The organism is Bacillus sp. FSL R5-0654 (assembly GCF_038008745.1).
Classification (GTDB): domain Bacteria; phylum Bacillota; class Bacilli; order Bacillales; family Bacillaceae; genus Bacillus; species Bacillus safensis.
The window spans coordinates 2,071,549-2,185,731 of the sequence record NZ_JBBOZV010000001.1 but is presented as its reverse complement, the minus strand read 5'-3'; the positions used below and the strand labels follow the sequence as shown (position 1 = coordinate 2,185,731).

Here is a 114,183-nt window from a genome sequence, read left to right as displayed (position 1 = left end):
AAATTGGCTATCAAGATTTACCGCCCTTAAAAGAAACGGTTCAAGACATAATAGAAACAGATGAGATTTTCATAGGCTTTGAAAAAGAGGGGCATTTGTTAGGAATCGCTTCATATGAACTGCATGATGATCGGATCATCCTCAGCCGGTTAGCTGTGCACCCACAACATGTCAATCAAGGAATCGGGACAGCGCTTCTGCAATCCATTATCCAGTATCAAAAAACAATAGAGCTCACAACAGCAGAGGCAAATACACCAGCAATCAAGCTTTATGAAAAACTAGGGTTTAAACAGAAGGCCCGTTTGCAGGTGGAAAACAATCTGATGTTAACAAAGATGGAACGTTTGATGCTTCGAAAGGTGGAAGTGATTGAATACCAATCGAGCTGGCCAAAACAATTTCAAGATGAGCATGACGAGCTGAAAAAGATAGTTGGCGACAACTGGGTATATGGCCACCATATTGGCAGTACGTCAGTCATAGGAATGGCGGCTAAGCCAATTATTGATATCTTGCTAGAGGTGAAGCATATCAGCACCTTAGATGAGTGTAACCACCTGTTTCGCCAGCTTGGATATGAACCTCTCGGAGAAAATGGACTCAAGGGAAGACGTTTTTTTAGAAAAGGCGGCTTGAACCGAACACATCACGTTCACGCCTATGAAGCCGGACATGATGATGTAAAAAGGCATTTGGTGTTCCGAGATTATTTAAAAGCTGCACCTGATCGTGCCAAAGCCTATGCAGATAAAAAGCGTCAATTGGCAAAAGCCTATCCTGAAGATATGGCAAGTTATATCAAAGGAAAAGATGAGCTCATTAAAGAAATTGAACAAGAAGCGTACAATTGGTCAGACCAGTTAAAGACAAATGATCAGACATAAGAGCTAACAGGGCGTGAACATGTTTAATTGATGACTGATATGTTACAATGTAACAATCAAAGAAAAAAGGATGTTCGGCATGTATATTCATATAACAGAACCAGCAGCAGTGTTCCTTACAAAACAACAAGCAGGGCATGAAACAAAAGAGCTGCTCCTTCGATATGATTCAGATGGGTGCGGCTGTGCGGTAAGCGGTGTCCCAATGATTTGGCTCACAGGTGAAAGAACAGGCGAATGGGAAGAACTCAAGCATAATCAGCTCTTTAAGCTGTACATACACACAGCACAAAAGGTCTTTTTTGACGAGGAAATGACGATTGATTTTAACGAAAAAGCCAACACACTCATGTTGAAAAGTCCTCAACAAATACTCAGCCCGAGAATGGGTATACTTGTAAAGTAAGGTGGAAATGTAGTGGATCAAAAGCTAAAAGTGATACAAAATACGGCACAAAATAAAACATGGGTGTCGTTTTTAAATAACAATCATCCCTATAGCCTTTTGCACTGGTCAATAGGTGGAATGGATTCGGTGAAAAAGGACGTTTGGCTTCTTCAAGATGAAGTCACATTTGAAACAGAAGAATTTCCAACGCTCGAATTAGCTGTCAATTGGATCAAAGAGAATATGGACCAAGTAACAGATGTATTATAAAAGCCCTTTTTCGAAAGGGTTTTTTTCGTGCGTTCATCATCTCATCAAACCGCATGGCTGTCTAATCCGGAAAATGATCTTTTGGGAACGGAAAAAGCCGTTTTTCAACAAACAATTCGACAAAATGAGCAAGCTGGAAATAAAAAAATAATGGCTGTAAATGCCGAAAAATAGGCATTTGCAGCGTTAATTGCGGGATACCGAAAACTTTGCGAAAAATGACATTTCATATTTCTTCCATTCGAGGAAATGTGATAGAATACAACATGTATCGTATATGAGAAGGGAGGTGCTAAAGTGAATTGAAGCTCAAGCTGTCATCGCCTCAGGTTGGAATCAAAATAAACGAATGGTATAGGCAGATTTGCGGATTTCATGTGATGAAAGCAGAGAAGCTGAAGGCGGAGATCGAGCAGGAAATCCTGGAGATGGAGCAGGATCAAAACTTGTTATTGTTTTACCAGCTGATGGATTTTCGTCACAAGGTGATGCTTGAATATTTTGAACCGGCAAAGAAAGCCTCGAATGATGAAGAGATTAAGAATTTGCTAGAAACGATTGAACATTCACAAACGAAATTAACGGATATGCTTGAATACTATGTTCATTTTTTCACAGGAATGTTTGAATTTGAACAGAGAAACTATTTAAGTGCCATTGCTTATTACCGCTCAGCAGAAAAAAAGCTCAATCTCATATCAGATGATATAGAAAGAGCAGAATTTTACTTTAAATTAGCAGAAATTTACTACCACATGAAACAAACCCACTTTTCGATGCACTATGCCTTGCAAGCGTTAGATACGTATTCTGCCTACAGAACGTACACGCTGAGAATCATCCACTGTGAATTTGTCATTGGTGCAAACTATGATGATTTGAAATGCTATGAACATGCATTGCCCTACTTTAAAAATGCTCTAAAGCGAGCACGCTCAATTGGAAACCCTCGAGTCATAGGTTCGGCCCTTTTCAACTTAGGTAACTGTTATTATCAAATGAACGATCTTGCGGAAGCAAGCCGTTATCTAAAAGACTCTATTGAAGTGTTTGAAAAGGAGAATTTAACCCATCTTAATCGCTCTCTAGACCCACTATTTATGCTGACACAAATCCTGTTTAAACAAAAACAAATAAAAGAGTCGTTAACCCTCTATCAACAAGGTATTATGAAGGCCTGTGAATTAGAAGATGAAATTTACATCTGCAAATTTCAGTTCTTAAAAGCATTATACGTTGATGCAGACATAACAATCATAGACGATACATTAGACCTGCTCGAGGACAAGCGCTTATACCCAGATATTGAGGAATTGGCACTTGATGCGGCTCATTATTACAATGAGCTTGGACTGTTTGAAGTATCTACCCGGTTTTACGAAAGGAAAATTCAAGCCATATCAAAAATCCAAAATGGGGGTCATTTATATGAAAACGAGTTTGATAGTTCTTTTATTGGCAGCAACTGCAGGATTATCGGTCATGAGTCAGCAGCAATCGGAAGAGAGCCATATGGAGCTTGCGGGCAGACACCATACAACAGTGGTGACTATCGCATAAGTTAGCTCAAAAAGAGGGGACGAACTGCTGTTCATTCTCCTCTTTTATTTTCATTCAATTCAAATCTTTGAAGAAATGCTTGAATTTCTTGCTTATAAGCTTCCTTATTTTCGCTAAAAGACATTGCATGCGCACCGTGTGGCGCAATAAATAACTGTTTGTCACCCTTTTTTCGTGCATATAACTGCTGACTTTGCTCACAGGGGATATAGTCGTCATGGAGGCTATGAATAAAAAGTACAGGTTCTTTCACCTGATCAATCACATCAAGAGGGGAAACTTGCCGGATGCGGTATCCGTCCCGCCATTTTAACACTTGATCACTTAGTGGAAGAATCCACTCTCCTGAAAGGCGAAAATCTGTTTTTAATCGATAAAGAAGCTGGTCCTCAAAAGAAGCAAAAGGGCAGTCTGCTATGTAAAAATTGGCGTTTGCTTCTGGCTTTGCAGCATATAACAAGGTCGTGACTGCACCCATTGATTCTCCGTGTATCCCAATGATGGCACTTTCTCCGAGTTTTTGTCTGAGCCACTTTACGATCTTTGCTAGATCTTCTTTTTCATAATATCCATAACTTGTGGTTTTTCCGCCGCTCATCCCATGTCTTCTATGATCATAAAGCATTACATTCCATCCGAGCTTTTGGAATAATTTCATATACTTAACGGAGTTAATCAAGCTGACTGTAACACCGTGGCAAAGGACGATTGTGCGTGTTGTATGTGGATACGGCACAAAATAGCCATGGAGATCATAACCAAATGCTGAAGGAATACACACTTTCTCTTTTTTAAGCTGTTGAAATTCCTCATGATGATAATGGCCTCCATCTGATTCTCGTTTGATGAGCTCTTCATCCGTTAATTTTCGAATATACATCATTTTATTGGTGAAAAAAATGCCGATTGCAGCGAGTGGACATAATATGAAGGCAAATATAGCGATCCATTTCTTCATCTAGCCGATTCTTCCTTTCCGGAGTTTTTTCTATGACGATCATACCACATCTTGGGAGATTGGCGTGCCTCTTGCTCAGAAAATAAAACGGGTGATACACTAAGTCAAAAGGAGAGAGGCACAATGAAAAAGACCAAACAAGATCAAGCGAAATTAAAGGACGGCATAAACGATGATGTCAAACAGCAGCTTCTTCAAATGAAGCAGAACCTTGCCGTCGAGACAGAAAAAAGAGAAGAACAAAAACGACAAGACCTCCTTCGGCAGCAGAAAGAAAAAGAAAAAAACAAAAGCTTTTCAGAGCTGCTAGATGAAAGCCATTTAGACTGGAGAAAGTATAAAAGCTAAAAAAGAGGGCGATGATGCTCTCTTTTTTCATACCATCATTTTAAGATAGATCCACAGCAGAAACATAGAAGTGCTAAAAGAGAAAAGCACTTCTTCCCCCTTCACATCACTTCATTTCAGAATTGTGACAGTATGATATCTATAGTCAAACGAAACGAAATCCCATAACTTATGTTTAAGATAGAAGTAAAAAGGTGAGTATTGAATTATTTAAATTCCTTTTTATTGAAAATACGGTTATTAAGACCCTTTTGATAGAGGATCATTCTCCTTATAATGAAGGTGCATTACAAAATTTGGGAATGGAGATGATTCACATGAAATTGAGAAAAACAATGGCTGGAGTCGCTTTATCTTTAGGATTGCTTTTACCTGTTTCTGGACAAGCTCTTGCTACAAATGATTTAACGAATGCTGATTTGAGTACAAAGGCTACTTCAATTGTAGATTGTTCTGTAACCCCTTTTAAAGGCGCAAGTAATCGACTATGTATGTATTCAGATAATGGTTCTTTTGCAAATAGTTTCAGTCGCTTTGGTACTACATTTTATCTTAAAGGCAAATCTGGAAATTATGCATATTATGAAAGTGCAAGATAAGGACAACGGGGCTTTTAGCCCCTCCTCATTTTTAATAGAGAAACACTAGCATCATACATACGCTAAAATAAAAAGATTGTAGAAAAACATGAGTTCTTCTACAATCTGAGAGATCACATCATGTGATCTTTTTTGTTATTTGAACCGGTGCGCCTCATACACAGATGGTTTTGTATAGTAAGTTAATGCTTTGACTTCTTGATCACTTAAAGAACGTGCATTTGCTGCTGCTATATTTTCTTTTAACTGATCCACTGAGCTTGCACCAAATACAACGGAACTGACCGCAGAATGTTTCAGTATATACTGAATGGACAGTTCAGTGAGTGATAGGTCATAAGCGACTTTCTTTAAAGAAGGAATGATCTGCTGAAGCTCTTCAAATGAATATTGAAGATAGCCGTTTTTTTGAATCGCTGCACTTGCCTGAGAAAGTGGCTTTTCAGTTAATAATCCTTTCGCTAAAGGGCCTCTTGCGACGACACTAATGCTTTGTTCTTCAAGTAGAGAGAACCATTCTTCTGGGCGGCGGTCGAGTAAACTATATTGCATCATCACGCTTACGATATTGGACTTTTTGGCATATTCTTTAATGACATTTGGACGGATAGATGAAATGCCATAATAACGAATAACGCCTTCCTCTACTAATTCTTCAAAAGCCTCAATCGTTTCATCAATGGGGTCATCAATCGTGCCTCCGTGTAATTGATATAAATCAATATAATCTGTTTGAAGCCGCTTGAGGCTTTGTTTTACTGCTTCCTTTATGTACGCTTTTGAAGGATCCCAGTCCCAGCCTGGTTTGCCTTTTTCAAAGCGGTTGCCGCCTTTTGTCGCCAAAATCAAATCCTGCCGTCTGTTTTTAATGGCTTCCCCGACAATTTCCTCATTTGTCCCAAAATCATATAAATCGGCTGTATCCAAATAGTTAATTCCGAGATCAATGGCCTCATCTAATAAAGAGAGCGCTTTTTCTTTATCAGTCCCAAGAGACATGCATCCTAGTGCCGCCTCGCTCACTAAAAGATCTGAGGTGCCAATTCGTCTTTTTTTCAATTCCATCACACTCCTATCCTTTCACATTAAGTGAAAAAAATCAGGAATTCAAGCTAGGTGATTTCAAATGGCGCATTGAAGCAAGCGTTTCGCTTTTCGCTTCTCTTAAATCATCTATGTTAAAATAAATGAAGTAAAAAGTGAAAGAAGAACGAGGAGCTGACAAAATTGAAGGACTTTGAAGAAAAAACATTATCGTCTAAAGAATTATACAACGGAAAAATCATTGATTTGGTTCTTGAAGATGTAGAATTGCCTAACGGAAAACAAGGCAAACGCGAAATCATTAAACATCCTGGTGCAGTAGCTGTCATTGCACGTACAGACGAAAATAAAATCATCTTGGTCAAACAATACCGTAAAGCACTAGAGAGAGCCATCGTTGAAATTCCGGCTGGAAAACTAGAAAAAGGGGAAGAGCCGGCACATACAGCATTAAGAGAATTAGAAGAAGAAACAGGATATACAACTCAGCAGCTTCAAAAGCTGACGGCCTTTTATACATCACCTGGTTTTGCAGATGAAATTGTTCACATTTATCTAGCAGATCAGCTAGTTCCGCTTGAAGAAAAAAGAGAGCTGGATGAAGATGAATTTGTCGAAGTAATGGAAGTTTCATTAGAAGAAGCCTTGCACCTCATTGAACAGCAGCATATTTACGATGCAAAAACAGCCTATGCCATTCAATACTTACAACTGCAAGAGGTACTTGAGTCAACAAAATGAAGGAATTTTTTGCAGACATCCATATTCATATTGGCAGAACAAGAACAGGCAGAGCTGTCAAAATTACAGGTGCAAGGTCATTGACAATTGACCAAATTCTCATTGAAGCAGCAGAAAGTAAAGGGATGGGGATGATTGGTGTGATAGATGCACAATCTCCAGAAGTCTTAGAAGAGTTAATAGAGGGTGTAGAGGAAGGCCGGTACACGGAACTAAATGACGGCGGTCTATCATTTGGAGAGACAGTGCTGCTTTTGGGCAGTGAATTAGAAATCAATGATGACTATTCAAAGGGACCGATTCATGTGCTGGCATTTATGCCCACACTACACAAAATGTCTGAGTTTTCCGCATGGCTTTCGCTTCATATGAAAAATGTGCATTTGAGTTCACAGCGCCTCTATGTTGATGGGAAAACACTTCAGCGCAAGGTTAAGGAGCTGGGAGGTTTGTTTATTCCTGCTCATATTTTCACGCCGCATAAAAGTCTATACGGCAAAGGGGTCAACACTTCTTTAACGGAAGTATTTGATCCTGACCTTATTGATGCTGTTGAGCTTGGTCTTAGCTGTGATACGTCAATGGCGTCCCAGTTGAGTGAGCTGAACCCGTATCCCTTTTTAACGAATTCAGATGCTCATTCTTTAGGGAAAATCGCGCGAGAATATACAAAAATCAAAATGGATCATGCCTCTTTTGCCGAATTCAAGCTAGCCCTTGAAGAAAAAGATGGCCGAGCTGTCACAGGAAATTATGGACTTGCTCCGCGGCTTGGGAAGTACTATCATACGACCTGCGAGAAATGCGGGGTTAGACCTCACGCACCAGATCAAAACGAGTGCCATGTATGCGGACATACACGGATGACAAAAGGAGTAAGTGAACGTTTAAAAGAGCTTGCTGACCAAGAGAGTGAAAAAAGAACGAGACCTCCTTATGTTCATCAGCTTCCGCTTCAGTTTATTCCGGGAGTTGGACCTAAAACACTGGAGAAGCTAAAAGCCGTGTTTCACACAGAGATGAATATTTTACATCAAGCAACAGAACAAGAACTAAAAGCCGTTCTGCCAGAAAAGACAGCGGGCTACATCATCAAAGCAAGGAAGGGCGAAGTCGGACTCATCGCTGGTGGAGGCGGAGTGTACGGTAAGGTGGATATCAATCATGAGTCACATTAAATGGACATGTCAAACGTTTGAACAATTGTCAAAAGAGGATCTTTACTTGATTCTCATGGAAAGAGTCAACGTGTTTGTTGTAGAACAAACATGCCCTTACCCTGAAATTGATCACAGGGACCAAGAAGCGCTTCATCTCATCGCAAAAGAGAACGGCGTCATTGTGGCGTATTGCCGAATTTTCCAAAACGGGATCATGTACAAAGAGGCGTCCATCGGCCGCATTCTTGTGACGCAGGCCGGCCGGAAAAAAGGCTATGGAAAGCTGCTGCTCATCAAGGCTTTAGAAAAGCTTAGTGAACTAGGTGAAACAAGTGTCAAAATACAGGCGCAAGCCTACCTGAAGTCATTTTATGAATCATTTGGTTTCAAGGCCGTCTCAGATGTTTATGATGAAGATGGGATTCCGCATCTTGATATGGTGAAAACAGAAAGATAGACGTTTTTACGTCTATCTTTTTTATGAAACATCGTGTATCATAACGTCAACGAAAGGGGTTTTGCCAAATGGGAAAAAGCAGAGCAAAGAAAAAACGAGAGCATATCCAAAGGCAGCACAGCCGAAATCCAGAACTGTCGAGAGGAAACATGCCGCATTTTAGCACACACGAAAGGAAGACAAAAACAAAACAAGAAGCCTTGCAGCATATGATGAAAAAACATAAAGGACGAAATGCTTATGATCACTATCAAGAGGATCATAAGCATTTTTATTTTGCTTTTTTGTGACAACTAGATCAAATAAATGGAAAAATTTTAAAAAATAGGACAAACGGTCGTTTCTTTTTGTCTAAAAATGTAGTTAAATGACAAAAAGAAACGAAAGGGAGAGTGAGTATCGTGAACGTCAAGTCATTTGGAGCAGGGCTTTGTATGGCAAGTGTGCTTGTGGCATCGGTCATGTTTGGCACGTCAGATATTTCTGCAAAGGAGCAAGCAAAAAAAGAGTACATGATCGGCTTTTCTTCTTCCGTTCAAGACAAAACACAAAAACAGCTTGTAGAAGAAGCTGGCGGGCATGTGAAAGAATCCATAGAGCAAATAGATATGATGAAAGTGTCATTGAATGAGACTTCGAAAAAGAAACTGAATGAAGCAAAAGAAGTGACCTTCATCGAGGAAGACCAAAAAGCAAAAACTAGCGGTCAAACTGTTCCATACGGCATCAAAAGCATCAAAGCACAAAAGGTACATAAACAAGGATACGCTGGACAGAATGTCAAAGTAGCCGTTCTTGACAGCGGCATCGACGGTAAACATGAGGATTTACATGTCACCGGCGGGGTGAGCTTTGTACCGGCAGAGTCTGATCCGCTTGTTGATCCGCATGAACATGGAACGCATGTGGCAGGCACAATTGCTGCATTAGATAATAAGGTAGGTGTCGTTGGTGTTGCGCCAAAAGCTTCTATCTATGCTGTCAAGGTGGCAGATGAAAATGGTGACGGCTACTATAGCTGGATCATAAAAGGGATTGAATGGGCCATTGAGAATGACATGGATGTCATCAATATTAGTATGGGGGGAGCAAGTGAATCTGAGGCGCTGAAAGAAGCGGTAGATCGAGCGTATGATAAAGGGATTCTCATTGTGGCTTCTGCAGGGAATGAAGGAAGCTACGGCTCTCTCAATACGATTGACTATCCGGCTAAATACAGCTCAGTGATGGCGGTTGCCTCTGTTGACCAAAAAAAGCAAAGAGCCTTTGATTCATCTGTTGGCGAGGAAATCGAAGTCTCAGCACCAGGCGTTTCAACGCTGAGCACCATTCCTCATAACGAATACGGCTACATGAGCGGAACGTCAATGGCATCACCGCATGTAGCGGGCGCTGCGGCTGTTATTCTATCAAAACATCCGAATCTGACAAACGATGAAGTGCGCGAGAGATTGTCAAAAACGGCGACAAAGCTTGGAGAACCTTTTTATTATGGTGCCGGGCTTGTGAACGTACAAAAAGCCGCACGATAAATGAAAAAGAGAAAGCAGTGAGCAGGCTGCTTTCTCTTTTTTCTTTCGATAAAACTGTCATGTTTCGTAATCTCTCTCATAGAATCTAGTAACCTTACGATTTGGGAGGAAGACACATGCGGAAAAAGTCTTGGAAGGAGCATCTTCTTCAGCACGTAAAAGATCATCTCTCGATTTATTTATTTGTCTCTGTACTCTTTTTAATGGGTGTGATCTTCGGTGCCATCATTGTCAATAGCATGACATTCAGCCAGAAAGAGGATTTATTCTATTATTTAAATCAATTTTTTGGTCAGCTGACAAATGAGAAAGCAGCAGAATCAAAAGAAATGTTTTTACAAAGCTTCCTGCATCATATGAAATATTTAGGCCTTATGTGGATTCTGGGAATCTCCATCGTTGGTCTGCCGCTTATCTTTCTTATGATCTTTTTAAAAGGAATTGTTGTGGGGTTTACTGTTGGTTTTCTCGTGAATCAAATGGGGCTGAGTGGATTTTTTCTCTCGTTCGTATCGGTGCTTCCGCAAAACATTTTGCTCATTCCAGCCTATTTAGTGATTGGCACTTGTGCGATTGCGTTTTCCATCCGTCTCATTGGACAGCTCTTCATGAAAAAAAATATCAGTCAAGCACCCGTCCAGTGGTTTGGCCGGTATGCATCGGTTCTGCTGATGATTTTAGCGCTTGCTGCACTTTCGTCTTTTTTTGAATCGTACATATCATTCATGCTGATGAAAAAGCTGGCAGGTGTTCTTTTATAATTGTTATTAATTAATAATCAATTTATTTATCAATTTAAAATGATTATAGTTGGCTCTCAGCACATCATTTGATATAATGATCAAGTAATGTGGCGTAGGAGGGAAAGTCAATGGAAAATAGGATTGATCGAATTAAGAAACAGCTTCATTCTTCCAGCTACAAGCTCACGCCACAGCGTGAAGCCACAGTAAGAGTACTGCTTGAGAATGAAGAAGACCATTTAAGTGCAGAAGATGTATACCTCCTCGTAAAAGAGAAGTCTCCTGAAATTGGTCTTGCTACTGTTTATCGGACGTTAGAATTGCTCACTGAACTGAAAGTTGTTGATAAAATTAACTTTGGAGACGGCGTTTCGCGATATGATCTTCGCAAAGAAGGAGCCGCTCACTTCCATCATCATCTTGTCTGCATGGAATGCGGAACAGTCGATGAGATAGAAGAAGATTTATTAGAAGATGTCGAAGAGATTATTGAACGTGACTGGAAATTTAAAATTAAGGATCATAGATTGACATTTCACGGCATTTGCCACCGGTGTCATGATGATGAATCCGGCAAATAATCCGAATTGGAACCTTTTCATTTAAGATGAAGAGGTTTTTTGCATTTTCGCTGTATATTCCTTGTCCCACCTGGCATATGCTGAAGTAATGAGAAGGTGAGAAAGGACTTGAAGATCATGCGAAAATGGCTCAAAACAACAGGTGAAGTGATCAAAGTATTTATCTTGTTCACTGGTTTTACCGTCCTGTTCTATTATGCTATGATATGGATAAATTCAGAATATGAAAGCTACCATCGTTATGATAAACCAGAGGGTGCAGCAATTAAAGTGATGGAAATGGATCAGCCGAATCAAGACAATTGGCAAGATCGATTGATTTATTTTTATCAAAACGGGGAGTAGAAATCATTGAACGATCAATTATCCGACTTTATTCATTTTATGACAGTAGAGAGAGGACTCTCTGAAAATACCATTGTTTCTTATAAAAGAGATTTACAAAACTACTTGTCTTTTTTAATGACACATGAACAGCTGACGGATATTAGCGATGTCACGCGTCTGCATATCATTCATTATTTAAAGCAGCTAAAAGAGGAAGGGAAATCGAGTAAAACGTCTGTACGGCATCTATCATCGATTCGTTCCTTTCATCAATTTCTGCTTCGGGAAAAAGTGACAACGGATGACCCGTCATGGAACATTGAAACGCAAAAAACAGAGCGGACTTTACCGAAAGTTCTATCATTAGGAGAGGTCGAAAAGCTGCTTGATACACCAAATCAGCACACTCCCTTTGACTACCGAGACAAAGCGATGCTTGAGCTCTTATATGCAACAGGCATTCGCGTCAGTGAAATGCTGGATCTGACCCTTGCCGATGTACACCTCACAATGGGCTTTGTCCGCTGTTTTGGAAAAGGAAGAAAAGAGCGTATTGTGCCAATCGGTGAAGCTGCTACAAGCGCGATTGAAGAATATCTCGAAAAGGGAAGAAGCAAGCTGTTAAAAAAACAGCCGTCCGATGCCCTATTTCTCAATCATCACGGGAAAAAAATGTCGCGCCAGGGCTTCTGGAAGAACTTAAAAAAACGAGCCATCGAAGCAGGGATTCAAAAGGAACTAACGCCTCATACGCTCAGGCATTCATTTGCTACACACCTGCTTGAAAACGGTGCGGACTTAAGAGCTGTACAGGAGATGCTCGGACATGCCGATATCTCGACAACACAAATTTATACACATGTGACGAAAACAAGACTGAAAGATGTGTATCACAAATTCCATCCAAGGGCATAAGTAAAGCATGACACAGTGAACGGGTGTCATGCTTTTTCATGTTTACACCGTTTATGGTTGTCAACTGGCTTGTAAACGGTTTATACTTGAGATGTCTGACCTCTCACTGTTTGTAAGGTCAAAAGACAAGAATATTGAAGGAGGCGCTTTTTAATGCCTGATTATCAGTATAAACGTATTTTCCTCGTCGTCATGGATTCAGTAGGAATTGGGGAAGCACCAGATGCTGCTGATTTTAATGATGTAGGTGCAGATACACTTGGACATATTGCTGAAAAAATGAACGGGCTTCATATGCCGAATATGGCGAAGCTTGGGCTGAGTCATATTAAAGAAATCAAAGGAATTCCAGCGGATGAAAAACCGCTTGCGTACTATGGAAAAATGCAAGAAGCATCAAACGGTAAAGACACAATGACAGGACACTGGGAAATCATGGGTCTTTACATAGACACACCGTTCAAAGTCTTTCCAGAAGGATTCCCAGATGAACTATTAAATGAACTAAAAGAAAAAACAGGCCGAGGTATTATTGGAAATAAACCTGCGTCTGGTACGGAAATTTTAGATGAGCTTGGCGAAGAGCACATGAAAACAGGTGATTTAATCGTTTATACATCTGCGGATTCTGTGCTGCAAATTGCTGCGCACGAAGAAGTTGTGCCATTAGATGAGCTTTACCGTATTTGTGAAATTGCCCGTGAACTTACATTAGATGAAAAATATATGGTTGGACGGATTATCGCTCGTCCGTTTGTCGGAGAGCCTGGCGCATTTGTTAGAACGCCAAACCGTCATGACTATGCGTTAAAACCATTTGACCGTACAGTCATGAATGAACTGAAAGATGATGGACTCGATGTCATTGCGATCGGAAAAATCTCTGATATTTATGACGGCGAGGGGATCACATCATCTCTTAGAACAAAATCAAACATGGATGGAATGGACAAGCTGGTCGATACACTTAAAACAGACTTTACAGGACTCAGCTTTTTAAACCTTGTTGATTTTGACGCTCTTTACGGACATAGAAGAGATCCAGAGGGTTATGGAAAAGCATTAGAGGAATTTGACGCGCGTCTTCCTGAAGTATTTGACCTGTTGAAAGAGGATGATCTTCTTGTGATCACAGCAGATCATGGTAATGACCCAGTTCATCACGGAACAGATCATACAAGAGAATATGTTCCGCTCATTGCTTACAGCAAAAAGCATCAGGAAGCAAATGAACTGCCAACAGCAAAAACGTTTGCTGATCTTGGGGCAACCGTTGCAGATAATTTCAAGATAGCGATGCCAAAATATGGAACAAGCTTTTTATCTAAACTTAAATAGGGGGAAATCTCGTGGGAGCACAGTTTTCAGAAGCGGCGGCATACATTAAACAAGCATCGACATATGTACCAACAGTTGGATTGATTTTAGGATCAGGGCTTGGCATTTTAGCAGATGAGATTGAAAATCCAATCAAAATAAAATATGAAGATATTCCTGGATTCCCTGTTTCAACAGTAGAGGGACATGCAGGGCAGCTCGTGATCGGAACGCTGAAAGGCACTGTCGTTTGCGCGATGCAAGGACGTTTTCATTTCTATGAAGGATATGATATGAAGCAAGTGACGTTTCCTGTCCGTGTGATGAAAGAAATTGGCATTGACACATGCATTGTCACAAATGCAGCCGGCGGTGTGAATACGTCATTCCGTCCAGGAGATCTCATGCTGATCACAGATCATATCAATATGATGGGAACCAATCCATTAATTGGCCCAAATGATAGTCAAGGCGTTCGTTTCCCTGATATGTCTGCACCGTACGATAAAGAATTGCTGGCACTTGCAGAAGAAACAGCCCAGCGTTTAGGCATATCTGTACAGCAAGGGGTTTATGCAGGGATGACAGGCCCTTCATATGAAACACCTGCTGAAGTTCGTTTCTTAAGAACACTTGGAGCAGATGCTGTTGGCATGTCGACAGTTCCAGAAGTTATTGTTGCGCGTCATGCAGGAATGAAAGTGCTTGGCATTTCATGCATTTCCAATGCGGCATCTGGTATTTTGGATCAGCCGCTGTCTCATGATGAAGTGATCGAAGTAACGGAAAAAGTGAAAGCAAGTTTTCTTGATTTAGTAAAAGACATTGTCAAACAACTTTCATAGCATGTGTCCAGAAGCCTTCTGCTACCCAAGCAGAAGGCTTTTTTATTTGTAATCATACGATCTCTGAATAAAACAGCCTGTATGAGGAAAAAATAGAAAGGATTACGATAATGGAGGTCTGCCACTTGAAACGTCATATATGTGCATTGTTTATTTTAATGATCCTTATCTCAATGGTTTCACCATCAGCGATAGCAAAAGAAAAAATTGAAAAACCAGGAGAAAAACAAACATCAGAATTGGCACACGAAGCCAAATCAGCGATCTTAATAGAACGTGACACGGGAAAGGTGCTTTACAACAAAAACAGCGATGAAAAGCTTGCACCCGCAAGTATGACCAAAATCATGACGATGCTTCTCATCATGGAAGCCATTGATCAGGGTAAACTAAAAATGACAGACAAGGTCAGAACGAGCGACTATGCAGCGTCCATGGGAGGGTCGCAAATCTTCCTTGAACCAGGAGAAGAAATGACCGTGAAAGAAATGCTGAAAGGCATTGCGATTGCTTCAGGTAATGATGCTTCAGTTGCCATGGCAGAGCATATTGCAGGATCTGAAGAACAGTTCGTTGAGCAGATGAACAAAAGGGCGAAAGAGCTTGGCCTCACCTCAACAGTCTTTCAAAACCCAACAGGACTTCCTGAAAAAGACCATTACAGCACAGCTCACGATATGGCAATAATGGCAAAAGAGCTGTTGAAATACGAACAAATCACCAAATTCACAGGTGTCTACGAAGACTATCTCCGGCAAAACACAGATAAAAAATTCTGGCTTGTCAACACAAACCGTCTAATTAAATTTTATCCAGGGGTCGATGGGGTGAAAACAGGTTTTACAGGTGAAGCGAAATACTGTTTAACTGCATCTGCTAAAAAAGGTAACATGCGCGTCATTGCGGTTGTCTTTGGCGCAAGCACGCCGAAAGACAGAAACGCTCAGGTAGTCAAAATGTTAGATTACGCATTTAGTCAATATACGACTCATCCGCTTTACAAAAGAGGGCAAGATGTGGCGGAGGTCAAAGTGAGCAAAGGGAAAAAGAAAAACATTCAGCTCGTTACTTCTGAACCGATCTCCCTTTTAACGAAAAAAGGCGAAAATGTGGATCAGATCAAAAAAGAAATCAAATTGTCTCATGATGTCAAGGCTCCATTTTCAAAAGGAACGGAACTTGGTACGATCGTCTTGAAAAAAGATGGAAAAGTGCTGCATGAAAGCCCTGTAGAAGCAAAAGAAGGAATGGAAAAGGCAAGCGTTTGGACTTTCTTCAAACGGGCGATGGCTGATTTCGTAAAATGGAAATAAAAGGCGAAAGGCTGCTGTAATTGGCAGTCTTTTTGCTATGAGGAAAAGAAAAGAACATCTAAATGTGACGAATGGTCACTAGTTTTGTCATGGTGAAGGATTTACTTTATATAAAAGAGAAACACTCTTTATCCGAAATTAGAGCAAGGAGGAATAAAAAATGAGCCTTGGTATTGATTTTCAAGTAAAAGAGAGCGTACTTTGCATTCGGTTAACAGGAGAGCTCGATCATCACTCCGCAGAAACATTGAGACAAAAGGTGACGAATTATTTGGAAACAGAGGACATTCGCCACATTGTGCTGAATCTAGCTGATTTATCGTTTATGGACAGCTCTGGACTCGGAGTGATTTTAGGAAGATATAAGGAAATTAAGCAGCTTGGCGGGGAAATGGTCGTCTGTGCCATCTCGCCAGCGGTGAACCGGTTATTTGATATGTCTGGCTTGTTTAAAATCATTCGGATGGAGCCTTCAGAACAAACGGCTTTGCAAACATTGGGGGTGGCATCATGAGAAATGAAATGAACCTGACTTTTTCGGCATTAAGCCAAAATGAATCGTTTGCGAGGGTGACAGTCGCGGCATTTATCGCTCAGCTTGATCCGACTTTAGATGAATTAACAGAAATCAAGACCGTCGTATCTGAGGCAGTGACAAACTCCATCATCCATGGCTATGATGGGAATCCAGATGGCAAGGTGCATATCCATGTCACATTAGATGATCATGTCGTTTACCTCACCATCCGTGATGAAGGTATGGGTATTACCGATCTTGAGGAAGCAAGACAGCCGCTTTTCACCACAAAACCAGACTTAGAGCGCTCTGGCATGGGCTTTACCATCATGGAGAATTTTATGGATGATGTCATGGTGGACTCATCTCCAGAAATGGGCACGACCATCCGTTTAACAAAGCATCTATCAAAAAGCAAAGCGCTTTGTAATTAAAGGAGCTGCTCATATGGATGTGGAGGTAAAAAAGCAAGCTAAAAAAGCCCAGCTGTCAAATGATGAAGTCAAAGAGCTCATCAAAAAAAGCCAAGACGGTGATCAGCAAGCAAGAGACCTCCTCGTAGAAAAAAACATGCGTCTTGTTTGGTCCGTTGTTCAGCGCTTTTTAAATAGGGGATATGAACCAGATGATCTATTTCAGATTGGCTGTATTGGACTGCTGAAATCTGTTGATAAATTTGATTTGTCATATGATGTAAAGTTTTCAACGTACGCCGTCCCTATGATCATTGGAGAAATTCAGCGATTCATTCGGGATGATGGAACGGTCAAAGTCAGCCGTTCATTAAAGGAACTCGGAAATAAAATTCGGCGGGCAAGGGATGAATTGTCTAAGTCTCATGGAAGAATGCCGACCGTTCAGGAAATTGCCGAATACCTTGATATCACACCAGAGGATGTTGTTCTCGCCCAAGAAGCAGTGCGCTCGCCATCATCCATTCATGAAACGGTGTATGAAAATGATGGGGATCCGATTACATTGCTTGATCAAATTGCCGATCATTCTGAGGAAAGATGGTTTGACAAAATCGCACTGAAAGAAGCGATCAAGGAATTAGAAGAACGGGAAAAACTTATTGTGTATTTAAGGTATTATAAAGACCAGACACAATCTGAGGTTGCAGAGAGACTTGGCATTTCACAAGTACAAGTCTCACGGCTTGAAAAGAAAATTTTAAAACAAATCCAAATGCAAATGGATCAAAAAGACAGCTAGCCAATTCGGCTGGCTTTTTTTGTGTGGTAATTACCGGTAAATCAAGTTCTATCAGTATGAGAACCATTTTTCACCACATACTATTTTTAACCCATCGTATAGGAAGTGACTTGGATGGACGGACAAATCTTTATTCGGCTGCGCCATCGAATCAAGACCGGTATTGATCAGCTCATTTATTTAGAGGATATCGCCCAAATCACTGGTGATGAGTTTGCTGTGCAAAAGCTTAGTAAAATGCCGGTGTATCATGTCAGCAAAAAGGATCGTCACATCGCCGTTCTTGATATCATGCATGTCGTCAAAACGATCAAAAAAACGTGGCCAGATATCGACATTCAAACCGTTGGCGGCTCTGAGGCCATTGTTGAAATTGATACAGGCAAACGCCAGCTTTCTCCCGTTTTATTTGTGTTTGTATGGCTCCTATTATTTGTTGGAGCGGCGCTTGCCATTATGAATTTCCACGAGGATGTCAGTATGCGTCTCGTTCATATCCGCCTATATGAAATGATCACAGGGAAAACGGTTGAGCATCCGTATTTATTACAAATTCCATATAGCTTTGGACTCGGTTTTGGCATGATTTTGTTTTTCAATCATGTATTTAAAAAGCGTTTAAATGAAGAACCAAGTCCGCTCGAAGTGGAAATGTTTAAATATCAGCTCGATCTCGATCATTATGTCGCACTCAATGAAAATAAAGAAACATTGAAGGATATCCATGATCGGTAAGTGGCTTTTTGTCGTACTCGTTGGACTTGGCGGCGGTTTAACGGTCGGAGCAGGATTTGTGGCTTTTCTTACAGTGCTTGGCATCATTCCCCGCTTAATGCAATTAACCAAAACGCAGCGCTTCATACAAGGGTACGAGGCGGCTGTTATTAGCGGGGCGGTTGTTGGCGGCTGGGCCACCTTAAGTCAAATACATCTTCATTTAACCAAATGGCTGGCGATGCCGGTCGGTCTTTTATCAGGCATCTTCGTCGGCATGCTTGCAGCTGCACTCACTGAAGTATTAAATGTACTTCCTATATTAACGAAAAGAATTGGAATGGACGGGAAAATTGTTTTGCTGCTCATGGCCATCGTCTTAGGAAAGGTATTTGGTTCACTATTTCATTGGCTTATTTATATTTAATCAATTGGAGGGAACAACACGTGTCGAGTTTAAAAGAGAACTATCCATCTAAGGTGAAAACGTATCAGCCCAAACCTCCTTATGTCCTCAACTGCATTAAGGCGTTTTTAGTTGGCGGTTTAATCTGTCTGATAGGGGAGGGGCTGCAACATTTCTATATCCACTTTTTTGATTTTAACGAAAAGACAGCAGGGAACCCGACAGTGGCGACCCTCATTTTAATTTCTTCTCTATTAACGGGTATCGGTATTTACGATAGAATCGGCCAGTTTGCTGGAGCCGGATCAGCTGTCCCGGTGACAGGCTTTGCTAACAGTATGACAAGTGCTGCCCTTGAGCATAAAAGTGAAGGGCTTGTTTTAGGTGTTGCCACAAATATGTTTAAACTCGCTGGGAACGTCATTGTATTTGGTGTCGTTTCGGCATATGTCGTAGGGATCATTCGATACGTCTTGGAAAAGATGTTTTCGTAGGAGGAATGAAAGGTGAAACTAACAGGTAAACAATCTTGGGTATTTGAGCACAAGCTTTATGTCAATGCAGAAGGAACTGCTGCAGGACCGAAAGAAAAAGAAGGCCCGATTGGTCATTTAATTGATAAAACGTACGATGAAATGCACTGTGATCAAAAGAACTGGGAAATGGCTGAAAGGAAGCTCATGGATGATGCGATATCAACCGCTTTATCAAAAGCAAATTTACAAAAAAGCGATATTGATCTTTTGCTGGCTGGAGATTTACTCAACCAGAACGTCACAGCAAACTATGTGGCAAGAGAGCTGAAGATCCCGTTTCTCTGCTTGTTTGGGGCATGCTCGACTTCAATGGAATCGGTCGCCATTGCGTCAGCACTCATTGATGGCGGCTTTGCAAATAGAGCCATCGCAGCAACAAGCAGTCACAATGCGACTGCAGAACGCCAATTTCGTAATCCGACAGAATACGGGGGACAAAAGCCAGATACAGCAACAAGTACAGTAACTGGTGGCGGAGCCGTTATTATCAGCCAAGAACCCTCTCAAATTCAAATTACGAGCGCAACGGTAGGCAGGGTCATGGATCTTGGCATTACAGATCCATTTGATATGGGATCGGCCATGGCACCAGCAGCGGCAGACACCATCAAGCAGCATTTAGAAGACTTAGGCAGAACAGTAGATGATTACGATTTGATTTTAACTGGAGATTTATCAGGCATTGGTTCACCAATCTTAAAGGATCTCTTGAAAGAAGAAGGCATTCAGCTTGGGCGAAAACACGATGATTGCGGTTTAATCATCTATACACCCGACCAAAACGTATTCGCTGGAGGCAGCGGCTGTGCTTGTTCAGCGGTTGTGACATTTAGTCATATTTTTCAAGAAATGAAAGCAGGGAATCTGCAAAGAGTACTCGTTGTGGCAACCGGGGCGTTACTCAGCCCAATGATGGTTCAGCAAAAAGAGACCATTCCAACCATTGCGCACGGTGTCGTATTTGAGCGTGCAGGAGGAGAGAGCTAATGGATTATCTTATCGCTTTTGTGGCAGGCGGACTTATTTGCGTCATTGGCCAGCTTTTGCTAGATGTACTCAAACTCACGCCTGCACATGTCATGACTACTTTTGTTGTGGCAGGTACCATTTTAGACGGATTCGGTATTTATGATAAATTTATTGAATTTGCAGGCGCGGGCGCAACCGTACCAATTGTCAGCTTTGGTCATAGCTTGCTTCATGGGGCCATGCATCAGGCAGATGTGCACGGATTCATCGGCATCGGTATCGGTATCTTTGAATTAACCTCTGCTGGAATATCAGCTGCGATTTTATTTTCATTTATTATCGCACTTATCTTTAAACCGAAAGGATAACCGAATATGGGGCAAAGACGGAAAGTCATTTTAGTGACAGACGGAGATATATATGCTGCCAAAACCATTGAGCTTGCCGCTAAAAACGTTGGCGGACGATGTATTTCCAGCTCAAAAGGAAATCCAAGCAAACGGACAGGACCTGAACTTGTTCAGATGATTTTAAAAACGCCGTATGATCCAGTCTTTGTGATGTTCGATGATTCTGGACTGACAGGTGAAGGAACAGGCGAGACAGCGATGAAACATGTGGCGCGCCACCCTGAAATCGAAGTCATTGGAGCGATTGCAGTTGCATCCAAAACGCACCAAGCCGAATGGACAAAGGTCCATGTCTCCATTGACAGGGAAGGTGAACTGACAGAATACGGTGTCGACAAACACGGTCTTCCCGAAATGGAGCCCCATAAAATGAGCGGTGATACAGTGTATTGTCTTGACTCCCTCAATCTTCCATTAGTTGTCGGTATTGGAGATATTGGCAAGATGGGACGGAAAGATGATCTGAGCAAGGGATCTCCAATCACGATGAAAGCAGTGGAATTAATATTAGAAAGGAGTGGTTTCCATGAAGAAAGACAAGGTAAACGTGTACCGAGACCCGAAGAAAAATGAAGATTACTTCAAGGAAAATGTCGGAATGGGTCTCAGCTTTGACCTTGGTGTTCGGAAAATTTATATACACGATCAGGAAATCCAGCTTTACTATGTAAACGGATTGTGTGATACACAGTATATTATCTACTTATTAAAAGAGCTAATCGAAATCAATGACAACGAACCTGAATCCGATGATCTTGCACATGTAGTCGAGAACCGCCTCGTCAATCAGCAGGTCTCCAAGGTAGAAACGTTGGATGAAGCAGTGGATCAAGTACTGTCTGGGCTTGTAGCAGTCGTTGTAGAAGGTGAAAACTACGCCTTTATCATTGATGTTAGAAGCTATCCTGGCAGAATGCCTGAGGAGCCGGATACAGAAAAGGTGGTCAGGGGAGCAAGGGACGGATTTGTTGAGAACATTATTGTGAATACAGCACTTATTCGAAGAAGAGTGCGGGATGAAAAGCTGAGATACAAAATGCTCAAAGTAGGCGAACGTTCAAAAGCGGATGTTTGTGTTTGCTATATTGAAGATATTGCAGACCCTGACTTAGTAGATATTATAGAAAAAGAAGTATCAGGAATCAAAGTCGATGGGCTGACGATGTCTGATAAAACGATTGAAGAATTTATAATTAAGCAAGGATATAATCCCTTTCCGCTAGTGCGTTACACCGAGCGTCCGGATGTCGCTGCTAACCACATATTAGAAGGGCATGTCATCATCATTACGGATACATCCCCTAGTGTCATCATTACACCAACCACTATTTTTCACCACGTTCAGCATGCAGAAGAATACCGCCAGGCGCCTGCCGTTGGTACGTTCCTAAGATGGGTACGCTTTTTAGGCATTTTATGTTCTACCTTTCTTTTGCCGATTTGGTTTCTTTTTATTCTCGAACCAAATCTCCTGCCTGACAATTTAAGCTATATTGGGTTTAACAAACCTTCTCATATCCCTGTCATTCTCCAAGTATTTCTTGCTGATTTCGGGGTGGAGTTTTTAAGGATGGCAGCCATTCATACGCCAACCGCATTGTCGACCGCCATGGGGTTGATAGCAGCTGTTTTAATTGGACAAATCGCTATTGATGTCGGTTTATTTACACCAGAGGTCATCTTATACGTCTCGCTGGCAGCGATCGGTACCTTTACAACGCCAAGCTATGAGCTGAGTGTCGCCAATAAAATTGTAAGACTCATCATCCTAGCACTAGTGGCGATCTTTAAGCTGAATGGACTCATCATTGGTTTTACGTTGTTAATCATTTATTTAACATCCATTCGTTCATTACAGACGCCTTATATGTGGCCGTTCATTCCTTTCAATGGAAAGGCTTTGTGGCAAGTGCTGATTCGGACGTCTGTTCCTGGCTCAAAAGTAAGGCCGAGCATCGTTCACCCTCAAAACAGATCAAAAATTCCGCCAAATTCTTAACGCTCATTGAAAGTGGCTGAAGATTGTGATATTGTATTTTTAACTTTGAGACACGGCAAAAGGCAGCTCACGCAGCTGCCTTTTTTCAGCCGAAGTGGAGAAAGAGGGAATGACATTGTATTTACACGGCACTTGCAGACAAAATGAACTCGGTCATTTAGAAATTGGTGGTGTTGATGCTGTTTCTTTAGCTGAAACGTATGGGACACCACTTTATGTATATGATGTGGCTTTAATACGGGAGCGCGCAAAAAGCTTTCAAAAAGCATTTATAGAAGAAGAATTAACGGCACAGGTAGCATATGCGAGTAAAGCATTTTCCTCCATCGCCATGTTTCAGCTTGCCAAAGAAGAAGGATTATCTCTTGATGTCGTATCAGGCGGTGAGCTTCACACAGCCATTTGCGCTGGATTCCCAGTAGAAAAAATTCATTTCCATGGCAATAATAAAAGCAGAGAAGAATTAAAAATGGCTTTAGAGCATGGGATCGGCTGTATTGTTGTGGATAATTTCTATGAAATGAAGCTCATTGAACAGCTTGGTCAAGAGCTGTCAAAAAAAGTGAAAGTATTGCTCCGCATCACGCCTGGTGTCGAAGCGCATACGCATGATTACATTACGACAGGTCAAGAGGATTCAAAATTTGGCTTTGATCTTCACAATGGACAAGCAGATGAAGCGGTGAAACAAGTGCTTGGGTCAGAAGTGATCGAGCTTTTAGGTGTTCATTGTCATATCGGTTCACAAATTTTTGATACGGCTGGTTTTGTCCTTGCAGCCGATAAAATCTTTTTGAAGCTGGATGAATGGAGAGAATCATTTGGTTTTATTTCTACAGTATTAAACTTAGGCGGCGGCTTTGGGATTCGTTATACAGAAGAGGATGAACCACTTCCTGCGACAGAATATGTCGAAAAAATTATCCAAGCTGTGAAAGAGAACGTGGCCCGCTACCAGTTCGATATGCCAGAGATTTGGATAGAACCAGGCCGTTCTCTTGTTGGAGATGCAGGGACGACTCTTTATACGATCGGATCATCAAAACATGTACCTGGCATCCGTGATTATGTAGCGATAGATGGCGGAATGAGTGATAACATTCGTCCAGCTTTATATCAAGCGAAATATGAAGCCGCAAGTGCCAACAAAATGAGCCAAACGCATGATCAAACGGTTTCAATTGCCGGGAAATGCTGTGAAAGCGGAGATATGCTCATTTGGGATATCGATCTGCCAGAATTATCACAAGGGGATTTATTAGCTGTCTTTTGTACCGGAGCTTACGGCTATAGTATGTCAAACAACTATAACCGTATCCCGCGCCCAGCTGTTGTGTTTGTAGAAGACGGGGAAGCGCAGCTTGTGGTTGAGCGTGAAACATATGAGGACATTGTGAAACTTGATTTACCGTATCAATCAAAAGTGAAATCATCTACTTAAAAAAAGCCGCCTGGAGTTCAGGCAGCTTTTTTTCATGAATTATTTTCCTCCAGTGAATACAGAAACGATCGCATTCCAAATGGAGACAAAGAAATCCCAAATCTTTTGAAGAAGGTTTTTCCCTTCATCCGATTCTATGAATTTAGTAATCTTGTCTTTTGCTTTATCAATTTGAGATCCTACTTGATTCCAATCGATATTGATGTTTTTCATTTTATCAAATAGCGAGACAAGCTGATCTTTTTGATCCTGCGTCAGATTTAAGTTCAAATCAGAAGCAGCCTGATCCACTTTTTCTTCTACTTCTTTTGTGGTTTTAGGGACACCGTTTTTTGCAATGTCATCTTTGATTTTTGCAATAAGGGCAGAAGCGTTATCTTTCCCGATAGAGTCACCCAATTTAGAAGTTGTCACAAGCTCTTCGTTTGCCACCTGCTTCACATCTTCTGGAATGGCTTTGTCGCTTGACACCTCATACGCTTTTAGTAAGCCCGTCAGTGCGGCTGTACCAGATACTTCAAATGGAGCAGTCACGACAACCTTGGCATCTTTGACACCTGCTGTCATTAAAGCATTTAAATACATCTCATCTGTAATGGTCTTGATGTTGTGTGTATCCACAGTGAGACCTGTACCTGATTTTTCAATGGTGATCGATGAAGATGATAATGCTCTCGTCCCGATAGAAGAACGAGGGATGTATTTTCCTAAATATTCGTGCTCTTCTTTATTGGTTACTTCAATTTTTGTCGCATTTTCAGGTGGATTCAACTCGTCAAGCACCTTCTGGCGATCAGCCGGTGTTAAGTCTTGCCCGAGTGTGACGATGACATCGCCGACAGCTGCATCCGCTAAGCTGACTTTTGGCGCACCAATTAGGAAAAGGAGCGCTGCCATCATACCAAGCATCATTTTTTTAAACATGTTGACCTCCTTCAAGTCGAAAGCGTTCCCCTTTCAAGAGAAACTTTAGCTTTTGAGTACACGTAAAGTAGTGCACTCCATCATATAGACGTAACAAATTGGCTTGACGTTTCAATTTTCTTTTTAAGATGTGTTCCTGTTCCGATAAATGAAGACATGTCATTTAGTCAAATATCATTTTATTAGGAAAAAAGAATCAAGCAACCCTATTTTATCAATCATCAGCTAAGAGGTAAATGACAATCGAAGAGCAGGGGATGTTTAACATCACCGAAAATGTGCTATAATGAGCGTTGTTTAACCTGAAAGGAGAATGTGAAAAATGGCGAAAAAAGGATACATACAATTAACGAATGGAAAGAAAATTGAGTTTGAACTTTACCCAGAGGCTGCTCCAGGTACAGTAGCAAACTTTGAAAAATTAGCGAATGAAGGCTTCTACGATGGATTAAAATTCCACCGCGTGATCCCAGGCTTCGTCAGCCAAGGCGGCGACCCAAACGGTAATGGAACGGGTGGTCCTGGTTACACAATTAAATGTGAAACAGAAGGAAATCCACATCAGCACGAAAGAGGTTCATTATCAATGGCACATGCTGGTAAAGACACAGGCGGCAGCCAATTCTTTATCGTACATGACCCGCAGCCGCACTTAAACGGTGTTCACACTGTTTTTGGCAAGGTAACATCTGGTATCGAGGCTGTACTTGATATGGAGCAAGGGCAAGGCATGGAAAAAGTTGAAGTTGTAGATGCTTAATCTAAAACACCGCTTAATCGCGGTGTTTCAGCGTGTAGACAAACCCTTGCATTCGGTGTCAGGTCTGCGCTCCGGTACTCACGAATGTTAAATTCGCTCCGTTCCAGTGCTCGCCCTTCCTAGACTTCAAAGGTTTTCAAACACGCTGAAAAGAAGACAAAGGGCTAAAATCAAGTTCATTTTAGCCCTTGTCAACAATAAAAAACACCGCTTAATGGGACTGACCCCCGTTTTTGAGACAGGGATCAAAACACCTTTATACAGCCAATTGCCGATAGTTGATCGGTGATTGGTTGTTTAGTTTTGTTTGAATACGAATGTTGTTATAATAATAAATGTATTCTTTGACAGTGCGTTCTACGATGGTGGTCGTAGTTCGATCAATGCTGTTAAGATAGAACGTTTCAGACTTTAGCGAGGAATGAAACGATTCGATGGAGGCATTATCAGCGGGCGTCCCTTTACGGGACATGCTCATGGTAATGCCTTTTATATGAACAGCTTTCTGATACTCGTAAGATGTATACACAGAACCTTGGTCGCTATGTAACACACAGTTTTCAGGCAGTGCTGGGAGCTGATCAAGTGTGTTTAAAATAAAGTCTGTGTCCTGCTTATCACCAATCGTAAACGCAATCACTTCTCCATTATATAAATCCAATATACTGGAAAGGTACAATTGTTTCTGTCCATAAGGCAAATACGTGATGTCCGTTACTAGTTTTTCAAGAGGACGATCAGACTGAAAGTTCCGATCCAGTATATTACCGGCCACGGCATAGGGCTGCCCATTCTTCTTACGCTTTTTCATTTTAACCCGGCACTGCCACTGGTTTTTCTGCATGATACGTTGAACAGTTTTATGGTTAATACGCATTCTCACTTTTAGTAAGGCTGTGATTTTTCGGTATCCATATCGATACTTGTGCTCTCGGCACAACGTGCCGATTTGCTTCTCTAGTTGTTTTTTAGAATGATTCTGAGTCAGATCTTTTTTCCATCTATAGTACGAAGCGCGAGAGATGCTTAAATGGACACAAATGTCCTGTACTGTCATCATTTTGCACAATTCTTCTACTAGTTTGATTGACGTTTCCTTATCAACTTCCTTTCCAATTCGTTGTACTTTTTTAAAACTTCATTCTGTTGACTCAGATAGCGATTTTCTGCCTGCAGTCTCTCTAATTCGGAAGAGTACTCGGGACCCTTTCTATGGGTATATTGTTTTCCAACAGGCTGTTCAAACCGGTGTGTATCCCCAGCCTTATGCCACCTCACCCATGTCTGAACCTGCGTTTTATTTGTGATATTCAATTCCCGCAAGATCTCTTTCATTGATACGCCTGCCAATCTCATTTCTACAGCCTTCTGTTTGACTTCAACCGGATAACTCACTCTTGTCCCCATAGAAAAAACACCTCCATGTTTTATTTCGGATCACAACGATCCGTTTTCAAACTTGAAGGTGTTTTTTATTTGTCTCATCTTATGGGGTCAGTCCCTAATCGCGGTGTTTTTTTATTTTGTTTGTGAGACGACTGTGATTTGTTTCGTTAGGCGGTAGGTGATGAACCAATACAAAATGGCGAAAGCGCTGATAGAGGCACCAAAGAGACATACTCCGCTCCAGCCGTAGGTCGCGTATATACTGGTTGAAACAATTGAACCGGTCGCACTGCCGATGGAGTAAAAAATCATGTAAGCCGCAGTAAGCCGGCTTCTCGCCTCAGCCCGTACTGTAAAAATCATACTCTGATTGGTCACATGAACTGCCTGCACAGATAGGTCAAGAATGATAATGCCAATGACTAATGCAATAAGTGAATGTTCAGTCAAACTGATGAAAAACCATGAAATGAATAATAGGACAAGGGATATACCAGTAGTGAACTGTCCAAAACCTCGATCAGCAAGGCTGCCAGCCCGAGCAGCCCCTAACGCTCCGGCTGCTCCAGCAAGACCAAATGCGCCAATTGCAGTATGTGAAAGAGAGTATGGCGCAGTACTGAGAGGCAGTACGAGTGAAGTCCATAACGTACCAAAGACGATAAAAATCAGAAGAGCCAAAATCCCCCGGATGCGCAGGATTCGTTCTTGTATGAACAATATAAACATTGAACGAAGCAGATGAACATAGGATAATGACTCTCTTTTGCTGACATCACGCGGGAGCACTCGGAACAATACGCCAGTTAGGATAAGCATGATGACGGCAGAAACAAGATAAACAGACCTCCAGCCAGCAAAATCGGTTAATACACCAGCAAAGGTTCGAGCGAGAAGAATGCCGGTTACGATTCCACTTTGCACCAAGCCGACTATACGGCCGCGTTCTTCTGGAGCAGCCCAACTTGCTGCAAACGCAACGAGTACCTGAGTGACTACAGCGAGCAGTCCGACCACTGCTAATCCTAGAAATAGGACGGTGACGATAGGAGCGATGCCGACTAGAATGAGGGCAAGCACAGATAAAAGCATCTGACCGATAATGAGCCGTCGTCGATTCAACAGATCACCAAGCGGTACTATCAGTAGCAGCCCCGCCGCATAACAAAGCTGAGTAATCGTAATGACAATACCAATGGATGAATACGTGATACCGAACTCGTCTGCCAGTGAATCTAGTAACGGTTGTGCGAAGTATATGTTTGCAACAGCCATCCCGCACGCTGCTGCAAAAAGTAGTGCCATATAGTGACTCATCTTTGATTCAGGTTTTAATCGAAAATTCATATCAGGATGATCTCTTGGAGTCATTTTATCTTTAACCATTCATTGCATCCTCTCCTTTTTGTACTAAAAAGTATAATATATCGATAGGTATAAAATAATTCCTGTTAATGATAACCAACGAAATATTTTAAAGTCAAGAGTTTCATCCAGTTATTCTAAGTTGATCTTGATTAAAGAAAGACAGTTTGACAATTTTACATGAATAAAATAAAATTATAATGTACTGATTGGTAATAAAAAATGATATCCTTACAAATAAATGAATAATTGTTTTGGTGAAATGATTTTATTGTTGAAAAGAGGAATTGATGATGGTTCGACAGCGTGAGTTTGATGAGGAAAAAGCGTTGGATGATGCAATGGTGCTTTTTTGGGAAAAGGGGTATAGAGCTACAACGTTAAGCGATTTGACTGCAAAAATGGGAATACAGCGGCCAAGCTTATACTCAGCCTTTGGAGATAAAGAGGAGTTATTTGAGGCTGCATTACGTAAATATACAAAGCAGCATGCAGCCCGCATTCGAACAAAACTTCAAAACAATCAATCTGTAAAGGAAGCATTTCATTCACTATTTACAGATGTAGTGGAAGAGGAATATAGAGATGGCCCGAGTAAAGGCTGTTTTTGCATTAATACGATAGTGGAGCTTGCTCCACACGAAGAGAAATTTGAAATTCTGACAAGAGAGCATCAGATGTATCTTTCGGTCATATTTGAAGAAAAGATTGTGCAAGGTATTCGCTCGGGTGAGCTTGAAAGCAGCTTGAATGCTAAAGCCTTAGCACAGACACTGGTCGTTTCTTTCATCGGGCTTACCGTCTTCATGAAGTCACGTCCAGAGCGTTCATTTGTAGATCATTCTGTAGCGACGATCCTATCCAATTTAAAATAAAATGGACAACACGCTATGACAGCTTCCATGAAAAAATCATCAGCATAGTGAAAGCGTATTTGATCCATTACATCAAAATACGCTTTTTCTTATAGGGCAGTCATGCACAGAATGTATTTTTATGATATGATAGGAGAACAAACATTCGTATTTGCGGGGTGCCAGCATATCAGATGCAAATGAAGAAATTGGAAAGAAAGAAGGGGATACTTTGAAACCACTCACAAAAGAAGAGAAAAATCAAATGACGATGGCCATTCAGCGTTATTTTGCTGAAGAACGAGAAGAAGAGATTGGTGAATTAGCAGCCATTAATATACTAGAATTTATCACAAAAAACCTTGGAAGCTACTACTATAATCAAGGGGTTCGCGACAGCCGCAGCATCGCTGTTCAGCGGTCACAATTGTTAGAGGAAGACTTATTTGCACTCGAAAAAAGAATATAATGAAAAGCTTGCAGTATGGTGTGTTACGAACTAATAAACAGAAAAAAGACCCCCTTAATAAAGAACGCATATTCGTATCATATGTAATGATTAAGAGGTGGAACCAAAGGGCCATCTGAATCGTTATATAAGTAACCATTAATGAAAATCAGCTTTTTTGGTTTTATTTCAATAAAAGAAGGAATAAAACATACAAATAGGCGAAGTGCAGATGATGGAGGTTCTAAATATGGGGAAAATTAAATTAAAAATTGCGATCTTATTTGTTTTACTGCTTTGTTTAGGCGCAGGTTATTTATACATGAATGGCATGAAAATTGAAGATGTGCCAACAGCCATTGGCGAAAGCTTAACAAATAATGATAAAGATTACACCATCTATGAATATACCATTACGAAAATTGATGGAGATGAATATTACGGTCAAGCGAAGAATGGCACAAAAATCATTTTTAATGGTAAGAAATTTGAAGATGATGTGGCTGATCTGAAAAAAGGCGATCGTATTAAAGCCTACTTTAGTAATGAAAAAAGAATAGATGGACTGATAAAAGTAGTAAAAGTCGTAAATTAACATGTCTCCTTTCCTATAAGGAGGCTTTTTTTGTGTGAAGAAATCTTGATTGTTGCATTTGACAACAAGGATCGCTATAATAGCCCCTAAGGACAGCTAAATATCGATTGTATCCTTCGGGGCAGGGTGAAAATCCCGACCGACGGTAATAAAGCAAATGCTTTACAGCCCGTGACCCGTTAATTTATTAACGGTTGATTCAGTGAAAAGCTGAAGCCGACAGTGAAAGTCTGGATGGGAGAAGGATAAAGAAAGCTATGAACGAAAAATATTTGTTGATCATAGTCTTATTTCTGATGCAAAAAAACCACAGCCCCGGAATTTTTTCCGGGGCTTTCTGTATGATTTTGTCGTTAATAGACTGCATGCAGTGTTTATTAGGTGATCCCTCATCTACCTTGTATGGACCATAAAAAGCGACGAAGGTGCTCAATCGATCACATGTCCCTAACATCGCTTTTTTTAAAAGTGAGAAATACAAATGAAACGAAAGGGAGGATCACATGTTTACGGGGATAATTGAAGAAGTTGGCACCGTTCAGTCATTAAGTAAAAAGTCAGCAGATGCCATGGAAATTGTCATTACATGCAGCCGTGTGCTGGAAGATGTTCACCTCGGAGACAGTATTGCCATTAATGGAGTATGTCTCACAGTCACTAGCTTCACAAAAGAACAGTTCGCGGCAGATGTGATGCCAGAGACGGTCAAAGCGACATCGCTGGATCAGCTGACAAAAGGCAGTCCAGTGAATTTAGAGCGAGCCATGTCCTCAAATGGACGATTTGGCGGCCATTTTGTCTCAGGTCATGTTGATGGAACGGCTGTCATTACCCGGATAGAAAAGAAGAGTAATGCCATTTACTATGATTTAAAGATGAACAAGACCCTCACAGATATGCTCACCCAAAAGGGTTCGATCGCAATAGATGGTGTCAGCTTGACCATTTTCGATTTGCGAGATTCACATGTCACAGTCTCTATTATTCCTCACACGCTTGAAGGAACTATTTTCCCGACTAAATCTATGGGGGATATCGTGAATATAGAGTGTGACATGATCGGTAAATACATTTATCGCTTTTTAACAAAAGAGCAGAGCGAAAAACAGCCATCTCGATTGACCCCATCATTTCTAAAAGAGCACGGATTCTAGGAGGCGATTGTATGTATCATTCCGTTGATGAGGCAGTAAATGCCCTTAAACAAGGAGAAATCATTATCGTAGTGGATGATGAAGACAGAGAAAATGAAGGAGACTTTGTGGCACTTGCTGAGCATGCCACACCTGAGGTGATTAACTTCATGGCTTTACATGGAAGAGGCCTCATTTGTACGCCAGTCCATGCGTCGATCGCCAAACACCTGAATCTGCATCCAATGGTTGAACATAATACGGATGCACACCATACAGCGTTTACAGTAAGCATCGACCATGTGACAACGACGACTGGTATTAGTGCTTTTGAGCGCTCCACGACTATGCTGGCCATGTTAAATAAAGACGCAAAACCAAAAGAGTTTGCCCGACCAGGACATGTTTTTCCGCTTATTGCAAAAGAGGGCGGCGTACTAGAAAGACCAGGTCATACAGAGGCGGCGGTTGATCTTGCTAAACTGGCAGGCTCAGAACCAGCGGGTGTCATATGTGAAATTATGAATGCAGATGGATCAATGGCGCGCGTCCCTGAACTAAAGGAGATCCAAAAACAGCATGATTTAAAGATGCTGACAATCGAAGCATTACAGACATATTTAAACAACAATCGAACAGCCGCTATTGAAACAAAATAAAAATCACAAAAAAGGATGATCAACATATGAATACAATACAAGGTCATGTAGTAGCAGAAGGACTAAAATTTGCAATCGTTGTAGCGAGATTCAATGATTTTATTACAAGTAAACTGTTAGATGGAGCAGAAGATACATTACTCAGACACGGAGCAAATGGTGATGATATCGATGTTGTGTGGGTACCAGGCGCTTTTGAAATCCCGTACATGGCAAAAAAATTAGCAGAAACCAAAAAATATGATGCAGTCATCACACTTGGAACCGTGATCAGAGGGGCAACGACTCACTATGATTACGTTTGTAATGAAGCTGCTAAAGGAATTGCTCAGAGTGCTATGTCAACAGGGGTACCGATTATCTTTGGTGTACTCACAACAGAATCTATTGAACAAGCCATTGAAAGAGCTGGTACAAAAGCAGGAAATAAAGGCAGCGAATCGGCTGCAGCTGCTATTGAAATGGCGAATCTCAATCGAACGTTCTCTTAATTTAGTGAAAAAGAGTTTAAAAACGGTATAAAAATGTTTATAATGTGTGATGAGCAAATGAATCATAAGACATTTGCTGGAAATTAGGATAATTTGAATATTGAGGGGTATATATGTTAATTCGTTACAAGAGGTCTTTTGAAAAAATTGCCATGGGGCTTCTGTCCTTTATGCCGGGTGAGAAAGACGTCAAACAGCTTCAGCAGACGATGAAGTCATATGAAATGGATGAAGATCGGCAGCTGTTCCTATGGAAAGATGGCGAGGATATTGTAGGTGCTATTGGTGTGTTGAAAACAGACGACCAAGTACAAATTGAGCATATTAGTGTGAATCCATCCCATCGTGATCAAGGAATCGGCAAGGAAATGGTTTTAGCCGTGGAAGAAATATTTAAAACCAAAACACTCATTCCAAATGAATTAACGCAAGGCTTCTTTCATAAGTGTCACAGCGAATCAAATTAAATATCACACATGTAAAAGCAGAGGCTACAGTCCTCTGCTTTTTTTACGTTCAATCTGCTTTTTTCGTTCCAGCAAAACTTCTGTCCGGTCACGGAGTCTATGTTTTTCGATTAAAAATGTATGGGATAAGTTGCTTTCCTGTCCAAAGAGCAGTCCTTCTTTTTGGGCCATTTCTTGGCATAAAGAAAGAAGTGCTTCATCTTTGATCGGCAGCATCACACTCTCATAGGGCATGTCTTCATCCATCTTCTTTTTCAGCGTTCGCAAAAGCAACAGAAATGCCTCATCATCCAGACCGAGATTCGATAATACTGAACGGTTTGCTTCTAACAAATGAAGACTGTTAGAAATGAGCCTTTTTGCTCCTTTTCCATTTCCCCGTCTTTGATGATACAAGGCAACAGCGAGCTGAATGAGCCCGACCCAATATTCTTTGCGCTGCTCAGGGGGATCTTCCTTCCAATATTCCTCTAGAATTTCATGACACTCAAAATAATCTCTTGTTGTATGAAATTCGTGTAAAAAAGCCACGTACGCTTCAGGATACACAGCGGTCATCTCCTTTTCCACTTTCAGTCTAACATATTGAAAAGAAAAGAAGAAAGAGCGTCCCTTTTGTGAAAAGGACGCTCTGTTTCTTTAATAAACCCAAGCCGCGCCAACGATGATCAGCAAGATGAAAAGCACGACAATAAGCGCGAATCCTCCGCCGAAGTTATAGCCATCTCCCATAATGATACGGCCTCCTTTTTCATCAGTTCTGATTACAATGGTATTCTATGTATAAATGCCCTTATTGGTTTGGGCGGATCCACTGTTTTTCTTGATTTGCCCAAGGCATCATGGCCGAAATTATATTGGACGAGAGCTTTATCCTGTCTTATACTAAAGGTTAGCCGGTGAAACGGTACTTAGAAGACAGTAGAAATGGTGAGAAAAAGATGCTGGAATATCAGGTGAAAATAGATTCGTTCGAGGGTCCTTTGGACTTGCTTTTACATTTAATTAACCGGTTGGAAATTGATATTTATGATATTCCCGTCGCTAAAATTACGGAGCAGTATTTATTATATGTCCACACGATGAGGGAGCTTGAGCTCGATGTTGCGAGTGAATATTTGGTCATGGCTGCAACCCTCCTGAGTATTAAAAGCAGAATGCTTCTTCCGAAACAAGAGGAAGAGCTGTTTGATGAAGACCTGCTCGAAGAGGAAGAGGATCCTCGAGAAGAGCTGATTGGCAAATTGATTGAATACCGCAAGTATAAAAATGCAGCGCAAGAACTAAAGGAACGCGAAGAAGAAAGGCAAAATGCCTTTACAAAACCACCGAGTGATTTAAGCGAATTTGCAAAAGAATCAGAAGCGAAGGACACAAATTTACACGTAACGGTGTATGATATGTTAGGTGCGTTCCAAAAGGTATTAAACAGAAAGAAAATAACGAAACCAGCACCATCAAAGATTACAAGACAAGAAATCCCGATTGAAGACAAAATGAATGAGATTATGAACCATTTAAGAAAAACAAAAAAGCGGACCAATTTCATGACTCTATTTCAACATGATCAAAAGGAACACCTTGTCGTGACGTTTCTTGCTGTTCTCGAATTGATGAAAAGCCATCAAATCATGCTAGAGCAGGAAGGGAACTTTGAAGACATTTATATCATAGGGAGTGAAACGATTCATGACGCTTGATATCGTGAATTGGAAAGCCATCTTAGAAGCGCTGCTGTATGCAGCAGGTGACGAAGGCTTAACAAGAAAACAGCTCATGTCTGTTCTTGAAGTAGATGAGTCGGTATTACTCGACATTATGTCTTCCGTAAAGGAAGAATATCAAAAACAAGAACGAGGGATTGAGCTCATTGAATATGCAGATTCATATATGCTGCTGACGAAAAAAGAATACAGCATGTATTTAAAAAAATTAGTTGAGACACCATCCAAAGGTTTATCGCAGGCAGCGCTGGAGGTGCTTGCCATTGTTTCTTATAAACAGCCGATTACACGCAGTGAGGTAGAGGAGATTAGAGGCGTCAAATCAGAGCGTGTGCTTCATAGCTTAGTAGCCAAAGCATTGCTCTGTGAAGTAGGACGTGCCGATGGCCCGGGACGAGCAATTCTTTATGGGACAACCCCGACCTTTTTAGAGCAATTTGGCTTAAAAGCGTTAGATGAATTACCACCGCTTCCAGAGAATGTGGAAGCAGATGGTGTGCAAGAAGAAGCTGATCTATTTTTTGAAAACTTCAATCAAACATTTGAAGATATAAAATAGTTCAAACGAAGGAAAAATGTATGATAAAATATAAAAAAGATTTTAGGTCTAAAATCTTTTGATGACAGATAAAATGGTGACAAAGCCATGAGGGGAAGGTAAACAAGAAACAAATGGCACATATGAATGTAAAGGCTCAAGTTGATCAAGCAGGCGTCTTTTTATCAAAGGTTGCAATTGAAATGAATGGTTTTCTGAACGAAGCCACCTTATCAAGCTTGAAACAATTAAACCCCGAAGCGGAAGCCTATTATTGTGACATATTGAGTACATTACGGAAGCTTGCAGTGTACAGCGAGGATGCAGCAGCAGTTTGCAGGAAAATGGGGCAGCAGCAGACATTTCCGCAGCAAGCCGCACAGCAGATGCTTCACCGTATTTATCATCAATGTATTGAAGAATTTTTCACGCCGAAAAAGGATACATGGTATGAAGACAGCCGTTCGGCCTATACAGGAAAAAGCAGCATTGTTTTTCACCATGAAGTATCCGCTGATATGAAACAATTATTTTCTTCATTAGAAAAAGACTTTTTAGCGATGAGAGAAGAGCTGGAATATACGACTTCTCATCAGCAAGTGAAAATGGTATAAGTAAGTCGAAGAAGCGTCTCTACATGTAGAGGCGCTTTTTTTTATGGACGAGGCATCATAACTTTTTCAGCTGAGCATACACTTGTACAAAACGGACAAGGACGTGAATGAACATGCCCTATTTAAAAATTGGAACAGCAGTCCTTCTTCTATTTACACTCTTACTGCCTTTTTCCTCACATGCCAAAGCAGACATTTCGTTATCAGTGAGTGCAAGAAGTGCCATTTTAATAGATGGACAGTCAGGCAGAGTCCTATTTGGAAAGGACGAGCACGAAAAAAGAAGAATCGCCAGTATTACAAAAATCATGACGGCTGTATTAGCTATTGAATCAGGAAAAATGAAAGATACCGTCAAAGTATCAAAACGTGCGATTCAAGCGGAGGGCTCATCCATTTATTTAAAGGAAGGGCAGAAGGTGAGCTTAGAAGATTTGATATACGGGCTCATGCTGCGTTCTGGAAATGATGCAGCTGTTGCCATTGCAGAGCATGTTGGCGGCAGCTTAGAAGGCTTTATTTTTATGATGAATCAAAAGGCGGCTGAACTAGGAATGGAGAATACGAACTTTCAAAATCCGCACGGACTCGATGATCATAAAAATCATTATTCATCAGCCTATGACATGGCGATCCTAACAAAATACGCGATGAAACATAAACAATATCAAAAAATTGCTGGTACGACTTTCTATAAAGCAAAAACAATGGAAGGCTATTGGAAAAATAAAAACAAGCTGCTTACCGGTTTATACGAATATTCAACTGGAGGGAAAACAGGATATACAAAACTTGCAAAACGTACACTCGTCTCCACCGCTGCAAAAGGGGATGCTGAGCTGATAGCTGTGACCATTAATGCGCCGGACGACTGGAAGGATCATATCTCTATGTTTGAATATGCATTTGATCACTACAAAACGTATGTGCTTGCTGAAAAAGGAAGACTTGCTTCGTTAAAAGGGAGCTTTTACGAAAAAAAAGCGTTTATCAAGCGTGATGTGGACTATTTTTTAAATGAAGATGAGAAAAAACTTGTCAAAATTGAAACAGAAATGCTCACCCCTAAAAAGAAATGGAAAAAAAACGCCGAAGCCATCCCGGATGTTGTAGGGAAAATGACAATTTTATTAGATGGACAGGTGATCGAGCAATTACCGATTTTTTATGAAAATAAACGAAACCGCATACCTCAGAAAAGCTTTCAAGAAATGTTTAAGTCTGTCTTTCAGACATCTATAGGCGGATCTTCATGGTCAATCTAATTTGGGTGTTTCTCACTGTCATCGGTCTTGTCTATGCGATGTTTAATGGAACGATGCAGGAAGTGAATGAGGCTGTATTTAAGGGCTCAAAAGAAGCGGTTACTATTTCAATTGGTCTGATTAGTGTCCTCGTTTTTTGGCTCGGGCTCATGAAGATTGCCGAAGAGGCAGGGCTGTTAAATTTCTTTAGTAAATTGTGCCGGCCCTTTATTTCAAAGCTATTCCCGGATATTCCGCCTAATCATCCTGCAATGGGGTATATTTTGTCCAATCTCATGGCGAATTTCTTTGGTCTTGGGAATGCCGCTACACCGCTTGGGATTAAGGCGATGGAGCAGATGAAAGCATTAAACGGCGGAAAAAATGAGGCAAGCCGTTCTATGATTACATTTCTAGCGGTCAACACGTCCTCTATCACACTTGTGCCAACAACCGTCATTGCTATAAGAATGACCTATGGGGCAGATCAGCCAACAGACATTGTAGGACCAACCATTTTAGCAACACTCATTTCAGGAATCGGAGCAATTCTCATCGATCGTTATTTCCACTATCGCAGAAGCAGGCGGGGGTGATCTTGTGGCATTTATTAACTGGCTGTCTCTTGCTTTGATTCCACTGATCATCGCAGGGATTTTGATTGCTGGAACCATTAAAAAGGTACCAACCTATGAAACATTTGTGGAGGGAGGGAAAGAGGGCATTCAAATTGCCTTTTCCATCATTCCCTATTTAGTCGGCATGCTTGTAGCTATTACGATATTCCGTGCGTCAGGTGCGCTTGATTTTGTTATGGGACTTTTAAAACCAGTCTTTACAGCGATTGGTTTCCCTCCCGAAGTCGTTCCACTTGCGTTTATTCGTCCGATATCAGGAACGGCTGCACTTGGGATGACATCAGACTTGATAGCGACGTATGGTCCAGATTCTTTTATTGGCCAGCTCGCGGCAGTCATGCAAGGGTCAACAGACACCACCCTTTACATTTTGACGGTTTATTTTGGAGCAGTCGGTATTAAAAAAATGGGAGATGCGCTAAAAGTAGGTTTGTTAGCAGATCTCATTGGTGTCATTGCATCTGTGATTATCGTCAGTTTGTTATTTAGCGGCGCCTAATCAGGCGCTTTTTTGTATTTCATGGATGGAAAATCGCTTTTTAGCTGAAATTAGACAGACGAAACGCTTATTTTTCCACGAATGCTTGTTTGTTTTAGGTCAAGCAAGTAAGATAGTACATGAGGTGAAAGACAAATGGAACGTTTACAGAAAGTAATTGCACATGCCGGCGTCGCTTCAAGACGAAAGGCTGAAGAATTAATTAAAGAAGGACGAGTTACCGTTAATGGTCAAACAGTGACAGAGCTCGGAGTGAAGGTGGGCTCTTCAGATAAAATTGAAGTCAATGGCTTAAAGCTTGAAAGAGAAGAACCGGTTTACTTTATGCTTTATAAACCGCGCGGCGTCATTTCGGCTGCCGAGGATGATAAAGGACGTAAGGTCGTCACAGACTTCTTTGATGATGTCCCGCAGCGCCTTTATCCAATCGGCCGGTTAGATTATGATACGAGCGGTTTGATTTTGATTACAAATGATGGGGAATTTGCCCATAAGCTCATGCACCCGAAATACGAAATTGATAAAACGTATGCAGCGAAGCTAAAAGGCATTCCATCAAAGGAACTGCTTAGAAAGCTAGAAAAAGGGATCATGTTAGATCATAAAAAAACAGCACCTGCTCGTGCGAAAATGCTTTCTATTGATAAACGAAAGCAAACTTGTATTGTCCAATTAACCATTCATGAAGGCAGAAACAGACAAGTGCGCCGCATGTTTGAAGCGATTGGCCATGATGTGTTAAAGCTAAAAAGGGAGCAATATTCGTTCCTTCATATTGAAGGTATGAGACCAGGAGACCGCAGAGAATTGTCTCCACATGAAGTAAAGCGCCTGAGAGCAATTGCCGATCATGGGAAAAGCGCTTTTTAATTTTCACATAAACTTCAAAAAATGAAGAAGCATCAAAAGAAGGAGAATGCTATAATTTACCTGAATGTCTATGGGGAAGGGGTACTTCAGATGAAAAAAAGACGGTTTTTCATACGGACGGGCATTCTCCTCGTGATGCTTGCTGCACTTTGTTATACAATGTATAACTCAGTATTTGCCAAACAGGATCGAGTCAAAGAAGGATCTATTGCGCCAAACTTTGTCCTTCAATCTGTGGATGGGGATCGGATTGAGTTAAAGGACTTAAAAGGCAAAGGTGTCTTTCTTAATTTTTGGGGTACATGGTGTGGTCCGTGTAAACAAGAATTTCCTTATATGGCGAATCAATATGAAGTGTTCAAGGATCGCGGTGTGGAAATTGTCGCAGTCAATGTTGCGGAGTCCAAGATTGCCGTGAAAAATTTTATGGAATCCTATGGCGTGAATTTTCCTGTTGCCATGGACAAAGATCGTCAAGTAACAGAGGCGTATGATATTGGGCAGCTGCCAACTACGCTTTTACTTAATCCTGAAGGCAAGGTAATCAAAGTCATAAAGGGAACAATGACAGAACGTCAAATCTATGAGTATATGAATTTGATTAAACCAAAGGGGTCATAGAATGAAAGAGGTAAAGTGCGAGTGTGGACATATTAATCCAATCGGTACTGTTCTATGTGAATCATGCGGGAATCCCATTGCGGCTAAAGAGAAGAACTCTTCAAAGCTGCTTGATATGAGATATGACGGCAGTGCAAGACGCTCGCAAACATATAACAAAACGATTGTTGATAAAGTATGGAACTTTTTTTCTTCCGTTAAAGTAGGTGTGTGGCTGATTGTCATTACACTGCTTGCTTCTTCGCTTGGGACGATTTTTCCGCAGGAGCGATTTATTCCGCCAGGAGCATCTGCTTCCACGTATTATGAAGAGCAATATGGATCATTTGGCAAGCTGTATTATACACTTGGATTCCATGACCTTTATAATTCTTGGTGGTTTTTAGCTCTTATCGCATCAATCGGAATCTCTCTTGTCATTTGTAGTCTCGACCGCGTTATGCCTCTTTATCGAGCACTCAAAAACCAAGGGGTTATCAAAAAAGAAGGCTTTATGAGAAGACAGCGTCTGTTCAGTGAGACAGACAAAACATTAGATCAGCATACATATGAAGGCATCATCAGAGCAATGAAACAAAAGCGTTACCGCGTGCGAGAAGAAAATGGGTATATTTTAGCCGAAAAAGGACGTTTTTCACGCTGGGGACCTTACGTCAATCACATTGGATTAATCATCTTTCTCATTGGATCGATGCTCCGGTTCGTCCCGGGCATGTACGTAGACGAAACGCTGTGGGTCAGAGAAGGTGAAACTGCACCGATTCCAGGTACGGATGGTCAATATTTCTTGAAAAATAATGCGTTTTCAATTGATCGTTATGAAACTGGAAATGAAAAAGAAGTGTTTGAGAATGCCATTGAAAAAGCTGGCGACGGTCAAGTGGTGAAAAGCTATAAAACGGATGCCATTTTATACAAACGTGAAGGAGAAGTTGTATTTGGTGAAAAGCCCAAGCTGAAGCAGGTAACAGAACACGATATCAAAGTGAATGAACCGCTCAAGTTTGACAATTTCTCATTATATCAAGTAGATTTTAAGCAAAATGAACTCGATCAAATGGTCTTTCAGCTGATTCGTAAAGATACAGAAAAATCTTTCGGTACAGTGAAGATTAATCTGCTGGAGCCTAAGTCAGAATATGATCTTGGTAGCGGTTACAAAGTCAAGGTGATGAGCTATCTGCCTGATTTTTATTTTGACGATGATGGAACGCCGAGTACGAAAACAAGGAATCCGAATAATCCTGCTTTCGTGTTTGAAATGATTTCTCCTGAAAAACCTAAAGGTGAAAAAAGCTTTGTCGCCATTCAAGAGACAGTAGAGGGTTCTGATAATAATTTATATAAAATGAAGTTTGATCGGGTTGAAACGAAAAACGTCACAGGGTTAACAGTTAGAAAGGATTTAACACTTGGCGTGCTCATAGTAGGCGGAATCATCTTCATGATTGGTGTCGTGCAGGGGATGTATTGGCAGCATAGAAGAATCTGGCTGTCGGCAAAGGATGGAAAAGTATTGGTGGCAGGACATACAAACAAAAACTGGTTCGGCTTAAAGTCCGATATTGGAGTGTTACTGAACGGCAGTGGCATCAAACAGCCAGTTGATCAAAAAGAACTGCCTGATACAACAAGTATCAGCAAAAGCAAGGGGGAAGGATTAGATGGCGGCAGTCAGTGAAAATCTGTTATTTGCAGCTTTTCTATTTTATTTAGCGGCAGTTCCTTTTTTTGGTGGTGCCATTAAGGGAAAAAAAGAAGAAGGACCGCGCAGGAATAAGGCGGCACTCATTGGCATTACGCTTACCATCATCGGTTTTTTGAGCCAGTTGGGCTATTTTATTTCAAGATGGATCGCATCTGGCCATGCACCAGTCAGTAATTTGTTTGAGTTCACAACGGCTTTTGGCATGATGCTGGTGCTTGCATTCATCATTTTATATTTTGTGTATCAAGTATCTGTACTTGGTTTATTCACACTTCCAATCGCTTTATTGATTATTGCCTATGCAAGTATGTTCCCATCAGATATTTCACCGCTGATTCCTTCACTTCAAAGTAATTGGCTTTATATTCACGTGACAACAGCAGCACTTGGCCAAGCCATTTTAGCCATCAGCTTTGTGGCAGGTGTCATCTTTCTATTAAAGCATGTGGATCAAACAAAGCCAGGGAAGAAGACGTTTGGTTTAGAGCTTGTCATGTTTATGATTGTGGTCACACTTGCATTTATCGCTGTTACATCTATCTTTAGAATGACAGGATATGAAGCGACATTTAATTGGATCGATAAAAATAAAGAAAAAAGTGAGATGGTCTATGAGCTGCCAGCTCTTGTCGGACCTCATAAAGGGGAGCTTGTGACGGAAGATCGTTTGGAACCGTTTGTTGAGCTGCCGCCTGTTTTTTCAGGTAGAAAGGTCAATACGGTGTTATGGTCATTTGGCGTAGGGCTGATCATATACGGACTCATTCGATTGATCATTCGCAAACGGCTGAGCGCACTGCTTCAACCGCTAGTGAAACAGGTGAACCTAGATTTAGTTGATGAAATTGGGTATAGGGCGGTTTCGATTGGTTTCCCTGTATTTGCGTTAGGCGGGCTGATCTTTGCCATGATCTGGGCGCAAATTGCATGGACTAGGTTTTGGGGCTGGGACCCGAAGGAAGTATGGGCATTGATTACGTTTCTCTTTTATGCTGCCTATCTTCATCTTCGCTTGTCGCGAGGCTGGCATGGTGAAAAGTCCGCATGGCTTGCTGTGATCGGCTTCGCCATTATTATGTTTAATCTCATCTTTGTCAACCTTGTCATTGCGGGGCTTCATTCTTACGCATAATCACAAGGAAAAGCCAACTTTTATGATTCAATTCGGCTTTTTGTTAAAATGAATGTAACAACGGAGAAAGCAGGAGGACTGTCTAATGGAACACAAAACTCAAACGAAAATATTAGTCGTAGATGATGAGGCAAGAATTCGCCGCCTTTTAAAAATGTATTTAGAACGTGAAAATTATGAAATCGATGAAGCGGAAAATGGAGATGAGGCGATTCAAAAAGGGCTTCAAACCGATTACGACCTCATTTTGCTCGATTTAATGATGCCTGGTACAGATGGAATCGAAGTGTGTAATCAAATTCGAGACAAAAAAGCGACTCCAATCATTATGCTGACGGCAAAAGGAGAAGAAGCCAACCGCGTTCAAGGGTTTGAGGCAGGAACGGATGACTACATTGTCAAACCTTTCAGCCCGCGTGAAGTGGTTTTACGTGTAAAGGCATTGCTCAGAAGATCGTCTCAAACGTCTTATTTGAATACTGGGACAACAACAAAGGATGTTCTTGTGTTTTCTCATCTTTCTATTGACCATGATGCACATAGAGTGACGGCTGATGGCAAAGAAGTCAGCCTCACGCCGAAGGAATATGAGCTTTTATATTTCCTTGCAAAAACACCAGATAAGGTCTATGACAGAGAAAAGCTGCTAAAAGAAGTATGGCAATATGAATTCTTTGGAGACTTACGAACAGTTGATACGCATGTCAAACGACTTCGTGAAAAACTGAATAAAGTGTCACCAGAAGCAGCGAAAAAAATCGTAACTGTATGGGGTGTCGGGTACAAATTTGAGGTCGGCGCTGAATGAAACTGTGGAAAAGTGTTGTAGGAAAGCTATGGTTAACCATTCTTTTCCTCGTCTTGATCGTTTTATCTATTTTAACTGTGCTTCTTTTAGAGTTCATTGAGAATTATCATGTAGAAGAAGCAAAATCTGATTTAACACAAATGGCAAACAAAGTAGCGGTCATTTTAGAAAGCCATGAGGATCAATCGCTTGCAAGGTCGATTACATCAGAGCTCGCTGACAAATTGACGAGTATTGCGATCATCCAAGAGGACGGGCTAGAGTGGTATTCGTCTGAAAAAGACGGGAAGCTTCCTGCGATTACAAAGAAACAAATTGAAGCAGACAGCGATTTAAATCAAGCACTGAAAGATCGTAAAAAAATCAGTAAACGGGCAGAACCTGATGCAGGCAATCAAAAAGATGAACGGATTGTAGTCGGTGTTCCATATGAGGCGAACGGAAAAAAAGGCATGGTCTTTCTTTCTCAGTCACTCCTCGCTGTAGAACAAACAACGAAACATACGACACGCTACATCTTTTTAGCCGCCGGAATTGCGATTGTACTGACCACTATATTCGCTTTCTTCTTGTCAACACGTGTCACCTATCCTCTCAGAAAGATGAGAGAGGGTGCACAAGATTTGGCGAAAGGGAAATTTGATACAAAGATTCCTATTTTAACGCAAGATGAAATTGGAGAACTGGCGATCGCCTTTAATCAAATGGGGAAGCAGCTTAAATTCCATATCACAGCCTTAAATCAAGAAAAAGAACATTTATCTAATATTTTAAGCAGTATGGCTGATGGCGTCATCACCATCAATATTGATGGAACGATCTTGATGACAAATCCTCCAGCAGAACGATTTTTACAGGCATGGTATTACGAGCAAAATATGAAGATCAAAGATGGAGATGAACTGCCGCCAGAAGCGCGCGAGCTATTTCATACAGCTGTCAGTACAGAAAAAGAGCAAATGATCGAAGTTACGCTGCAAGGGCGTACCTGGGTTCTTCTTATGTCTCCGCTGTATAATCAGCAGGATGTCAGGGGAGCAGTTGCAGTCCTTCGTGATATGACGGAGGAACGAAGACTTGATAAGCTGAGAAAAGATTTCATTGCCAATGTCAGTCATGAACTTCGTACACCAATTGCCATGCTGCAAGGGTACAGTGAGGCAATTGTAGATGATATTGCAGGATCAGAAGAGGAAAAGAAAGAGATTGCGCAAATTATCTATGATGAATCACTTCGAATGGGACGTCTTGTGAATGATCTTCTAGATCTAGCGAGAATGGAAGCAGGTCATATTACACTGAATCTTGAATCAACAGATACGGAAGAGCTGACAGAGAAGATTTACCGTAAGTTTCTCGGGATTGCGAAAGAAAAACAAATCGACCTTACGTATGATATTCAAGTGGCTGAACCGTACTTTGTATTCGATCCAGATAAGATTGAGCAAGTGTTTACGAATCTCATTGATAATGCCATTCGTCATACACCAGAGGGCGGCGAGGTTCACTTCTCGGTTCAATCGGTGGAGAACGGACTGAAAATGGATGTAAAAGATTCGGGGAGCGGAATTCCCGAAGAGGATCTGCCCTTTATTTTCGAACGCTTCTATAAAGCCGATAAAGCAAGGACAAGAGGACGTTCTGGTACTGGACTTGGCCTTGCGATTGTGAAGAACATCGTCGAGGCACATCAAGGCTCTATACATGCTCATAGCAAAGCGGGTGCAGGTACACACTTCACATTCTATATTCCGAGAAAAAAGCAGGAACTCGTCTAATCTTGACGAAGAATCTTGTTACATGAGAAACACTTCTTTTCGTAAAGAAAATGAAGTGTTTTTCTATTTTCAAATTTTTAAGGAGAAGTTAAACAAAAAGCCCTTTCCAAACTGTCGAACTTGTAATATATTTGTCATAAAGTTGTAATGTAACGTTTTATAAGAGTCACTCGACAAAAATAAGTGAACGGAGGGGTTTCCTATGCATGAAACCTTTCAAAAAATATATGATTCGTACCATCAAGATTTGTACCAGTTTTTATTTTACATGGTTAAAGATAAAAATCAGGCAGAGGATCTCGTACAGGAGGTTTACATTCGGGTACTTCACTCATATAAAACTTTTGAAGGAAGAAGCAGCGAGAAAACATGGCTGTTTTCAATTGCAAGGCATGTGGCGATTGACTGGTTTCGCAAGCAGCAAACCATTAGACAACGGGTACTCGGCACGTTTGATTGGGATAAGCAGGATGTAAAAGACCCAGACTTGCTCCCAGACGAACTGGCTGTACAGGATGAAAATACTAAAGAAATTTATGCCGCGCTTGATCACTGCACGATTGATCAAAGAGCTGTCATCATTTTAAGGTTTATCCAGGGCTACTCAATCATGGAGACGGCAAAGGCGCTAAAGTTCTCGGAAAGCAAAGTCAAAACAACGCAGCACCGAGGCCTGAAAGTGCTCCGAAAACATATGGAGCTTTTGAAGGAGGAGCTAGTGAATGAAAACGAACAGGTCCGATTGGAGCGAAGAACGAATCAAGGTGTTACTAAGTCAGCTTCCAAAGGTGGAGGACAACCGTTCATCTAAGCAGATATACCAGCAGGTGCTGATGGCAAGCGGGAAGAAAAAGAAAAGTGTCAAATGGATCGGTCCAGCGGTGGCAACCGTTGTGGTTTTATTTATGGCGTTTTTAATTTCTCCTCATTTATTTCAGCCGGCTGCTCAAGAACAGCATCAACAGATGAAAATGGAATCAAGTGCTGACAAAGGACAGGCAAATGCCACATTAGAGCCCGTCAAACAGGCAAATGGTACCACACACGTTGTTTCTCATGAAGACAAGCAAAAGTATATGACGGTTGCATACATAGATGAATCGACATCTCAAGTGGTTCCCATAAGTATTGAAAAAGAGAATGAACATGGCCATTTGCAGGAAATGATGAACACATATGAACAGGTGCAGCTGCCTGAAATGACAAAGCCTCTTCAATCTTATCTTGAGATGGTGGACCTTCGTGAAAATGGGAATACACTTGTTTTTCAGTTAAAAAATGATTTGTCCCTTGATACGATAAAGGAAGCCAATCGATTTAAAGATATGGTAAAAGAAACGCTCAAATGGAGCAGGTATAAACAAGTGGAGGTCAGGTCAGTTAAAGGTTCTCATCTTCAATTAGGGACTAGCAGCTTTGGCACGATATCAATTGATAAACAAACGAAGAAAGCTTATTACGTGTTAGAAAATAAGAGCGGGACTTTTTTGGTGCCCTCAAAAACACATTATTCTACTTATGAAGATGCGGTAGAGGCCATGAAACGCACGAGTGATTCTGGACTTGAACCATTAATTAAAGAAGAACCCATTAAAGAAGTGACATCAAAAGGTAAGCATGTAACCATCACGTTTGGAGCATCAGCGCAATTATCGGACTCAATTGATCATACTCTACTCATTGAAGGTCTGCTGCTCACAGCGAAAGATTTTGGTTTTACAGATGTCACCATTCAATATGGAGGAACAGATCAAGTAGGACCATATGAATTAAATGAACCAATAGAGGTACCGGCTCTGCCGAATCCAGTTGTCATCAAAGAACGTTAAAGGACGCAAGCATTTCATTGCGTTCTTTTTTGATGTATAGAAAATGGTCTTCTTGCTGTATACTAAGCTGTCATGAAAAGAACCTCAAAGAAGGGGAGTCACTGATGAAAAGGTATTGCTTCATAAGTGCCAGCTGTTTTTTGCTCTTGATCTTAGCGCCATTTGCCCATGCGCAGAAGACAACCGAATGGGTGGAACCAGTGAAAGGAGAAGTCACTGACTTGTTTGGGACAAGGGGCGGCTCGCATAAGGGATTAGATATAGCTGCGCCAGAAGGAGAATCCATTTTTGCTGCAAGTGAAGGTGTGGTCACGCGTTCGTATGTATCGGCTACATATGGAGAAGTTGTATTTATTCAGCATCCGAATGGATACGAAACTGTCTATGCTCATTTACACGAGCGTTTTGTGAAAAAGGGTGACCATGTACAAGCGGGACAGCCGATTGGCATAATTGGCAACACAGGGGCCTCCAGAGGCACTCATTTGCATTTTGAAGTACATCGTGGCAATTGGTCAGTCAGCAAAGAGGATGCAATAGATCCGCTCAAAATGATTGCTGTGGAACGCTTCCGAGAGCCGGCTCTTCATGTAAATGGACATGAAAAAAATACATATGTCATTAAACAAGGGGATACCCTTTGGTCGATAGCAAAGGCGCATGAAATGACTGTGGAACAGTTGAAAATGATCAATGAGCTGACCACTCACCTCATTCGAACAGGAGACCGTTTAATGGTTTCAACTAAATAAACCTCATGCAAAGCATGAGGTTTATCACTGTTTTTTATAGGTCAATCAGGCGGACAGAAAGAATATCCTGCACTTCAGTTAATTTTTTCACAATTTCGTCCTCTAGATGCTTGTCGAAAGAAAGCATCATAATGGCTTCGCCGCCTTTTTCTTTACGTCCCACCTGCATTGTTGCGATGTTGACATCATGGTCGCCTAAAATCTGTCCAACCTTTCCAATCACACCAGGTGCATCTGTATGCTGGATATAGACAAGGTGTCCATCTGGGTAAAAATCAATATTAAAGCCATTAATAGAAACTACGCGTTCCCCTAAATGCGGAATGTAAGTCGCTTTAAGAGTAAAGGTTGAAAGATCACCTTTGACTTCAATAGAAATACTGTTTTCGTAACCAGATTCGCTGGAAGAAATTTTTTCACTAAAGCTAATGCCTCGTTCTTTTGCGACCATTCCAGCATTTACTTCATTCACAGTCGAATCAACACGCTCTTTTAAAAAGCCTGACAGGAGACTCTTTGTGATAAATGATGTTTCGAGTTTTGAAATAGAGCCTTCGTAAGAAATGCCTACTTCTTTTACAGGTTCTCTCATGGATTGAGAGACAAGACGTCCAAGTTTTCCTGCAAATTGATGATAAGGCTGAATCTTTTTGAACTCGTCTTTTGTCATCGCTGGTAGATTAATAGATGACATGACAGGAAGGCCTTTTGCAAATTGAAGGACTTCTTCAGATACTTGCGCCGCTACATTTAATTGTGCTTCTTTTGTAGAGGCACCAAGATGCGGAGTTGCAATGACGTGTGGATGATCCACAAGCGGATTATCAGTTGGAGGTTCTACCTCGAATACATCGAGTGCAGCTCCTGCGACATGGCCGCTTTCAAGTGCCTCAAGAAGGTCAGCTTCGTCAATAATGCCGCCGCGCGCACAGTTTACAAGGCGAACACCTTTTTTCGTTTTTGCAATCGTTTCTTTATTGAGAAGTCCTCTTGTCTCTTTTGTTAATGGCGTATGTACCGTAATAATATCTGATACTTCGAGTACTTCATCAAGTGATTTCGCATTGACGCCAATTTTTTCTGCACGTTCTTTTGTGAGAAATGGGTCAAACACGTTGACTGTCATGCCAAATGCTCTTGCACGCTGGGCGATTTCACTTCCGATTCTGCCTAAACCGACAATCCCAAGAGATTTTCCATAAAGCTCAGCACCAACATATGCACCTCTGTTCCATTCTTTTGATTTGACAGAAATATTGGCTTGTGGAATATGACGCATAAGTGATGAAATCATAGCGAACGTATGCTCAGCTGTCGAGATCGTATTACCGTTTGGTGCATTGATCACGATGACGCCATGCTTGGTCGCTTCATCAATGTCAATATTGTCTACTCCCACACCGGCCCGGCCGACAATTTTTAAGGAAGTCATTTTTTCATAAAGCTCTTTCGTTACTTTTGTGGCACTTCTGACAAGTAAGGCATCAAACGTGTGTAATTCATCTTCTGCTTCTGCTACATTTTTTTGGACAATTTCAACAAAATCTGATTCTAAAAGTGGTAGAAGACCATCATTGCTCATCTTATCTGAGACTAATACTCGAAACATCGTTAGATTTCCTCCTAAAATAAACGTCATAAATATCTGATAATTTACCATATTCCTTTTCACTGTGTCAATCAAATTAAAGCAGTAAAGTGAAAAAGGAAACACGAACATTTCTTTGTGTCTTTATAAAGAATGAACACCTTTAAACAAAAGATAACCAATTTTTACGCATTTGTCATTAGAATTTTTGTGTTTTTTACGATTTCTTAAAACTGATGAATTTGCTCAGGATTTTTATCTGTACAAATGCTCATATATCATATATAATGATGTCGAATTGAATAATGATCAATCTTCGGGGCAGGGTGCAATTCCCTACCGGCGGTGATGAGCATAGTCTCTAAGCCCGCGAGCCTTTTTGGCAGGATTCGGTGTGATTCCGAAGCCGACAGTATAGTCTGGATGGGAGAAGATGGAGGTTCATAAACGTTGAAAACATTGATGTTCACACGTTTATTTGTCTAGCCCAATTTCCCCGCTCCTGTTTTCAAGGGCGGTTTTTTTGTGGCTAAAATGGAACAATCCTCTTTTCGAAAGATTTGATCGAAAAGGAGAGAGAATATTGAATCAAAGTAAAGTAAAGCGTTTAGTTGTTACCAGTATGCTCAGCAGTATTTCGTTTGTGTTAATTTTATTGGATTTTCCTTTCCCGGGTCTTCCAGCGTATTTGAAAATTGATTTTAGTGATATCCCGGCAATTATTGCAATTTTAATTTATGGACCGGGTGCAGGGATTGCAGTTGAGGCATTAAAAAATGTACTGCATTACCTCATTCAAGGCAGTATGTCCGGCGTTCCAGTTGGGCAAGTCGCGAACTTCATTGCAGGCACACTATTTATCTTGCCAGTCGCCTTTATGTTCAAAAAAATCAAATCAGCAAAAGGGATGGCATGGTCTATGATTGCGGGTACATTGCTTATGACTGTGATGATGAGTATTTTAAATTACTTCTTATTCCTGCCAGCTTACACATGGTTCTTAAACGCGCCAGAACTATCTGATCATGCGCTCAAGACGACCATTACAGCAGGGATCTTACCATTTAACTTTATTAAAGGAATCATCATTACCATCGTGTTTAGCCTCATTTTTGTGAAAATGCGTCCATGGTTTGAAAATAAACGCCGACTTCAAAATAGTTAATATAAAAAAAGCCCCTGCATAAGGGGCTTTTAGATTGTTGACAAAGAGCTAAAATGATCTTTATTTTAGCTCTTTGTCTTCTTTTCAGCGTGATAGAAAACCTTTGCAGTCTAGGAAGGACGAGTACCGGAGCGGAGCGAATTGAATATTCGTGAGCACTGGAGCGCAGACCTGACACCGAATGCGAGGGTTTGTTTACATGCTGAAAGCCCCTGCATAAGGGGCTTTTATACTATTCATGCTTAAGCGGGTCACCATCGAAAGATTCGTCCGCAACTTTGATAGAATCTGTTGGACATCCTTCAAATGCATCAAGCATATCTTCTTCAAGTACTTCTGGAACTTCTACAGTCCCTTGGTTGTCATCAAGCGTAACAAATGCAATGCCTTCATCATCATAATCATAAATGTCTGGAGCAGCTGCACCGCATGCGCCGCAAGCAATACATGTGTCTTTGTCTACAATTGTATATTTTGCCATGTTAAAAAAATACCTCCCAGATTGTTCGATGGAACAAATGGTCTAACCTTTTTAGTTTCACCGATAAAAAACAATTTCCTCAAACCTTATTGTAATGATTTTAATTTCACATTTCAACTGTAAAGTGATTGAGAATGCTTATCACATAAGGGTTTGTTCATAACTTTCCCCCACAAATTGAGTTTAAACATTTCTTCTTCTATGAAATCTGTTAAAATAAAGGGAGAAAATATTCGAATTTTGTCAGGAAGACAGGTGCTTTGGCGAATGACTCTTCATTACTTGGATGTCATGTTAATGGACAGCGTATATAAATTGAACGGCGAACGCTCCATAAGTGCTGTCTACCATCTTTTTAAAGGAAAAAAATCATCACAAACCATACAGGATGCCAGTTTATTTCAGCTTTCAAAGTATTTCGGCTGTTACCCGGGGTTTACGAGGGATCAGCTGAATCGCTCTACTATAAAGCTTGACGAAAAGCACTACATCAAAAAAACAGGGGAGACATTCATTGTTACAGATGCAGGACAGCAAATGCTAAACCAGCATTTCTCAGAAAAACCGATGCCCGCTTATTTTCATGGTGCCAAATATCATGATAAAGCAAAGGTGTTATGGATGAGGCTCTCGTTACTTGTACAAGTGCTGTCTCACCATCTGGCTGGATTGCATCAATATGTCCCAATACAAAGAGATGTATCTGTACAAAGCTGGACGAAATCCTTCTTAAAACAGCATCACGAGAAGAATAAGCTATCGGAAGAGCTGCATCATGAACTCGAAAAGCTCCTTAGCCGTATAAGTGATCAAGAGGCGTTGATATTTGTTTATTCATTGACCTCAAATGAAAGAATTGGGCGTACGTATCAGCAAATGGCAGAGTGGCTAAAAGAAGATGTGTGGTATGTGTACCTGCTTTTTTGGAATGTCCTCCATTATTTTATTCATGCTGCCCAAAAAGGTGAGGCGCAGCTCATGCAAAAGCTCGTAGGTGACCTTGAATTCAAACGCGTGCTGACAACCTCTACGCACAAAACGCTCGAGCTTGTGCAAAAAGGCTTTGATATTGATCAAATTGCTCACATTCGCTCTTTAAAAAAGGCAACGATCGAAGACCATATTGTCGAGCTGTCCATACATGAACCGAGCTTCTCAATAGAGCCGTATGTGAGCGAAGAAGAGCAGCAGGCCATTCATGCAGTAGCCAGAGAGCTTCAAACAAATAAAATGAAGCTGATTAAAGAAAAACTCGAACATCCATTTACTTATTTTCAAATACGATTGGCTCTGACAAGGATGGTGAAAGCACATGGATAAGCTTCATCAGACGCTCATGCGATATTTTGGTTACGACTCATTTAAAACGGGTCAAGAGGACATTATTCAAAGTGTACTGAATCAAAAGGATACGGTTGCCATGCTGCCTACTGGCGGCGGGAAATCCATCTGCTATCAAATTCCCGGCTATATGACAGATGGATTAGTTCTCATTATTTCGCCGCTGTTATCGCTTATGGAGGATCAAGTCGAACGAATGAAAATGCGCGGAGAAAAACGAGTGGCGGCACTGAACAGCACATTGTCTTTTCAGGAGAGACGACATATCATTCGGCATTTGCCCTCATATAAATTTTTATTCGTCGCCCCTGAGGCATTAATGTCAGAGGTACTGCTAGAACAGCTCAAATCGATGCATATTGGTCTGTTCGTCGTCGATGAAGCCCATTGTATATCCGAATGGGGGCATGATTTCCGACCGGAATATTCCAAGCTGGGAGAATGGAGAGAAGCGTTAGGTCATCCTGTCGCCTTAGCACTGACGGCAACTGCAACAAAACAAACGCTAAAAGATACCGTACAAACGTTAAGATTGAAGCATCCAGACTTTCATATTCATTCTGTCAACCGGCCAAACATCGCATTAGTCAAAGAAGCGGACGAAACGAAAGAAGCAAAAGAAAAACGGGCTATTGAGCTTGTTGAATATCTTCAGGGCCCCGGTCTGATTTATTGCCCAACCCGGCAAATGACAGAAGATATGGCGCTCATTATGAAACAAAAAACCCATCAGCGTGTAGAGTATTACCATGGCGGGATGGATCCAGGAGACCGTATGCTTATTCAGCAGCAATTTATCAGCGGACAGCTTGATCTTATTTGTTGTACAAGTGCTTTTGGAATGGGAATTGATAAAGCAGATATACGATTTGTTATTCATATGAGCCCGCCGCAGTCAATTGAAGCATTTATGCAGGAAATTGGAAGAGCAGGACGGGACGGGAAAAAGAGTGTCAGCATTCTTTTATATACAGAAGAGGATGCGGACATTCAACAGCATTTAATACAAGCAGAGGGCTTTGATGAGCCAGAAATTGATTTCTTCTTAGCCAGGCTGATACAAATGCAGACAAATGATGAAAAGAAATTACGTGAACAATTAATGGAATCAGGGCTTCAGGAGACACGTGCAAGAATGCTGATCCATTATTACAGGATGTATCAGTCTGACGAGCCGCGTGTGCTGCTGATGAAACTGAAAGAGAAATTGCAGGACAGACAAACAGAAAAACTGAGAAAAGTGTGGCAATTTAAGGAGCGGATCACAGATCATGGCTGCTTTAGACAATCTCTGTTATCATACTTTTACGAACAGCTTGATCAAACAGAGAGCGCATCCTCTGGCAGCTGCTGCTCTTCTTGCGGACTTGACCTGTCTGATTATGAAAAAAAAGATCAACCATTGGAGCTGAATGAAATGAAACACTGGAAGACCGTGCTGGATCGTATGTTTCATCTGACAAAAGAGGCGCAGCATTGATTGAACAACATCGCCGGATCATCGAAAAATTAACCGATCGACAAGTAGTAGAACAGCTGTATTTCACGCAGCTGCTGATGCTGGTCATTTCCTTTTTACTAGGTATATTTATGTTTGATCATTGGACAGATTTCACATCTCTTTGGGAGATCCAAGATGCGCGGATACTGACTTATGGAATTGGCGGCGCTGCGGTTGTGATCATTGTGGATGCGATTGTCATGAAGGTGTTTCCTGCTCATATGTATGATGATGGCGGATTAAATGAAAAAATGTTCAAAAACCGCAGCATCCCGCATATTGTTTGGTTAACACTGCTCATCGCCTTTTCAGAGGAAATTCTATTCCGAGGGATCGTCCAGCAGCAATTTGGACTGGAGATTGCCAGTATTGTGTTTGCGCTCCTTCACTTTCGCTACTTATCAAAAATACTCTTGTTTATCCTTGTGGTTTCTATTAGTATTTTTTTAGGACTTTTATACGAGTGGACGGGGAATTTATTTGTTCCTGTCATGACCCATTTTGTCATTGACTTAGTCTTTGCTTGTCAAATTCGTTTGAAATATAGGGGGAGGGATGAACATGGAAGAAATGTCGAGAATGAAGAGAAAGAAGGAGCAGCTGACAAACATCCATGATGATGTAGAGGAAATTTTTGAAGAAGAAGTTCAGCCTTCAGATGACTCTCACTTTCCTACACGAGAAGATTTTCATGAATATAAAAAGCAGCGCACGAAAAAGGTGCGCAATCCATTGTTTACAACACTGGCTATTATCTTTCCTATTATCGTTGTCACAGTGTTCTTCCTTTTGATCTACTACACATCAAAGGAAATCAACCATAATAATAATCAAGATGTATATAATATTGATTCTACATCAAGTGCTGACACAGACCCAGTCCCGTCAGCACTTGCCGAAACGAAAAATGATTCAAGCGCTAATAAAGCGGATGCGTCTGATGATGTGAAGCAAAAGAAAGAGGAAGAAAAACAGCGATTGAAAGAAAAAGCTGAACAGAAGAAAAAAGAAAAAGCTGCTAAAGAGAAAGAAGAGCGTGAACAAGCAGCGAAAGAAAAAGAACGCGAGAGAGCTGAAGCTGCCAAAAAGCGTGAACAGCAGCAGCTAGCCTTGCAAAAGCAACAGGAAGAGAAAAAAAGAAAAGAAGCCGAAGAGAAAAAGAAGCAGGAAGAAAAGCCAGTCCGTGTCGTGCAGCACACTGTTGGTCCAGAGGAAAACCTGTATCGAATTTCAATGAAATATTACAAAAACCGTTCGGGTGAAGAGAAAATTAGAGCCTATAATCATTTAAAAGGTAACAGCGTGTACAGTGGTCAAGTGCTGAATATTCCACTAGAAAACTAATCACCTGACATGAAAAAAGAAGCATGCACATACATATGTAGAAAAAAGGGACAGGGTGTATGTGATGACATTGCACACAATCAGCCGATATATGGATCAGCCGACACAGAAGATGATGGAAACATTGATCAAAAGAAAGCATAAATATGAGGGTTTTGCCAAGCAGTGCAAAAGATGGCAATGGACAGCCCTTCTATCGCTGGCCATTCTTTTGTTTTATTTTGTGATCACGGCAAATACGGGAGGCGGCTCGCTTCAGCCGGAAGCCATGATTGCCACACTGCTTGGTCATGAAGTATTTCTGTTTTGGATCATGGCTGAGGTCTTTGCTTTTTACGCATCTTATTATTATAAGAAAAAAGAAGAAAAGGCTGAGGATGAATATCATCGGCTTCGATGTGAAATTATACAAAAGAGCACAGACTTATGGCCGCAATCAAATCAGTGGAAAGAGCGCGAGGCGGTTTTTCACTATATGCAGAAGCAATTTGACATTAATCTCTATTATGAAAGTAAATAAATGAGAAAAAAAGACGTTTAACAGTTGAAACGTCTTTTTTCATTCAAGCGTCTTATGAAAGAAAGATATGTAAGGGAGCCATTTGTGATGAAATATGCCATCGGATTTACTGCCGCCATTGCGGCTGTTACAACAGGTGTGTGTGTAACGGCAAAAATGGTGAAAACGGCAAAACAAAACAACATCAAAAAGCATTACTTTACAATAGAAGCACTTCAATCAGACCGGCCTGCTGTCATTTTCTTTATTTCTGATACACACAGACGTCTCATCAGTGACGCTTTATTAGCAGAAATCAGACAGGAAGAGCCAGATGTGATTATGATTGGCGGAGATTTAGCAGAAAAAGGTGTGCCCTACGCAAGGATTGAAGAAAATGTGAAACGTTTATCAAGAATTGCGCCGGTTTATTTTGTTTGGGGAAATAATGATCATGAGCTGCATCAGCAAAGGTTTAAAGAGATTCTTCATGCATACGATGTCACGACTTTGCAAAATGAAACGGCTGTATGGAATTTCGATGGCCAGCGAATCAAAATCGGAGGAATTGATGATATTCGGCTTGAAAAAGCAGATTATGAAGCGATACGGCCAGAGTTTGTGAAAGATGATGTCAATATTCTCTTATCACACAATCCAGATGTACATCATTTGATGAGTGAAGAAGAGGGAATCGACCTTGTCCTGAGCGGTCATACTCATGGGGGACAGATCCGAATTGGGAAATTTGGTCCATATGAAAAAGGAAGAACAGGCCAGGTCAAAGGTGCGTTCTTTCTCATTAGTAATGGATACGGGACAACAAAAATTCCCATGCGTCTCGGAGCAGAACCAGAAACCCATCTGATCTATTTAATGCCTCTAAAAACGCGTTAATTTGCGGCACCCTCAATATTTTCCATAAAAGTCACCGTAAGCATAGCTTCATGCTTGTCTTCCGTCTTGACACAGTGTAAACTGAATACAAAATTAAGAACCTATGACTCATCATCTCATATACTACAGTATGATGTGTGTTTAGAAGAGGCAGGAGGGAACGTTATGCGACTGGAGCGTCTGAATTATAATAAAATCAAAATTTTTCTCACACTAGATGACCTGACAGACCGAGGTCTTACGAAAGAAGACCTTTGGAAAGATTCGTTCAAAGTCCATCAGCTGTTTAAAGACATGATGAACGAAGCGAATCAGGAGCTCGGTTTTGAAGCGAATGGACCGATTGCTGTTGAAGTATTTTCTCTTCAGGCGCAGGGGATGGTCGTCATTGTCACAAAGAGTCAGCAGGAAGATGCTGATGATGAGTTTGATGAAGATTACATTGAGATGCAAGTCAAGCTCGACGAGAGTAAGCATGTGCTCTATCAATTTGCCTCGTTTGAAGATGTGATTCAACTGTCCCATAGTTTAAGTCGTATTGGACTTTTAGGGGGTACAGTTTACCATTATGAAGGTCAATATTATCTCAGCCTGGATGATGTTGGAGAATTATCTGCTGATACAGTCATTTCGATTTTAGCAGAGTTTGGTTCACCTACGACACTCACCATTCACCGGCTAAAAGAATATGGAAAAGTGATCATGCAAGACGATGCTGTGAAAACGATTCAAATGTATTTTTAATCACTTTTTTCTATTATATTTAATACTGTTGTGATGAAACAACAGTATTTTTTTATATCCTTTTTTATATTTATAAACGCTGATATTTTATTTTGATAAAAAACGCTTTTTACCTTTGCTTTACCAGTACGAAGGTGTATACTATTGCTTGAAAGGGAGCAGTAGATCATGAAAGATTTCTAGGGGGTTTATTTTAATGGCAGCCGATCAAAACGCCGCTCATAACGCAGAAGATAAGCTAGATGTTTTAAAGTCAACTCAAACCGTCATACATAAAGCGCTAGACAAATTAGGGTATCCGCAGGAAGTGTATGAATTGCTGAAGGAGCCAATTCGTCTATTAACGGTCAAAATTCCAGTACGTATGGACGATGGATCGGTGAAAATTTTCACTGGTTACCGTGCACAGCACAATGATGCTGTCGGTCCAACAAAAGGCGGAATCCGTTTTCACCCGAACGTTACGGAAAAAGAAGTAAAAGCGCTTTCAATTTGGATGAGTTTAAAATGTGGAATTGTGGATCTTCCTTATGGCGGAGGAAAAGGCGGTATTATCTGTGATCCAAGAGAAATGTCATTCAGAGAGCTTGAAAAACTAAGCCGCGGCTATGTTCGCGCCATCAGTCAAATTGTTGGACCAACAAAAGATGTTCCAGCACCAGACGTGTTTACGAACTCTCAAATTATGGCATGGATGATGGATGAATATTCTAGAATTGATGAATTTAACTCGCCAGGATTTATTACAGGAAAACCAATTGTTCTTGGAGGATCACACGGACGTGATACTGCAACAGCAAAAGGTGTGACGATCTGCATCAAAGAAGCGGCGAAGAAAAAAGGAATTGACATTAACGGAGCTCGTGTTGTCGTACAGGGATTCGGAAATGCAGGAAGCTACTTAGCTAAATTCATGTATGATGCTGGAGCAAAAATCGTAGGGATTTCAGATGCATACGGCGGATTATACGATGAAGATGGTCTAGACATTGACTACTTGCTTGACCGACGTGACAGCTTTGGAACCGTCACTAAACTATTTAACGATACAATTACAAACCAAGAGCTGCTTGAGCTGGATTGTGATATCTTAGTACCTGCAGCCATTGAAAACCAAATCACAGAAGATAATGCGGCAAACATTAAAGCCAAAATTGTCGTAGAAGCAGCAAATGGCCCAACGACACTGGAAGGAACTAAAATTCTTTCAGATCGTGGTGTACTGCTTGTTCCAGACGTACTTGCGAGTGCGGGTGGTGTAACTGTTTCTTACTTTGAATGGGTTCAGAATAACCAAGGGTTCTACTGGACTGAAGAAGAAGTTGAAACTCGTTTAGAAGATATGATGGTGAAATCATTTAATAATATTTATGAAATGGCGCAAAACCGCCGAATCGATATGCGTCTTGCTGCATATATGGTCGGTGTACGTAAAATGGCTGAAGCTTCTCGATTCAGAGGCTGGATTTAAGCGGCTGATTTGCATCGCGCCTTAAAATCTCCTATCCTTAAATAGGAGATTTTTTTATGGAATGGAACAAAGAATCAAACAGCCCAGCAATTGTTATTGCAGTGAAATGACAGGAGTGGAACAAATGAAACAAGAAAAAGCGATCATAATAGGAGGCGGCCCATGCGGGTTATCAGCTGCCATCGCGTTTAAGCAAATTGGGATTGATGCACTTGTGATTGAAAAGGGGAATGTCGTGAATAGTATTTATCATTACCCAACACATCAAACCTTTTTTAGTACAAGTGAAAAGCTTGAAATCGGTGATGTCGCTTTTATTACTGAGAACCGTAAGCCCGTTCGTATTCAGGCACTTTCTTATTACCGAGAGGTCGTCAGACGAAAAAAACTGCGTGTACATGCTTTTGAAAAAGTAAACGCCGTGACGAAACAAGATGGCCGTTTTACGGTGAATACATCAAAAGACAACTATTCATGTGATTACGTCGTCATTGCGACTGGCTACTATGATCATCCAAACTATATGAACGTCAAAGGAGAAGACCTTCCCCACGTATATCACTATTTTAAAGAAGGACATCCATATTTTGATAAAGATGTGACGGTGATCGGCGGAAAGAACTCCAGTGTGGATGCTGCGCTAGAACTTGTGAAATGCGGAAGCAGAGTCACTGTGCTGTATAGAGGAACTGAATATTCATCCAGCATCAAGCCTTGGATTTTACCAGAGTTTGAAGCGCTTGTCCGTAATGGAACAATTCGAATGGAGTTTGGTGCGCAGGTGAAAGAAATCACAGAAGAAGATGTGATCTTTACAAACCAGCAAAATCAAACGGATCGAGTGAAAAGTGACTATGTATTTGCTATGACTGGCTATCATCCAGATCATTCTTTCTTAGAAAAAATGGGTGTCACGATTGATCCAGAATCAGGCCGTCCAGCATTTGATGAACAGACGATGGAAACGAATGTTGAAGGTATTTTCATTGCGGGAGTCATTGCTGCTGGAAATAATGCCAATGAAATTTTCATTGAAAATGGAAGATTTCATGGCGGACTCATTGCAGAAGAAATCAACAAAAGAATCAACGGATAAAAAAAGAACTGAATCCTTCAAAGGGGTTCGGTTCTTTTTTATATAAATTGGGATTATATAGAAAGGTATTTTTAGAAAAATAGGCCCGAGTCATATAAAAAAAGGGTAAATCATGGTACGATAATGAAGGATAATGTAGGGAAAGAGGTCTGGTTATGATCGCAATCATCTCAGCAGGTTTAGCTCCCGGCATCGCACTTTTAAGTTATTTTTATTTGAAAGATCAGTACGACAATGAGCCGGTTCACATGGTCATCAGATCTTTTATGCTAGGTGTCATACTTGTGTTTCCAACCATGTTTATTCAATATGTCCTTCAAGAGGAAAATATCGCAACAAACCCTATCTTGATTTCATTTGTGACGTCGGGCTTTTTAGAGGAATCATTAAAATGGTTTATTTTAATGGTCAGCGTTTATGCACATGCCCAGTTTGACGAACACTATGACGGAATTGTGTATGGAACGAGTGTCTCACTTGGTTTTGCAACACTTGAAAATATCCTTTACTTAGTCGGTCATGGGGTCGAATATGCGTTTACCCGTGCTTTATTACCTGTATCAAGTCACGCATTATTTGGTGTTGTGATGGGTTTTTATATCGGAAAAGCCCGCTTCTCTGATAAAAAAGAGCAGCGCAAATGGCTGATCCTTTCTTTAACGCTCCCTGTGCTGTTTCACGGCCTGTATGATTTCATTCTATTAGGGATGAAAAACTGGGGATATATCATGGTGCCGTTCATGATTTTTTTATGGTGGTTTGGTTTAAGGAAAGCAAAAAAAGCCCGTGCGGTAAAAATGGTGCAAATTTAATTTTGAAAAACGTCCTATTTGTTGATAGGGCGTTTTTTTGTCTTTTCCATCCAATTCTCTCCTGTGTTGAATGTATAAAAATAGGGATCGGAAGAAACATATATTCAAACATCAAAAGTACAGGAGGATCAAATATGGATAAAGCTCGTTTCATGAAACAAATTGTTCTTATCTTCTCAATCGTTCTTCTTGCGTCTTCACTTTTGACAGCCAGTAAAAGTGAAGCCTTCACCGCCCAAGTCATCCAGCGCGGGGCAACAGGAGAAGATGTAGTCGAGCTACAAGCGCGGCTCCAATACAATGGTTTTTACAATGGCAAAATCGATGGCGTCTATGGCTGGGGGACGTACTGGGCCGTTCGCAACTTTCAAAGCCAATTTGGCATGAAGAAGGTCGATGGACTTGTAGGTGAGAAAACAAAAAGCTTATTAGTTCAAAAGACGAAATACTACAAAGAGTTTGTTCAAAAGCAGCTGCAGGAAGGGAACCAGTTTACCCATTATGGCGGGAAGCCTCTTGATCAGCAAACAAAGGCTCCTGCGCAAAGAAGTTCGCAAAAAAAGACAGCCCAAGGTACAAACGAAAATCAAAAAAGTCAAAGTGGATCATCTGGGAAGTCTGGCAATCAGTCAGGCAGCCAGCAGGGAAATCAAACACCAAAACAAACAGCAGCCAACATGCCTGGTGGTTTTTCTAGTAATGACATTCAGCTCTTGTCGCAAGCTGTGTACAGTGAAGCAAGAGGTGAGCCGTATGAAGGACAGGTGGCTATCGCGGCCGTTATCTTAAACCGTTTGAACAATCCGACCTTTCCAAATACGATCGCAGGAGTCATTTTTGAACCGCTTGCGTTTACTGCTGTAGCAGATGGGCAATTTTATATGACGCCAGATGAAACGGCGAAAAAAGCTGTATTTGATGCAATCAATGGCTGGGATCCATCTGAGAGCGCCATCTATTACTTTAATCCTGATACAGCAACAAGTCCATGGATTTGGGGAAGACCACAAATTAAACGAATCGGGAAACATATATTCTGCGAATAAAAAGAGGTGTAAATAAATGATCAGAGGAATATTGATTGCTATTTTAGGAATTGCTGTCATCTCAACAGGTTATTGGGGCTATAAAGAACATCAAGAAAAAGACGCCGTACTGCTTCATGCTGAGAACAACTACCAAAGAGCATTCCATGATTTAACGTATCAGGTGGATCAGCTGCATGACAAACTGGGCGCAACACTTGCGATGAACAGCCAAACGTCCATCTCACCAGCACTTGCAGATGTATGGAGAATGTCATCAGAAGCGCATAACAATGTCAGCCAGCTCCCACTTACATTGATGCCTTTTAATAAAACGGAAGAATTCCTGGCGAATGTCGGAGATTTTAGCTACAAATCATCAGTCAAATCTTTATCAGATGAACCATTAAATAAAGATACGCACAAAACCATTACAGCTCTATATAATCAAGCGTCAGATATCCAAAACGAACTTAGACAAGTGCAGCACCTCGTACTTAATAAAAACTTAAAATGGATGGATGTTGAAATGGCGCTCGCTGACGGCGATCGAAAGAACGACAACACCATCATTGACGGGCTGAAAACAGTCGAGAGAAATGCAGATGCATTTGCAGATGTCGATCTTGGGCCTACAAATGTGTCCACAGAAAAAGAAACACAAGGCTACAATCATTTAAAAGGCGATAAGATTTCAAAAAAAGAAGCGATCCGCATTGCACAGCAATTCACACCAGACCATAATCAACATTTTAAAGTGAGAAAAAGCGGCAGCAAAACCAATCGCGACGTGTACAGCTTATCGATGTCTGATCCAGACAGCCATGCAAACTTTTATCTAGACTTAACTGAAAAAGGAGGACACCCAGTCTACCTACTTCAGAATCGTGACGTGAAAAAACAGAAAATCAGTTTGAATGAGGCATCAGAAAAAGCACTCAGCTTCCTAAAGAAGCAAGGGTTTGACACAGAATCGTTCCATTTAGATGAAAGTGCACAATTTGATAATATCGGTGTATTTACCTATGTTCCTCTTCAGAAAAATGTTCTGCTTTATCCAGATAGTATACGCATGAAAGTCGCATTGGACGATGGTGAGGTTGTTGGGTTTTCAGCGAAGGATTACTTAACGAATCATAAAACACGAGACATTAAAGCACCTAAAATCTCGCAAAAAGAAGCGAAGAAAACATTAAATCAGCATGTAAAGATCGAAGATACTCATTTAGCGATTGTGCAAAATGATATGTCAGAGGAAGTTCTGTGCTATGAGTTCCTCGGAACGATAAAAAACGACACGTATCGCATGTTCATTAATGCAGATACTGGAAAAGAAGAACGAGTAGATAAACTAAAAAACGCAGAACCTATATATAAAGACCTATAAAAAAGGAAACGAGGAAAAGGCTAATAAGTCTTTTCCTTTTGTTTTAGACATGGTTTAATATAGGAGAGGATACGATTTCGATGAAAAGAGTGATGAGGAATGTTACAAATAGGGGATGCAATCACAATTGAATATGTCAATGAGAACAAAGAAGTGAAAACAGCAAAATCGAAGGTTTTGGAAAATAATAACGATGATATTTGCATTAATTATCCAGCTGATAAAGAAACGGGCCGCACCATCTACTTAAACCACCAAACAGAAATCACCGTCTTCTTTTTTGACGAAAATCAAATTCCATACAAATGTACAAGCGAAGTCATCGGAAAAAGAAAAGAAGATATTCCGATGATTGTTATTTCCATTCCGCCAAAAGAAGAAATGATTCGCCTTCAGCGAAGAGAATATCTGAGAGTGGATACGATGGTCAAAGCTACTATCATGCAAACGGACGAAGAGGCCTTTGAGACGTTTATTGTAAATATGAGTGCTGGCGGCGTAGCAATCTCTGTTCCTGAGGGCGTGTCATTGAAAGAATATGGAGAAGTGGTCACAGAGTTTGAACTTCCCCTAAAAGAGCCCGTGAAAATAAAAGCGGTTGCAGAGATGAATCGAATATATGAAGATGAACAGTCTGGCAAAAAAAGAGCGATCATGGAGTTTTCAGAGATCACAAATGACCACCAGCAGCACATCATGAAATACTGCTTCCAGCAGCAGCTTTTAACACGTGTGAAAAAAGCATAAGAATAAAGGGTGTAAAAAGCTTCCATACTAGAGAGGAAAGAATCTAGCGTGGAGGCTTTTTGTATGAAGACAATGGAAAGATGGTTATTGAAAGTGGTGCTCATTCAGCTTGTTTTATTGCTTACCGTTCAGATCACACTTCATTTGACGAAAGGAGAACTTTATTTGTCAAAAGTCGTGCAGTATGAGGGTGTGAACAACATGAGCATTGAAGAATGGATTGAAACGTTTAAGCAGAAGGATTGATAGAAAATTCCCCCGTTTGAGCGGTGATCGTGTTACAATTCATAAGGGAGATTCAATCAAGGAGAGGTATTATGAAAAAGAAATTATCTATTGCAATTGACGGTCCTGCAGCAGCAGGCAAAAGCACTGTGGCAAAAATTGTCGCAGCCAAAAAATCATATATTTATATTGATACAGGTGCTATGTACCGCGCGATTACACTTGCGGCACTCAATCAAGGTGTAGACCTTGAAGACGAACAGGCACTTGATTCATTACTGAAAAAAACGGTCATTGAACTAGTAACAACAGACGAGGGTCAAAAAGTCCATCTAAACAATACGGATGTCACAGAGGATATTCGCACAGACCGCGTAAGCAACCAAGTATCGGTTGTTGCAAAGCACAGAGCTGTTCGGGAAGAAATGGTCCGCAGGCAGCAAGAGCTTGGCAAACGAGGCGGCGTCGTTATGGACGGAAGAGACATAGGCACTCACGTACTTCCAGATGCTGAAGTGAAAATTTTCTTGCTTGCATCAGTAGAAGAAAGAGCAAAACGCCGCTTTGAAGAGAATCAGAAAAAAGGCTACGATGTCAATTACGATCAGCTGATCGAAGAGATTGCAAGACGCGATAAGCTTGATTCTGAGCGCGAAGTTTCACCTTTGAAGAAAGCAGATGACGCCATTGAAATTGACACCACTTCCCTTTCTATTCAAGAGGTGGCCGGGAAAATTTTAGATGCAGCAGACCGCGTGGAGAAACAGTAAGAAATTTTAGAAAACTTTTATAAGTTAGAGGTTTATCTCTTGACAAACAAGGTCTTTTATTAGAAGTTTATACTAATACTATTTTTATTGATCATTCAAGCAATTATATTGATTTGAATGTTTCTATAATACATATTCGGCTGGCAATCATCATGCTTAAGACACATATTCGCCCAGTCGTTTTAACTAAGCTGTGTAGGTTTGGACCAAGGAGGTTATCGAAATGACAGAGGAAATGAATCAAATCGATGTTCAGGTACCAGAGGTTGGAGATGTAGTGAAAGGGATTGTTTCTAAAGTTGAGGACAAGCATGTCAATGTAGATATCGTCAATGTGAAACAACCTGGTATCATCCCAATCAGTGAATTATCAAGTCTTCACGTTGAAAAAGCATCAGATGTCGTGAAAGATGGCGACGAGTTAGAGCTTAAAGTAACAAAGGTCGAAGACGATGCTTTGATTTTATCTAAACGTGCTGTTGATGCAGACCGCGCTTGGGAAGACCTAGAGAAAAAGTTTGAAACAAAAGAAGTATTTGAAGCTGAAGTAAAAGACGTTGTAAAAGGTGGTCTTGTCGTTGACATTGGTGTACGCGGATTTATTCCTGCATCTCTTGTAGAAGCACACTATGTAGAAGACTTCACAGATTACAAAGGGAAAACACTCTCACTTGTCGTGGTAGAACTTGACCGCGAAAAAAATCGCGTGATTCTCTCGCACCGTGCAGTCGTTGAGCAAGAGCAATTAGACAAAAAGCAAGACTTCCTGCAAAAGCTTGAAGTAGGCAGTGTGATTGATGGTAAAGTGCAGAGGCTTACTGATTTTGGTGCATTTGTTGACATTGGCGGCATTGATGGATTAGTTCACATTTCTCAACTATCCCATGCGCATGTTGAAAAGCCATCTGACGTAGTAGAAGAAGGACAAGAAGTCAAGGTCAAAGTACTTGCTGTTGATCGTGATAACGAACGTATCTCACTATCTATTAAAGAAACATTACCAGGACCTTGGAGCCAAATTGGTGAAAAGGTAAAACAAGGTGATGTGCTTGAAGGAACCGTTCAACGTCTTGTGAGCTTTGGTGCATTTGTTGAAATTCTGCCAGGTGTAGAAGGGCTTGTGCATATTTCCCAAATCTCTCATAAACATATCGGCACGCCGCAAGAAGTCCTTGAAGAAGGGCAGACTGTGAAAGTGAAAGTGCTTGATGTGAATGAAGACGAAGAGCGCATTTCACTAAGCATCCGTGATTTAGAAGAAAATCCTGAAAAACAAATCGAAGAGGATTATCGTCAATATCAGGCGAAAGAAGAAAACACAAGCGGATTCCAGCTTGGTGACCTGATCGGCGATAAACTCAATAAACTAAAATAATTTGGTGATCAAAATTGACGCGAGCAGAAAGAAAGAAGCAGCATATCGAGCATGCGCTGTCCACTGGCCAGCATGCAGCAACAGGTTTAGATGATGTTTCCTTCGTTCACGCCAGTTTACCAGATCTTGCGACATCACAAATTGATACACATACGACAATTGGCGGACTGACTTTCGGTTCGCCAATTTTTATCAATGCAATGACTGGCGGAGGCGGAGAATCCACCTATGAGATCAACCGCTCTTTATCGATCGCAGCGAAGGAGACCAATATCCCAGTAGCAGTTGGATCACAAATGGCTGCACTGAAAGATAAAGAAGAAAGACGAACATATGAAGTCGTTCGTAAAGTCAATCCGAATGGAATTGTATTTGCGAATTTAGGCAGTGAAGCGACAATGAAGCAAGCTCAAGAAGCAGTCAACATGCTCGAGGCAAATATGCTCCAAATTCATCTGAATGTCATCCAAGAGATTGTCATGCCTGAAGGCGATCGCGATTTCAGAGGGGCGCTTGAGCGGATTGCAGCTATCGTTGAATCTGTTGGTGTGCCTGTTGTTGTAAAAGAAGTCGGATTTGGCATGAGCAAGGAGACGGCAAGAAAGTTATTCCATGCTGGGGTTGCAGCCGTTGATGTAGGCGGATTTGGTGGAACGAACTTTTCTAAGATTGAAAATCTCCGCCGCCAAAAAGCACTTCGTTATTTTGATCAATGGGGAATTCCAACTGCAGCGAGTCTTGCTGAAGTACATACAGCCTTTCCGAATCAAACGATTTTAGCCTCCGGAGGTATTCAAGATGCTCTTGATGTAACCAAATCAATGGCTCTTGGCGCATCTGCTGCTGGTCTAGCTGGATTTTTCTTAAAATCATTGACCAGTGGAGGAGAAAGCGGCCTCATCGCAGATATCATGGAACTTCAAGAAGATATCAAGATGATGATGACAGTGCTTGGCGTGAAGACGATTGAAGAACTGAGACAGGCTCAAGTTGTGATCTCGGGGGAAACAAGTCATTGGCTCAAAGAAAGAGGCGTTGACACAACGTACTATAGTAAGAGAGGCATGTGATATCACATGCCTCAGCGCGTAGACAAACCCTCGCATTCGGTGCCGGTGCTCACGAATGTACAATTCGCTCCGCTCCGGTACTCGTCCTTCCTAGGGCTGCAAAGGTTTTCTATCACGCTGAAAAGAAGACAAAGGGCTAAAATAAACATCATTTTAGCCCTTTGTCAACAAATCTAAGGCATGTGATGATCACATGCCTTTTTTTATTGATTTCTTTTTCGAGCGCTTTCTGGACCTTCTAATGCTGTTGCACCCTTATGATGAATGGATTGATCGCGGTCAGATTCCACTCTTCTTGACGCCTTTAAACGCTTTTCCTGTCTATCTTTTCCCATCATGTATCCCTCCTCAGGTTATTAGGGTGTCACCTCTTGTTTATTTCATACAAAGCCGGTAACGATCCGCATGTTTAAAAATTGGGGATTTTCCCATAATGTAATTGAGGTGATGAGGCGTTGGAGGCTTTGTACTATTATTGGTCTATATGGTTCGTTTGGATTATGGTGACATTTATCATGGAAAAAAGTTTGTGGCGCACCGTGCTGGGCATCTGTGTACTTGTCCATATTATATTCAGTCATGTCATGATATCCGTTTTAGATATAAGCATCAATGCGGGTTTCTTGATGACTTTTTTATATGCATGTGCTGCTTTCGTCATATTCAGGCCTAGTTACCGAATGATGAAAATCATGCAATTGGGCTCGATGGTGAGCGCGTATGCCTTTTTTATGATATTTGCATTATATGACCCTGTTTGGTTCACGATAATAAAGGTGGATTGGGTCGTATTTGCCCTGCTGATCTTAATGTGTATGACATATGGACAGCCGTTAACGGAAAGAATCACCTTATGGATGATGTCAGTATGTCTTGGCGAAGCCCTTTATGCGCTGACGATTCACCGCCTCACATCATCAATTGTCATAGGGGATCTCTCTTTTCTTTCCTTCGTTGTACAAGGAGCCGTCTTCCTATTAGGTGTCGATCAGTTTGAAAAGCTCTTGAACGCCCGTTCATCAAGAAAATCAGTAAAAGGGGCTGCAAAATCAACATGACAGACTATACGTTTCCTGTGATTATTGGTGTCATCTTTGGGATGGCGGCCAGACTTTACATGTTAAGAACGGATTACCGGCAATACCCTACGTATATTCATGGACAAGTGATTCACATTGCACTTGGTTTTATTGCGTCAGGATTAGGTGCGATCATTATGCCTGCACTAATTCAGGAGGAATTTACAGCGATTACCTTTCTCACTTTGGCAGCCACGCAATTTCGAGATGTCCGAAATATGGAAAGAAATACGTTAACCCAAATGGATTCGTATGAGCTTGTCTCACGAGGCAGTACATATATAGAAGGCATTGCCATTGCCTTTGAAAGTCGAAATTATATTGCGATTCTCACTGCACTTATTACAACGACAGCCTGTATTTTCTTCTCGCTTGTTGTTGGAACAGTGGTCGGTATTCTTTGTTTTTTCATGGCAAAGCTATTAATGTCAGGCAGTCAATTAAAGGATATCGTCAGCATTCAAAAAGGGGAACTTCGCTTTGATGGGGCAGGGCTTTATGTGAATGATATATACATTATGAATATCGGGCTGCCTGAAAAGCAAAAGCTCATTTTAGAGCATGGGATGGGTTTTATTTTGACACCGAAAAATTTCAACTCTGCTACAACGATTGCTAACCTTGGACAGCGGCAAGCCATTTTATTTGATTTATCGAACGTGCTTGGTGTGTACCGCGATTCTGGTGAACCATCGCTCTGTCCACTCGCAAAACGTGATCTGAATACCGGTACACTTGGTGTGTTCATTTTACCGCAATGGCAGCGTGAAGATTTGGCTGTCCGTGTATTAGAAGAGGTGCCTATTTTAGAAAATGCCATAAGAATGCCGACAGATTTCATTAAAAAGAAAGTGAGGTAATAGGGCATGGCGAACACCATTGAACAATTTATATTGGCTGTGGCAACAACTAATAAAGAGCGGGTCATTGGCGGAACAGCGGTTTTTTTCTGTGAAAATAAAGAAGAGCTCGACATGTATGCCATGAATTTAGAGGCCATTTTAGATGGAATTGCACACGGCATTGGAGAAGATCTTTACTTGATTGTCAAACATTTTTAAGTTATTCATTGTGGTCTGATTAAAAATTGATATAATATATAAGTTGAACCCTTCATGTTTGAAGGGTTTATTTCATAAAACTGAATGAAAATTATAAATCCCGGTTGAAACATGATGATGAACATATTGAATCGCGGCTGGATTGAAAGGAAGGGTACTATGGGTAAACCTGTCGTAGCCATTGTTGGAAGGCCCAACGTTGGAAAATCTACAATTTTTAATCGAATCGCAGGCGAAAGAATATCGATTGTAGAAGACACACCTGGTGTAACAAGAGATCGAATCTATAGCTCTGCTGAATGGTTAAATTATGACTTTAATTTAATAGATACTGGTGGAATTGATATTGGAGATGAGCCATTCTTGGCGCAAATTCGCCATCAGGCAGAAATCGCAATGGACGAAGCGGATGTCATTATCTTTATGGTGAATGGCCGAGATGGTGTGACATCTGCGGATGAAGAAGTCGCAAAAATTTTATATCGCACGAAAAAGCCAGTTGTACTTGCTGTCAATAAACTGGACAACCCTGAAATGAGAAGCGACGTGTATGACTTTTATGCACTCGGATTTGGCGAGCCGTATCCGATTTCTGGAACACACGGATTAGGTCTTGGTGATCTGCTTGATGCAGTGGCAGAACATTTTAAGAATTTACCGGATACGCAATATGATGAAGAAGTTGTCCAGTTCTGCTTAATTGGCCGTCCGAATGTAGGGAAATCTTCTTTAGTGAATGCGATGCTCGGAGAAGACCGCGTTATTGTCAGCAACATCGCTGGTACAACAAGAGATGCTGTCGATACGATGTTTACGTACAATCAGCGTGACTTTGTCATTGTTGATACAGCAGGTATGAGGAAAAAAGGGAAAGTATATGAAACAACAGAGAAATACAGTGTACTTCGTGCATTAAAAGCCATTGACCGCTCTGACGTTGTCGCTGTTGTACTTGACGGCGAGGAAGGCATTATTGAGCAGGATAAACGAATTGCTGGATATGCACACGAAGCTGGTAAAGCTGTTGTCATCATTGTGAACAAATGGGATGCTGTTGAAAAAGATGAGCGTACGATGAAGGAATTTGAGCAAAACATCCGCGAGCATTTTCAATTCCTTGATTATGCACCTGTCTTGTTTATGTCTGCTCTTACGAAAAAGAGAATTCATACATTAATGCCGTCCATTATCACAGCAAGCGAAAACCATGCAATGCGCGTTCAAACCAATATTTTAAATGATATCATCATGGATGCGGTGGCGATGAATCCAACGCCGACCCATAACGGACAGCGCCTAAAGATTTACTATGCAACACAGGTGGCCATTAAGCCTCCTTCCTTCGTTGTGTTTGTCAACGATCCAGAGCTTATGCACTTTTCTTATGAGCGTTTCCTAGAAAACCGCATTCGAGATGCATTTGGTTTTGAAGGAACACCGATTAAAATATTTGCGAGAGCGAGAAAATAAAAAGGGTGAGCAGGATGAAGAAAATTTCAGTACTTGGAGCAGGCAGCTGGGGAACAGCTCTTGCGCTTGTATTAGCTGATAATCATCATGATGTACACATGTGGGGACATAGACAAGAGCTCATTGATCAAATCAATGAGAAACATGAAAATCATGATTACTTGCCAAATGTCGAACTGCCAGCGTCTATTCAGGCGACAACCGATATGAAGCAGGCTTTAGAGGGGACAGAGGCGGTTATTGTCGCTGTGCCAACAAAGGCCATTCGTGAGGTATTGAAGCAGGCAAATGAGCTGATCTCATCGAAGGTGCCATTTGTCCATGTCAGTAAGGGAATTGAACCAGATACACTTCTTAGAATTTCTCAAATGATTGAACAAGAAGTCCCATCTGAGAAAAGAGAGGCTGTCGTTGTCCTATCAGGACCGAGTCATGCAGAAGAAGTAGGTCTGCGTCATCCGACAACTGTCACTGTCTCGTCAGAAAACATTGAAGCAGCTCAATTTGTTCAAGATTTGTTCATGAACAATCATTTTAGAGTGTACACCAACCCTGATGTGATTGGGGTGGAAATTGGCGGCGCATTGAAAAATATCATTGCTCTTGCGGCTGGTATCACAGACGGACTTGGATATGGTGACAATGCAAAAGCGGCGCTTATCACAAGAGGACTTGCTGAAATCGCACGTCTTGGCACAAAAATGGGAGGGAATCCCCTTACATTTGCTGGATTAACAGGCGTTGGCGATTTGATCGTGACATGTACAAGTGTTCATTCGCGTAACTGGCGCTGCGGGAATTTACTCGGTAAAGGATATAAGCTCGAAGAAGTGCTTGAAAAAATGGGCATGGTTGTCGAAGGCGTCCGCACAACAAAAGGCGCTTATCAGCTCTCCAAAGAATACAAGGTCAGCATGCCGATCACAGAGGCTCTTTACGGCGTCCTGTTTGAAGGGAAAAAGGTGGACGATGCTGTAGAATCATTGATGGCACGTGTGAAAACACATGAGATGGAAGACCTTGTGAACATGTTTGAAAACCAAACAAAATAAAAGGAAAGACTGAACTTAGGCATGTAGAGGATGCAAGAAGGGGAAGACTTGCATAACATAGCAATGAAGTTTGAATAGAGCTTTGCCTCTACAGAATGAGGAAAATAGTCGATCCAATGACTGAAGCAGAGTCCCCCTCTTTGCTTCAGTTTTTTTATGCGCTTTTTTCTGAATGATTGGAAAAATGATTGATATTTACCTTATTTTTGGTTTAAAATGAAATATAAACGCTTACAATTCGTTCGTTTTGAAGGGGGACAGGCACGATGAGTTTTGCTTTAATCAAGATGTGGTTTGCGCTTGGTTCAATGGGGCTCATGTTTTTAGCCGTAGTAACCATTTATCTCAGCAGGTTTAAGCTGAAAAGCAAATTTCTTAAAATAACGGCCTCGACCGTTGCATACAGCTTGATGCTGATATCAGGTATCATTGTGTTTTTAGTTGTCTTTAGCGGACCGGTCAATGAATAAAGAAAAAGGAAGAATGTGATGATCAAAGCAAAAGTCAGTGTCACACTGTTAGCACTTATTTTATTAACAGGATGTCTGTATCCAGAAAATCGCAAAGCTGAGAACCGGGTGCCATACGAAGAGCAGCTGCAAAGTGTACAGACAGCGATTGAGGAATTTCAAAAAGCAACAAATGGTCTTTTGCCTATAGAAACGAAAGAAGCAGACACGCCGGTTTATCAGAAATATGTCATCGACTTTAAGCGCTTGTCACCAAGATATTTACACGATGTACCGTCTACATCTTATGAAGGCGGGGGCGAATATATTTATGTCCTCACAGACGTCGAAAAGAAACCCACAGTGAAACTGCTTGATGTCAAAATGACGCAGACCATCAATGAATTACGGCTTAGAATCAAGATGTATCAAGATGAACATACATATCCGCCATACGGCAAAGTCGTATCAGCCAATTTATATACGTTAAATGAAAAAAAACTAGGATTAAAATCGCCGCCTGCGGTGATAAGTCCTGTGACAGGGAATTCCCTCCCATTACTGATTTCATCAAACGGTGACATCTATGTGGACTACCGCAGTGATTTTGCTCACATTTTGAAGAATACGAAGCAAAAGCTGAAACCAGGTGAAAACATTCAAGATGTATATTGGCAGGAAACCCCGTTTGTACCCGCGTTTTCTGTCCCATATACCATCAACAAAAAAGGTGAGCCTGCCTTTTTAGAAAAAAAGACGTCATAAACAAGAATGAACCTTTTTCCTCTGCATATAAATGAGGAGAAAGGTTTTTTTATGGCTAAACTTACTCTCAAAACAAAAAGGTGTCATATTCAAATAGGACAACGTCATACACATATATTGTCCAGACACCTTTCAAGCACAGTTTGATTGAAGAATAGAGTATTTAATTTGAAAACGAGGATAGCAAGTCCGGGAGGGGATCACTTGGAAAAAGTCGATATTTTCAAGGATATCGCTGAACGAACAGGAGGCGATATATATTTAGGAGTCGTTGGCGCTGTTCGTACAGGGAAATCTACGTTTATTAAAAAGTTTATGGAGCTCGTGGTGCTCCCGAATATCAATAATGAGGCAGATCGTGCAAGAGCACAGGATGAATTGCCGCAAAGCGCAGCAGGAAAAACCATTATGACCACAGAGCCAAAATTTGTACCGAATCAAGCAGCATCAATTCACGTGAGTGACGGCCTTGATGTCAACATCAGACTTGTCGATTGTGTGGGATACACTGTCCCTGGTGCGCGCGGGTATGAAGATGAAAATGGCCCAAGAATGATCAATACGCCGTGGTATGAAGAGCCAATCCCGTTTCATGAAGCAGCGGAAATTGGTACACGCAAGGTCATTCAAGAGCATTCAACAATAGGTGTAGTCATTACAACAGATGGTTCCATTGGAGAAATTCCAAGACATGATTATATTGAATCTGAAGAACGTGTAATTGATGAACTCAAAGAGGTTGGAAAGCCGTTTATTATGGTCATTAACTCTGTGAGGCCATATCATCCTGAAACAGAAGCGCTCCGGCAGGAACTTAGCCAAAAGTATGATATTCCAGTACTCGCCATGAGCGTAGAAAGTATGAGAGAGCAAGACGTACTCAGCGTTCTTCGTGAAGCATTATATGAATTCCCAGTTCTAGAGGTGAATGTGAACCTGCCAAGCTGGGTGATGGTGCTAAAAGAAGATCACTGGCTGAGAGAGAGCTATCAGGATTCAGTAAAGGAAACTGTAAAGGATATTAAAAGATTAAGAGATGTCGACCGTGTCGTTGGTCAATTCAGTGAATTTGATTTTATCGAAAGAGCGGGTTTAGCAGGAATTGAAATGGGTCAGGGGATTGCGGAGATTGACCTGTATGCGCCAGATGATCTATATGATCATATTTTAAAAGAAGTGGTTGGTGTAGAAATTAGAGGAAAAGACCATCTTCTAGAGCTCATGCAAGACTTTGCTCATGCTAAGACAGAATATGATCAAGTATCAGACGCATTAAAAATGGTGAAGCAGACTGGTTACGGGATTGCAGCGCCAGCGTTATCAGATATGAGTTTAGATGAGCCAGAAATCATTAGGCAGGGATCAAGATTCGGCGTGAGATTAAAAGCGGTCGCTCCATCTATTCATATGATCAAAGTAGATGTAGAGAGCGAATTTGCACCGATTATCGGAACAGAAAAACAAAGTGAAGAGCTCGTCCGCTACTTAATGCAAGACTTTGAAGATGATCCGCTTTCGATCTGGAATTCAGATATATTTGGCCGTTCCCTCAGCTCCCTTGTCAGAGAAGGCATTCAAGCAAAGCTGTCTCTCATGCCGGAAAACGCAAGATATAAGCTGAAGGAAACGCTTGAAAGAATCATTAACGAAGGATCAGGCGGTTTGATCGCGATTATTTTATAGCAAGTGAGACCTCTCATTGATGGGGTCTTTTTTTTGCGTGTAGAATGAGTCATAAAAAGACAATTGTATAAAGATTAGTCAGATTCAGGCTGAAATTAGGAATATTCGTTCGCAAAAGTGCCCTTAATCCTTGACGAATAAGGATTCTTCCCTTTAAAATGCTTGATATGGTATTTCATATGTGTTAATCTACTTACAGAAAATCTTCACTTTGTTGGACAAACATTCCTTCAAAGAGATGTTTTCTAATGAAAAGCCATGTATAACGCTTTCTAGACGCTCTTTTTTTCTGAAAAAGGGTATAGAAAGAAGATGAATTGTGAAGAAATGATAACAATCTACTGAATGCATATTTTTGGGAGGAGGTGAAAGGCATGAACAAGACAGAACTTATTAACGCGGTTGCTGAAGCAAGCGAGTTATCTAAAAAAGACGCGACAAAAGCAGTTGATTCTGTTTTTGATACAATTTTAGATGCACTTAAAAATGGTGACAAAATCCAACTTATTGGTTTTGGTAACTTTGAAGTACGTGAGCGTTCAGCTCGTAAAGGACGTAACCCACAAACTGGTGCAGAGATCGAAATCCCTGCAAGCAAAGTACCTGCTTTCAAACCAGGTAAAGCACTTAAAGACGCGGTGGCAGGTAAATAATCGTTATGTGTAATGATCCTGTTGAAGGAGTTATACATATACAGTTTCACACTGGTCTAGAAAAGCCCCTTTCATAAGGGGCTTTTCCTTTTGAATCAAAAGGTTCGTTTAGAACGCTCTCCTTTGCTTTTAGGATCTGAAGTGTGCTAGAATCTGAATGAAATGTAATCGCCTTTGGAGGATATAATACATGAGTGAAATAAATAAAGAATTAATTGAACACGCGGTACGCGATATATTAAAAGCAATCGGAGAAGATCCGGATCGTGAAGGACTTCTTGATACCCCAAAACGAGTCGCAAAAATGTATGAAGAAGTGTTCTCGGGATTAAATGAAGATCCAAAAGAACATTTTAAAACCATTTTTGGCGAAGACCACGAAGAACTCGTCCTTGTAAAAGATATTGCTTTCCATTCAATGTGTGAACACCACCTTGTGCCTTTCTACGGGAAAGCCCATGTTGCTTATATTCCGCGCGGAGGAAAAGTAACGGGACTTAGTAAGCTGGCAAGAGCTGTAGAAGCCGTGGCTAAACGCCCGCAGCTTCAGGAACGCATTACATCAACCATTGCAGATAGTATGGTGGAAACACTTAATCCGCATGGCGTGATGATTGTCGTTGAAGCAGAGCATATGTGTATGACGATGCGCGGAGTGAAAAAGCCAGGCGCTAAAACAGTCACATCAGCCGTCCGCGGCACATTTGCAAATGATGCAGCCGCAAGAGCAGAAGTGCTTTCCTTTATTAAAAACGACTAATTCAATAGATGGAAGGTGAACAAAATGAGTGAAAATAAAGCATCTGATTTTGTGGTGATTAAAGCCATTGATAATGGTGTAAACGTCATCGGCCTAACAAGAGGCTCTGATACAAGATTTCACCATTCCGAGAAACTCGATAAAGGTGAAGTGATCATTGCACAATTTACTGAGCATACGTCAGCGATCAAAGTAAGAGGCGATGCTGTCATTCAAACAAGCTTCGGCGAAATTCAAAGCGAAGCAAAGAAATAAAGAACTTGTAGCACTTGATAGCATAAAAGTGAGAGCTGATATGGTATAATAAATCTCTATACAATGTGCAGGTCTACATATGAAACTGTAATTTTTTGGGACAAGGGTGATATCTTTGCAAGACATCTACGGAATTTTATCTAATCTAAATATAAAATTAAATAAAAAGCTTTCTCATCCTTATTTGGCGAAGCATTTACGCGCACCACTCATCGATGAAGATAAGCTCCTTCTTTTTCATGCAATGTTTGAAGAAGCTCAAATTGATGCAGAGAAAAAAGAAAATTATATTTTAACGGCGATGCTTGTGCAAATTGCCCTTGATACCCATGACGAAGTCACAACTGCTGCAGCCATCAAGCAAGACGAATTCAAAAATCGTCAGCTGACCATCCTGGCAGGAGACTATTTCAGCGGTCTCTATTATTCTCTTCTCTCTGACATGAAAGACATTTATATGATCCGCACGCTCGCTACGGCGATCAAAGAGATCAATGAACATAAAATTAGACTGTATGACCGGTCCATTCAAGATGCAGCGCACTTTTACAAAAGTGTAGCTACAGTTGAATCTGCGCTTTTCCAAAGGATTTCTGAGCATTTTCAATTAACGCATTGGAATGAGATTGCAAGTCGTTTTCTTGTTTATAAACGCTTCATGAAACAAGCAGAAAATGACAAACATTTAAAACTTTTTTTGAACGATCGTTATAGGGACGCCTATTCGTGCTTTGACAATTTTGAGAATGAAGGCTATGAAAAGGCCAAACGAACGATCAAGGAGCATCTTGTTTCATCTCCGGTCGTTCAAAAAGAGCTATTAAATCGCTTGGATCATATGAAAAATGAGCCTGCGTACCATCAGAAAGTGGAAGAAGGGTAAGTCATGCAGCAATCAAAAGAACAGCGAGTACACGGTGTATTTGAAAAAATTTATAAAAACTATGATCAAATGAACTCTGTCATCAGCTTTAAACAGCATAAAAAATGGCGCGATAAAACAATGAAACTTATGAATGTGCAAAAAGGGTCTAAAGCATTAGATGTATGCTGCGGGACAGCCGATTGGACAATTGCGCTTGCAGATGCTGTTGGAGAAAAAGGCGAGGTCAAAGGCCTTGATTTCAGTAAAAACATGCTGAGTGTTGGAGAAACGAAGGTGAAGACTGGGGGCTACAAACAAATTGAATTGCTTCATGGCAATGCGATGGAGCTCCCTTTTGAGGACAACTCATTTGATTATGTCACCATCGGTTTTGGACTTAGAAACGTTCCTGATTATTTAACAGTGCTCAAGGAAATGACAAGAGTAGTGAAGCCTGGCGGAATGGTTGTCTGTCTCGAGACTTCACAGCCTGAGATGATCGGCTTTAAACAGGGCTACTACATCTATTTCAAATACATTATGCCGCTCTTTGGTAAATTGTTTGCCAAAAGCTATCAGGAGTATTCATGGCTTCAAGAATCAGCCAAAACGTTCCCTGGCATGAAAGAGCTGGCGGCTCTGTTCGAAGAGGCCGGGTTGTCTGATGTCTCGTATCATCCATTTACAGGCGGTGTAGCAGCAACACATATCGGAAAGAAGCTTTGAATAAACGATATTTGGGTGAAGATAATGAAATTAAAAGCAATGATCTCTTTTTTAAATCATGATATCGATATAATTGAAAAAGAGCTTGAACAAACAGTTCGCTCTGATTATGCATTATTAAGTGAAGCAGGTCTTCATTTGCTGCAAGCGGGCGGAAAACGAATCCGCCCCGTTTTTGTTCTCCTTTCAGGCATGTTTGGTGACTATGACATTAATAAAATTAAATATGTTGCCGTTGCCCTCGAGCTGATTCATATGGCATCACTTGTTCACGATGATGTCATTGATGATGCAGAGCTGAGAAGAGGCAAACCAACGATAAAGGCAAAATGGGATAACAGAATTGCCATGTACACAGGGGATTATATGTTTGCGAGATCACTTGAATACATGACAAAAATCAATCACCCAATGGCACATGAAATTTTGTCAAAAATGGTCGTCGAGCTTTGTCTTGGTGAGATAGAGCAAGTGAAAGATAAATATAATATGGATCAAAACCTCCGTACATATTTAAGAAGAATCAAACGAAAAACAGCCTTGCTCATTGCAGGCAGCTGTCAATTAGGCGCCATTGCAGCAGGTACAGATGAAAAAACACATAAAGCCCTCTATTGGTTTGGATACTATGTCGGCATGTCCTATCAAATCATTGATGATGTCCTTGATTTCACATCAACTGAAGAAGAGCTGGGCAAGCCTGTCGGAGGAGACCTTTTACAAGGGAATGTCACACTCCCAGTCTTATATGCACTGAAAAATCCGACACTAGAAGGTCAATTGAAGCTGATCAATAGTGAAACGACGGAGAAGCAGCTGGAGCCTGTCATTGAAAGCCTCAAACAAACAGATGCGATCGACCGCTCGATTCGAGTGAGTGAAATGTATTTGAAAAAAGCTTTTGAACAGCTCGACAAACTTCCTCGAGGACGTGCGAGAACGTCACTCGCCTCCATTGCAAAATATATTGGGAAACGAAAATTCTAATCAACGTGATGTTGATTGGTTTTTTTGTGAAATTTTATGTCAAAAATTGATTATTATAAAAAAAAATGATACGATCACTTTGTAACAATGTAAGCCTATACATACATAACGACGGGGTGGAAAACGTATATGGACAAAACATTTCTTATGGTCAAACCTGATGGTGTGGAAAGACAATTAATCGGTGACATTGTGTCAAGATTCGAAAAAAAGGGGCTTCAGCTTGTTGGTGCAAAACTAATGAGTATTCCAAAGGAAGTAGCAGAAACCCATTACGGAGAGCATAAAGAAAAACCGTTTTTCGGGGAATTGGTTGACTTTATTACGTCAGGACCTGTATTTGCAATGGTATGGCAAGGTGAACAGGTAGTAGACGTGACAAGACAGATTATCGGCAAAACAAATCCAAAGGAAGCGCTTCCAGGCACAATAAGAGGAGACTATGGATTGACTGTTGGGAAAAACATTATCCATGGGTCAGACTCACCAGAAAGTGCTGAAAGAGAAATTAACTTATTCTTCAAACAAGAAGAACTCACAAGCTGGGATCAAACCATCTCAAGCTGGATTTATTAAGTTTCAAGCCAAGGTGTTCATCTAATGAGCACTTTGGCTTTTTTTATATTGAACTTTCTACACGAAATTTCTCATGAGAAGATACAAATTTTCGATAAAAACAGCTATACTAGGACAAAGATAGATGAGACAGGAGAGGACATTGATGGATCCATATCAAGTATTTGTTGGAAAATGGAAAAAACTAACCGGGGTTGATTTAAATTTATATAAAGAAGCACAAATGAAACGAAGATTAACATCACTTTATGATAAAAAAGGATATAAAGATTTTGAAGCATTCGCGGCCGCGCTTGAAAAGGACAGAGCATTATTAGATGAGACGATGGACCGCATGACGATAAATGTGTCAGAATTTTACCGAAACTATCAGCGCTGGGAAGTACTTGATCAAAAAATCCTGCCGCTGCTTTCGAAAAATGGCGGCACCCTAAAGATTTGGAGTGCAGCATGTTCGACAGGAGAGGAGCCATATACACTCTCCATGCTGCTGTCAAGTCATCCTCTTGTGAAAGACTTCCAAATTATTGCAACTGATATTGATGATAAAGTTCTGCAGTCAGCTCAAAAAGGCAGATATCATGAACGCTCTCTGCAAGAGGTGCCAGATCATATCAAGCAAAAATATTTCACAAAAGAAGATTCTTCATTTTACACTGTGAAGGATGAGGTTCGAAAGCATATTCAATTTAAGAAGCACAACCTTTTAGCAGATCCATATGAAAAACAGCTTGACCTCATCGTCTGCCGAAATGTACTGATTTACTTTACTGAAGAGGCAAAAGAAGAAATTTACTTAAAAATGAGCAGCAGTTTAAAACAAAATGGCGTATTATTTGTTGGTTCTACAGAGCAAATTTTTCACCCAGAAAAGTTTGGACTGACATCTGCTGATACTTTCTTTTATCAAAAGAAGGGTATGTAGCTGACTTTTTAGTAGCAAGTGTGTTATTATATTTTTACTTAAAAGCGTTAATGCGATGAAGGGAGATTGAGTCATGAGGTACTTAACAGCAGGTGAATCACATGGTCCACAACTGACCACAATTATTGAAGGAGTTCCAGCGGGACTTTACATAGAGCAGGATGACATCAATTATGAATTGGCTAGAAGACAAAAAGGTCATGGCCGCGGAAGAAGAATGCAGATTGAAAAAGACCAGGCGAAAGTGTTAAGTGGTGTTCGCCACGGGAGAACATTAGGTTCCCCAATCGCACTTGTTGTTGAAAACAACGACTGGAAGCATTGGACAAAGGTGATGGGGGCAGAGCCGATCACAGAAGAAGAAGAAAGTGAAATGAAGCGTCAAATCTCCCGTCCAAGACCAGGACATGCGGATTTAAATGGGGCGATCAAATATGGACACCGTGATATGAGAAACGTATTAGAGCGCTCATCAGCCCGCGAGACAACTGTTCGCGTAGCAGCAGGCGCAGTTGCCAAACAAATCTTGGCGCATCTAGGGATTAAAGTAGCTGGCCACGTTCTTGAAATTGGCGGAGTGAAAGCAGCTCATACAGCATATGAGTCTATTGAAGATTTGCAGAAGGTAACAGAAGAATCACCTGTTCGCTGCTATGACAGTGAAGCAGGTCAGAAAATGATGGATGCAATTGATGAAGCGAAGAAAAACGGCGATTCAATTGGCGGAATTGTTGAAGTCATCGTTGAAGGGATGCCGGTTGGGGTTGGCAGCTATGTTCATTACGACCGTAAATTGGACAGCAAGCTTGCTGGTGCTGTACTTAGTATCAACGCTTTTAAAGGGGTTGAATTCGGTATTGGCTTCGAGGCAGCCTCTAAAAATGGCAGTGAGGTCCATGATGAAATCATCTGGGATGAAGAAAAGGGCTATACGAGAAAAACAAATCGCCTAGGTGGTCTTGAAGGCGGAATGTCAACGGGTATGCCAATTGTCGTAAGAGGGGTTATGAAACCAATCCCAACGCTTTATAAGCCGCTTCAAAGCGTTGACATTGAAACAAAAGAACCTTTCTCTGCAAGTATTGAACGATCTGACAGCTGTGCTGTTCCTGCTGCAAGTGTTGTTGCAGAAGCAGTCGTTGCATGGGAAATTGCCAATGCAGTTGTGGAGCAGTTTGGCCTTGACCAAATCGACCGCATTAAAGAAAATGTTGAGAAAATGCGCCAGCTTCAGAGGGAATTTTAATGAAAACACTGGAAGTTAAGACGTCTTCAGCCACTTATCCTGTATTTATCGGTGATGGGATTAAACGCAATATCGTCGACTTGATAACTTCCACTGGGCATTCCTATACGAAGCTCTTAATCGTCACAGATGCAGCTGTTGATGCCATTTATGGTGATGAGATGGTTCGCTTACTTCAGCAGAAGTGGCCTGTGAACAAAGTGGTTGTGCCGAGCGGAGAGCAGTCAAAATCCTTTGCCGAATTTGAGCATATTCATACGAAAGCCATTCAATTTCAGCTTGATCGTTCCTCCTGCATCATTGCGCTGGGAGGCGGCGTAATTGGAGATTTGGCTGGCTTTGCTGCTGCCACTTATATGAGAGGCATTGATTTTATCCAAGTGCCGACCACACTGCTGGCACATGATAGTGCAGTTGGCGGGAAAACAGGGATCAACCATCCGCTCGGTAAAAATTTAATCGGTGCGTTTCATCAGCCGAAAGCTGTGATCTATGATACTAGTATGCTTGAGACACTATCTCAAATTGAACGAAGATCAGGTTTTGCAGAAGTCATCAAACATGCACTGATTTCAAGTGAAGAATTTTTATCAGAACTCATGGCCATTCGTTCTTTGACGGATTTATCAAAAAGCGAGCTGGCACATATGCTGTATCAAGGCATTCAAGTCAAAGCGTCTATCGTTCAAGAAGATGAAAAAGAACAAGGTGTGCGTGCATTTTTGAATTTAGGCCATACACTCGGGCATGCCATTGAAGCAGAGTATGGATATGGCGCCATCACACACGGAGATGCCATTGCAATCGGCATGCAGTTTGCACTGTATGTGAGCGAAAAGCAGCTGGGACTCAGCCTTAATCGTTTGGAACTAAAAGAGTGGATGAAAGAGCTCGGGTTCCCGGTCAAAGTCACACAAGATATTTCCACAAAAACTTTTGTTGACCGGATGATTGGAGATAAAAAGGCAAGGGGCGGCAGTGTTCAATTTGTTTTATTAAAACAGGTTGGAGACGTCACCTTGCAGTCTTTCACAAAAGATGAGCTGCACTACTGGCTCGAAGAATGGAAACGGGAGGAGGGATGTCTATGATGTTTCGCGGGATACGTGGGGCTACAACTGTAATAGAAGATACAGAAACAGAAGTGTTAAACAAAACGAAACAGCTGTTAGAAGCGATCATTTCAAGAAACCAAGTAGATCCAGAACGTGTCGTGCAGATCTTGATTTCAGCTACACAAGATATTCACTCCGTTTTTCCGGCAAAAGCACTTCGTCAGTTTGAAGGATGGACATATGTACCAGTTACTTGCATGCAGGAACTGGACATTGATGGCGGTTTAAAGCAATGTATTCGTGTCTTAATGACTGTCCAGACGGATACAAAGCAGGAAGACATACAGCATGTATACTTGGAAGAAGCTGTGACGCTTCGCCCTGATTTACAGTTGACAAAAAACAAGGAATTATAATACGATATGAACAGCCGAAGTTTACACACAGGTGTAAACGGCATTGCAAGCTTAGAGAAGATGAGAATGAGACTAGGGTAGTTGAGATGAGTAGAGTTGAGCAGAGATACGATACTTCTATTTAATCATACTGCCTAAAAGAGCAACCCTCTTTTAGGCTTATTTCGTATACTCATACAAACCCTCTATATGTCCCCTCATTCTCCTTAATCCCATTTAAGGAGTGTGCTTATGAATTCCCAATCAAACCTGACCCGATTTTTAAAGGACAGTGAGTCCTACAAAACGATCCCAATTGTTGAAACCATTACAGTCGATACGCTCTCACCGATTCAAATTGTTGAAAAACTCAAACAAGATATTGTGTATTTGCTAGAAAGCAAAGATGAGTCTTCCAGCTGGTCGAGATATTCCTTCATTGGACTGCACCCGTTTTTAACCTTACATGATGACCAAAACAAATACGTTGCACGTGACGCTGCGGGGCAGGAAGTCATGCAAAAGCAAGAGCTGAAAGAACTGCTGGATTGGATGAAGGAGCAATATCAAATCAAAACGCCAGATATTGATATCCCATTTACAGGCGGGGCTGTTGGGTACTTAAGCTACGATCTGATCCCAAACATTGAACCTTCTGTCAGGCCTCACCGCAGCGCATCGCTGGCAGAAAATTGCACATTATTTGTCTGCCAAACGATGATTGCCTTTGATCATGAAACAAATCATGTTCATTTTATCCAATACACTCAGCTGGCCGGACATGAAACAGAAGACGAAAAAATTCGAGCTTACAAAGAAAATCAAAAACAGCTTGAACAGATGATTCACAAGCTCCATTCAAAGGTTGATATGAAAGAACTGATTTTATCAGGGAATATGAATGAGCCGCCATCCTTTGAACATGTGACGTCAACCTATGAAAAAGCGCAATTTTTAAAAGACGTAGAAAAAATCAAAGAATACATTCGAGCAGGTGACATTTTTCAAGGCGTACTCTCGCAGCGATTTGATATCCCTGTATCAGTGAGTTCATTTGAGTTATACCGCGTGCTTCGGATTGTGAATCCATCTCCTTATATGTATTTTATGAAATTAAAAGATCGTGATTTAGTCGGCAGCTCGCCAGAACGATTAATCCATGCCAAAAATGGTCATTTAGAAATTCATCCTATTGCTGGCACAAGAAAACGAGGAACAACAAGAGAAGAGGATGCTGAACTAGCAAGAGAGCTGCTTGAAGATGAAAAGGAAAAAGCCGAGCATTACATGTTAGTGGATCTTGCCAGAAATGATGTAGGCCGTGTGGCAGAATACGGCAGTGTGTCCGTACCAACCTTTACAAAAGTAGTGAACTTCTCTCATGTCATGCACATCATCTCCATTGTGACAGGAAAGCTAAAGCGGGATACACATCCAGTTGATGCGCTCATGTCCGCATTCCCAGCAGGCACATTAACAGGTGCCCCGAAAATAAGAGCGATGCAATTATTAAATGAAATGGAGCCTGAGCCAAGGGAAACGTATGGCGGCTGTATTGCTTATATTGGATTCGACGGCAATATCGACTCCTGTATTACGATTCGTACGATGAGCGTCAAAAATCAGACCGCTTCTATACAAGCAGGCGCCGGCATTGTGGCTGATTCTGTCCCAGAAAATGAATGGGAAGAGACCTGTAACAAGGCAGGAGCACTTCTGAAAGCCATTCAGCTTGCGGAACATATTTTCTCAGAAAAGGAGAGTGTGCAGGATGAATCACCGACTATCAGCTCTTGTTAATGGAGGCTTTCTATCAGAAAATGAAGCAAATAAACTCATGCATGATATGATGAGCGGCTTTTTAACAGATGCTGAAGTCGCTGCGAGTCTCTCGATTTTAGCGCATAGAGGAGAAACCGCTGAAGAAATGACGGGTTTTGTGAAAGCCATGCGGCAAAATGCAGCACCAATGGAACGAGCGCTTGATGTAGTAGATACTTGCGGCACAGGAGGCGATGGACTCTCCACCTTTAATATATCAACTGCCGCTGCCATTGTCGCTTCCGCTGCTGGAGCCAAAATCGCCAAACACGGAAATCGATCAGTTTCTTCTAAAAGCGGGAGTGCCGATGTACTAGAGTGTCTTGGGATTCATATTCAATCCACACCAGAAGAAACAAGAAGACAAATACAAGAGAAAAACATGGGCTTTTTATTTGCACCATTGTATCATTCATCTATGAAACAAGTAGCCGCAGTCCGCAAGCAGCTCGGCTTCCGGACGGTATTTAATCTCTTAGGCCCGCTTTGCCACCCAATGCAAGCCAAAAAGCAAATCATCGGTGTCTACTCAAAGGAAAAGGCAAAATTAATGGCAGAAGCCCTTGCACCGTTAGAGCCAGAACATGTGCTGTTTGTTTGCGGAGAAGATGGACTGGATGAATTAACGATTACAGCAAATTCATATGTGATTGAACTCAAAAAAGATGTCATGACAGAATATACACTCAATCCAGAAGACTTTGGGCTGCAAAAAGGATATTTATCAGAAATTCAGGTCCAATCACCGGAAGAGAGTGCTAAATTGATTCAGAATATATTGAATCATCAAACAGAAGGGGCGCCGCTTCATATTACAGCCCTGAATGCTGGAGCGGCTTTATATGTCGCAGGGAAGTCAGAAAGCCTCATGGCCGGGACATTAAAAGCAATTGAAACGATTAAAAACGGCGCAGCCAAAGAACAATTGGCTCGTTTAAAACAAAAAACGAGAGAGGAAGAGATCTATGCTTAATCAAATCATTGCCCGCAAAAAAGAACATATTCAAACATTGCAGTTACCAGTAGATGGACACTTTGAAAGACGATCATTTAAAGAAGCACTCATGAATCCTCATCGCTCAATTGGTCTCATTGCGGAGGTGAAAAAAGCGTCTCCTTCCAAAGGAATCATTCAACCGAATTTTGATCCTTTACAAACAGCAAAAGCTTACGAAAAATCAAACGCTGATTGCTTATCTGTTTTAACGGATGAACCGTTCTTTCAAGGGAAAAACGAATACTTATCCCTCATTAAAAAACACGTAGATCGTCCAATTTTAAGAAAAGATTTCATCATTGACTCCATACAGGTAGAAGAGTCAAGACGTATAGGGGCAGATGCCATTTTATTAATTGGAGAAGTACTTGAGCCGCAAAAGCTGCAAGAGCTCTATGCTGAAGCGAAAGAGAAAGGCCTTGATGTCCTTGTCGAAGTACATGCAGCAGACACACTGGAAAATATTTTAAAGTTGTTCACTCCTGAAATCATTGGAGTGAACAACCGGAATTTAAATACATTTATAACAACAGTCGAACAAACAAAAGAGATCGCACCCCTTGTTCCAAAAGATGTTTTACTAGTGAGTGAGAGCGGTATTCAAACATTTGATGATCTGGCTTTTGTGAAGAAACATGGAGCGGGTGCAGTTCTTGTAGGAGAATCATTAATGAGAGAACAATCACAAGAAAAAGCCGTTCAGACATTGTTTGGAGAATGAACAGGATGAAGCCTTATGTAAAATATTGCGGGGCAGTATCACAAGATGATGTGGAATGTATTGCGCAATCTCACGCAGATGCCATTGGATTTATTTTTGCTCCAAGTAAAAGACAAGTCCAGCCAGATCAAGTGAAACATTGGCTCATCCAAACAAAGTGTGAGAAAAAAATTGCCGGTGTATTTGTAAATGAAAAGATCGAAAAAGTGTGTGAGATCACAAAACATATACCTTTAGATATCGTACAGCTTCATGGAGATGAAACGCAGGATGACGCTAAAGAAATCAAACAACAAACAGGGGCTGTCGTTTGGAAAGTGTTCCACCACGAATCCAATATCACAAACACGCTTGAAAAAATGACGGCATTTGCGCCTGTTGTCGATGGCTTCCTTATTGATGCGAAAGTAAAAGGGATGAGAGGCGGCTCTGGAACAGCTTTTGCTTGGGAGGCGGTGCCTGCATACGTTCAGCATGCAAAACGGCTGGAGAAAACTTGCATAATTGCAGGCGGCATCACACCAGAAACGATAGCAGAGCTCCTTGCCTATGGTCCAGAAGCGATCGATCTTTCAAGCGGAATAGAAGAAAACGGAAAGAAAAGCAGCGCTAAGATCGAAGCGCTCGAAGAAAGGATGTTAAATGATGTACGCATATCCAAATGAGATTGGCAGATACGGAGAATTCGGAGGGAAATTTGTCCCGGAAACGCTCATGCAGCCACTTGCAGAAATCGAGCAGGCATTTCGTGAATTAAAAGAGGACCCTGCTTTTCAAGCAGAATATGTATCACTACTTCGAAACTATTCAGGCAGACCAACTGCGCTTACATATGCTGACCAATTATCAGCATACCTCGGCGGCGCAAAAATCTATTTAAAAAGAGAAGATTTAAATCACACAGGTGCTCATAAAATTAACAATGCGCTTGGTCAGGCCCTGCTTGCGAAAAAAATGGGGAAATCAAACATCATCGCAGAAACAGGCGCGGGCCAGCACGGAGTAGCTGCTGCAACGGTGGCCGCTAAGTTCGGGTTATCCTGCACGGTATTTATGGGGAAAGAAGATGTGGAAAGACAATCACTCAATGTCTTCCGAATGAAACTGCTTGGCGCTGAAGTCATACCTGTCACAAGCGGAAATGGCACACTAAAAGATGCAACTAACGAAGCCATCCGCTATTGGGTTCAGCACTGCAGTGATCATTTTTATATGATCGGCTCCGTTGTAGGCCCTCATCCGTATCCTCAAATCGTCAGCGAGTTCCAGCGCATGATTGGTGATGAAGCAAAAGAGCAGCTGCTTGAAAAAGAAGGAAGACTTCCTCATAAAGTTATTGCCTGTGTTGGCGGCGGAAGTAATGCCATTGGAATGTACCGGGCATTTTTAGATGAAGAGGTAGATATCATTGGTGTAGAGGCAGCTGGAAAAGGAATCGATACGCCGCTCCATGCTGCAACCATCACGAAAGGAACCAAAGGTGTGATCCACGGGTCTTTGACATATTTAATCCAAGATGAATTTGGCCAAATTATTGAGCCATATTCTATTTCCGCTGGTTTAGATTATCCGGGAATTGGACCAGAACACGCATATTTACATGCGAGCGGGAGGGTTCAATATGTGAGTGCGACAGATCAAGAAGCACTAGATGCACTAAAGCTGCTGACTGAAAAAGAAGGAATTCTGCCAGCAATTGAATCTGCACATGCGCTAGCCAAAGCGTTTGAGGTAAGCAAGACGATGGATGAAGACGAAATCGTCCTTGTCTGCCTGTCAGGAAGAGGCGATAAGGATGTGCATACATTAATGAACGTGCTCGAAAGTGAGGGGAAAACAAAATGATTAGATTTCAATTAGAGCAAGACGAAAAATTATTTATCCCATTTATCACAGCTGGAGATCCGTCAGAAGACATCACGATTGATTTAGCTATCTCCCTTCAAGCTGCCGGTGCACATGCGATTGAACTCGGTGTTCCTTATTCCGATCCATTAGCAGACGGTCCTGTCATTCAAAGAGCCTCCAAAAGAGCTCTAAATCATGGCATGAATATCGTAAAAGCGATAGAATTAGCAGGGAAGATGAAAAAAAACGGTGTAAAAATTCCTGTAATTCTATTTACGTATTATAATCCTGTGTTACAATTAGACACAGAATACTTTTTCGCTTTACTGCGCAAAAATCATATTTCGGGACTCTTAACACCCGACTTGCCGTTTGAAGAGAGCAGCGAGCTGCAAAAGAACTGTCAAACACATGACATTTCATATATTTCACTCGTTGCACCAACAAGCAAGGAACGATTAGTAAACATTGTAGAGCAGGCAGAAGGTTTTGTGTATTGTGTTTCATCTCTTGGTGTAACAGGTGTCAGACAATCCTTTGACGCGTCAATTACAGATTTTATTCAACAAGTGAAACAGCTGAGTCACATACCGGTTGCGGTCGGTTTTGGCATCTCAACAAGAGAGCAGGTAGACTCAATGAATCAACTGAGTGACGGTGTTGTTGTCGGAAGTGCACTTGTGAAAAAAATTGAAGAGCTTCAAGAACAATTGCTGGCAAGTGATACACGCCAAGAGGCTTTAAGAGAATTTGAAACATATGCAAAAACATTTAGTCCCCTCTATTCATTCAAATGAGGTGAAACATTTTGCAAATCAAAGATCAATTAAAACAGCTAAAACCGTATCAACCTGGGAAACCAATTGAAGAGGTCAAAAAAGAATATCAATTAGACAAAATTGTGAAATTGGCTTCAAATGAAAACCCTTTTGGATGTTCTGTACATGCAAGAGAGGCAATACAAGCTGAGCTCGAACATTTAGCGATTTATCCTGATGGATACAGCGCAAGTTTAAGAACGGAGCTTGCTGAGTTTCTGCAAGTAAGTGAAAAACAATTAATTTTCGGGAATGGCTCAGATGAACTTGTGCAAATTATTGCGAGAGCTTTCCTTGACCAACATACAAATACCGTCATCCCATCTCCATCTTTTCCGCAATACCGTCACAATGCAGTGATTGAACATGCTGAAATTCGAGAAGTGCCTCTTTTAGAAGGAGGAGCTCACGATCTGAAGGGCATGCTGGATGCGATCGATGAAAACACGAAGGTTGTCTGGGTATGTAATCCAAATAACCCGACAGGAAATCATTTGTCAGAATCTGAGATTGTGGCGTTTTTAGACGAAGTGCCAGCTCACGTGCTTGTTGTTCTAGATGAAGCGTATTTTGAATACGTTCGTGCGGAAGATTTTCCAAACAGTTTATCTTTATTACACAATTATCAAAATGTCATTGTACTTCGAACGTTTTCTAAAGCATATGGACTTGCAGCGCTTCGAGTAGGCTACGGAATTGCATCAGAAGAGCTGATTACTGCCATTGAACCAGCGAGAGAGCCGTTTAATACCAGCCGTATCGCTCAGGCAGCTGCTCGTGCAGCGATCAAAGATCAAGATTTCATACAATCATGCAGACAGAAAAACGAAGCAGGTCTCAAGCAATATCAAGATTTTGCAGACCGTTTTGGACTATATATCTATCCATCTCAAACAAACTTTGTGCTGATTGATTTTAAAAGAGATGCAGATGAATTGTTCAATGCATTATTGAAAAAAGGTTACATTGTTCGTTCCGGGAAAGCACTTGGTTTTCCGACTTCTTTACGTATTACCGTCGGAACAAAAGAGCAAAATGAAGACATTCTAAGTACACTTGCCGATTTACTGCAAGGCATTCGTGCGTAGCATAACCATAAAGTCATATCCTAAGGCAGGATATGGCTTTCATTGTACCAACCTCAATACATATAAGCTGTTGAAATAAGTTGTTTAATTTTCGCGAAAAATCAGGTGATGAATATGAATGATGCAAACGAAACAATATTAATCGCTGGACTCGGTTTAATTGGGGGATCCATTGCACTCTCGATTAAAAAAGAGTATCCTCATAAAAAAATTGTAGGATTTGATGTTTCCAAAGAGCAAATGGTTGCTGCAACAAAGCTGGGAATTATTGATGCAACAGCTGATTCGTTTCTGGCTGGTTTAGAAGAATCTTCAACCATTATTTTGGCAACACCTGTCCAGCAAACAGTAAAAATGCTTAGTGATATTGCAGACTCTGGAATTGAAAGAGAGCTCACAATCACTGATGTCGGCAGCACAAAGCAAAAGGTCGTCCATTTTGCTGAAAAAGCGCTGCCTGAGCAGTACCAATTTATTGGTGGACATCCAATGGCAGGCTCTCATAAGTCAGGTGTTATTGCTGCAAAAGACTTTTTATTTGAAAATGCGTTCTACATTTTAACGCCTGCAAAGGAAACAAACCGCCAAGCTGTTGATCGGTTGATGGATTTGCTAAAGGGGACAAATGCTCATTTCATCGAGATGACACCAGAAGAACATGATGCTGTGACAAGTGTCATTAGCCATTTTCCTCATATTGTTGCAGCCAGCCTTGTGCATCAAGCGCATCATTTTGAAGAACAATTCCCACTTGTTAAACGGTTTGCTGCTGGAGGCTTTCGTGATATCACACGAATTGCTTCAAGTAATCCTGCAATGTGGCGGGATATCCTGCTGCACAATAAACATAAGATTTTAGACCGTTTTCATGAATGGAAAAAAGAGATTAACCGCATTGAAACCTTCGTAGAGCAAGAAGATGCTGAAGGATTGTTCTCTTATTTTCAAGATGCAAAGGAATATCGTGATGGACTGCCTCTAAGGAAAAAAGGTGCCATTCCTGCCTTTTATGATCTGTATGTCGATGTTCCGGATCACCCTGGGGTCATTTCGGAGATTACAGGGCATCTAGCAAGTGAAAACATTAGTATTACAAATATCCGTATTATTGAGACGCGGGAAGACATTAATGGGATTTTACGCATTAGTTTTCAAACAGACGACGACCGCAAGCGTGCAGAAATCTGTATAAAAAATAGAGCGAATTACGATACATTTTATGCTGACTGAGGTGACAAACATGAAAATTCATAAAAATGCTCCTATGAATGGAGAAATTCATATCCCAGGTGATAAATCTATTTCACATAGATCAGTGATGTTTGGTGCAATTGCTGAAGGGACCACAGTAGTGAAAAACTTTCTTCCTGGTGCTGACTGTTTAAGTACGATTGATTGCTTTAGAAAGATGGGCGTTGAAATTGAACAAAAAGGGACAGATGTTGTCATTCATGGTAAAGGACTGAAAGAGCTCAAGGAGCCGTCTGACATTCTTGATGTTGGCAATTCTGGTACAACCATTCGATTAATGATGGGAATATTAGCTGGTTGTGAGTTTCACAGTACACTAATTGGTGATGAGAGTATTGCCAAAAGACCAATGAAACGAGTGACGGGTCCGCTGAAACAACTAGGAGCCAAAATAGACGGCAGAGCAAATGGCGAGTATACACCACTGTCTATGCGTGGCGGTCATTTAAAAGGCATCTCTTATGAGTCCCCGGTGGCAAGTGCACAAATAAAGTCGGCTGTCCTTTTAGCTGGGCTGCAAGCAGAGGGTACAACAACATTAACTGAACCACATAAATCAAGAGATCATACAGAAAGAATGCTCTCTATGTTTGGTGTAAAACTAGATGAAGATGAACAAAGTGTTTCCATTGAAGGCGGCCAGACATTAACAGCAACCGATATATTTGTTCCTGGAGACATCTCTTCAGCTGCATTTTTCCTTGTAGCTGGATCAATCGTTCCTAACAGCCGGATTGTCTTAAAAAATGTCGGGCTAAACAAAACAAGAACAGGTATTATTGATGTGCTGAAACTTATGGGTGCAAACCTTGAGATCAATGAAGTAGATGCCAAAGGCGGAGAACCGTATGGTGATTTAACGATTTCTACTTCATCATTAAAAGGGATTGAAATTTCTGGTGACATGATTTCAAGACTCATCGATGAAATTCCGATTATTGCGCTTCTTGCGACCCAAGCAGAAGGAACAACGATCATTAAAGATGCTGCTGAGTTAAAAGTTAAAGAAACCAATCGAATTGATACAGTCGTATCAGAACTTAAAAAACTCGGTGCTGATATTGAAGCAACAGATGATGGTATGAAGATTCATGGTAAAACTACGCTTCAAGGCGGCGCAGTCGTCTCAAGCTACGGAGATCACCGTATCGGTATGATGCTGGGAATTGCCGCATGTGTGACAAAGCAAGCAATTGAGATTGAAGATACAGATGCTGTTCGTGTCTCATACCCGAATTTCTTTGAACACATTGAATATTTAACGAAAACAGTCTGAGGAGGTCCTCAGGCTTTTTCTTTCCTTTTGCATATTTGTCAGAAATATAGCATAGCTTGTCTCAAGGTGAAACCTTGAAAAAAAACATTTTGTCCGATAAAAATAGTGTCTGCAGTTTACAAATCATCAGTTTCGTATAGGATGAAATGAAAAACAGTCTTTAAATCACAAAAATGGGTTCATTTTAAAAGAGCAACATATTTGCTGGATGTGTACCTGTCGATTATGATATGAAGTAACAATAGTTTAGGTTTTTGGAAACAGAAAGGAACGGTTTGATTTGAATAGTTCATTACAAGAAGCCATAAAATTAGTTGAGGCGGGTGAGACTGAAAAAGGACTCCAAACACTTGCTCAAGCAGAGAAGCATTTGCATGATGAAGAAAAGGCGCAAGCGGCTCAATTATATTATGATTGGGGAGATATCGATAAAGCACGGAATCTCATCAGTGATTTACATGATTTATATCCAGAGGAAACAGGTTTAACGTGTTTTTATGCAGAGCTGTTGATTGACTCTGATGAAGAAGAGAAGGCGATTGCAGTATTAGAAACGATTCCTGAAGATGATGATGCGTACCCAGAGAGTTTATTGTTAATGGCAGATTTGTATCAAATGCAAGGACTATTTGAAGTCAGTGAACAAAAGCTTTTAAAAGCGAAAGAACTACTTCCGAATGAAGCCATCATCGATTTTGCATTAGGTGAGTTGTATTTTTCTCAAGGCCTTTCAAAAAAAGCGGCCGATTATTTCTACAAAGTGGCAGATCAACAGCATGAGGTTGGCGGTGTCAATGTGTATCAGCGGCTCGCTGAATCGCTCAGCACAGCTGGAGAATTTGAGGATGCACTTGAATGGTACGAAAAGGCAGTAAAAGATCAAGCAGACCCAAATACTCTTTTTGGCTACGGATTTACAGCAATGAGGGCTGGCAGAACGAAAACAGCCATTCAGCAGCTTACAGAACTGAAAGATATTGATCCGTCCTATTCGTCACTTTATATGCCTTTAGCGAAAAGTTATGAGGAAGAAGGACTATATCACGAGGCTTTAGAAGTAGTAAAAGAGGGTATTAAAGTTGATGAGTATAACAAAGAATTATATTTATATGGTGCTAAGATTGATTTGAAAAATGGGGATTCAGAAGATGCGAAAAAACTGCTTCAAGAAGCACTTGCTCTCGATCCGGGTTATATTGAAGCAGTTCAAACATTGCTGGCGATCTATTTAAATGAAGAGCTGTTTGATGAAATTCTGGATGTTATTAAAGAGGTTAAAAGCTTTGGGGAAGATGATCCAAAATGGAATTGGTATGCTGCATCTGCTTCTGTCGGGCGAGAAGAATACAAAGAAGCTGCCGAGTATTTCAAGCTTGCCCTGCCTGATTTTGATGAGGAGCGTGACTTTTTATATGAATACGCTTCGTTCCTTTTAGAAGAGGGCAGACAAAAAGAAGCATTGCCGTTATTACGCAAAGTTCTAGAGAAAGATGGCACGAATGAAGAAATTGAAGAAACGATTTTAAGAATTGAAGACGAAATTTCCTTATAGTTTGCAGGAATGAAGAACTGGTTTGTTGAATAATTCATGTATAGCAATTTAATTTACGATAGAGGAGGGAATAACATGCAGACCCCTGTTTCTGTCAATGAAAAAAAGGAATTTATCCGGTGGTTCTTAAACCATTATCAGCTAAAGCGAAGAGAGTGTGTTTGGATATTAAATTATTTAATGAGTCACGACTCTTTGATGGAAAAGGTTCATTTTGTAGAGCAAGCAGAATTTTGCCCAAGGGGAATCATCATGTCAACACACTGTGTGGATGAAGTTCCCTTTAGATTTTATAAAGAAAACATCATGACGACAGATGCTGAAAAGTCATTTCATGATATTCGTTTGAATAAACAGCAGGATTTGTTTATTCAATTGAATTTCCGTTCTGCTTATCGTTCGCCGGAATATGCAGCTGTTCTTGAAACAAATCCTCATATTCCAAAGGATCTTTATGAGAACGAAAAAGATAAGGATCTTGCTGAGAAAGTGCTTGAGCATTCAATCGCAACTTTCCAAAAAGAACGGCTCATGAAAGAGATAGATGAAGCACTTGACCGTCATGATCAAGAAACATTTAATAAGCTGGCAAAAGAATTAAGCCTATTGTCATAAACTGAACGAATAAGCCTTGCCCTACACAGGCAGGGCTTATGTCATGAAAGAGGGGAAATTGATGAGGTTTCAATCAGAGGACGCGGATCGCTTTTTGCAATCTAAAGCTTACATTGATACCGCTATCATTCCATTAGTTGGGATTGATGCGGATCAAATGAAACAAACCGTGTCTTTAGGAGAGTTTACTATTCTTGTAGCAGATGAACTTGAAAGACAGTTAAAAGGGCGGGTTTTTCTTTTTCCGCCACATACATATTTGGAAGTGAGTGACCGGAAACAAGAAGATATACTCATAATGAAGCAGTCGCTCAAGGATCATTTTCAGCATGTCGTATTGATCACATCTGATCACCAGTGGAAAGAGCATACTGAGATCAGTGAATCGCTATTTTTGCTCAAGCCGGTTCCGCTGGAGCATTTGAAGGTTGAATTAAAGCAAAAAGTCATTCAAGACAGTGTAGAACAAATTTTGAACTTTTTGTTACAAAAATGGAACCCTTCATAAAAACCCTTACATTTGCATTGTACATAGCTTTTTAGAATGTTGACCTTGTGAATAGATTGATATATTATGAGGGTGTCCTAGTTTTATGAAATTTTTTCTAATTCAGTTATAAAGTAGCTGACGACCTGAGGGGGGGAGAAAAAAATGAGCGAGAAGAGACATGGAGTGTCCAGGCGTCAATTTTTGAATTACACGTTGACCGGCGTGGGGGGATTTATGGCCGCTGGAATGCTCATGCCTATGGTTCGCTTTGCGCTTGACCCTGTGCTAAAAGGAACAGAGGATCAGGATATGGTTCAAGTTGTCAGTGTAGATGAACTGACAAAGGAACCGAAGCGCTTTGACTTTAAAATTGATCAAGTAGATGCATGGTACGAGTCAAAGGAATCTAGGTCAGCATGGGTGTACAAAGAAGGGGATGAAATTGTCGCTTTATCGCCAATCTGTAAACATTTAGGATGTACAGTGAACTGGAACAGTGATCCGAAAAATCCAAACAAATTTTTCTGCCCGTGCCATTATGGGCTGTACGACAAGGATGGTACAAACGTACCCGGAACTCCACCGCTTGCACCGCTTGACCATTATAAGCAGCAAGTGAAGGACGGATACCTCTATCTTGGAAAAGCTGTGCCGAAAGGGGAAGGGTAACGATGCTTAACAAGATTTACGATTGGGTAGATGAGCGGCTGGACATTACACCAATATGGAGAGATATTGCGGATCACGAGGTGCCAGAGCACGTCAACCCAGCACATCATTTCTCCGCTTTTGTGTATTGTTTTGGCGGTTTAACGTTTTTTGTGACAGTCATTCAAGTCCTTTCGGGCATGTTTTTAACGATGTATTACGTGCCGGATATTAAAAATGCCTGGGAATCTGTCTATTATTTGCAAAATGAAGTGGCATTTGGCCAGATTGTCAGAGGGATGCACCACTGGGGTGCGAGTTTAGTCATCGTGATGATGTTTTTACATACGCTAAGGGTCTTTTTCCAAGGGGCGTATAAAAAGCCTAGAGAGCTGAACTGGATTGTTGGTGTGCTCATTTTCTTTGTGATGCTTGGACTTGGTTTTACAGGTTATCTTTTACCATGGGATATGAAGGCGCTGTTTGCGACGAAGGTTGGTCTTCAAATAGCAGAAGCAACACCTTTCATTGGTAAAGAGATCAAAACGCTGCTTGCAGGTCATCCTGACATTGTAGGGGCACAAACGCTGACGAGATTTTTCGCTATCCATGTCTTTTTCTTGCCAGCGGCATTATTTGGGCTGATGGCTGCCCACTTTATTATGATTCGTAAGCAAGGAATTTCTGGACCGCTATAAAATGCTGCGTTTGATGAATGTTCAATGAGGAGGGGATGACTTTGCATAGGGGAAAAGGGATGAAGTTTGTCGGAGATTCCAGAATACCGGCAGAAAGAAAACCTAACATACCTAAAGACTATTCCGAATATCCGGGAAAAACAGAAGCCTTTTGGCCGAACTTTCTTTTAAAGGAATGGCTTGTAGGTGCCGTTTTTTTAATTGGCTTTCTTGTCCTAACTGTTGTTCATGCGCCTCCGCTTGAGCGGATGGCTGATCCAACAGATACTGGCTATATTCCGCTGCCAGACTGGTATTTCCTATTTTTGTACCAGTTATTAAAATATGAATTTGCTGCAGGAAACTTCACTGTCGTCGGCGCGATGATTATGCCTGGAATTGCGTTTGGTGCACTTTTGCTCGCACCATTTCTTGATTCAGGTCCAGAACGCAGACCGTATAGAAGACCAATTGCAGTCGGGATGATGATTCTTGCAGTCGGCGCAGCAACATATTTAACGTGGGAGTCTGTTGCAACTCATGATTGGGAAGCAGCGGCAAAACAAGGTGAGATTAAGAAAGAAGCAGAGATTGATACTTCAGCTGAAGAGTATAAAATTTATCAAGAGCAGACATGTATCTCCTGCCACGGGGATAACATGCAGGGCGGAGCAGCCGGACCGTCACTTGTTGACAACGGTCTTTCGCCTGAGGAGATCGCTAAAATCGCTGTAGAAGGAAAAGGCAACATGCCGAAGGGTGTCTTTAAAGGCAGTGATGAAGAACTTGAGAAGCTCTCTAAATATTTATCTGAGGTCAAATCAAAATAATTCAGTTGTTTAAATGCAAGTACAAGGATATACTCAAAAGAGAAAAAGCTGGCGCTGTCAGCTTTTTTCTGATTTTAACAGATCGTGAGTGAAGAGACATATGAGATGGATTCAATATTTGCTAGCGACGCGCTACATGCTTGTGCTGGTGCTTATGATCAATTTCCTTGGCACTGTGTACGGCTACTATTGGTATATTCCGCAGCTCGTAGAGACACCGGCTGTCTTTTTAGCTTTTGTACCAGACAGTCCAACGGCCAGCTTTTTCTTTTTATTTGTATTACTTGCGTTTTTGATGAAACGAAATGCTCCTTATTTTGAAGCACTTGCTCTTGTGACCTTGATTAAATATGGGTTATGGGCGGTAGGAATGAATATCTTTGTGCTTTTATCTGTCGATGATTTTCCGTGGGAAGGATACATGCTGATTGGGTCTCACTTTGCGATGGCGGTTCAGGCTGTATTGTTTGCGCCATATTATCGTTTTCAAATGCGTCATCTCGTGGTAGCAGGCATTTGGATCTTACATAATGATGTAATTGATTATGTATTTGGTATGATGCCCCGTTATTCTATGCTGTCTGCTTACTCAAACGAGATCGGCTACGTGACGTTTTGGCTAAGTATTGCGGTTCTTCTTGTTTCGTATTATCTCGTTCTATCGAAAAAATCGGTCAAGCTTGAACTCCCTTAACAATGTTGGTCTAACCTTGTCCTTTTCTTCATACGCTGTAAGGAGAAGGGCTAGGAGGGACTTGCATGAAACGAAAGCCAATCGCGATGATTCTATTATTTTTTCTCGTATTACAGCCAGCAGTTGTCAAAGGTGAGGAAACAGCTGCTAACACGCTGCAAGAATTAACGGAACTATCAGATTCCATCTTTCAATTAACGAGACAAGCTAAATATGATGAGGCGTTACAAGTCGCATTGTATGTTGAAAAGACATTTAAAGCTGAGAATTGGCGTGGAACTTTGACGAATACGCAGATTCGGCAAATTACACTTGGCTATCAAGATATGATAAAAGGGCTGCCGCAGGAAGAATTGAATGAGCGCGAAAAGCTTCGTTATGCCTCTCAATTTAGAATGCTGCTTGATGCGATCCAGTCGGATTCTGAGCCTCTTTGGGGTTCGCTGGAGAAGCCTATTATGGGCTCTTTTCCTACTTTGAAAAAAGAAGTAAAAGATCCAGAATCGACGACATTTTATGAAACTTGGAATGAGCTGGTTTCTTTATACGATATGATCTATCCAAGTTTAACCATTGATATTTCGCCTGAAAAGCTGCAGACGATTAAGCAGCACATGGAAGTGATTGAGCAAGGTGAATTTTTAAAAGCATCAAGTGGGACAAAGCTTGAACGTCTCACGAAGCTGGAAGAGGATTTATCGAGTGTGTTTGCTCACGTCGATGAAGATGAAGCGGATCCATCGCTTTTATGGGTCATCTTAACAACCGGGAGTATCATTTTATTAACGTTAACGTATGTTGGATTTCGGAAATATCGTGCAGAAAAAGAAAAGAAGCAAAAACGTCAGGCTGATTATCCTAAATCATAAAAAAAGAAGCCCAAAACTGGTGCTTCTTTTTTAATGCGGATTGAGCGGCTTTTTGTGTTCATCTAATGTAAAGCCTTCACCGAGTACATCATGCACGTCACTGACAGATACAAACGCATGAGGATCGACTGAGGTCACGACGCTTTTAAGGTGGACAAGCTCGTTTTTCGGAACGACGCAATAAAGAACGTTGCGCTCCTGTTTCGTATAGGAACCGACCCCTTTTAAGATGGTGACACCGCGCTCCATTTCATCTGTGATTTTCTTTTGAATGATGTCATCTTTTTCAGAGATAATCATGGCGCCTTTGGCAGCGTAAGCGCCTTCTTGCATGAAGTCAATGACCTTCGCAGCAACAAACACTGCGACAAGTGTATACATCGCTTCTTTATAATTTAAGTAGGTCAAAGAGATGGTAATGACGCATGCGTCGAAGATGAACATTGTTCGTCCCATTGCCACCTGATAATGCTTGTTGATCAGTCTTGCAATGATGTCCACACCGCCTGTTGTACCGCCGAATTTAAAGATGATTCCGAGGCCTGTTCCGATAAATACACCTGCAAAGAGGGCGGCTAAGGCTAAATCGTGCTGGAGAGGCATATGTATTTGAAAGCGCTGGAAGATGGCAAGAAAGACAGAAAGACTCACTGTTCCTACAATTGTATAAGTAAACATCGTTCTGCCGAGCATTTTCCAGCCTATAAAAAAGATCGGAATGTTTAAGACAAGGTTTGAAATAGATGGGTCAATGTGAAATAGAAAATATAAAAGCAGTGTAATACCTGTAAATCCGCCTTCCGCCAAATTGTTCTGCATATTAAAATGAACAAGACCGAAAGAAAAAATCGCAGATCCTATTAAAATAAATACGATATTTTTAAGACGAATTTCTTTTAGCAAGAGACCACTCCTTTTTTTGCTTAGACAGCGATAATATTATATGGTATGGGAGAGAAACAAGCAAACTGAGTCTTAAACATTTGTCAAATATTTATGATTTCGCTAACATGTAAGAGATGGATAGGAGGATGAGCTTCATGACGAAAGAAAAAACGCTGCGTCACGTGCAGCAAGAAGTAGATGATTACATAGGACAATTTAAAGAAGGCTATTTCAGCCCGCTTGCCATGATGGCCCGCCTGACAGAAGAATTAGGGGAGCTGGCAAGAGAGGTTAACCATTACTATGGAGAAAAGCCGAAAAAAACAACGGAAACAGAAAAAAGCATGGAAGAAGAAATTGGCGATGTTTTGTTTGTGTTAACATGCCTTGCTAATTCACTTGATATTTCACTAGAAGAAGCACATGATCGTGTGATGCATAAATTCAACACAAGAGATAAAGACCGCTGGACGAAAAAAGAAGGGAAGTAGAGACGATGACGAACGAAACCATCAAAGTAGTAATCGCTGGAGCAAGAGGAAGAATGGGGATAGAGGCTGTGAAGCTGGCGGAAGAAACAGGCCATTTTGAGCTGGTGGCAGCACTTGATCACGCGCATGAAGGAAAAAAATTATCTGATGTGATTCATACGACATCTCATGCGCCAATTTATACGGATATTGATGTGTGTCTTTCAGAAACAACACCAGATGTATTAATTGATTTAACAACACCAGAAATCGGGAAAGTACATACAAAAAAAGCACTTGAACATGGCGTGCGTCCAGTCGTCGGAACAACTGGATTTTCAGAAGATGACCTAAAAGAGCTTCAGCAATTAACAGAAGAAAAGGGCATAGGCTGTATTATTGCACCAAACTTTGCTGTCGGTGCGGTCTTAATGATGAAATTTGCCAAAATGGCAGCGAATTATTTTCCTGACGTTGAAATCATTGAGCTTCACCATGATAAAAAACTAGATGCCCCAAGCGGTACGGGCTTAAAAACGGCTGAAATGATTGCAGAAGTAAGAGAAAGCAAAAAACAGGGACATCCAGAAGAGAAAGAATTAATCGAAGGTGCACGAGGAGCAGATTATGATGGTATCCGTCTGCACAGCGTGAGACTTCCTGGCATGATTGCACATCAAGAAGTGCTGTTTGGAATGGACGGACAGACGCTCACCATTCGTCATGATTCTTATAACCGTGCATCCTTTATGTCAGGCGTGAAACTTTCAGTAGAGCAGGTCATGCACATTGATCAGCTCGTTTATGGTTTAGAAAATATCATCGACTAATAAGGAGTGGATTCCTGATGAACATTGCTTTAATCGCTCATGATAAGAAAAAAAGTGACATGATTCAGTTTACCACTGCGTACCGTGATATTTTGGCAGATCATACACTTTACGCAACAGGGACAACAGGTTTGAGAGTGAAAGAAGCGACGGGGCTTCCCATTCATCGTTTCCAATCAGGACCACTTGGGGGAGATCAGCAGATCGGTGCTTTAATTGCTGATAATGCAATGGATCTTGTGCTCTTTTTTAGAGACCCGCTAACTGCGCAGCCGCATGAACCGGATGTATCTGCACTCATCCGGCTTTGCGATGTGTATACCATTCCATTAGCCACCAATATGGGAACTGCTGAAATTTTAGTCAGGAATTTAAATAAAGGTACGTTTGATTTTCGAGATGTAGCAAAAAACGGAGGAACAAATGAAACGACTTGATATCCTTGCATTCGGTGCCCATAGCGATGATGTAGAGATCGGAATGGGCGGAACGATTGCAAAATACGTAAAAAAAGGGGCGCGCGTCGGGATTTGCGACTTGACCCAGGCCGAATTATCTTCAAATGGAACAGTAGAGAGCCGCAAAGAAGAAGCAAAAGCCGCCGCCGCTATTTTAGGTGTCAGAGCGAGAATCCAGCTCACACTGCCAGATAGAGGGCTGTATCTAAATGATGAAGCGATGAAGGAAATTGCGGGCGTGATTCGAACTTACAAACCGAAACTGATTTTCGCTCCGTACCACCAAGATCGGCATCCAGATCATGGCCATGCGGGCTCACTTGTAGAAGAGGCCGCTTTTTCTGCAGGTATACATAAATTTGAAGATTCATACAAGCAGCCAGCGCATAAAATAACTCAAATGTATTATTACATGATTAATGGGCACCATCGTCCAGATTTTGTGATCGATATTTCTGAGGAAATGCACCAAAAAATTGATAGCCTGCATGCGTATAAAAGCCAATTTGTTAAATCGGCAAACTCAGTAGAGACACCTCTTGTGAACGGTTATATTGATTTTGTCAAAATGAGAGAGTCTATGTATGGAAGAGAAGTCAACAAAGCTTATGCAGAAGGGTTTATCACAAAGAAACCACTTTTGTTGGACGATGACTTACTTGGGGGGTAATTATGAAAAAACTGAAGGTCGGAATTACTTGTTATCCAAGTGTCGGCGGCTCAGGCATTATAGCCACGGAGCTTGGAAAACGTTTAGCTGAAAAAGGGCACGATGTTCATTTCATTACCTCTAGCATTCCGTTTAGGCTTAATAAAGTATATCCGAATATTTATTTTCATGAGGTGGATGTGAATCAATATGCAGTTTTTCAATATCCGCCTTATGACCTTGCGCTGGCAAGTAAATTGGCAGAAGTCGCAAAACGAGAAAAGCTTGATATTATTCATGCGCATTATGCAGTCCCGCACGCTGTCTGTGCGTTTCTAGCCAAACAAATGACTGGACACTCTGTGAAAGTCGTTACGACGCTTCATGGAACGGATATTACGGTTTTAGGCTATGATCCATCATTAAAAGAAGTGATTCGGTTCGCCATCGAATCATCGGATCGCGTAACAGCGGTATCGCATTCATTAGCTGCGCAGACATACGATCTCATCAAACCAGATAAAAAGATTGATACGATTCATAATTTTGTAGATGAACGGGTGTATTTGCGTGAAGATCACGATTTGCTAAAGACACATTATGGTCTTTTACCGAACGAAAAGGTCATCATTCATGTATCAAACTTTCGAAAGGTGAAACGGGTGCATGACGTGATTCATGTGTTTCAAAAGATTGCTGAACAGGTGCAGGCAAAGCTGCTGCTCATTGGTGATGGTCCTGAGAAATCGGTTGTATGTGAACTCGTGAAAAAATTAGGACTGACAGACCGCGTGTTATTTTTAGGCAAGCAAGAGAAGGTTGAGGAGCTATATTCAATAAGTGATTTGAAGCTGCTTCTTTCAGAGAAGGAGAGCTTTGGGCTTGTGCTTCTTGAAGCAATGGCGTGCGGTGTTCCTTGTATCGGTACGGATGTCGGCGGTATTCCAGAGGTCATTACACATGGAGAAACAGGTTTTCTTGTCCCGCTCGGCGATATAGACGGAGCAGCAAAGCACGCAGTGTCTCTGCTGAAAGACGAAGCGCTTCATGAAAAAGTGTCAGCGGCAGCTCAGTCTAGTGTTCAGGCTCATTTCTCCTCTGATAAGATTGTGAGTGAATATGAGAAGCTTTACCTAGAATTGATCGAAGGTGATGATGAAGATGAATGAACCATTCACACATGCGATCCCTATATTACATACACTGCACGAACATGGGCATCAGGCTTACTTTGTTGGCGGAGCGGTGAGAGATGTTCTATTAGGACGGGAAATCGGTGATATCGATATTGCGACAGATGCAACACCTGATAAGGTTGAGTCTTTATTTGAAAAAACAGTAGATGTCGGTAAGGAGCATGGCACTGTCATTGTGTTGCATGATGGTGTCAGCTATGAGGTCACGACGTTTCGAACGGAATCAGAATATGAAGATTTTCGCAGACCGAAAGAAGTGGCGTTTATTACGTCGCTTAAGGAAGATCTTTTAAGAAGAGATTTAACGATTAATGCAATGGCCATGGATATAAATGGAGAAATTATTGATCATGTAGGTGGTAAACAGGATATTAAGCGGAAACGAATTCAAACTGTTGGAGATCCTGCGTGCCGCTTTCAAGAAGATGCGCTTCGCATGATGAGAGCTGTCCGTTTTTTAAGCCAGCTTGGCTTTGAACTCGCTGATGAAACGGCTGAAGCTATGAAAAAGGATAAGCATCTGCTTGCCAACATATCAGTTGAGCGCAAAAAGATTGAAATGGAGAAGCTTTTAAAAGGCCGTCATTGTGAGCAGGCCATTCAAGTACTCATTTCAACCAATTTATATGAAGAATTGCCAGGTCTCAAAGAGGAGCGTCTTCATGAATCCTTTCAAGCCTTTCCATATTACTTACTGGATGGACTAGAAGAGGTATGGGGGGCTTGCATCCATTTGCTCGGCCTAGATGAAGCGGAGGCTGCGGCCTTCTTAAAAGAATGGAAGCTGTCAACCAAGCTTTTGAAAGAAGCAGTAGCCATTAGTAAATACGTTGATTGTGACTGGGATGCGGAAAACATGTTTGAAGCTGGTGAACACGTGCTCTTATCTAGTTTGAAGATCACACAGCTAAAACATGAGCGCCGCATTTTCTTTGATGAGCTGGAGGCAGCGAAGCGTTCTTATGATGCACTGCCGATTAAAAAGCTCCAAGACCTCGCTGTTTCAGGAAAAGATTTAATGGCCTTTCGGCAAAAGTCGTCTGGGAAATGGATTGCAGAGGAGCTCAATTTTGTGAAAAAAGCCGTTTTGCAAAACCGTTTAGAAAACCGAAAAGAAGCCATAGAGGAGTGGCTTAAAGCATGCGATCCGCAATTAGAAAACGATTAATTGAACTATTTACAGCATCCAGTGAGGATTTTGTCTCAAGTCAGCAAATTTGTGATGAACTTGGCTGTTCCCGAACAGCTGTGTGGAAGCATATGGAGGACTTGCGAAAAGAGGGGTATGAGGTAGAAGCAGTTAGAAGAAAAGGATACCGTCTGCTTCGTAAACCGGACAAAATTAGTGAGGACGAAATTCTGTTTGGTCTTGAAACAGAGAGCTTCGGCAGGCATATTTACTTTCAGAAAGAAGTCGCTTCAACTCAGCTGATTGCCCATGATCTTGTAAATGAAGGTGCGCCCCACGGCACGATCGTTGTCAGTGATCATCAGACAAACGGAAAAGGGCGTCTTCAAAGAACGTGGCATTCACCACATGGGACAGGCGTTTGGATGAGTCTCATTCTCCGGCCTGAAATTCCGCTGCATAAAGCGCCGCAAATGACGCTTTTGGCATCTGTAGCCATCGCAGAAGCAATTGCGCAGCAAACAGGACTCAGTCCATCTATTAAATGGCCAAACGATATTTTGTTGAATGGAAAAAAGGTCGTTGGCATTCTGACTGAATTAAAAGCAGAAGCTGACCAGGTTCATGCGGTCATTATTGGACCGGGCATAAATGTGAACCAAACAGCTGATGACTTTCCGGAAGAACTAAAGGATGTCGCCACAAGTCTGCGGATGGAACTGAATGAAAAAGTGGATCGTGCTGCACTTATACAACAGATCATGTCCACTTTTGAAAAAAGATATGATGATTATATGAAGCAAGGATTTGCGCCCATTAAACAATTATGGGAATCGTTTGCGATGACGATCGGTCAACATATTGTTGCCCGCACCGTCAATGGGCAATATACGGGGAAGGCGCTTGGCATCAATGAAGAAGGTGTTTTATTGCTTGAAACGGAGGACGGTATCCAAAAAATCTACTCCGCAGACATTGAGATCAAGTCAACTTGAGTGGAACACCCGGCACATTTTTGATATACTTCGTGTGGGCAGTATCTGCAAAGAACTGTACCTGTTAGGAAGAAAAATTCGATAAATTTCTGCCTTGATCCTAAGGGACTTGGACAGAGGGATGATTCGCCGCACATGAGAAATCAAAGCATGTGATGTGAGGCAAGCCATCTCCTCTCCAGAATGAGGAGGAACAAATGAAGACAAAGCTAGATTTTTTCAAAATGAAAGAACAAAACGAACCTATTGTGATGCTGACCGCATACGACTATCCAGCTGCAAAGCAAGCGGAAAAAGCGGAAGTCGACATGATCTTAGTTGGTGATTCACTTGGGATGGTTGTACTTGGACTAGATTCCACAGTTCAAGTCACGATGGATGATATGATCCATCACACAAAAGCAGTGAAAAGAGGCGCAAAAGACACATTTGTTGTGACTGATATGCCATTTATGTCTTACCATTATTCGTTAGAAGAAACAATGAAAAATGCTGCACGCATCATGCAAGAAAGTGGTGCCGATGCCTTAAAGCTAGAAGGCGGAGATGGAGTATTTGAATCCATTCAAGCTTTAACAAGAGGCGGAATTCCTGTCGTCAGTCATTTAGGCCTCACACCTCAATCAGTTGGTGTACTTGGCGGATATAAAGTGCAAGGAAAAGACCACGAAAGTGCTCAAAAATTGATTGAAGACAGCTTGAAATGTGAGGAAGCCGGTGCAATCGCTCTTGTGCTGGAATGCGTACCTGGCGAACTGACAAAACGAATTACCGACATGCTGAAGATTCCTGTGATCGGAATTGGTGCAGGAGCTGAGGCAGACGGACAAGTTCTCGTTTACCATGATGTGGTAGGATACGGGGTGTCTAGAACACCTAAGTTTGTGAAACAATACGCGCAAATTGATACTGTTTTAGAAGAAGCGCTCATTCAATATACGAAAGAAGTAAAAGCACGCACATTTCCAGAGGACATGCACACGTTTCATATCAAAGAAGAAGTCCTTGATGGCTTATATGGGGGAATCAAAAAATGAATGTTGTCACCCATATTCACGAGCTAAAAGAATTAATCAAGCAGCATCAAGAAAAACAGCATTCCATCGGCTTTGTCCCAACGATGGGTTTTCTTCATGAAGGACATCTGACGCTTGCGAAAGAGGCAAGAAGTCAAAATGACATTGTCGTGATGAGTATTTTTGTCAATCCGTTGCAATTTGGACCAAATGAAGACTTTGAATCCTATCCAAGGGATATGGAAAGAGACCAGCGTCTGGCAGAAGCAGCAGGGGTGGATATTTTATTTACACCTGATGTGAAGGAAATGTACCAAAATGAACCATCTATTACGATGACGGTTCAAAAGCGGACAGATGTCTTATGCGGAAAAAAACGTCCAGGACATTTTGACGGCGTTGTCACTGTGCTCACAAAGCTGTTTCATCTTGTGTCACCAACAAATGTCTACTTTGGACTAAAGGATGCACAGCAAGTCGCTGTGATCGATGCGATGATCAAGGATTTCTTCTTTGATCTTCACCTTGTATCTGTACCGACAGTCAGAGAAGAAGACGGTTTAGCGAAAAGCTCAAGGAATGTGTACTTGTCAGAAAAAGAAAGACAAGAAGCACCCGCTTTATACCGCGCATTAAAAAAAGGACGGTCAGCTGTTGAAAACGGTGAACGTGATGTCAGTCGTGTGTATCAGCTGATTGAAGAGGAACTTGTTCAGACGTGCGGAGAAATTGATTATATTGAGATCTATTCTTATCCAGAACTTGAGCCGCTTCAGCAGTTAGCAGGTCAAGTCATTATGGCGGTTGCGGTGAAATTCTCACGGGCAAGACTGATTGATAATGTGATTTTCCATGTTCCTGAAAGCGGTGAAAAACATGTATAGAACCTTTATGACATCTAAGCTTCATAAAGCAACGGTAACAGAAGCAAACTTACATTATGTAGGAAGTATTACAATTGACGAAGATTTACTTGATGCGGCAGGTATGATGGCAAATGAGAAAGTACAAATTGTCAATAATCATAATGGCGCGAGACTTGAAACATATATTATTCCCGGCGAAAGAAAGAGCGGTGTCATTTGTCTAAATGGGGCGGCGGCGAGATTGGTTCAGCCAGGGGATGAGGTCATTATTATCGCTTATGGGATGCTGTCAGAAGAAGAAGCTAAGACACATACACCAAAAGTGGTCGTGTTAAATAAACAAAATCAAATTGAACAAATGATTGGACAAGAGCCTGCGAGAACGATTTTATAACGCAGGCTCCGTGGAAACAGAACAGTTTCAGAAGAGAGGCTGTTCTGTTTCATCTATTTTGTCCAGAGCGTGTTTCACTTTAGGGTGAAACGAGGAATTGAGGTGTCCATTTTATGACCGATCAAAGGTTTGTTGTCGTTGATATTGAAACCACCGGGAATTCACCTAAAAAGGGTGATAAAATCATTCAAATAGCTGCGGTGGTCATTGAAAATGGACAAATTGTCGAACGGTATTCAAAATATGTGAACCCGGGAAAAGCAATCCCAGGATTTATTGAACAGCTGACAGGCATTCAGCAGCACATGGTTGACGATGCGGTGTTTTTTGAGGACATTGCCCAAGAGGTGTATGATCTCATACAGGGTGCTTATTTTGTTGCGCACAATGTTCATTTTGACTTGAATTTTTTAAATGATGAACTAAAAGCATGCGGGAAAAATGAGCTGGATGTGCTAGCAATTGATACAGTTGAGATCTCTAGAATTCTTTATCCTGAGCTTGAAGGTTATAAGCTCACTGAATTAAGTGAAGAGCTCATGCTTCCACATGACCACCCGCATAGGGCGGATAGTGATGCGGAAGTTACTGCCATGTTATTTTTAACTTTATTACATCAATTAAAACATACACCGAAAAATGTGCTGAAGCAGCTGCGCAGATTATCCTCTTATCTCCTAAGTGATATAGGACTTTTAATTAAGCAGCTTGAAACAAGCCATGCTAGCTGGGAAGATTCTTTAGTGGAAGTCGGCTCTTTTGCTGTAAAAAATGTCACCAATCCTATCAGCAGGGCGACACATTCAGTAAGTGAAGATGATGAACAGCTGTTTGAGGAAATCAAAAAGAAGCTTCCGCAAACGGTAGAAGGCTATGAGGTAAGAGAAGGCCAGCTTACGATGATGAATAAAGTGAGAGACGTGTTTCATGAAAGAGCCTATGCATTAATTGAAGCGGCACCGGGTATTGGAAAAACGCTCGCTTACCTCATCCCAGCTGCTCTAGAAGCGAGGAAATCAGGAAAACCTGTCATTATTAGTACATATTCCATACTTTTGCAGCAGCAAATGCTTCAGCGCGATGTGCCGATGTTGAATCAATTGCTTCCGTTTGAGCCTGCTGCCTGTGTATTTAAAGGTCGGGCGCATTACATTTGTTTAGATAAGTTTGAGCATGTGCTTCATGAGGAAGATGATAACTATGATGTCGTCTTAACGAAGGCGCAAATTTTAATGTGGCTCCTTGTAACAGAAACAGGTGATTTATCTGAACTGAATTTACCGTCAGGAGCTGCCAATATAAAAGACCGCATTTCTTGTGTGCATATGCCGTTTACATCGAAAAAGCGCCGTTTTAAAGAGTATTGCTTTTATGAGCGCGCCAAAAAAAGGGCAAGAACAGCTGATATAATTTTAACGAATCATCGTCTGCTTTTATCACAAACGGAGGCATCGTCTATCTTTCAGCATGCTGACGTATATGTGATAGACGAAGCCCATCAATTTGAGAAAACAGCCAATGAAACACTAGGGGATAGTGCGTCTTATATCCAGCTTCACGCGAAATTAACGCAGCTTGGCTCCTTGCAAGGCGGACTGTTAAAGAAACTGAAAAAGAGATTTCATCATGCAGGGTTACAGACAGACACCTTTATTGAAATGGATGAGTATCTCAATCAGCTTCAAATGGAAAGTGACGCTTTCTTTAGCACCGTCCATTCATTTGTGAAAAGGACAAAACCAAAAGCCGACATCAATCGTCTCATTCATAGAGTACGTCATCATTCAAAGCATGCTCAGTGGAAACGGATTAAAGAAACGGCAAGTAAGCTTTGTTCCTTGTTAATTGCTTGTGAGAAACTGTATGAACAGCAAAAAAATGAGCTTCTTCAAAAAAGTGATCAGCTGACAGAACACTTTGCCTTTGAAGCAGAGGAATACGACCAAGTCATGTCGTTTATGCATACTTTTTGCAGTACACTGTACCGGTTTATCTTTGAACCGAAAAACGATGAAACGGTTTGGATTGAAATTGATGCAAAAGGTGCCAAAAACGCAGTCTTTATGCATGCACAGCCGTTAGATACTGGGGAGCTTTTGGCTGATCGTTTCTTTATGAACAAAAAGAGTGTTGTCCTCACATCAGGGACACTCACCATCAATCACCGCTTTGATTATTGCTTGGAACGGTTTGGCCTGCAAGATTTTTACCCTCATCTTGTGCAAATTGATTCACCTTTTGAACTTGAAAAACAGCTTAAGGTCATTGTTCCAGCAGACATGCCGCCGATTACAAACCGTGATGAACGAGATTATGTAAAGCAGGCTGCGCAATATATTAAGGTTATGGAAAAGCAGCAGCATGCAAAAATATTGGTTTTGTTTAATTCACATGAGATGTTAAAAGCAGTCTATGAAGAGCTAAAAACAGAAGGGATGCAGTCAGCCCTTTTTGCTCAAGGTTTGACAGGCGGAAGCCCCGTAAAATTAACGAAAATGTTCAAATTAGCAAAACAAGCTATTTTACTTGGTACGGGTAGTTTTTGGGAAGGTGTTGATTTTCCAGGCTCAGAGCTGACAACAGTCATCATGGCACGTCTTCCGTTCAGGCCGCCTGATTCTCCTCTCATTGAAGCCAAATGTGATGCAGCTAAAAAACAAGGGAAGAATCCGTTTAAAGCCGTCGCTTTACCAGAAGCTGTGTTAACCTTTAAGCAAGGAGCTGGACGCTTGCTGCGCTCTGAAAAAGACATAGGCACATTGCTGATTTTAGACCGCCGAGTGAAAACAGCTTCATATGGAAAACTATTTTTAGAATCACTCCCTCATGCGCCGGTTCACGAGATGTCAAAAGAGTCACTTGAGGCGTATATAGAAAACCTTAACAACGAAAAGCCGCTGTCATAAGCGGCCTTTAGCTGGTGTGGGTTTGGAGTTAATTTATCGTAACGGCTTTTTGTGTTCCGTTGTAAAAATAGTATCGGTTCCCGTGCAGAAAAGTATGACTAACAATATTTACGTACCGAGGAGGAATTAGAAGTGGAAAGTAAAATAGAGGTACTTTCAACTGTTCAAATTAAGCATTCAGAAGACCTATACAAAATCGTTGATTTATTGAACAGAACGCTTAAAAGAGAAGATCTCATGTTTGGATTAGCATTAGATCAAGAAGACCAAAATCAAGCGGTATTTACGATATATCGCACATAGGGGAAGCTTGACATGAAAAAAATAGTCTGGATTATTTCATCTGTAGTGGCTCTCGTTCTGCTTATTGGCATCATCAGCTTTACGTGGATTTATCAAATTGCCATGGGACAAAGAGAACAAGGGCATGAAGCAGCGATCGAACGAGCAAAAGAACAAGCAAACATCGTACAAGTGGAGCAAGTGGAAACCTTTGTCGGGAAAGAAAAACAATTTATTGTTGAAGGGAAAAACAAACAGAATGAAACGATCTACGTTTGGGTTCCTGCCAGCAAAAAAGAAAAAGTGATCGCAAAAAAAGCAAAAGAAGGCATTACCTCGAATCAAGCAGTACAAGCCGTTCAAAAGGAGAACACGGTCTCTAAGCTAAAAGAAGTCAAATTAGCGAGAGAAGGTGACGTACTTCTTTGGGAAGTGACATACTTAAATGAAAACAATCAATATAGCTTCAGCTATGTCGACTTCTCGACAGGACACGTGGAAAAAAATTTAACACCGTAGTTTCTCCTGTCTTGCGTTGACCATGCTGATTTAGAACGGTTATAATAAAATGTATGAAAAAAGATTCACACCTGTCTAAAGGTGAGTTTCTTTCTGGCTTTGGAGGGAATTATGTTGAAAACAACGATTAATCAAGTGTTCAAACACGTCGATCAAGAAGTAACAATCGGCGCATGGATTGCCAATAAACGTTCAAGCGGAAAAATTGCATTTTTGCAGCTGCGTGACGGGACAGGCTTTATTCAAGGAGTCGTAGTAAAAGCAGAAGTGGAAGAGGAAGTCTTTAAGCTTGCGAAATCAGTCACTCAAGAAACATCTGTCTATGTAACAGGTCAAGTGACAAAAGATGAGCGTTCACCGCTAGGTTTTGAATTGCAAGTGAAATCCATTGAAGTGATTCATGAAGCGACAGATTATCCAATTACACCAAAAGAGCATGGAACAGAATTCTTAATGGATCACCGTCATTTATGGCTTCGTTCTAAAAAACAGCATGCCATTATGAAAATCCGTAACGAAATTATTCGTGCTACATATGAATACTTCCATCAAGAAGGTTTCGTGAAAGTAGATCCGCCAATTTTAACTGGAAGTGCACCTGAAGGCACAACGGAACTGTTTGCTACGAAATATTTTGATGAAGATGCATACCTTTCTCAAAGTGGCCAGCTTTACATGGAAGCTGCAGCAATGGCACTCGGAAAAGTATTCTCATTTGGCCCAACATTTAGAGCTGAAAAATCTAAAACAAAACGTCATTTAATTGAGTTTTGGATGATCGAGCCGGAGATGGCTTTTGTCGAATTCAATGAAAACCTTGAGTATCAAGAAAATTATGTGTCTCATGTTGTACAAAGTGTACTTGAAAACTGTAAAGTGGAGCTGCAAACGCTAGGCCGTGATACAGCAAAATTAGAAAATATCAAAGCACCATTCCCGCGCATCACTTACGATGAAGCGATAAAATTCTTGCAGGAAAAAGGCTTTGATGATATCGAATGGGGAGATGACTTCGGTGCGCCTCACGAAACAGCGATCGCCGAAAGCTATGATAAACCAGTGTTTATCACTCATTACCCAACATCATTAAAACCGTTTTATATGCAGCCAGCACCGGATCGTGAAGATGTTGTCCTTTGTGCAGACTTGATTGCACCAGAAGGCTACGGAGAGATTATTGGCGGTTCTGAGCGTGTTCATGATTTAGAGCTTCTTGAAGCAAGATTGAAAGAACATGGGCTTGATCAAGAAACTTACAAATGGTATACAGAATTAAGACAATACGGTTCTGTACCGCATTCAGGTTTTGGTCTTGGACTTGAACGTACAGTTGCTTGGATTAGCGGAGCGCCGCATGTGCGTGAAACCATTCCTTTCCCAAGATTATTAAACCGTTTATACCCTTAAGACGTGAAAGCCTCCAACAAATGGAGGCTTTTTCAAACGTCTTTTTAGAGAGGCACGTGAAATAAAACGTGATATACTTAAAGTGAAGAGGTGTATCCGATGAATAGGCAGCAATTTATTAATATGCAGCAAATGGGGTCGACAAGTTTGCCTAATTTGCTGATTGCTCATTATGAGCAGTTAGGACTGAATGAATCACAGATGATGGTGATGCTCAAGATTAAAATGAATGAAGAACAAGGCGTTTTCTTTCAAACATTTGAAGAGCTTTCTCAAGGGATGACCATTTCAGCGGAAGAGTGCGCGTATATGGTTCAGCATCTGATTCAAAAAGGATTTATCTCGATTCAGCCATTTGAAGACAGGTCTGGTATTCAGCATGACCGTTACTCAGTAGAACCTTTATGGGGCGTGCTG

General features: G+C 41.2%; 133 protein-coding genes and 2 riboswitches (2 of these 135 cut by a window edge). Of the genes, 122 read left to right on the top strand and 11 right to left on the bottom strand.

Features of this window, described 5'->3' with window-relative positions:
- The 5 genes from NSS76_RS10975 to NSS76_RS10955 form a co-directional block, all read left to right on the top strand.
- Positions 1-887, top strand: the 3' portion of a protein-coding gene (locus tag NSS76_RS10975; protein ID WP_172880482.1) for a GNAT family N-acetyltransferase. Its footprint begins 88 nt before the window's first position; the window shows 887 of its 975 coding nt (coding positions 89-975); the start codon falls outside the window, past its left edge; the stop codon is at positions 885-887.
- Between the two features lie 79 nt (positions 888-966).
- On the top strand, positions 967-1,293 hold the full coding sequence (locus tag NSS76_RS10970; protein ID WP_264007440.1) for an iron-sulfur cluster biosynthesis family protein: 327 nt from the start codon (positions 967-969) through the stop codon (positions 1,291-1,293).
- A gap of 12 nt (positions 1,294-1,305) precedes the next feature.
- Complete coding sequence (locus NSS76_RS10965; RefSeq protein ID WP_024422884.1) at positions 1,306-1,545, top strand: YqkC family protein; 240 nt, start codon at positions 1,306-1,308, stop codon at positions 1,543-1,545.
- A gap of 27 nt (positions 1,546-1,572) precedes the next feature.
- The gene (locus NSS76_RS10960) at positions 1,573-1,719 is read left to right on the top strand and encodes a hypothetical protein (RefSeq protein ID WP_155762198.1); all 147 of its coding nucleotides are present in this window, start codon (positions 1,573-1,575) and stop codon (positions 1,717-1,719) included.
- Positions 1,720-1,847: 128 nt separating this feature from the next.
- A complete protein-coding gene (locus NSS76_RS10955) occupies positions 1,848-3,110 on the top strand; it encodes a response regulator aspartate phosphatase (protein WP_024422883.1) in 1,263 nt (420 codons plus the stop codon).
- A gap of 26 nt (positions 3,111-3,136) precedes the next feature.
- Here NSS76_RS10955 and NSS76_RS10950 read toward each other — a convergent pair whose 3' ends face one another.
- On the bottom strand, positions 3,137-4,063 hold the full coding sequence (locus NSS76_RS10950) for an alpha/beta hydrolase (RefSeq protein WP_341082195.1): 927 nt from the start codon (positions 4,061-4,063) through the stop codon (positions 3,137-3,139).
- A 123-nt stretch (positions 4,064-4,186) separates the two neighbouring features.
- Here NSS76_RS10950 and NSS76_RS10945 point away from each other — a divergent pair, with 123 nt between their 5' ends.
- Together NSS76_RS10945 and NSS76_RS10940 are read left to right on the top strand one after the other, a co-directional pair.
- A complete protein-coding gene (locus tag NSS76_RS10945) occupies positions 4,187-4,411 on the top strand; it encodes a YqkE family protein (protein ID WP_024422881.1) in 225 nt (74 codons plus the stop codon).
- Positions 4,412-4,605: 194 nt separating this feature from the next.
- Positions 4,606-5,010, top strand: coding sequence for an antimicrobial peptide LCI (locus NSS76_RS10940; protein ID WP_341082192.1), 405 nt, complete (start codon positions 4,606-4,608; stop codon positions 5,008-5,010).
- Between the two features lie 135 nt (positions 5,011-5,145).
- Here NSS76_RS10940 and NSS76_RS10935 read toward each other — a convergent pair whose 3' ends face one another.
- A complete protein-coding gene (locus tag NSS76_RS10935) occupies positions 5,146-6,069 on the bottom strand; it encodes an aldo/keto reductase (protein ID WP_172880485.1) in 924 nt (307 codons plus the stop codon).
- 168 nt (positions 6,070-6,237) lie between these two features.
- Here NSS76_RS10935 and NSS76_RS10930 point away from each other — a divergent pair, with 168 nt between their 5' ends.
- The 23 genes from NSS76_RS10930 to lysA all read left to right on the top strand — a co-directional run bounded on the left by NSS76_RS10930 (position 6,238) and on the right by lysA (position 24,192).
- The gene (locus tag NSS76_RS10930) at positions 6,238-6,795 is read left to right on the top strand and encodes an NUDIX hydrolase (RefSeq protein ID WP_034622377.1); all 558 of its coding nucleotides are present in this window, start codon (positions 6,238-6,240) and stop codon (positions 6,793-6,795) included.
- A complete protein-coding gene (locus NSS76_RS10925; protein ID WP_171464492.1) occupies positions 6,792-7,973 on the top strand; it encodes a TIGR00375 family protein in 1,182 nt (393 codons plus the stop codon). Before NSS76_RS10930 ends, NSS76_RS10925 begins: the two co-directional genes overlap by 4 nt.
- Complete coding sequence (locus tag NSS76_RS10920; protein WP_056767217.1) at positions 7,960-8,412, top strand: GNAT family N-acetyltransferase; 453 nt, start codon at positions 7,960-7,962, stop codon at positions 8,410-8,412. Before NSS76_RS10925 ends, NSS76_RS10920 begins: the two co-directional genes overlap by 14 nt.
- 68 nt (positions 8,413-8,480) lie before the next feature.
- Positions 8,481-8,702 (top strand): hypothetical protein, encoded by a 222-nt coding sequence (locus NSS76_RS10915; RefSeq protein WP_024422875.1) that lies wholly within the window; start codon positions 8,481-8,483, stop codon positions 8,700-8,702.
- A gap of 111 nt (positions 8,703-8,813) precedes the next feature.
- Entirely contained in the window at positions 8,814-9,944 is a 1,131-nt protein-coding gene (locus tag NSS76_RS10910) for a S8 family peptidase (protein WP_172880488.1), read from the top strand.
- Between the two features lie 116 nt (positions 9,945-10,060).
- Positions 10,061-10,705 (top strand): stage II sporulation protein M, encoded by a 645-nt coding sequence (gene spoIIM, locus NSS76_RS10905; protein ID WP_198456940.1) that lies wholly within the window; start codon positions 10,061-10,063, stop codon positions 10,703-10,705.
- A gap of 110 nt (positions 10,706-10,815) precedes the next feature.
- Complete coding sequence (gene fur, locus NSS76_RS10900; RefSeq protein WP_024422872.1) at positions 10,816-11,268, top strand: ferric iron uptake transcriptional regulator; 453 nt, start codon at positions 10,816-10,818, stop codon at positions 11,266-11,268.
- Between the two features lie 117 nt (positions 11,269-11,385).
- Entirely contained in the window at positions 11,386-11,613 is a 228-nt protein-coding gene (locus NSS76_RS10895; RefSeq protein WP_024428058.1) for a YqzK family protein, read from the top strand.
- A 6-nt stretch (positions 11,614-11,619) separates the two neighbouring features.
- Positions 11,620-12,510, top strand: coding sequence for a site-specific tyrosine recombinase XerD (xerD, locus tag NSS76_RS10890; protein ID WP_185853669.1), 891 nt, complete (start codon positions 11,620-11,622; stop codon positions 12,508-12,510).
- A gap of 153 nt (positions 12,511-12,663) precedes the next feature.
- Positions 12,664-13,848, top strand: coding sequence for a phosphopentomutase (deoB, locus tag NSS76_RS10885; RefSeq protein ID WP_024422869.1), 1,185 nt, complete (start codon positions 12,664-12,666; stop codon positions 13,846-13,848).
- 11 nt (positions 13,849-13,859) lie between these two features.
- Complete coding sequence (locus NSS76_RS10880) at positions 13,860-14,672, top strand: purine-nucleoside phosphorylase (protein WP_056767204.1); 813 nt, start codon at positions 13,860-13,862, stop codon at positions 14,670-14,672.
- Between the two features lie 158 nt (positions 14,673-14,830).
- Positions 14,831-15,985: a D-alanyl-D-alanine carboxypeptidase family protein gene (locus NSS76_RS10875; protein WP_370880883.1), complete on the top strand. Its 1,155-nt coding sequence runs from the start codon at positions 14,831-14,833 to the stop codon at positions 15,983-15,985.
- A gap of 160 nt (positions 15,986-16,145) precedes the next feature.
- Positions 16,146-16,499, top strand: a complete 354-nt coding sequence (spoIIAA, locus tag NSS76_RS10870; protein WP_024422866.1) for an anti-sigma F factor antagonist — start codon at positions 16,146-16,148, stop codon at positions 16,497-16,499.
- On the top strand, positions 16,496-16,936 hold the full coding sequence (gene spoIIAB / locus NSS76_RS10865; RefSeq protein WP_024422865.1) for an anti-sigma F factor: 441 nt from the start codon (positions 16,496-16,498) through the stop codon (positions 16,934-16,936). The genes spoIIAA and spoIIAB overlap by 4 nt, the downstream gene beginning before the upstream one ends.
- Before the next feature lie 13 nt (positions 16,937-16,949).
- Entirely contained in the window at positions 16,950-17,717 is a 768-nt protein-coding gene (sigF, locus tag NSS76_RS10860) for an RNA polymerase sporulation sigma factor SigF (protein WP_024422864.1), read from the top strand.
- 114 nt (positions 17,718-17,831) lie between these two features.
- Positions 17,832-18,452 carry a stage V sporulation protein AA gene (locus tag NSS76_RS10855; RefSeq protein ID WP_024422863.1) on the top strand — a complete coding sequence of 207 codons (621 nt, stop codon included), beginning with the start codon at positions 17,832-17,834 and terminating at the stop codon, positions 18,450-18,452.
- Entirely contained in the window at positions 18,442-18,858 is a 417-nt protein-coding gene (locus tag NSS76_RS10850; protein ID WP_024422862.1) for a stage V sporulation protein AB, read from the top strand. The genes NSS76_RS10855 and NSS76_RS10850 overlap by 11 nt, the downstream gene beginning before the upstream one ends.
- Before the next feature lie 20 nt (positions 18,859-18,878).
- A complete protein-coding gene (spoVAC, locus tag NSS76_RS10845) occupies positions 18,879-19,331 on the top strand; it encodes a stage V sporulation protein AC (RefSeq protein WP_024422861.1) in 453 nt (150 codons plus the stop codon).
- Between the two features lie 12 nt (positions 19,332-19,343).
- Positions 19,344-20,360, top strand: coding sequence for a stage V sporulation protein AD (gene spoVAD, locus NSS76_RS10840; protein ID WP_024428061.1), 1,017 nt, complete (start codon positions 19,344-19,346; stop codon positions 20,358-20,360).
- The gene (gene spoVAE / locus NSS76_RS10835; RefSeq protein WP_007501045.1) at positions 20,360-20,710 is read left to right on the top strand and encodes a stage V sporulation protein AE; all 351 of its coding nucleotides are present in this window, start codon (positions 20,360-20,362) and stop codon (positions 20,708-20,710) included. The genes spoVAD and spoVAE overlap by 1 nt, the downstream gene beginning before the upstream one ends.
- 6 nt (positions 20,711-20,716) lie before the next feature.
- Positions 20,717-21,325 carry a stage V sporulation protein AE gene (locus NSS76_RS10830; RefSeq protein WP_024422859.1) on the top strand — a complete coding sequence of 203 codons (609 nt, stop codon included), beginning with the start codon at positions 20,717-20,719 and terminating at the stop codon, positions 21,323-21,325.
- Positions 21,279-22,751 (top strand): spore germination protein, encoded by a 1,473-nt coding sequence (locus NSS76_RS10825; protein WP_029708045.1) that lies wholly within the window; start codon positions 21,279-21,281, stop codon positions 22,749-22,751. Before NSS76_RS10830 ends, NSS76_RS10825 begins: the two co-directional genes overlap by 47 nt.
- A 115-nt stretch (positions 22,752-22,866) precedes the next feature.
- Positions 22,867-24,192, top strand: coding sequence for a diaminopimelate decarboxylase (gene lysA, locus NSS76_RS10820; protein WP_024428064.1), 1,326 nt, complete (start codon positions 22,867-22,869; stop codon positions 24,190-24,192).
- A 39-nt stretch (positions 24,193-24,231) separates the two neighbouring features.
- Here the strand turns inward: lysA and NSS76_RS10815 are convergent, their stop codons facing one another.
- The gene (locus NSS76_RS10815) at positions 24,232-25,116 is read right to left on the bottom strand and encodes a DUF1002 domain-containing protein (RefSeq protein ID WP_024422856.1); all 885 of its coding nucleotides are present in this window, start codon (positions 25,114-25,116) and stop codon (positions 24,232-24,234) included.
- A 322-nt stretch (positions 25,117-25,438) separates the two neighbouring features.
- On the opposite strand from NSS76_RS10815, the gene NSS76_RS10810 reads away from it, so the two are divergent.
- On the top strand, positions 25,439-25,876 hold the full coding sequence (locus NSS76_RS10810) for a peptidylprolyl isomerase (protein WP_008359679.1): 438 nt from the start codon (positions 25,439-25,441) through the stop codon (positions 25,874-25,876).
- Positions 25,877-26,132: 256 nt separating this feature from the next.
- On the opposite strand, the gene NSS76_RS10805 is transcribed toward NSS76_RS10810, so the two are convergent.
- Positions 26,133-27,283, bottom strand: a protein-coding gene (locus tag NSS76_RS10805; protein WP_341082176.1) for an IS3 family transposase whose coding sequence is annotated in 2 segments (ribosomal slippage) — positions 26,133-27,010 and positions 27,010-27,283 — 1,152 coding nt in all. Because the reading frame shifts where the segments join, the coding sequence is not laid out codon by codon here.
- A gap of 111 nt (positions 27,284-27,394) precedes the next feature.
- Entirely contained in the window at positions 27,395-28,648 is a 1,254-nt protein-coding gene (locus NSS76_RS10800) for an MFS transporter (protein ID WP_341082173.1), read from the bottom strand.
- Between the two features lie 272 nt (positions 28,649-28,920).
- Here NSS76_RS10800 and NSS76_RS10795 point away from each other — a divergent pair, with 272 nt between their 5' ends.
- From NSS76_RS10795 to NSS76_RS10765, 7 genes are all read left to right on the top strand, one after another.
- On the top strand, positions 28,921-29,502 hold the full coding sequence (locus NSS76_RS10795; protein WP_341082170.1) for a TetR/AcrR family transcriptional regulator: 582 nt from the start codon (positions 28,921-28,923) through the stop codon (positions 29,500-29,502).
- Between the two features lie 211 nt (positions 29,503-29,713).
- Positions 29,714-29,950, top strand: coding sequence for a DUF2164 domain-containing protein (locus tag NSS76_RS10790; RefSeq protein WP_024422853.1), 237 nt, complete (start codon positions 29,714-29,716; stop codon positions 29,948-29,950).
- 229 nt (positions 29,951-30,179) lie between these two features.
- A complete protein-coding gene (locus NSS76_RS10785; protein ID WP_008344451.1) occupies positions 30,180-30,524 on the top strand; it encodes a hypothetical protein in 345 nt (114 codons plus the stop codon).
- Between the two features lie 108 nt (positions 30,525-30,632).
- Positions 30,633-30,774: riboswitch (FMN riboswitch) on the top strand.
- A 253-nt stretch (positions 30,775-31,027) separates the two neighbouring features.
- Positions 31,028-31,678, top strand: a complete 651-nt coding sequence (gene ribE / locus NSS76_RS10780; protein ID WP_024422851.1) for a riboflavin synthase — start codon at positions 31,028-31,030, stop codon at positions 31,676-31,678.
- Positions 31,679-31,689: 11 nt separating this feature from the next.
- Positions 31,690-32,316: a 3,4-dihydroxy-2-butanone-4-phosphate synthase gene (gene ribB, locus NSS76_RS10775; RefSeq protein WP_341082169.1), complete on the top strand. Its 627-nt coding sequence runs from the start codon at positions 31,690-31,692 to the stop codon at positions 32,314-32,316.
- Positions 32,317-32,342: 26 nt separating this feature from the next.
- On the top strand, positions 32,343-32,807 hold the full coding sequence (gene ribH / locus NSS76_RS10770; protein WP_029706184.1) for a 6,7-dimethyl-8-ribityllumazine synthase: 465 nt from the start codon (positions 32,343-32,345) through the stop codon (positions 32,805-32,807).
- 113 nt (positions 32,808-32,920) lie between these two features.
- Positions 32,921-33,274, top strand: a complete 354-nt coding sequence (locus NSS76_RS10765) for a GNAT family N-acetyltransferase (protein ID WP_024422850.1) — start codon at positions 32,921-32,923, stop codon at positions 33,272-33,274.
- 24 nt (positions 33,275-33,298) lie between these two features.
- On the opposite strand, the gene NSS76_RS10760 is transcribed toward NSS76_RS10765, so the two are convergent.
- Complete coding sequence (locus NSS76_RS10760; protein ID WP_172881387.1) at positions 33,299-33,823, bottom strand: DUF309 domain-containing protein; 525 nt, start codon at positions 33,821-33,823, stop codon at positions 33,299-33,301.
- A gap of 90 nt (positions 33,824-33,913) precedes the next feature.
- Positions 33,914-34,006, bottom strand: coding sequence for a YjcZ family sporulation protein (locus NSS76_RS10755; protein ID WP_012010430.1), 93 nt, complete (start codon positions 34,004-34,006; stop codon positions 33,914-33,916).
- Between the two features lie 209 nt (positions 34,007-34,215).
- Here NSS76_RS10755 and NSS76_RS10750 point away from each other — a divergent pair, with 209 nt between their 5' ends.
- The 15 genes from NSS76_RS10750 (at position 34,216) to NSS76_RS10680 (ending at position 48,029) form a co-directional block, all read left to right on the top strand.
- A complete protein-coding gene (locus tag NSS76_RS10750) occupies positions 34,216-34,974 on the top strand; it encodes a segregation/condensation protein A (RefSeq protein ID WP_024422848.1) in 759 nt (252 codons plus the stop codon).
- Positions 34,964-35,557 carry an SMC-Scp complex subunit ScpB gene (scpB, locus tag NSS76_RS10745; protein ID WP_024422847.1) on the top strand — a complete coding sequence of 198 codons (594 nt, stop codon included), beginning with the start codon at positions 34,964-34,966 and terminating at the stop codon, positions 35,555-35,557. Before NSS76_RS10750 ends, scpB begins: the two co-directional genes overlap by 11 nt.
- 113 nt (positions 35,558-35,670) lie before the next feature.
- Positions 35,671-36,150, top strand: coding sequence for a YpuI family protein (locus tag NSS76_RS10740; protein ID WP_039179631.1), 480 nt, complete (start codon positions 35,671-35,673; stop codon positions 36,148-36,150).
- A 113-nt stretch (positions 36,151-36,263) separates the two neighbouring features.
- Positions 36,264-37,415: a D-alanyl-D-alanine carboxypeptidase family protein gene (locus tag NSS76_RS10735; protein WP_341082164.1), complete on the top strand. Its 1,152-nt coding sequence runs from the start codon at positions 36,264-36,266 to the stop codon at positions 37,413-37,415.
- Positions 37,403-37,990 (top strand): nucleoside recognition domain-containing protein, encoded by a 588-nt coding sequence (locus NSS76_RS10730; RefSeq protein WP_126681634.1) that lies wholly within the window; start codon positions 37,403-37,405, stop codon positions 37,988-37,990. The genes NSS76_RS10735 and NSS76_RS10730 overlap by 13 nt, the downstream gene beginning before the upstream one ends.
- Before the next feature lie 4 nt (positions 37,991-37,994).
- A complete protein-coding gene (locus NSS76_RS10725) occupies positions 37,995-38,531 on the top strand; it encodes a spore maturation protein (protein WP_024422843.1) in 537 nt (178 codons plus the stop codon).
- 135 nt (positions 38,532-38,666) lie between these two features.
- Entirely contained in the window at positions 38,667-39,401 is a 735-nt protein-coding gene (gene rluB, locus NSS76_RS10720; protein WP_024422842.1) for a 23S rRNA pseudouridine(2605) synthase RluB, read from the top strand.
- A 90-nt stretch (positions 39,402-39,491) separates the two neighbouring features.
- A complete protein-coding gene (gene resA, locus NSS76_RS10715; protein WP_047204114.1) occupies positions 39,492-40,022 on the top strand; it encodes a thiol-disulfide oxidoreductase ResA in 531 nt (176 codons plus the stop codon).
- A 1-nt stretch (position 40,023) separates the two neighbouring features.
- Positions 40,024-41,703 (top strand): cytochrome c biogenesis protein ResB, encoded by a 1,680-nt coding sequence (gene resB / locus NSS76_RS10710; protein WP_171464488.1) that lies wholly within the window; start codon positions 40,024-40,026, stop codon positions 41,701-41,703.
- Positions 41,687-42,862: a c-type cytochrome biogenesis protein CcsB gene (gene ccsB / locus NSS76_RS10705; protein ID WP_044332831.1), complete on the top strand. Its 1,176-nt coding sequence runs from the start codon at positions 41,687-41,689 to the stop codon at positions 42,860-42,862. Before resB ends, ccsB begins: the two co-directional genes overlap by 17 nt.
- A gap of 85 nt (positions 42,863-42,947) precedes the next feature.
- On the top strand, positions 42,948-43,670 hold the full coding sequence (locus tag NSS76_RS10700; RefSeq protein ID WP_044332833.1) for a response regulator transcription factor: 723 nt from the start codon (positions 42,948-42,950) through the stop codon (positions 43,668-43,670).
- Positions 43,667-45,448 carry an ATP-binding protein gene (locus NSS76_RS10695; protein WP_024422838.1) on the top strand — a complete coding sequence of 594 codons (1,782 nt, stop codon included), beginning with the start codon at positions 43,667-43,669 and terminating at the stop codon, positions 45,446-45,448. The genes NSS76_RS10700 and NSS76_RS10695 overlap by 4 nt, the downstream gene beginning before the upstream one ends.
- A gap of 202 nt (positions 45,449-45,650) precedes the next feature.
- Positions 45,651-46,259, top strand: a complete 609-nt coding sequence (gene sigX, locus NSS76_RS10690; protein ID WP_024422837.1) for an RNA polymerase sigma factor SigX — start codon at positions 45,651-45,653, stop codon at positions 46,257-46,259.
- Complete coding sequence (locus tag NSS76_RS10685) at positions 46,171-47,277, top strand: sigma X negative regulator (RefSeq protein WP_122631055.1); 1,107 nt, start codon at positions 46,171-46,173, stop codon at positions 47,275-47,277. Before sigX ends, NSS76_RS10685 begins: the two co-directional genes overlap by 89 nt.
- A gap of 104 nt (positions 47,278-47,381) precedes the next feature.
- Positions 47,382-48,029, top strand: coding sequence for a M23 family metallopeptidase (locus tag NSS76_RS10680; RefSeq protein WP_122631054.1), 648 nt, complete (start codon positions 47,382-47,384; stop codon positions 48,027-48,029).
- 34 nt (positions 48,030-48,063) lie between these two features.
- On the opposite strand, the gene serA is transcribed toward NSS76_RS10680, so the two are convergent.
- Positions 48,064-49,638 (bottom strand): phosphoglycerate dehydrogenase, encoded by a 1,575-nt coding sequence (serA, locus tag NSS76_RS10675; RefSeq protein ID WP_024422834.1) that lies wholly within the window; start codon positions 49,636-49,638, stop codon positions 48,064-48,066.
- A 287-nt stretch (positions 49,639-49,925) separates the two neighbouring features.
- Positions 49,926-50,056, top strand: a riboswitch (FMN riboswitch).
- Positions 50,057-50,200: 144 nt separating this feature from the next.
- Here serA and NSS76_RS10670 point away from each other — a divergent pair.
- Positions 50,201-50,782, top strand: coding sequence for an ECF transporter S component (locus NSS76_RS10670; RefSeq protein ID WP_041109656.1), 582 nt, complete (start codon positions 50,201-50,203; stop codon positions 50,780-50,782).
- A gap of 232 nt (positions 50,783-51,014) precedes the next feature.
- On the opposite strand, the gene NSS76_RS10665 is transcribed toward NSS76_RS10670, so the two are convergent.
- Positions 51,015-51,263 carry a ferredoxin gene (locus NSS76_RS10665; RefSeq protein WP_008361239.1) on the bottom strand — a complete coding sequence of 83 codons (249 nt, stop codon included), beginning with the start codon at positions 51,261-51,263 and terminating at the stop codon, positions 51,015-51,017.
- Positions 51,264-51,530: 267 nt separating this feature from the next.
- Between NSS76_RS10665 and NSS76_RS10660 the strand changes: the two genes are divergently transcribed.
- The 17 genes from NSS76_RS10660 (at position 51,531) to fni (ending at position 67,567) form a co-directional block, all read left to right on the top strand.
- Entirely contained in the window at positions 51,531-52,583 is a 1,053-nt protein-coding gene (locus tag NSS76_RS10660; protein WP_332284191.1) for a helix-turn-helix domain-containing protein, read from the top strand.
- Complete coding sequence (locus tag NSS76_RS10655) at positions 52,576-54,084, top strand: RecQ family ATP-dependent DNA helicase (RefSeq protein ID WP_341082143.1); 1,509 nt, start codon at positions 52,576-52,578, stop codon at positions 54,082-54,084. Before NSS76_RS10660 ends, NSS76_RS10655 begins: the two co-directional genes overlap by 8 nt.
- Positions 54,081-54,722, top strand: coding sequence for a CPBP family intramembrane glutamic endopeptidase (locus NSS76_RS10650; RefSeq protein ID WP_024422830.1), 642 nt, complete (start codon positions 54,081-54,083; stop codon positions 54,720-54,722). Before NSS76_RS10655 ends, NSS76_RS10650 begins: the two co-directional genes overlap by 4 nt.
- Positions 54,667-55,449: a LysM peptidoglycan-binding domain-containing protein gene (locus NSS76_RS10645; RefSeq protein WP_332284195.1), complete on the top strand. Its 783-nt coding sequence runs from the start codon at positions 54,667-54,669 to the stop codon at positions 55,447-55,449. The genes NSS76_RS10650 and NSS76_RS10645 overlap by 56 nt, the downstream gene beginning before the upstream one ends.
- Before the next feature lie 64 nt (positions 55,450-55,513).
- Positions 55,514-55,969 (top strand): DUF2663 family protein, encoded by a 456-nt coding sequence (locus NSS76_RS10640; RefSeq protein ID WP_332284197.1) that lies wholly within the window; start codon positions 55,514-55,516, stop codon positions 55,967-55,969.
- 87 nt (positions 55,970-56,056) lie between these two features.
- Positions 56,057-56,845: a metallophosphoesterase gene (locus NSS76_RS10635; RefSeq protein WP_103131992.1), complete on the top strand. Its 789-nt coding sequence runs from the start codon at positions 56,057-56,059 to the stop codon at positions 56,843-56,845.
- A 165-nt stretch (positions 56,846-57,010) separates the two neighbouring features.
- Positions 57,011-57,589 (top strand): genetic competence negative regulator, encoded by a 579-nt coding sequence (locus tag NSS76_RS10630; protein ID WP_024422826.1) that lies wholly within the window; start codon positions 57,011-57,013, stop codon positions 57,587-57,589.
- Positions 57,590-57,785: 196 nt separating this feature from the next.
- The gene (locus tag NSS76_RS10625) at positions 57,786-59,060 is read left to right on the top strand and encodes a Glu/Leu/Phe/Val family dehydrogenase (protein WP_007500982.1); all 1,275 of its coding nucleotides are present in this window, start codon (positions 57,786-57,788) and stop codon (positions 59,058-59,060) included.
- 124 nt (positions 59,061-59,184) lie between these two features.
- Entirely contained in the window at positions 59,185-60,156 is a 972-nt protein-coding gene (locus tag NSS76_RS10620) for a YpdA family putative bacillithiol disulfide reductase (protein WP_024422825.1), read from the top strand.
- Positions 60,157-60,311: 155 nt separating this feature from the next.
- Entirely contained in the window at positions 60,312-60,968 is a 657-nt protein-coding gene (prsW, locus tag NSS76_RS10615; RefSeq protein WP_024422824.1) for a glutamic-type intramembrane protease PrsW, read from the top strand.
- A 134-nt stretch (positions 60,969-61,102) separates the two neighbouring features.
- A complete protein-coding gene (gene sleB, locus NSS76_RS10610) occupies positions 61,103-62,014 on the top strand; it encodes a spore cortex-lytic enzyme (protein WP_024422823.1) in 912 nt (303 codons plus the stop codon).
- Between the two features lie 16 nt (positions 62,015-62,030).
- Entirely contained in the window at positions 62,031-63,380 is a 1,350-nt protein-coding gene (ypeB, locus tag NSS76_RS10605) for a germination protein YpeB (protein WP_024422822.1), read from the top strand.
- A gap of 99 nt (positions 63,381-63,479) precedes the next feature.
- The gene (locus tag NSS76_RS10600) at positions 63,480-64,127 is read left to right on the top strand and encodes a flagellar brake protein (RefSeq protein ID WP_122631049.1); all 648 of its coding nucleotides are present in this window, start codon (positions 63,480-63,482) and stop codon (positions 64,125-64,127) included.
- 63 nt (positions 64,128-64,190) lie between these two features.
- Positions 64,191-64,373 (top strand): DUF5359 family protein, encoded by a 183-nt coding sequence (locus tag NSS76_RS10595; RefSeq protein WP_341082134.1) that lies wholly within the window; start codon positions 64,191-64,193, stop codon positions 64,371-64,373.
- Positions 64,374-64,444: 71 nt separating this feature from the next.
- Entirely contained in the window at positions 64,445-65,122 is a 678-nt protein-coding gene (gene cmk / locus NSS76_RS10590; RefSeq protein WP_024428083.1) for a (d)CMP kinase, read from the top strand.
- A gap of 223 nt (positions 65,123-65,345) precedes the next feature.
- On the top strand, positions 65,346-66,497 hold the full coding sequence (rpsA, locus tag NSS76_RS10585) for a 30S ribosomal protein S1 (RefSeq protein ID WP_024422818.1): 1,152 nt from the start codon (positions 65,346-65,348) through the stop codon (positions 66,495-66,497).
- A 14-nt stretch (positions 66,498-66,511) separates the two neighbouring features.
- Positions 66,512-67,567 (top strand): type 2 isopentenyl-diphosphate Delta-isomerase, encoded by a 1,056-nt coding sequence (fni, locus tag NSS76_RS10580; protein WP_122631047.1) that lies wholly within the window; start codon positions 66,512-66,514, stop codon positions 67,565-67,567.
- A gap of 203 nt (positions 67,568-67,770) precedes the next feature.
- Here the strand turns inward: fni and NSS76_RS10575 are convergent, their stop codons facing one another.
- Positions 67,771-67,902, bottom strand: coding sequence for a YpzI family protein (locus NSS76_RS10575; RefSeq protein ID WP_073206119.1), 132 nt, complete (start codon positions 67,900-67,902; stop codon positions 67,771-67,773).
- Between the two features lie 120 nt (positions 67,903-68,022).
- Between NSS76_RS10575 and NSS76_RS10570 the strand changes: the two genes are divergently transcribed.
- The 36 genes from NSS76_RS10570 to ypjB all read left to right on the top strand — a co-directional run bounded on the left by NSS76_RS10570 (position 68,023) and on the right by ypjB (position 99,764).
- Complete coding sequence (locus NSS76_RS10570; protein WP_443983699.1) at positions 68,023-68,625, top strand: YphA family membrane protein; 603 nt, start codon at positions 68,023-68,025, stop codon at positions 68,623-68,625.
- Complete coding sequence (locus NSS76_RS10565) at positions 68,622-69,506, top strand: YIEGIA family protein (protein WP_024422816.1); 885 nt, start codon at positions 68,622-68,624, stop codon at positions 69,504-69,506. The genes NSS76_RS10570 and NSS76_RS10565 overlap by 4 nt, the downstream gene beginning before the upstream one ends.
- Positions 69,507-69,512: 6 nt before the next feature.
- Complete coding sequence (locus tag NSS76_RS10560) at positions 69,513-69,707, top strand: capping complex subunit for YIEGIA (RefSeq protein WP_008344527.1); 195 nt, start codon at positions 69,513-69,515, stop codon at positions 69,705-69,707.
- 159 nt (positions 69,708-69,866) lie between these two features.
- Positions 69,867-71,177 carry a ribosome biogenesis GTPase Der gene (gene der / locus NSS76_RS10555; RefSeq protein ID WP_024422815.1) on the top strand — a complete coding sequence of 437 codons (1,311 nt, stop codon included), beginning with the start codon at positions 69,867-69,869 and terminating at the stop codon, positions 71,175-71,177.
- A gap of 14 nt (positions 71,178-71,191) precedes the next feature.
- Positions 71,192-72,229: an NAD(P)H-dependent glycerol-3-phosphate dehydrogenase gene (locus NSS76_RS10550; protein ID WP_024428086.1), complete on the top strand. Its 1,038-nt coding sequence runs from the start codon at positions 71,192-71,194 to the stop codon at positions 72,227-72,229.
- A gap of 266 nt (positions 72,230-72,495) precedes the next feature.
- Positions 72,496-72,699, top strand: coding sequence for a DUF2768 domain-containing protein (locus tag NSS76_RS10545; RefSeq protein WP_024422813.1), 204 nt, complete (start codon positions 72,496-72,498; stop codon positions 72,697-72,699).
- Between the two features lie 18 nt (positions 72,700-72,717).
- Positions 72,718-73,443, top strand: coding sequence for a hypothetical protein (locus NSS76_RS10540; RefSeq protein ID WP_024428087.1), 726 nt, complete (start codon positions 72,718-72,720; stop codon positions 73,441-73,443).
- A gap of 204 nt (positions 73,444-73,647) precedes the next feature.
- Complete coding sequence (gene spoIVA / locus NSS76_RS10535; protein WP_008344534.1) at positions 73,648-75,126, top strand: stage IV sporulation protein A; 1,479 nt, start codon at positions 73,648-73,650, stop codon at positions 75,124-75,126.
- Positions 75,127-75,500: 374 nt separating this feature from the next.
- Positions 75,501-75,779, top strand: coding sequence for a non-specific DNA-binding protein Hbs (gene hbs, locus NSS76_RS10530; RefSeq protein ID WP_003215863.1), 279 nt, complete (start codon positions 75,501-75,503; stop codon positions 75,777-75,779).
- A gap of 190 nt (positions 75,780-75,969) precedes the next feature.
- Entirely contained in the window at positions 75,970-76,539 is a 570-nt protein-coding gene (folE, locus tag NSS76_RS10525; RefSeq protein ID WP_003215789.1) for a GTP cyclohydrolase I FolE, read from the top strand.
- A 24-nt stretch (positions 76,540-76,563) separates the two neighbouring features.
- Positions 76,564-76,794, top strand: coding sequence for a trp RNA-binding attenuation protein MtrB (gene mtrB / locus NSS76_RS10520; protein WP_008344541.1), 231 nt, complete (start codon positions 76,564-76,566; stop codon positions 76,792-76,794).
- 115 nt (positions 76,795-76,909) lie between these two features.
- On the top strand, positions 76,910-77,677 hold the full coding sequence (locus NSS76_RS10515) for a heptaprenyl diphosphate synthase component 1 (RefSeq protein WP_149126512.1): 768 nt from the start codon (positions 76,910-76,912) through the stop codon (positions 77,675-77,677).
- Positions 77,678-77,680: 3 nt separating this feature from the next.
- Positions 77,681-78,385: a demethylmenaquinone methyltransferase gene (locus tag NSS76_RS10510; RefSeq protein ID WP_024422810.1), complete on the top strand. Its 705-nt coding sequence runs from the start codon at positions 77,681-77,683 to the stop codon at positions 78,383-78,385.
- Positions 78,386-78,409: 24 nt separating this feature from the next.
- Positions 78,410-79,372, top strand: coding sequence for a heptaprenyl diphosphate synthase component II (gene hepT, locus NSS76_RS10505; RefSeq protein ID WP_024422809.1), 963 nt, complete (start codon positions 78,410-78,412; stop codon positions 79,370-79,372).
- Positions 79,373-79,501: 129 nt separating this feature from the next.
- Entirely contained in the window at positions 79,502-79,948 is a 447-nt protein-coding gene (ndk, locus tag NSS76_RS10500) for a nucleoside-diphosphate kinase (protein WP_024422808.1), read from the top strand.
- A 145-nt stretch (positions 79,949-80,093) separates the two neighbouring features.
- The gene (locus NSS76_RS10495; protein ID WP_024422807.1) at positions 80,094-80,873 is read left to right on the top strand and encodes a CheR family methyltransferase; all 780 of its coding nucleotides are present in this window, start codon (positions 80,094-80,096) and stop codon (positions 80,871-80,873) included.
- A 73-nt stretch (positions 80,874-80,946) separates the two neighbouring features.
- Entirely contained in the window at positions 80,947-82,119 is a 1,173-nt protein-coding gene (aroC, locus tag NSS76_RS10490) for a chorismate synthase (RefSeq protein WP_024422806.1), read from the top strand.
- Positions 82,119-83,210 (top strand): 3-dehydroquinate synthase, encoded by a 1,092-nt coding sequence (gene aroB / locus NSS76_RS10485; protein ID WP_025093055.1) that lies wholly within the window; start codon positions 82,119-82,121, stop codon positions 83,208-83,210. The genes aroC and aroB overlap by 1 nt, the downstream gene beginning before the upstream one ends.
- Complete coding sequence (aroH, locus tag NSS76_RS10480; RefSeq protein ID WP_024422804.1) at positions 83,207-83,590, top strand: chorismate mutase; 384 nt, start codon at positions 83,207-83,209, stop codon at positions 83,588-83,590. The genes aroB and aroH overlap by 4 nt, the downstream gene beginning before the upstream one ends.
- Before the next feature lie 231 nt (positions 83,591-83,821).
- Positions 83,822-85,369: an anthranilate synthase component I gene (gene trpE / locus NSS76_RS10475; protein WP_149126514.1), complete on the top strand. Its 1,548-nt coding sequence runs from the start codon at positions 83,822-83,824 to the stop codon at positions 85,367-85,369.
- Complete coding sequence (gene trpD, locus NSS76_RS10470; protein ID WP_024422802.1) at positions 85,341-86,363, top strand: anthranilate phosphoribosyltransferase; 1,023 nt, start codon at positions 85,341-85,343, stop codon at positions 86,361-86,363. Before trpE ends, trpD begins: the two co-directional genes overlap by 29 nt.
- Positions 86,356-87,108, top strand: coding sequence for an indole-3-glycerol phosphate synthase TrpC (gene trpC, locus NSS76_RS10465; RefSeq protein ID WP_024422801.1), 753 nt, complete (start codon positions 86,356-86,358; stop codon positions 87,106-87,108). The genes trpD and trpC overlap by 8 nt, the downstream gene beginning before the upstream one ends.
- Entirely contained in the window at positions 87,105-87,773 is a 669-nt protein-coding gene (locus NSS76_RS10460) for a phosphoribosylanthranilate isomerase (protein WP_042968091.1), read from the top strand. Before trpC ends, NSS76_RS10460 begins: the two co-directional genes overlap by 4 nt.
- Complete coding sequence (trpB, locus tag NSS76_RS10455; RefSeq protein WP_024422799.1) at positions 87,754-88,953, top strand: tryptophan synthase subunit beta; 1,200 nt, start codon at positions 87,754-87,756, stop codon at positions 88,951-88,953. The genes NSS76_RS10460 and trpB overlap by 20 nt, the downstream gene beginning before the upstream one ends.
- Positions 88,950-89,753, top strand: coding sequence for a tryptophan synthase subunit alpha (trpA, locus tag NSS76_RS10450; RefSeq protein ID WP_024422798.1), 804 nt, complete (start codon positions 88,950-88,952; stop codon positions 89,751-89,753). Before trpB ends, trpA begins: the two co-directional genes overlap by 4 nt.
- An 11-nt stretch (positions 89,754-89,764) precedes the next feature.
- Positions 89,765-90,862, top strand: a complete 1,098-nt coding sequence (hisC, locus tag NSS76_RS10445; RefSeq protein ID WP_024422797.1) for a histidinol-phosphate transaminase — start codon at positions 89,765-89,767, stop codon at positions 90,860-90,862.
- A 114-nt stretch (positions 90,863-90,976) separates the two neighbouring features.
- Positions 90,977-92,092, top strand: a complete 1,116-nt coding sequence (locus NSS76_RS10440; RefSeq protein WP_024422796.1) for a prephenate dehydrogenase — start codon at positions 90,977-90,979, stop codon at positions 92,090-92,092.
- A 10-nt stretch (positions 92,093-92,102) separates the two neighbouring features.
- Positions 92,103-93,389 carry a 3-phosphoshikimate 1-carboxyvinyltransferase gene (aroA, locus tag NSS76_RS10435; RefSeq protein WP_024422795.1) on the top strand — a complete coding sequence of 429 codons (1,287 nt, stop codon included), beginning with the start codon at positions 92,103-92,105 and terminating at the stop codon, positions 93,387-93,389.
- 280 nt (positions 93,390-93,669) lie between these two features.
- On the top strand, positions 93,670-94,941 hold the full coding sequence (locus tag NSS76_RS10430) for a tetratricopeptide repeat protein (RefSeq protein WP_024422794.1): 1,272 nt from the start codon (positions 93,670-93,672) through the stop codon (positions 94,939-94,941).
- Positions 94,942-95,016: 75 nt separating this feature from the next.
- Positions 95,017-95,556 carry a ReoY family proteolytic degradation factor gene (locus NSS76_RS10425; RefSeq protein WP_008344562.1) on the top strand — a complete coding sequence of 180 codons (540 nt, stop codon included), beginning with the start codon at positions 95,017-95,019 and terminating at the stop codon, positions 95,554-95,556.
- A gap of 61 nt (positions 95,557-95,617) precedes the next feature.
- Complete coding sequence (locus tag NSS76_RS10420) at positions 95,618-96,064, top strand: YpiF family protein (protein WP_056767126.1); 447 nt, start codon at positions 95,618-95,620, stop codon at positions 96,062-96,064.
- A gap of 144 nt (positions 96,065-96,208) precedes the next feature.
- A complete protein-coding gene (locus NSS76_RS10415) occupies positions 96,209-96,715 on the top strand; it encodes a ubiquinol-cytochrome c reductase iron-sulfur subunit (RefSeq protein ID WP_007500911.1) in 507 nt (168 codons plus the stop codon).
- Between the two features lie 2 nt (positions 96,716-96,717).
- Positions 96,718-97,392, top strand: a complete 675-nt coding sequence (gene qcrB / locus NSS76_RS10410; protein ID WP_003215804.1) for a menaquinol-cytochrome c reductase cytochrome b subunit — start codon at positions 96,718-96,720, stop codon at positions 97,390-97,392.
- Between the two features lie 41 nt (positions 97,393-97,433).
- Positions 97,434-98,201 (top strand): menaquinol-cytochrome c reductase cytochrome b/c subunit, encoded by a 768-nt coding sequence (locus NSS76_RS10405; RefSeq protein WP_024422792.1) that lies wholly within the window; start codon positions 97,434-97,436, stop codon positions 98,199-98,201.
- 100 nt (positions 98,202-98,301) lie between these two features.
- Positions 98,302-98,895: a DUF1405 domain-containing protein gene (locus NSS76_RS10400; RefSeq protein ID WP_024428102.1), complete on the top strand. Its 594-nt coding sequence runs from the start codon at positions 98,302-98,304 to the stop codon at positions 98,893-98,895.
- A gap of 65 nt (positions 98,896-98,960) precedes the next feature.
- Positions 98,961-99,764 carry a sporulation protein YpjB gene (gene ypjB, locus NSS76_RS10395; RefSeq protein WP_024422790.1) on the top strand — a complete coding sequence of 268 codons (804 nt, stop codon included), beginning with the start codon at positions 98,961-98,963 and terminating at the stop codon, positions 99,762-99,764.
- A 30-nt stretch (positions 99,765-99,794) separates the two neighbouring features.
- On the opposite strand, the gene NSS76_RS10390 is transcribed toward ypjB, so the two are convergent.
- Positions 99,795-100,667 (bottom strand): YitT family protein, encoded by an 873-nt coding sequence (locus NSS76_RS10390; protein WP_024422789.1) that lies wholly within the window; start codon positions 100,665-100,667, stop codon positions 99,795-99,797.
- A gap of 137 nt (positions 100,668-100,804) precedes the next feature.
- Between NSS76_RS10390 and NSS76_RS10385 the strand changes: the two genes are divergently transcribed.
- The 15 genes from NSS76_RS10385 to NSS76_RS10315 all read left to right on the top strand — a co-directional run.
- The gene (locus tag NSS76_RS10385) at positions 100,805-101,140 is read left to right on the top strand and encodes a nucleotide pyrophosphohydrolase (RefSeq protein WP_024422788.1); all 336 of its coding nucleotides are present in this window, start codon (positions 100,805-100,807) and stop codon (positions 101,138-101,140) included.
- 5 nt (positions 101,141-101,145) lie between these two features.
- On the top strand, positions 101,146-101,949 hold the full coding sequence (dapB, locus tag NSS76_RS10380; protein ID WP_024422787.1) for a 4-hydroxy-tetrahydrodipicolinate reductase: 804 nt from the start codon (positions 101,146-101,148) through the stop codon (positions 101,947-101,949).
- Between the two features lie 17 nt (positions 101,950-101,966).
- Positions 101,967-102,386: a methylglyoxal synthase gene (gene mgsA / locus NSS76_RS10375; RefSeq protein ID WP_024422786.1), complete on the top strand. Its 420-nt coding sequence runs from the start codon at positions 101,967-101,969 to the stop codon at positions 102,384-102,386.
- Entirely contained in the window at positions 102,373-103,077 is a 705-nt protein-coding gene (gene bshB1, locus NSS76_RS10370; RefSeq protein ID WP_034623468.1) for a bacillithiol biosynthesis deacetylase BshB1, read from the top strand. Before mgsA ends, bshB1 begins: the two co-directional genes overlap by 14 nt.
- A gap of 2 nt (positions 103,078-103,079) precedes the next feature.
- Positions 103,080-104,225 carry an N-acetyl-alpha-D-glucosaminyl L-malate synthase BshA gene (bshA, locus tag NSS76_RS10365; RefSeq protein WP_024422784.1) on the top strand — a complete coding sequence of 382 codons (1,146 nt, stop codon included), beginning with the start codon at positions 103,080-103,082 and terminating at the stop codon, positions 104,223-104,225.
- Positions 104,218-105,420, top strand: a complete 1,203-nt coding sequence (locus NSS76_RS10360; RefSeq protein ID WP_056767124.1) for a CCA tRNA nucleotidyltransferase — start codon at positions 104,218-104,220, stop codon at positions 105,418-105,420. Before bshA ends, NSS76_RS10360 begins: the two co-directional genes overlap by 8 nt.
- On the top strand, positions 105,393-106,376 hold the full coding sequence (locus NSS76_RS10355; RefSeq protein ID WP_056767122.1) for a biotin--[acetyl-CoA-carboxylase] ligase: 984 nt from the start codon (positions 105,393-105,395) through the stop codon (positions 106,374-106,376). Before NSS76_RS10360 ends, NSS76_RS10355 begins: the two co-directional genes overlap by 28 nt.
- 197 nt (positions 106,377-106,573) lie before the next feature.
- Complete coding sequence (gene panB / locus NSS76_RS10350; protein ID WP_024422781.1) at positions 106,574-107,413, top strand: 3-methyl-2-oxobutanoate hydroxymethyltransferase; 840 nt, start codon at positions 106,574-106,576, stop codon at positions 107,411-107,413.
- The gene (panC, locus tag NSS76_RS10345) at positions 107,410-108,276 is read left to right on the top strand and encodes a pantoate--beta-alanine ligase (RefSeq protein ID WP_056767120.1); all 867 of its coding nucleotides are present in this window, start codon (positions 107,410-107,412) and stop codon (positions 108,274-108,276) included. The genes panB and panC overlap by 4 nt, the downstream gene beginning before the upstream one ends.
- A complete protein-coding gene (panD, locus tag NSS76_RS10340; protein WP_024422780.1) occupies positions 108,269-108,652 on the top strand; it encodes an aspartate 1-decarboxylase in 384 nt (127 codons plus the stop codon). The genes panC and panD overlap by 8 nt, the downstream gene beginning before the upstream one ends.
- Positions 108,653-108,765: 113 nt before the next feature.
- Positions 108,766-111,558 carry an ATP-dependent DNA helicase DinG gene (gene dinG / locus NSS76_RS10335; protein ID WP_056767117.1) on the top strand — a complete coding sequence of 931 codons (2,793 nt, stop codon included), beginning with the start codon at positions 108,766-108,768 and terminating at the stop codon, positions 111,556-111,558.
- A 132-nt stretch (positions 111,559-111,690) separates the two neighbouring features.
- Positions 111,691-111,861, top strand: a complete 171-nt coding sequence (locus NSS76_RS10330) for a YpmA family protein (RefSeq protein ID WP_065214698.1) — start codon at positions 111,691-111,693, stop codon at positions 111,859-111,861.
- Between the two features lie 12 nt (positions 111,862-111,873).
- On the top strand, positions 111,874-112,359 hold the full coding sequence (gene tseB, locus NSS76_RS10325) for a cell wall elongation/penicillin-binding protein regulator TseB (protein ID WP_056767115.1): 486 nt from the start codon (positions 111,874-111,876) through the stop codon (positions 112,357-112,359).
- Positions 112,360-112,473: 114 nt separating this feature from the next.
- On the top strand, positions 112,474-113,766 hold the full coding sequence (gene asnS, locus NSS76_RS10320) for an asparagine--tRNA ligase (RefSeq protein WP_024428109.1): 1,293 nt from the start codon (positions 112,474-112,476) through the stop codon (positions 113,764-113,766).
- A gap of 99 nt (positions 113,767-113,865) precedes the next feature.
- Positions 113,866-114,183 carry the beginning of a DnaD domain-containing protein gene (locus tag NSS76_RS10315; protein ID WP_024422777.1) on the top strand. It continues 387 nt past the right edge of the window, so only the first 318 of its 705 coding nucleotides appear in the window; its start codon is at positions 113,866-113,868; its stop codon lies off the right edge, out of view.

Excerpts from the sequence above, each read along its gene's own strand:
- NSS76_RS10970 (WP_264007440.1), top strand. The coding sequence starts at position 967 with ATGTATATTCATATAACAGAACCAGCAGCAGTGTTCCTTACAAAACAA.
- NSS76_RS10950 (WP_341082195.1), bottom strand. The coding sequence starts at position 4,063 with ATGAAGAAATGGATCGCTATATTTGCCTTCATATTATGTCCACTCGCT.
- NSS76_RS10945 (WP_024422881.1), top strand. The coding sequence starts at position 4,187 with ATGAAAAAGACCAAACAAGATCAAGCGAAATTAAAGGACGGCATAAAC.
- NSS76_RS10925 (WP_171464492.1), top strand. The coding sequence starts at position 6,792 with ATGAAGGAATTTTTTGCAGACATCCATATTCATATTGGCAGAACAAGA.
- NSS76_RS10920 (WP_056767217.1), top strand. The coding sequence starts at position 7,960 with ATGAGTCACATTAAATGGACATGTCAAACGTTTGAACAATTGTCAAAA.
- NSS76_RS10915 (WP_024422875.1), top strand. The coding sequence starts at position 8,481 with ATGGGAAAAAGCAGAGCAAAGAAAAAACGAGAGCATATCCAAAGGCAG.
- spoIIM (WP_198456940.1), top strand. The coding sequence starts at position 10,061 with ATGCGGAAAAAGTCTTGGAAGGAGCATCTTCTTCAGCACGTAAAAGAT.
- fur (WP_024422872.1), top strand. The coding sequence starts at position 10,816 with ATGGAAAATAGGATTGATCGAATTAAGAAACAGCTTCATTCTTCCAGC.
- NSS76_RS10895 (WP_024428058.1), top strand. The coding sequence starts at position 11,386 with ATGCGAAAATGGCTCAAAACAACAGGTGAAGTGATCAAAGTATTTATC.
- deoB (WP_024422869.1), top strand. The coding sequence starts at position 12,664 with ATGCCTGATTATCAGTATAAACGTATTTTCCTCGTCGTCATGGATTCA.
- NSS76_RS10875 (WP_370880883.1), top strand. The coding sequence starts at position 14,831 with ATGATCCTTATCTCAATGGTTTCACCATCAGCGATAGCAAAAGAAAAA.
- spoIIAA (WP_024422866.1), top strand. The coding sequence starts at position 16,146 with ATGAGCCTTGGTATTGATTTTCAAGTAAAAGAGAGCGTACTTTGCATT.
- spoIIAB (WP_024422865.1), top strand. The coding sequence starts at position 16,496 with ATGAGAAATGAAATGAACCTGACTTTTTCGGCATTAAGCCAAAATGAA.
- sigF (WP_024422864.1), top strand. The coding sequence starts at position 16,950 with ATGGATGTGGAGGTAAAAAAGCAAGCTAAAAAAGCCCAGCTGTCAAAT.
- NSS76_RS10855 (WP_024422863.1), top strand. The coding sequence starts at position 17,832 with ATGGACGGACAAATCTTTATTCGGCTGCGCCATCGAATCAAGACCGGT.
- NSS76_RS10850 (WP_024422862.1), top strand. The coding sequence starts at position 18,442 with ATGATCGGTAAGTGGCTTTTTGTCGTACTCGTTGGACTTGGCGGCGGT.
- spoVAE (WP_007501045.1), top strand. The coding sequence starts at position 20,360 with ATGGATTATCTTATCGCTTTTGTGGCAGGCGGACTTATTTGCGTCATT.
- NSS76_RS10830 (WP_024422859.1), top strand. The coding sequence starts at position 20,717 with ATGGGGCAAAGACGGAAAGTCATTTTAGTGACAGACGGAGATATATAT.
- NSS76_RS10825 (WP_029708045.1), top strand. The coding sequence starts at position 21,279 with ATGAAGAAAGACAAGGTAAACGTGTACCGAGACCCGAAGAAAAATGAA.
- NSS76_RS10815 (WP_024422856.1), bottom strand. The coding sequence starts at position 25,116 with ATGTTTAAAAAAATGATGCTTGGTATGATGGCAGCGCTCCTTTTCCTA.
- NSS76_RS10810 (WP_008359679.1), top strand. The coding sequence starts at position 25,439 with ATGGCGAAAAAAGGATACATACAATTAACGAATGGAAAGAAAATTGAG.
- NSS76_RS10800 (WP_341082173.1), bottom strand. The coding sequence starts at position 28,648 with ATGGTTAAAGATAAAATGACTCCAAGAGATCATCCTGATATGAATTTT.
- NSS76_RS10795 (WP_341082170.1), top strand. The coding sequence starts at position 28,921 with ATGGTTCGACAGCGTGAGTTTGATGAGGAAAAAGCGTTGGATGATGCA.
- NSS76_RS10785 (WP_008344451.1), top strand. The coding sequence starts at position 30,180 with ATGGGGAAAATTAAATTAAAAATTGCGATCTTATTTGTTTTACTGCTT.
- ribE (WP_024422851.1), top strand. The coding sequence starts at position 31,028 with ATGTTTACGGGGATAATTGAAGAAGTTGGCACCGTTCAGTCATTAAGT.
- ribB (WP_341082169.1), top strand. The coding sequence starts at position 31,690 with ATGTATCATTCCGTTGATGAGGCAGTAAATGCCCTTAAACAAGGAGAA.
- ribH (WP_029706184.1), top strand. The coding sequence starts at position 32,343 with ATGAATACAATACAAGGTCATGTAGTAGCAGAAGGACTAAAATTTGCA.
- NSS76_RS10765 (WP_024422850.1), top strand. The coding sequence starts at position 32,921 with ATGTTAATTCGTTACAAGAGGTCTTTTGAAAAAATTGCCATGGGGCTT.
- NSS76_RS10755 (WP_012010430.1), bottom strand. The coding sequence starts at position 34,006 with ATGGGAGATGGCTATAACTTCGGCGGAGGATTCGCGCTTATTGTCGTG.
- NSS76_RS10750 (WP_024422848.1), top strand. The coding sequence starts at position 34,216 with ATGCTGGAATATCAGGTGAAAATAGATTCGTTCGAGGGTCCTTTGGAC.
- scpB (WP_024422847.1), top strand. The coding sequence starts at position 34,964 with ATGACGCTTGATATCGTGAATTGGAAAGCCATCTTAGAAGCGCTGCTG.
- NSS76_RS10740 (WP_039179631.1), top strand. The coding sequence starts at position 35,671 with ATGGCACATATGAATGTAAAGGCTCAAGTTGATCAAGCAGGCGTCTTT.
- NSS76_RS10735 (WP_341082164.1), top strand. The coding sequence starts at position 36,264 with ATGCCCTATTTAAAAATTGGAACAGCAGTCCTTCTTCTATTTACACTC.
- NSS76_RS10730 (WP_126681634.1), top strand. The coding sequence starts at position 37,403 with ATGGTCAATCTAATTTGGGTGTTTCTCACTGTCATCGGTCTTGTCTAT.
- rluB (WP_024422842.1), top strand. The coding sequence starts at position 38,667 with ATGGAACGTTTACAGAAAGTAATTGCACATGCCGGCGTCGCTTCAAGA.
- resA (WP_047204114.1), top strand. The coding sequence starts at position 39,492 with ATGAAAAAAAGACGGTTTTTCATACGGACGGGCATTCTCCTCGTGATG.
- resB (WP_171464488.1), top strand. The coding sequence starts at position 40,024 with ATGAAAGAGGTAAAGTGCGAGTGTGGACATATTAATCCAATCGGTACT.
- ccsB (WP_044332831.1), top strand. The coding sequence starts at position 41,687 with ATGGCGGCAGTCAGTGAAAATCTGTTATTTGCAGCTTTTCTATTTTAT.
- NSS76_RS10700 (WP_044332833.1), top strand. The coding sequence starts at position 42,948 with ATGGAACACAAAACTCAAACGAAAATATTAGTCGTAGATGATGAGGCA.
- NSS76_RS10695 (WP_024422838.1), top strand. The coding sequence starts at position 43,667 with ATGAAACTGTGGAAAAGTGTTGTAGGAAAGCTATGGTTAACCATTCTT.
- sigX (WP_024422837.1), top strand. The coding sequence starts at position 45,651 with ATGCATGAAACCTTTCAAAAAATATATGATTCGTACCATCAAGATTTG.
- NSS76_RS10685 (WP_122631055.1), top strand. The coding sequence starts at position 46,171 with ATGAAAACGAACAGGTCCGATTGGAGCGAAGAACGAATCAAGGTGTTA.
- NSS76_RS10680 (WP_122631054.1), top strand. The coding sequence starts at position 47,382 with ATGAAAAGGTATTGCTTCATAAGTGCCAGCTGTTTTTTGCTCTTGATC.
- serA (WP_024422834.1), bottom strand. The coding sequence starts at position 49,638 with ATGTTTCGAGTATTAGTCTCAGATAAGATGAGCAATGATGGTCTTCTA.
- NSS76_RS10665 (WP_008361239.1), bottom strand. The coding sequence starts at position 51,263 with ATGGCAAAATATACAATTGTAGACAAAGACACATGTATTGCTTGCGGC.
- NSS76_RS10660 (WP_332284191.1), top strand. The coding sequence starts at position 51,531 with ATGACTCTTCATTACTTGGATGTCATGTTAATGGACAGCGTATATAAA.
- NSS76_RS10655 (WP_341082143.1), top strand. The coding sequence starts at position 52,576 with ATGGATAAGCTTCATCAGACGCTCATGCGATATTTTGGTTACGACTCA.
- NSS76_RS10645 (WP_332284195.1), top strand. The coding sequence starts at position 54,667 with ATGGAAGAAATGTCGAGAATGAAGAGAAAGAAGGAGCAGCTGACAAAC.
- NSS76_RS10640 (WP_332284197.1), top strand. The coding sequence starts at position 55,514 with ATGACATTGCACACAATCAGCCGATATATGGATCAGCCGACACAGAAG.
- NSS76_RS10635 (WP_103131992.1), top strand. The coding sequence starts at position 56,057 with ATGAAATATGCCATCGGATTTACTGCCGCCATTGCGGCTGTTACAACA.
- NSS76_RS10630 (WP_024422826.1), top strand. The coding sequence starts at position 57,011 with ATGCGACTGGAGCGTCTGAATTATAATAAAATCAAAATTTTTCTCACA.
- NSS76_RS10625 (WP_007500982.1), top strand. The coding sequence starts at position 57,786 with ATGGCAGCCGATCAAAACGCCGCTCATAACGCAGAAGATAAGCTAGAT.
- NSS76_RS10620 (WP_024422825.1), top strand. The coding sequence starts at position 59,185 with ATGAAACAAGAAAAAGCGATCATAATAGGAGGCGGCCCATGCGGGTTA.
- prsW (WP_024422824.1), top strand. The coding sequence starts at position 60,312 with ATGATCGCAATCATCTCAGCAGGTTTAGCTCCCGGCATCGCACTTTTA.
- sleB (WP_024422823.1), top strand. The coding sequence starts at position 61,103 with ATGGATAAAGCTCGTTTCATGAAACAAATTGTTCTTATCTTCTCAATC.
- ypeB (WP_024422822.1), top strand. The coding sequence starts at position 62,031 with ATGATCAGAGGAATATTGATTGCTATTTTAGGAATTGCTGTCATCTCA.
- NSS76_RS10600 (WP_122631049.1), top strand. The coding sequence starts at position 63,480 with ATGTTACAAATAGGGGATGCAATCACAATTGAATATGTCAATGAGAAC.
- NSS76_RS10595 (WP_341082134.1), top strand. The coding sequence starts at position 64,191 with ATGAAGACAATGGAAAGATGGTTATTGAAAGTGGTGCTCATTCAGCTT.
- cmk (WP_024428083.1), top strand. The coding sequence starts at position 64,445 with ATGAAAAAGAAATTATCTATTGCAATTGACGGTCCTGCAGCAGCAGGC.
- rpsA (WP_024422818.1), top strand. The coding sequence starts at position 65,346 with ATGACAGAGGAAATGAATCAAATCGATGTTCAGGTACCAGAGGTTGGA.
- NSS76_RS10575 (WP_073206119.1), bottom strand. The coding sequence starts at position 67,902 with ATGGGAAAAGATAGACAGGAAAAGCGTTTAAAGGCGTCAAGAAGAGTG.
- NSS76_RS10565 (WP_024422816.1), top strand. The coding sequence starts at position 68,622 with ATGACAGACTATACGTTTCCTGTGATTATTGGTGTCATCTTTGGGATG.
- NSS76_RS10560 (WP_008344527.1), top strand. The coding sequence starts at position 69,513 with ATGGCGAACACCATTGAACAATTTATATTGGCTGTGGCAACAACTAAT.
- der (WP_024422815.1), top strand. The coding sequence starts at position 69,867 with ATGGGTAAACCTGTCGTAGCCATTGTTGGAAGGCCCAACGTTGGAAAA.
- NSS76_RS10550 (WP_024428086.1), top strand. The coding sequence starts at position 71,192 with ATGAAGAAAATTTCAGTACTTGGAGCAGGCAGCTGGGGAACAGCTCTT.
- NSS76_RS10545 (WP_024422813.1), top strand. The coding sequence starts at position 72,496 with ATGAGTTTTGCTTTAATCAAGATGTGGTTTGCGCTTGGTTCAATGGGG.
- NSS76_RS10540 (WP_024428087.1), top strand. The coding sequence starts at position 72,718 with ATGATCAAAGCAAAAGTCAGTGTCACACTGTTAGCACTTATTTTATTA.
- hbs (WP_003215863.1), top strand. The coding sequence starts at position 75,501 with ATGAACAAGACAGAACTTATTAACGCGGTTGCTGAAGCAAGCGAGTTA.
- folE (WP_003215789.1), top strand. The coding sequence starts at position 75,970 with ATGAGTGAAATAAATAAAGAATTAATTGAACACGCGGTACGCGATATA.
- mtrB (WP_008344541.1), top strand. The coding sequence starts at position 76,564 with ATGAGTGAAAATAAAGCATCTGATTTTGTGGTGATTAAAGCCATTGAT.
- NSS76_RS10510 (WP_024422810.1), top strand. The coding sequence starts at position 77,681 with ATGCAGCAATCAAAAGAACAGCGAGTACACGGTGTATTTGAAAAAATT.
- hepT (WP_024422809.1), top strand. The coding sequence starts at position 78,410 with ATGAAATTAAAAGCAATGATCTCTTTTTTAAATCATGATATCGATATA.
- ndk (WP_024422808.1), top strand. The coding sequence starts at position 79,502 with ATGGACAAAACATTTCTTATGGTCAAACCTGATGGTGTGGAAAGACAA.
- NSS76_RS10495 (WP_024422807.1), top strand. The coding sequence starts at position 80,094 with ATGGATCCATATCAAGTATTTGTTGGAAAATGGAAAAAACTAACCGGG.
- aroC (WP_024422806.1), top strand. The coding sequence starts at position 80,947 with ATGAGGTACTTAACAGCAGGTGAATCACATGGTCCACAACTGACCACA.
- aroB (WP_025093055.1), top strand. The coding sequence starts at position 82,119 with ATGAAAACACTGGAAGTTAAGACGTCTTCAGCCACTTATCCTGTATTT.
- aroH (WP_024422804.1), top strand. The coding sequence starts at position 83,207 with ATGATGTTTCGCGGGATACGTGGGGCTACAACTGTAATAGAAGATACA.
- trpE (WP_149126514.1), top strand. The coding sequence starts at position 83,822 with ATGAATTCCCAATCAAACCTGACCCGATTTTTAAAGGACAGTGAGTCC.
- trpD (WP_024422802.1), top strand. The coding sequence starts at position 85,341 with ATGAATCACCGACTATCAGCTCTTGTTAATGGAGGCTTTCTATCAGAA.
- trpC (WP_024422801.1), top strand. The coding sequence starts at position 86,356 with ATGCTTAATCAAATCATTGCCCGCAAAAAAGAACATATTCAAACATTG.
- NSS76_RS10460 (WP_042968091.1), top strand. The coding sequence starts at position 87,105 with ATGAACAGGATGAAGCCTTATGTAAAATATTGCGGGGCAGTATCACAA.
- trpB (WP_024422799.1), top strand. The coding sequence starts at position 87,754 with ATGTACGCATATCCAAATGAGATTGGCAGATACGGAGAATTCGGAGGG.
- trpA (WP_024422798.1), top strand. The coding sequence starts at position 88,950 with ATGATTAGATTTCAATTAGAGCAAGACGAAAAATTATTTATCCCATTT.
- NSS76_RS10440 (WP_024422796.1), top strand. The coding sequence starts at position 90,977 with ATGAATGATGCAAACGAAACAATATTAATCGCTGGACTCGGTTTAATT.
- aroA (WP_024422795.1), top strand. The coding sequence starts at position 92,103 with ATGAAAATTCATAAAAATGCTCCTATGAATGGAGAAATTCATATCCCA.
- NSS76_RS10425 (WP_008344562.1), top strand. The coding sequence starts at position 95,017 with ATGCAGACCCCTGTTTCTGTCAATGAAAAAAAGGAATTTATCCGGTGG.
- NSS76_RS10420 (WP_056767126.1), top strand. The coding sequence starts at position 95,618 with ATGAGGTTTCAATCAGAGGACGCGGATCGCTTTTTGCAATCTAAAGCT.
- NSS76_RS10415 (WP_007500911.1), top strand. The coding sequence starts at position 96,209 with ATGAGCGAGAAGAGACATGGAGTGTCCAGGCGTCAATTTTTGAATTAC.
- qcrB (WP_003215804.1), top strand. The coding sequence starts at position 96,718 with ATGCTTAACAAGATTTACGATTGGGTAGATGAGCGGCTGGACATTACA.
- NSS76_RS10400 (WP_024428102.1), top strand. The coding sequence starts at position 98,302 with ATGAGATGGATTCAATATTTGCTAGCGACGCGCTACATGCTTGTGCTG.
- ypjB (WP_024422790.1), top strand. The coding sequence starts at position 98,961 with ATGAAACGAAAGCCAATCGCGATGATTCTATTATTTTTTCTCGTATTA.
- NSS76_RS10385 (WP_024422788.1), top strand. The coding sequence starts at position 100,805 with ATGACGAAAGAAAAAACGCTGCGTCACGTGCAGCAAGAAGTAGATGAT.
- dapB (WP_024422787.1), top strand. The coding sequence starts at position 101,146 with ATGACGAACGAAACCATCAAAGTAGTAATCGCTGGAGCAAGAGGAAGA.
- mgsA (WP_024422786.1), top strand. The coding sequence starts at position 101,967 with ATGAACATTGCTTTAATCGCTCATGATAAGAAAAAAAGTGACATGATT.
- bshB1 (WP_034623468.1), top strand. The coding sequence starts at position 102,373 with ATGAAACGACTTGATATCCTTGCATTCGGTGCCCATAGCGATGATGTA.
- bshA (WP_024422784.1), top strand. The coding sequence starts at position 103,080 with ATGAAAAAACTGAAGGTCGGAATTACTTGTTATCCAAGTGTCGGCGGC.
- NSS76_RS10360 (WP_056767124.1), top strand. The coding sequence starts at position 104,218 with ATGAATGAACCATTCACACATGCGATCCCTATATTACATACACTGCAC.
- NSS76_RS10355 (WP_056767122.1), top strand. The coding sequence starts at position 105,393 with ATGCGATCCGCAATTAGAAAACGATTAATTGAACTATTTACAGCATCC.
- panB (WP_024422781.1), top strand. The coding sequence starts at position 106,574 with ATGAAGACAAAGCTAGATTTTTTCAAAATGAAAGAACAAAACGAACCT.
- panC (WP_056767120.1), top strand. The coding sequence starts at position 107,410 with ATGAATGTTGTCACCCATATTCACGAGCTAAAAGAATTAATCAAGCAG.
- panD (WP_024422780.1), top strand. The coding sequence starts at position 108,269 with ATGTATAGAACCTTTATGACATCTAAGCTTCATAAAGCAACGGTAACA.
- dinG (WP_056767117.1), top strand. The coding sequence starts at position 108,766 with ATGACCGATCAAAGGTTTGTTGTCGTTGATATTGAAACCACCGGGAAT.
- tseB (WP_056767115.1), top strand. The coding sequence starts at position 111,874 with ATGAAAAAAATAGTCTGGATTATTTCATCTGTAGTGGCTCTCGTTCTG.